This is a genomic window from Pontibacter sp. HSC-14F20 (genome assembly GCF_019599265.1).
Lineage (GTDB): Bacteria > Bacteroidota > Bacteroidia > Cytophagales > Hymenobacteraceae > Pontibacter.
The window spans coordinates 346,028-461,128 of record NZ_JAHZTC010000001.1; the positions used below are offsets into that span (position 1 = coordinate 346,028).

Annotated in this window: 105 protein-coding genes and 1 tRNA gene (2 of these 106 only partly in view); 38 read left to right on the top strand and 68 right to left on the bottom strand. The window is 49.4% G+C overall.

The annotated features are described in order from the left end of the window. Positions 1-846: the 3' portion of a hypothetical protein gene (locus tag K3G39_RS01555; protein ID WP_220624401.1), read on the top strand. The gene continues 255 nt to the left of window position 1, outside the view; only the last 846 of its 1,101 coding nucleotides appear in the window; its start codon lies beyond the left edge, outside the window; it ends in the stop codon at positions 844-846. 207 nt (positions 847-1,053) lie between these two features. On the opposite strand, the gene K3G39_RS01560 is transcribed toward K3G39_RS01555, so the two are convergent. From K3G39_RS01560 to K3G39_RS01570, 3 genes are all read right to left on the bottom strand, one after another. Further along, positions 1,054-2,712 carry a M1 family metallopeptidase gene (locus K3G39_RS01560; RefSeq protein ID WP_255593730.1) on the bottom strand — a complete coding sequence of 553 codons (1,659 nt, stop codon included), beginning with the start codon at positions 2,710-2,712 and terminating at the stop codon, positions 1,054-1,056. Positions 2,713-2,859: 147 nt separating this feature from the next. Next, positions 2,860-3,051, bottom strand: coding sequence for a cold-shock protein (locus K3G39_RS01565; RefSeq protein ID WP_007659836.1), 192 nt, complete (start codon positions 3,049-3,051; stop codon positions 2,860-2,862). A 227-nt stretch (positions 3,052-3,278) separates the two neighbouring features. After that, positions 3,279-4,046 carry a S1/P1 nuclease gene (locus K3G39_RS01570; RefSeq protein WP_220624402.1) on the bottom strand — a complete coding sequence of 256 codons (768 nt, stop codon included), beginning with the start codon at positions 4,044-4,046 and terminating at the stop codon, positions 3,279-3,281. A 148-nt stretch (positions 4,047-4,194) separates the two neighbouring features. Here K3G39_RS01570 and K3G39_RS01575 point away from each other — a divergent pair, with 148 nt between their 5' ends. The 3 genes from K3G39_RS01575 (at position 4,195) to K3G39_RS01585 (ending at position 7,118) form a co-directional block, all read left to right on the top strand. Next, a complete protein-coding gene (locus tag K3G39_RS01575; RefSeq protein WP_220624403.1) occupies positions 4,195-5,331 on the top strand; it encodes a P1 family peptidase in 1,137 nt (378 codons plus the stop codon). Next, positions 5,315-6,172 carry an aminotransferase class IV gene (locus K3G39_RS01580; RefSeq protein WP_220624404.1) on the top strand — a complete coding sequence of 286 codons (858 nt, stop codon included), beginning with the start codon at positions 5,315-5,317 and terminating at the stop codon, positions 6,170-6,172. Before K3G39_RS01575 ends, K3G39_RS01580 begins: the two co-directional genes overlap by 17 nt. Before the next feature lie 124 nt (positions 6,173-6,296). Then, entirely contained in the window at positions 6,297-7,118 is an 822-nt protein-coding gene (locus K3G39_RS01585) for a phosphatase PAP2 family protein (RefSeq protein ID WP_220624405.1), read from the top strand. A gap of 40 nt (positions 7,119-7,158) precedes the next feature. Here K3G39_RS01585 and K3G39_RS01590 read toward each other — a convergent pair whose 3' ends face one another. The 5 genes from K3G39_RS01590 to K3G39_RS01610 all read right to left on the bottom strand — a co-directional run bounded on the left by K3G39_RS01590 (position 7,159) and on the right by K3G39_RS01610 (position 14,770). Further along, positions 7,159-8,433, bottom strand: a complete 1,275-nt coding sequence (locus K3G39_RS01590; protein ID WP_255593733.1) for an SdiA-regulated domain-containing protein — start codon at positions 8,431-8,433, stop codon at positions 7,159-7,161. Positions 8,434-8,510: 77 nt separating this feature from the next. Beyond that, positions 8,511-9,785 carry a HAMP domain-containing sensor histidine kinase gene (locus tag K3G39_RS01595; protein ID WP_220624406.1) on the bottom strand — a complete coding sequence of 425 codons (1,275 nt, stop codon included), beginning with the start codon at positions 9,783-9,785 and terminating at the stop codon, positions 8,511-8,513. Further along, entirely contained in the window at positions 9,785-10,459 is a 675-nt protein-coding gene (locus K3G39_RS01600; RefSeq protein ID WP_220624407.1) for a response regulator transcription factor, read from the bottom strand. Before K3G39_RS01600 ends, K3G39_RS01595 begins: the two co-directional genes overlap by 1 nt. Before the next feature lie 329 nt (positions 10,460-10,788). Further along, positions 10,789-13,116 (bottom strand): penicillin-binding protein 1A, encoded by a 2,328-nt coding sequence (locus K3G39_RS01605; protein WP_255593734.1) that lies wholly within the window; start codon positions 13,114-13,116, stop codon positions 10,789-10,791. A 646-nt stretch (positions 13,117-13,762) separates the two neighbouring features. Then, positions 13,763-14,770, bottom strand: a complete 1,008-nt coding sequence (locus K3G39_RS01610) for a hypothetical protein (RefSeq protein WP_220624409.1) — start codon at positions 14,768-14,770, stop codon at positions 13,763-13,765. Between the two features lie 303 nt (positions 14,771-15,073). On the opposite strand from K3G39_RS01610, the gene K3G39_RS01615 reads away from it, so the two are divergent. Continuing rightward, positions 15,074-16,597 carry a malate:quinone oxidoreductase gene (locus K3G39_RS01615; RefSeq protein WP_220624410.1) on the top strand — a complete coding sequence of 508 codons (1,524 nt, stop codon included), beginning with the start codon at positions 15,074-15,076 and terminating at the stop codon, positions 16,595-16,597. Positions 16,598-16,818: 221 nt separating this feature from the next. On the opposite strand, the gene K3G39_RS01620 is transcribed toward K3G39_RS01615, so the two are convergent. From K3G39_RS01620 to K3G39_RS01630, 3 genes are all read right to left on the bottom strand, one after another. Next, on the bottom strand, positions 16,819-18,750 hold the full coding sequence (locus tag K3G39_RS01620) for a M13 family metallopeptidase (protein WP_220624611.1): 1,932 nt from the start codon (positions 18,748-18,750) through the stop codon (positions 16,819-16,821). A gap of 380 nt (positions 18,751-19,130) precedes the next feature. Next, on the bottom strand, positions 19,131-19,580 hold the full coding sequence (locus K3G39_RS01625) for an N-acetyltransferase (protein WP_220624411.1): 450 nt from the start codon (positions 19,578-19,580) through the stop codon (positions 19,131-19,133). Positions 19,581-19,590: 10 nt separating this feature from the next. Next, positions 19,591-21,204, bottom strand: coding sequence for a transcriptional regulator (locus K3G39_RS01630; RefSeq protein WP_220624412.1), 1,614 nt, complete (start codon positions 21,202-21,204; stop codon positions 19,591-19,593). A gap of 102 nt (positions 21,205-21,306) precedes the next feature. Between K3G39_RS01630 and K3G39_RS01635 the strand changes: the two genes are divergently transcribed. From K3G39_RS01635 to K3G39_RS01645, 3 genes are all read left to right on the top strand, one after another. After that, the gene (locus K3G39_RS01635) at positions 21,307-21,864 is read left to right on the top strand and encodes a fasciclin domain-containing protein (protein ID WP_220624413.1); all 558 of its coding nucleotides are present in this window, start codon (positions 21,307-21,309) and stop codon (positions 21,862-21,864) included. A 185-nt stretch (positions 21,865-22,049) separates the two neighbouring features. Beyond that, positions 22,050-23,501 (top strand): pitrilysin family protein, encoded by a 1,452-nt coding sequence (locus tag K3G39_RS01640; protein ID WP_220624414.1) that lies wholly within the window; start codon positions 22,050-22,052, stop codon positions 23,499-23,501. Between the two features lie 5 nt (positions 23,502-23,506). Then, positions 23,507-24,907, top strand: a complete 1,401-nt coding sequence (locus K3G39_RS01645) for a pitrilysin family protein (RefSeq protein WP_220624415.1) — start codon at positions 23,507-23,509, stop codon at positions 24,905-24,907. Positions 24,908-25,437: 530 nt separating this feature from the next. Here K3G39_RS01645 and K3G39_RS01650 read toward each other — a convergent pair. The 8 genes from K3G39_RS01650 to K3G39_RS01685 all read right to left on the bottom strand — a co-directional run bounded on the left by K3G39_RS01650 (position 25,438) and on the right by K3G39_RS01685 (position 36,570). Further along, complete coding sequence (locus K3G39_RS01650) at positions 25,438-25,674, bottom strand: hypothetical protein (RefSeq protein WP_255593737.1); 237 nt, start codon at positions 25,672-25,674, stop codon at positions 25,438-25,440. A 196-nt stretch (positions 25,675-25,870) separates the two neighbouring features. Continuing rightward, entirely contained in the window at positions 25,871-28,414 is a 2,544-nt protein-coding gene (gene hrpB / locus K3G39_RS01655) for an ATP-dependent helicase HrpB (protein WP_220624416.1), read from the bottom strand. Positions 28,415-28,448: 34 nt separating this feature from the next. Next, positions 28,449-28,952 carry an ankyrin repeat domain-containing protein gene (locus tag K3G39_RS01660; protein WP_220624417.1) on the bottom strand — a complete coding sequence of 168 codons (504 nt, stop codon included), beginning with the start codon at positions 28,950-28,952 and terminating at the stop codon, positions 28,449-28,451. 48 nt (positions 28,953-29,000) lie between these two features. Beyond that, entirely contained in the window at positions 29,001-29,285 is a 285-nt protein-coding gene (locus K3G39_RS01665) for an antibiotic biosynthesis monooxygenase (protein ID WP_255593741.1), read from the bottom strand. A gap of 45 nt (positions 29,286-29,330) precedes the next feature. Beyond that, positions 29,331-33,446 carry a chemotaxis protein CheB gene (locus tag K3G39_RS01670; RefSeq protein WP_220624419.1) on the bottom strand — a complete coding sequence of 1,372 codons (4,116 nt, stop codon included), beginning with the start codon at positions 33,444-33,446 and terminating at the stop codon, positions 29,331-29,333. 32 nt (positions 33,447-33,478) lie between these two features. Then, positions 33,479-35,029: a GAF domain-containing protein gene (locus K3G39_RS01675; RefSeq protein WP_220624420.1), complete on the bottom strand. Its 1,551-nt coding sequence runs from the start codon at positions 35,027-35,029 to the stop codon at positions 33,479-33,481. Between the two features lie 235 nt (positions 35,030-35,264). Continuing rightward, positions 35,265-36,011, bottom strand: a complete 747-nt coding sequence (locus K3G39_RS01680) for a carboxypeptidase regulatory-like domain-containing protein (protein WP_220624421.1) — start codon at positions 36,009-36,011, stop codon at positions 35,265-35,267. Continuing rightward, positions 35,998-36,570 (bottom strand): RNA polymerase sigma factor, encoded by a 573-nt coding sequence (locus K3G39_RS01685; protein ID WP_220624422.1) that lies wholly within the window; start codon positions 36,568-36,570, stop codon positions 35,998-36,000. The genes K3G39_RS01680 and K3G39_RS01685 overlap by 14 nt, the downstream gene beginning before the upstream one ends. Positions 36,571-36,940: 370 nt before the next feature. On the opposite strand from K3G39_RS01685, the gene K3G39_RS01690 reads away from it, so the two are divergent. After that, a complete protein-coding gene (locus tag K3G39_RS01690; protein ID WP_220624423.1) occupies positions 36,941-37,507 on the top strand; it encodes a hypothetical protein in 567 nt (188 codons plus the stop codon). Positions 37,508-37,585: 78 nt separating this feature from the next. Here K3G39_RS01690 and K3G39_RS01695 read toward each other — a convergent pair whose 3' ends face one another. Next, complete coding sequence (locus tag K3G39_RS01695; protein ID WP_220624424.1) at positions 37,586-38,086, bottom strand: biopolymer transporter ExbD; 501 nt, start codon at positions 38,084-38,086, stop codon at positions 37,586-37,588. A 166-nt stretch (positions 38,087-38,252) separates the two neighbouring features. On the opposite strand from K3G39_RS01695, the gene K3G39_RS01700 reads away from it, so the two are divergent. Together K3G39_RS01700 and K3G39_RS01705 are read left to right on the top strand one after the other, a co-directional pair. After that, positions 38,253-39,275, top strand: a complete 1,023-nt coding sequence (locus tag K3G39_RS01700; RefSeq protein ID WP_220624425.1) for a zinc-binding dehydrogenase — start codon at positions 38,253-38,255, stop codon at positions 39,273-39,275. Between the two features lie 103 nt (positions 39,276-39,378). Continuing rightward, positions 39,379-40,077: a hypothetical protein gene (locus tag K3G39_RS01705; protein ID WP_220624426.1), complete on the top strand. Its 699-nt coding sequence runs from the start codon at positions 39,379-39,381 to the stop codon at positions 40,075-40,077. 14 nt (positions 40,078-40,091) lie between these two features. On the opposite strand, the gene K3G39_RS01710 is transcribed toward K3G39_RS01705, so the two are convergent. Both K3G39_RS01710 and K3G39_RS01715 read right to left on the bottom strand, forming a co-directional pair. Next, a complete protein-coding gene (locus tag K3G39_RS01710) occupies positions 40,092-40,355 on the bottom strand; it encodes a hypothetical protein (RefSeq protein ID WP_220624427.1) in 264 nt (87 codons plus the stop codon). Positions 40,356-41,114: 759 nt separating this feature from the next. Next, positions 41,115-42,788, bottom strand: coding sequence for a mechanosensitive ion channel family protein (locus K3G39_RS01715; RefSeq protein WP_220624428.1), 1,674 nt, complete (start codon positions 42,786-42,788; stop codon positions 41,115-41,117). 297 nt (positions 42,789-43,085) lie between these two features. Between K3G39_RS01715 and K3G39_RS01720 the strand changes: the two genes are divergently transcribed. Then, the gene (locus K3G39_RS01720; RefSeq protein ID WP_220624429.1) at positions 43,086-44,210 is read left to right on the top strand and encodes a hypothetical protein; all 1,125 of its coding nucleotides are present in this window, start codon (positions 43,086-43,088) and stop codon (positions 44,208-44,210) included. A 110-nt stretch (positions 44,211-44,320) separates the two neighbouring features. Here the strand turns inward: K3G39_RS01720 and K3G39_RS01725 are convergent, their stop codons facing one another. Beyond that, on the bottom strand, positions 44,321-45,715 hold the full coding sequence (locus tag K3G39_RS01725) for an MATE family efflux transporter (RefSeq protein ID WP_220624430.1): 1,395 nt from the start codon (positions 45,713-45,715) through the stop codon (positions 44,321-44,323). A 315-nt stretch (positions 45,716-46,030) separates the two neighbouring features. On the opposite strand from K3G39_RS01725, the gene K3G39_RS01730 reads away from it, so the two are divergent. After that, a complete protein-coding gene (locus K3G39_RS01730) occupies positions 46,031-46,930 on the top strand; it encodes a neutral zinc metallopeptidase (protein WP_220624431.1) in 900 nt (299 codons plus the stop codon). A 71-nt stretch (positions 46,931-47,001) separates the two neighbouring features. Here the strand turns inward: K3G39_RS01730 and K3G39_RS01735 are convergent, their stop codons facing one another. Next, a complete protein-coding gene (locus K3G39_RS01735) occupies positions 47,002-48,147 on the bottom strand; it encodes a serine hydrolase (RefSeq protein WP_220624432.1) in 1,146 nt (381 codons plus the stop codon). A 144-nt stretch (positions 48,148-48,291) separates the two neighbouring features. On the opposite strand from K3G39_RS01735, the gene K3G39_RS01740 reads away from it, so the two are divergent. Continuing rightward, positions 48,292-49,263 carry an aldo/keto reductase gene (locus K3G39_RS01740; protein ID WP_220624433.1) on the top strand — a complete coding sequence of 324 codons (972 nt, stop codon included), beginning with the start codon at positions 48,292-48,294 and terminating at the stop codon, positions 49,261-49,263. A gap of 3 nt (positions 49,264-49,266) precedes the next feature. On the opposite strand, the gene K3G39_RS01745 is transcribed toward K3G39_RS01740, so the two are convergent. Genes K3G39_RS01745 through K3G39_RS01755 form a run of 3 tightly spaced genes read right to left on the bottom strand, consistent with a single transcriptional unit; the run spans position 49,267 to position 51,124 of the window. Further along, positions 49,267-50,160 carry a DUF5777 family beta-barrel protein gene (locus tag K3G39_RS01745; RefSeq protein ID WP_220624434.1) on the bottom strand — a complete coding sequence of 298 codons (894 nt, stop codon included), beginning with the start codon at positions 50,158-50,160 and terminating at the stop codon, positions 49,267-49,269. A gap of 1 nt (position 50,161) precedes the next feature. After that, positions 50,162-50,728 (bottom strand): YceI family protein, encoded by a 567-nt coding sequence (locus tag K3G39_RS01750; RefSeq protein WP_255593747.1) that lies wholly within the window; start codon positions 50,726-50,728, stop codon positions 50,162-50,164. A gap of 9 nt (positions 50,729-50,737) precedes the next feature. Beyond that, positions 50,738-51,124: a hypothetical protein gene (locus K3G39_RS01755; RefSeq protein ID WP_220624435.1), complete on the bottom strand. Its 387-nt coding sequence runs from the start codon at positions 51,122-51,124 to the stop codon at positions 50,738-50,740. 212 nt (positions 51,125-51,336) lie between these two features. On the opposite strand from K3G39_RS01755, the gene K3G39_RS01760 reads away from it, so the two are divergent. Then, positions 51,337-53,889 (top strand): family 20 glycosylhydrolase, encoded by a 2,553-nt coding sequence (locus K3G39_RS01760; protein ID WP_220624436.1) that lies wholly within the window; start codon positions 51,337-51,339, stop codon positions 53,887-53,889. A gap of 186 nt (positions 53,890-54,075) precedes the next feature. On the opposite strand, the gene K3G39_RS01765 is transcribed toward K3G39_RS01760, so the two are convergent. Continuing rightward, positions 54,076-54,318: a hypothetical protein gene (locus tag K3G39_RS01765; RefSeq protein WP_220624437.1), complete on the bottom strand. Its 243-nt coding sequence runs from the start codon at positions 54,316-54,318 to the stop codon at positions 54,076-54,078. A gap of 170 nt (positions 54,319-54,488) precedes the next feature. Further along, the gene (locus K3G39_RS01770) at positions 54,489-55,301 is read right to left on the bottom strand and encodes a hypothetical protein (RefSeq protein WP_220624438.1); all 813 of its coding nucleotides are present in this window, start codon (positions 55,299-55,301) and stop codon (positions 54,489-54,491) included. A 324-nt stretch (positions 55,302-55,625) separates the two neighbouring features. Between K3G39_RS01770 and K3G39_RS01775 the strand changes: the two genes are divergently transcribed. After that, positions 55,626-55,823, top strand: a complete 198-nt coding sequence (locus K3G39_RS01775; protein WP_220624439.1) for a hypothetical protein — start codon at positions 55,626-55,628, stop codon at positions 55,821-55,823. Between the two features lie 16 nt (positions 55,824-55,839). Here K3G39_RS01775 and K3G39_RS01780 read toward each other — a convergent pair whose 3' ends face one another. From K3G39_RS01780 to K3G39_RS01790, 3 genes are read right to left on the bottom strand one after another with little or no spacing between them, the layout of a single operon-like run. Continuing rightward, the gene (locus K3G39_RS01780; protein WP_220624440.1) at positions 55,840-56,277 is read right to left on the bottom strand and encodes a transposase; all 438 of its coding nucleotides are present in this window, start codon (positions 56,275-56,277) and stop codon (positions 55,840-55,842) included. After that, entirely contained in the window at positions 56,237-56,476 is a 240-nt protein-coding gene (locus K3G39_RS21115) for a hypothetical protein (RefSeq protein WP_220624441.1), read from the bottom strand. Before K3G39_RS21115 ends, K3G39_RS01780 begins: the two co-directional genes overlap by 41 nt. Further along, complete coding sequence (locus tag K3G39_RS01790) at positions 56,473-56,625, bottom strand: hypothetical protein (RefSeq protein ID WP_220624442.1); 153 nt, start codon at positions 56,623-56,625, stop codon at positions 56,473-56,475. The genes K3G39_RS21115 and K3G39_RS01790 overlap by 4 nt, the downstream gene beginning before the upstream one ends. A gap of 196 nt (positions 56,626-56,821) precedes the next feature. Between K3G39_RS01790 and K3G39_RS01795 the strand changes: the two genes are divergently transcribed. Beyond that, positions 56,822-57,337 carry a RidA family protein gene (locus tag K3G39_RS01795; protein ID WP_220624443.1) on the top strand — a complete coding sequence of 172 codons (516 nt, stop codon included), beginning with the start codon at positions 56,822-56,824 and terminating at the stop codon, positions 57,335-57,337. Positions 57,338-57,368: 31 nt separating this feature from the next. Here K3G39_RS01795 and K3G39_RS01800 read toward each other — a convergent pair whose 3' ends face one another. The 4 genes from K3G39_RS01800 to K3G39_RS01815 form a co-directional block, all read right to left on the bottom strand. Then, on the bottom strand, positions 57,369-58,184 hold the full coding sequence (locus K3G39_RS01800; protein WP_220624444.1) for a hypothetical protein: 816 nt from the start codon (positions 58,182-58,184) through the stop codon (positions 57,369-57,371). A gap of 71 nt (positions 58,185-58,255) precedes the next feature. Further along, entirely contained in the window at positions 58,256-58,981 is a 726-nt protein-coding gene (locus K3G39_RS01805; protein ID WP_220624445.1) for a hypothetical protein, read from the bottom strand. Between the two features lie 64 nt (positions 58,982-59,045). Then, positions 59,046-59,219: a hypothetical protein gene (locus K3G39_RS01810; protein WP_220624446.1), complete on the bottom strand. Its 174-nt coding sequence runs from the start codon at positions 59,217-59,219 to the stop codon at positions 59,046-59,048. Between the two features lie 19 nt (positions 59,220-59,238). Further along, positions 59,239-59,544 (bottom strand): hypothetical protein, encoded by a 306-nt coding sequence (locus K3G39_RS01815; protein ID WP_220624447.1) that lies wholly within the window; start codon positions 59,542-59,544, stop codon positions 59,239-59,241. A 295-nt stretch (positions 59,545-59,839) separates the two neighbouring features. Between K3G39_RS01815 and K3G39_RS01820 the strand changes: the two genes are divergently transcribed. After that, on the top strand, positions 59,840-60,508 hold the full coding sequence (locus K3G39_RS01820; RefSeq protein ID WP_220624448.1) for an NAD(P)H-binding protein: 669 nt from the start codon (positions 59,840-59,842) through the stop codon (positions 60,506-60,508). A 189-nt stretch (positions 60,509-60,697) separates the two neighbouring features. Here the strand turns inward: K3G39_RS01820 and K3G39_RS01825 are convergent, their stop codons facing one another. Then, positions 60,698-61,348 (bottom strand): SIMPL domain-containing protein, encoded by a 651-nt coding sequence (locus K3G39_RS01825; RefSeq protein ID WP_220624449.1) that lies wholly within the window; start codon positions 61,346-61,348, stop codon positions 60,698-60,700. A 181-nt stretch (positions 61,349-61,529) separates the two neighbouring features. Between K3G39_RS01825 and K3G39_RS01830 the strand changes: the two genes are divergently transcribed. Beyond that, positions 61,530-62,375 (top strand): endonuclease/exonuclease/phosphatase family protein, encoded by an 846-nt coding sequence (locus tag K3G39_RS01830; RefSeq protein WP_220624450.1) that lies wholly within the window; start codon positions 61,530-61,532, stop codon positions 62,373-62,375. Here K3G39_RS01830 and K3G39_RS01835 read toward each other — a convergent pair. From K3G39_RS01835 to K3G39_RS01845, 3 genes are all read right to left on the bottom strand, one after another. Beyond that, on the bottom strand, positions 62,365-63,522 hold the full coding sequence (locus tag K3G39_RS01835) for a serine hydrolase (protein WP_220624451.1): 1,158 nt from the start codon (positions 63,520-63,522) through the stop codon (positions 62,365-62,367). The two genes, K3G39_RS01830 and K3G39_RS01835, sit on opposite strands and share 11 nt — an antisense overlap. A 728-nt stretch (positions 63,523-64,250) precedes the next feature. After that, positions 64,251-65,780: a DUF5723 family protein gene (locus tag K3G39_RS01840; protein ID WP_220624452.1), complete on the bottom strand. Its 1,530-nt coding sequence runs from the start codon at positions 65,778-65,780 to the stop codon at positions 64,251-64,253. A 262-nt stretch (positions 65,781-66,042) separates the two neighbouring features. Further along, positions 66,043-67,929 carry a gamma-glutamyltransferase family protein gene (locus K3G39_RS01845; RefSeq protein WP_220624453.1) on the bottom strand — a complete coding sequence of 629 codons (1,887 nt, stop codon included), beginning with the start codon at positions 67,927-67,929 and terminating at the stop codon, positions 66,043-66,045. A gap of 489 nt (positions 67,930-68,418) precedes the next feature. Here K3G39_RS01845 and K3G39_RS01850 point away from each other — a divergent pair, with 489 nt between their 5' ends. Both K3G39_RS01850 and K3G39_RS01855 read left to right on the top strand, forming a co-directional pair. Next, a complete protein-coding gene (locus K3G39_RS01850; protein WP_220624454.1) occupies positions 68,419-68,967 on the top strand; it encodes a cysteine hydrolase family protein in 549 nt (182 codons plus the stop codon). Between the two features lie 532 nt (positions 68,968-69,499). Further along, a complete protein-coding gene (locus tag K3G39_RS01855) occupies positions 69,500-70,387 on the top strand; it encodes an AraC family transcriptional regulator (protein ID WP_220624455.1) in 888 nt (295 codons plus the stop codon). A 165-nt stretch (positions 70,388-70,552) separates the two neighbouring features. On the opposite strand, the gene K3G39_RS01860 is transcribed toward K3G39_RS01855, so the two are convergent. From K3G39_RS01860 to K3G39_RS01870, 4 genes are all read right to left on the bottom strand, one after another. Continuing rightward, positions 70,553-71,794, bottom strand: a complete 1,242-nt coding sequence (locus K3G39_RS01860) for an alpha/beta fold hydrolase (protein WP_220624456.1) — start codon at positions 71,792-71,794, stop codon at positions 70,553-70,555. Between the two features lie 189 nt (positions 71,795-71,983). Continuing rightward, positions 71,984-72,106, bottom strand: a complete 123-nt coding sequence (locus K3G39_RS20700) for a hypothetical protein (protein WP_255593749.1) — start codon at positions 72,104-72,106, stop codon at positions 71,984-71,986. 89 nt (positions 72,107-72,195) lie between these two features. Next, positions 72,196-72,267: transfer RNA gene (locus K3G39_RS01865), tRNA-Glu, on the bottom strand. A gap of 140 nt (positions 72,268-72,407) precedes the next feature. Beyond that, the gene (locus tag K3G39_RS01870; RefSeq protein ID WP_220624457.1) at positions 72,408-73,271 is read right to left on the bottom strand and encodes an SDR family oxidoreductase; all 864 of its coding nucleotides are present in this window, start codon (positions 73,269-73,271) and stop codon (positions 72,408-72,410) included. A gap of 182 nt (positions 73,272-73,453) precedes the next feature. Here K3G39_RS01870 and K3G39_RS01875 point away from each other — a divergent pair, with 182 nt between their 5' ends. After that, a complete protein-coding gene (locus K3G39_RS01875; RefSeq protein WP_220624458.1) occupies positions 73,454-74,776 on the top strand; it encodes a DUF5103 domain-containing protein in 1,323 nt (440 codons plus the stop codon). Between the two features lie 260 nt (positions 74,777-75,036). Here K3G39_RS01875 and ychF read toward each other — a convergent pair whose 3' ends face one another. Continuing rightward, positions 75,037-76,134, bottom strand: coding sequence for a redox-regulated ATPase YchF (gene ychF / locus K3G39_RS01880; RefSeq protein ID WP_220624459.1), 1,098 nt, complete (start codon positions 76,132-76,134; stop codon positions 75,037-75,039). A gap of 132 nt (positions 76,135-76,266) precedes the next feature. Beyond that, complete coding sequence (locus K3G39_RS01885; RefSeq protein WP_220624460.1) at positions 76,267-76,623, bottom strand: DUF3276 family protein; 357 nt, start codon at positions 76,621-76,623, stop codon at positions 76,267-76,269. A 205-nt stretch (positions 76,624-76,828) separates the two neighbouring features. On the opposite strand from K3G39_RS01885, the gene K3G39_RS01890 reads away from it, so the two are divergent. Next, entirely contained in the window at positions 76,829-77,182 is a 354-nt protein-coding gene (locus K3G39_RS01890) for a septal ring lytic transglycosylase RlpA family protein (RefSeq protein WP_255593750.1), read from the top strand. Between the two features lie 12 nt (positions 77,183-77,194). Continuing rightward, a complete protein-coding gene (locus K3G39_RS01895; RefSeq protein ID WP_220624462.1) occupies positions 77,195-78,106 on the top strand; it encodes a DUF58 domain-containing protein in 912 nt (303 codons plus the stop codon). Here K3G39_RS01895 and K3G39_RS01900 read toward each other — a convergent pair whose 3' ends face one another. Together K3G39_RS01900 and K3G39_RS01905 are read right to left on the bottom strand one after the other, a co-directional pair. Then, the gene (locus K3G39_RS01900) at positions 78,107-78,742 is read right to left on the bottom strand and encodes a DNA-3-methyladenine glycosylase (protein WP_220624463.1); all 636 of its coding nucleotides are present in this window, start codon (positions 78,740-78,742) and stop codon (positions 78,107-78,109) included. It abuts the gene before it with no gap. Positions 78,743-78,782: 40 nt separating this feature from the next. Next, positions 78,783-79,817: a low specificity L-threonine aldolase gene (locus K3G39_RS01905; RefSeq protein ID WP_220624464.1), complete on the bottom strand. Its 1,035-nt coding sequence runs from the start codon at positions 79,815-79,817 to the stop codon at positions 78,783-78,785. Positions 79,818-79,896: 79 nt separating this feature from the next. Here K3G39_RS01905 and K3G39_RS01910 point away from each other — a divergent pair, with 79 nt between their 5' ends. After that, the gene (locus K3G39_RS01910; RefSeq protein ID WP_040574265.1) at positions 79,897-80,079 is read left to right on the top strand and encodes a hypothetical protein; all 183 of its coding nucleotides are present in this window, start codon (positions 79,897-79,899) and stop codon (positions 80,077-80,079) included. Positions 80,080-80,186: 107 nt separating this feature from the next. Here K3G39_RS01910 and K3G39_RS01915 read toward each other — a convergent pair whose 3' ends face one another. Together K3G39_RS01915 and pyrE are read right to left on the bottom strand one after the other, a co-directional pair. Next, positions 80,187-80,684: a metallophosphoesterase gene (locus tag K3G39_RS01915; protein WP_220624465.1), complete on the bottom strand. Its 498-nt coding sequence runs from the start codon at positions 80,682-80,684 to the stop codon at positions 80,187-80,189. A 13-nt stretch (positions 80,685-80,697) separates the two neighbouring features. Further along, positions 80,698-81,336 carry an orotate phosphoribosyltransferase gene (pyrE, locus tag K3G39_RS01920; RefSeq protein WP_220624466.1) on the bottom strand — a complete coding sequence of 213 codons (639 nt, stop codon included), beginning with the start codon at positions 81,334-81,336 and terminating at the stop codon, positions 80,698-80,700. A gap of 109 nt (positions 81,337-81,445) precedes the next feature. Here pyrE and K3G39_RS01925 point away from each other — a divergent pair, with 109 nt between their 5' ends. Then, on the top strand, positions 81,446-82,126 hold the full coding sequence (locus K3G39_RS01925) for an NUDIX hydrolase (protein ID WP_220624467.1): 681 nt from the start codon (positions 81,446-81,448) through the stop codon (positions 82,124-82,126). Here the strand turns inward: K3G39_RS01925 and coaD are convergent. From coaD to K3G39_RS01940, 3 genes are all read right to left on the bottom strand, one after another. Next, positions 82,080-82,559, bottom strand: coding sequence for a pantetheine-phosphate adenylyltransferase (gene coaD / locus K3G39_RS01930; protein WP_220624468.1), 480 nt, complete (start codon positions 82,557-82,559; stop codon positions 82,080-82,082). The genes K3G39_RS01925 and coaD overlap by 47 nt on opposite strands. 192 nt (positions 82,560-82,751) lie before the next feature. After that, positions 82,752-83,633: a DUF3822 family protein gene (locus K3G39_RS01935; protein WP_220624469.1), complete on the bottom strand. Its 882-nt coding sequence runs from the start codon at positions 83,631-83,633 to the stop codon at positions 82,752-82,754. A 71-nt stretch (positions 83,634-83,704) separates the two neighbouring features. Next, the gene (locus K3G39_RS01940; protein ID WP_220624470.1) at positions 83,705-84,187 is read right to left on the bottom strand and encodes an NUDIX domain-containing protein; all 483 of its coding nucleotides are present in this window, start codon (positions 84,185-84,187) and stop codon (positions 83,705-83,707) included. A 37-nt stretch (positions 84,188-84,224) separates the two neighbouring features. Here K3G39_RS01940 and K3G39_RS01945 point away from each other — a divergent pair, with 37 nt between their 5' ends. The 3 genes from K3G39_RS01945 (at position 84,225) to K3G39_RS01955 (ending at position 86,734) form a co-directional block, all read left to right on the top strand. Next, positions 84,225-84,677, top strand: a complete 453-nt coding sequence (locus K3G39_RS01945; protein WP_220624471.1) for a PaaI family thioesterase — start codon at positions 84,225-84,227, stop codon at positions 84,675-84,677. A gap of 127 nt (positions 84,678-84,804) precedes the next feature. After that, on the top strand, positions 84,805-86,211 hold the full coding sequence (locus K3G39_RS01950; RefSeq protein WP_220624472.1) for an ATP-dependent RecD-like DNA helicase: 1,407 nt from the start codon (positions 84,805-84,807) through the stop codon (positions 86,209-86,211). Positions 86,212-86,290: 79 nt separating this feature from the next. Beyond that, on the top strand, positions 86,291-86,734 hold the full coding sequence (locus K3G39_RS01955; RefSeq protein WP_220624473.1) for a DUF1573 domain-containing protein: 444 nt from the start codon (positions 86,291-86,293) through the stop codon (positions 86,732-86,734). A 77-nt stretch (positions 86,735-86,811) separates the two neighbouring features. Here the strand turns inward: K3G39_RS01955 and K3G39_RS01960 are convergent, their stop codons facing one another. The 7 genes from K3G39_RS01960 to K3G39_RS01990 form a co-directional block, all read right to left on the bottom strand. After that, complete coding sequence (locus K3G39_RS01960) at positions 86,812-87,189, bottom strand: DUF423 domain-containing protein (RefSeq protein WP_370627173.1); 378 nt, start codon at positions 87,187-87,189, stop codon at positions 86,812-86,814. A gap of 56 nt (positions 87,190-87,245) precedes the next feature. After that, a complete protein-coding gene (locus K3G39_RS01965; RefSeq protein ID WP_220624474.1) occupies positions 87,246-88,163 on the bottom strand; it encodes a glycerophosphodiester phosphodiesterase in 918 nt (305 codons plus the stop codon). Positions 88,164-88,271: 108 nt separating this feature from the next. Next, a complete protein-coding gene (locus tag K3G39_RS01970) occupies positions 88,272-88,727 on the bottom strand; it encodes a DUF2750 domain-containing protein (protein WP_220624475.1) in 456 nt (151 codons plus the stop codon). Between the two features lie 42 nt (positions 88,728-88,769). Beyond that, entirely contained in the window at positions 88,770-89,456 is a 687-nt protein-coding gene (locus tag K3G39_RS01975; RefSeq protein ID WP_220624476.1) for a YggS family pyridoxal phosphate-dependent enzyme, read from the bottom strand. A gap of 149 nt (positions 89,457-89,605) precedes the next feature. Further along, positions 89,606-90,658: a VWA domain-containing protein gene (locus tag K3G39_RS01980; RefSeq protein WP_220624477.1), complete on the bottom strand. Its 1,053-nt coding sequence runs from the start codon at positions 90,656-90,658 to the stop codon at positions 89,606-89,608. Continuing rightward, on the bottom strand, positions 90,639-91,550 hold the full coding sequence (locus K3G39_RS01985) for a hypothetical protein (protein WP_220624478.1): 912 nt from the start codon (positions 91,548-91,550) through the stop codon (positions 90,639-90,641). The genes K3G39_RS01980 and K3G39_RS01985 overlap by 20 nt, the downstream gene beginning before the upstream one ends. After that, positions 91,543-92,424 carry a DUF58 domain-containing protein gene (locus K3G39_RS01990; protein ID WP_220624479.1) on the bottom strand — a complete coding sequence of 294 codons (882 nt, stop codon included), beginning with the start codon at positions 92,422-92,424 and terminating at the stop codon, positions 91,543-91,545. The genes K3G39_RS01985 and K3G39_RS01990 overlap by 8 nt, the downstream gene beginning before the upstream one ends. Before the next feature lie 59 nt (positions 92,425-92,483). On the opposite strand from K3G39_RS01990, the gene K3G39_RS01995 reads away from it, so the two are divergent. Next, positions 92,484-92,894, top strand: a complete 411-nt coding sequence (locus tag K3G39_RS01995) for a DUF4296 domain-containing protein (protein ID WP_370627174.1) — start codon at positions 92,484-92,486, stop codon at positions 92,892-92,894. A 1-nt stretch (position 92,895) separates the two neighbouring features. Here K3G39_RS01995 and K3G39_RS02000 read toward each other — a convergent pair whose 3' ends face one another. Then, the gene (locus K3G39_RS02000; protein ID WP_220624480.1) at positions 92,896-93,252 is read right to left on the bottom strand and encodes a tRNA-binding protein; all 357 of its coding nucleotides are present in this window, start codon (positions 93,250-93,252) and stop codon (positions 92,896-92,898) included. Positions 93,253-93,435: 183 nt separating this feature from the next. Between K3G39_RS02000 and K3G39_RS02005 the strand changes: the two genes are divergently transcribed. After that, positions 93,436-94,977: an FAD-dependent oxidoreductase gene (locus K3G39_RS02005; RefSeq protein ID WP_220624481.1), complete on the top strand. Its 1,542-nt coding sequence runs from the start codon at positions 93,436-93,438 to the stop codon at positions 94,975-94,977. A gap of 73 nt (positions 94,978-95,050) precedes the next feature. Here the strand turns inward: K3G39_RS02005 and K3G39_RS02010 are convergent, their stop codons facing one another. From K3G39_RS02010 to egtB, 4 genes are all read right to left on the bottom strand, one after another. Beyond that, complete coding sequence (locus tag K3G39_RS02010; protein ID WP_220624482.1) at positions 95,051-95,638, bottom strand: DUF922 domain-containing protein; 588 nt, start codon at positions 95,636-95,638, stop codon at positions 95,051-95,053. 72 nt (positions 95,639-95,710) lie between these two features. Beyond that, positions 95,711-97,051: an MATE family efflux transporter gene (locus K3G39_RS02015; RefSeq protein WP_220624483.1), complete on the bottom strand. Its 1,341-nt coding sequence runs from the start codon at positions 97,049-97,051 to the stop codon at positions 95,711-95,713. 218 nt (positions 97,052-97,269) lie between these two features. Continuing rightward, positions 97,270-98,277, bottom strand: coding sequence for an L-histidine N(alpha)-methyltransferase (gene egtD / locus K3G39_RS02020; RefSeq protein ID WP_220624484.1), 1,008 nt, complete (start codon positions 98,275-98,277; stop codon positions 97,270-97,272). Between the two features lie 4 nt (positions 98,278-98,281). Beyond that, positions 98,282-99,547, bottom strand: a complete 1,266-nt coding sequence (gene egtB, locus K3G39_RS02025) for an ergothioneine biosynthesis protein EgtB (protein ID WP_220624485.1) — start codon at positions 99,545-99,547, stop codon at positions 98,282-98,284. A gap of 140 nt (positions 99,548-99,687) precedes the next feature. Between egtB and menC the strand changes: the two genes are divergently transcribed. Beyond that, positions 99,688-100,767: an o-succinylbenzoate synthase gene (gene menC, locus K3G39_RS02030; RefSeq protein ID WP_220624486.1), complete on the top strand. Its 1,080-nt coding sequence runs from the start codon at positions 99,688-99,690 to the stop codon at positions 100,765-100,767. A gap of 91 nt (positions 100,768-100,858) precedes the next feature. Here menC and K3G39_RS02035 read toward each other — a convergent pair whose 3' ends face one another. From K3G39_RS02035 to topA, 3 genes are all read right to left on the bottom strand, one after another. Beyond that, entirely contained in the window at positions 100,859-103,642 is a 2,784-nt protein-coding gene (locus K3G39_RS02035; protein WP_255593753.1) for an outer membrane beta-barrel protein, read from the bottom strand. A gap of 316 nt (positions 103,643-103,958) precedes the next feature. Continuing rightward, positions 103,959-104,657, bottom strand: coding sequence for an NAD-dependent deacylase (locus K3G39_RS02040; protein WP_220624487.1), 699 nt, complete (start codon positions 104,655-104,657; stop codon positions 103,959-103,961). 153 nt (positions 104,658-104,810) lie between these two features. Beyond that, positions 104,811-107,243 (bottom strand): type I DNA topoisomerase, encoded by a 2,433-nt coding sequence (gene topA / locus K3G39_RS02045; RefSeq protein ID WP_220624488.1) that lies wholly within the window; start codon positions 107,241-107,243, stop codon positions 104,811-104,813. 167 nt (positions 107,244-107,410) lie between these two features. On the opposite strand from topA, the gene K3G39_RS02050 reads away from it, so the two are divergent. The 6 genes from K3G39_RS02050 to K3G39_RS02075 form a co-directional block, all read left to right on the top strand. Next, positions 107,411-107,899: a histidine phosphatase family protein gene (locus K3G39_RS02050; RefSeq protein ID WP_220624489.1), complete on the top strand. Its 489-nt coding sequence runs from the start codon at positions 107,411-107,413 to the stop codon at positions 107,897-107,899. Between the two features lie 98 nt (positions 107,900-107,997). Further along, positions 107,998-108,744: a ParA family protein gene (locus K3G39_RS02055; protein WP_220624490.1), complete on the top strand. Its 747-nt coding sequence runs from the start codon at positions 107,998-108,000 to the stop codon at positions 108,742-108,744. Positions 108,745-108,877: 133 nt separating this feature from the next. Further along, complete coding sequence (locus K3G39_RS02060) at positions 108,878-113,452, top strand: HAMP domain-containing protein (RefSeq protein WP_220624491.1); 4,575 nt, start codon at positions 108,878-108,880, stop codon at positions 113,450-113,452. Between the two features lie 14 nt (positions 113,453-113,466). Next, positions 113,467-114,054: a chemotaxis protein CheW gene (locus K3G39_RS02065; protein ID WP_220624492.1), complete on the top strand. Its 588-nt coding sequence runs from the start codon at positions 113,467-113,469 to the stop codon at positions 114,052-114,054. A gap of 35 nt (positions 114,055-114,089) precedes the next feature. Then, a complete protein-coding gene (locus K3G39_RS02070; RefSeq protein WP_220624493.1) occupies positions 114,090-114,452 on the top strand; it encodes a response regulator in 363 nt (120 codons plus the stop codon). Positions 114,453-114,505: 53 nt separating this feature from the next. Then, positions 114,506-115,101: the 5' portion of a chemotaxis protein CheB gene (locus K3G39_RS02075; protein ID WP_255593761.1), read on the top strand. The gene runs 523 nt beyond the window's last position; 596 of the gene's 1,119 nt are visible here — the first part of the coding sequence; its start codon is at positions 114,506-114,508; its stop codon lies off the right edge, out of view.

Consider the following 115,101-nt stretch of genomic DNA (forward strand, 5'->3'; position numbering starts at 1 on the left):
GCACTTCGCACCTTTATCCAAAAAAGCCTGCCTGCAGACAAATCCCTTCGACCCATTATTATCCGGCTGAAGGAGTTACAGGTGAAGGAAAAACCTGCCGCATCTGGCCGGGTAGCGGGTAACATTTCTGTAGTCATGTCTTTTGAAATGGAGCGGGAGGGAGAGACGGTGCCCTTGCTGGAGTATAAGGGTGGTGGGCGCTACGAAAGGCCGGTTGCCCGAAATGAAGTAACAGAACCTGCTGTGCGTCAGTCCATTGTAGAGGCGCTGCGTTACCTAAACACCTGGATGGATCGCGAAGCTAACACCAATCCCAGACTAGCCAAAGGTATAGAAGTGAGCTTCAGCGATTATACGTCCCCTCCGGATCAGGACACGGTGTTCTATGACCCGAACCGGCCGCTCAACTGGAACGATTTTAAGGCGGACATTAACCGGACAAGCCGCTACTCTGCCACTGTTTTTCCGAGTTTTGCTTATGAGGGCCGGACGGAAGTACGCGACGGTATTATTCACCTGAATCTGAACATGAAGGTATACGTGCTCAAAAGCTCATCCTGGGTAAAAGAAAATGCGAAAGATGCCTATGGTCTCAATCACGAGCAGCGGCATTTTGATATCGTAAAACTGGTGTCGGAGCGCTTCAAGCAGAAAATTAAATCAGAAGACTTATCCCTAACAGACTACAATAGCAACATCCAGTATCTGTTCATCGAATCTTTCCGCGAGATGAACCAGTTGCAGGAGCAGTACGACGCCGAAACCCGCCACGGGCTCGACAAAGTTGCCCAAGACAACTGGAACAAGCAACTGGAGCAAGCGCTCAAAGATATCGGAGTGAAATGAGTGAAGGAGTCAGAGGGTTTGAGAGTTGAGGAGTTCACATTTGTTCTACTTTGATGTTTGCTTCTAACTTAAGCTATACCTAGGTATACACGTGTTGCTACTGAGTTGAAAAGCCAACCTGATAAAAGCAGAAGGCCTGCCAGCTATTGCTGGCAGGCCTTCTTTTTACATATTTAATAAACTCCTGAGTACTCTACTCTCAAACTTCTAAACTTCCTTCCCTTCCTGCACATAGAAGTTCGGATCGATAGTCAGTTTGGTGCCGGCTTTTACTTTTTTTATTTCTTTCCAATCGGTAGTCGGTTCAAGCCATTGTTCCTGGCCATTCAGGTATACCTTCACCGGCATATCGAAACCTTCTACTACATTGGTCCAGCGGTAGGTTAGTTTTTTCTTTTCCAGTTTGTACTCCAGCGCAGGTAAACGGGTGTCGCGCAGGTATTGGTCGAAGAAGCGGCTCAGGTCACGACCCGTGTGCTTCGACAGGTAATTTTCGATCTGTCCGGTTGTCACTGTCTGGTGATAGAAATCACGGTTGAGTCCGCGCAAAATGCCACGCCATTTTTCATCGTCGTTCACGACCTGGCGCAAGGTATGGAGCATGTTAGCGCCTTTTGGGTACATATCGCCGGAGCCGCTCTTGTTTACGTTGTAGTGGCCAATAATCGGGCGGTCGTTTCGTATGTTCTGCCGTATGCCGATCACGTATTCGCTGCCCGCCTGCTTGCCATAGTGGTACTCTACAAACAAAGGCTCCGAATAAGTCGTGAAGCTCTCGTGGATCCACATATCGGCCACATCCTTGTAAGTGATGTTGTTGGCAAACCACTCGTGCCCTGTTTCATGAATGATGATGTAGTCGAATTTCATACCCCAGCCCGAGCCGCTCAGGTCACGACCGCGGTAGCCGTTTGCGTAGCCATTGCCGTACGTTACAGAACTCTGGTGCTCCATACCTAAATAAGGGGCCTCTACGAGTTTGTAGCTGTCTTCATAAAAAGGATAAGGTCCAAACCAGTGCTCAAAGGCATCCAACGTGCGGCGCACATCCTTAAACTGTACTTTTGCTTTCTCCAGATTATCGCGGATTACCCAGTAGTCGCAATCCAACACACCTTTTTCGCCCTGGTACTTCTCGCCAAAATGCACATAGTCGCCTATGTTGATGTTGACACCGTAATTGTTGATCGGGTTAATGACCGCCCAATGGAAAGTACGTGTGCCATCGGGGTTCTCATCTACGCCACGAAGCCTGCCGTTCGATACATTGGTCAGGTCTTTCGGCACAACTACACTGATTAGCATGCTGTCCGGCTCGTCGTACATATGATCTTTGCAAGGCCACCACAAACTGGCTCCAGCCCCCTGGTTTGAGCTGGCAATAAATGGTTTGCCTTGCGCATCACGCTTCCAGGTTATACCGCCGCTCCAGGGCGGATTTTTACTTACCTGCGGCTTGCCACCATAGTATACCTCCACCTCATTTTGATCGCCATTGTGTTGTGCCTCTACAAGCTGGATAAAATAAGCGTTGCCTTCCTGGCGTACATTCAGTTGTTTGCCGTTCTGCATTACCTTTTCCATTCGCATCGGGGGTTGTAGGTCAATCTGCATGATCTGGTAAGGATCCAGCACTTTGTAGCGAATTGTGTTCTTGCCATAAATCGTGCTGTCAGCCGGATTTACTTTAATGTCAAGGTGGTAATAGGTGAGGTCCCACCAGGCGCGCTCCGGCGTAATGGTGCCACGCAGGGTGTCTTGCCGGGTGAAGGCAGTAGTCGTTTGCTGGGCGTAGGCCTCTGCCGTACAGAGACCGAGCAGCACTCCGACCATCGAAATGGTTTTTTTAGCTGATGTGAATTTCATAGGTATAGCATTGGTTCAGAAAGCTCAAATTAAGAAGAATTTTGATAGCTTCCATACCTGCTATACCTGGCCCGGCAGTTATAAACGACAAAGGGCCCCACATGATGTGGAGCCCTTTGCTTGATTTACGCTTTATATATAACCAGACTAAGCCAGTTTCACATTTACCGCGTTTAGTCCTTTTTTGCCTTCTTTTACTTCGAATGTTACTTCGTCGTTTTCTCTGATCTCATCGATCAAACCTGTTACGTGTACGAAGTACTCTTCGTTTGTTTCACTGTCTTTGATAAAACCGAAACCTTTGGTTTCATTAAAGAATTTTACTTTTCCGTTACTCATGATATGTTGTTGTTATTACAGATTAGACACTCCTGAACGGTAAATCGTTCATAGGAGGTTACAATTTTATGCAAAAATTTTGAAATATAGCCTTTCTGCTTGCTCAGGGCCTATTATTTTTTATAAAAATCAAGCTGAATGAGCATAGAGGCACAGTAGTAGATATAAAAAGATCCGGCAACAAGGGGCTGCTGCCGGATCTTTTGAAGGTATAAATGTTGGACTGATTAGCCGTAGATCTCGTTCAGCAGACCGGCCAGGCGAACGCCCGCCTTCAGGATGCGCTGCTCCACAGTGCTGAAGTTGTCGTAGCTGTAGCGATAGCCCAGACGGCCATCTTCCGGGATGCTGTATACCTGCTCACGTAGCTGAACAGACTCATAAGCCCAGTCGCGTATGCCGGTAGACTGCCAGGTTTTTACCTGCTCTTTAGACGGAGTACCTACAAAGCGGGCCAGTTCCGTAAAGCTCAGGCTTTTGCCGTCGATCATGTCGCTGTCCCATACCCGGTGCAGGTTGGAAGGCTGACCGAACCACTGCAATTTCACGGCATTCCCTCCTGTATCGCCCTCTTTTCCCACATGCAGCGGCTGGTGGAGGTCACCTACCAGGTGCACCAGGTACTTGAGATACTCCTCTTCCTGCTGTGCCGATAGATTGCCGGCTTTCAGTACAATCACCAGTTCCTCTAGCTTCATGATGATGTCACCATTCGGATTTTTCTCTGTCTGATCGTATGTCTTGCCGCCCGGTACCGTTACCCAGTGCCAGTCGTGGGTGTGGTTGTAGGCTTTGTCTGACTTAATATCATCCATCCAAACCGACACTTCCGCCAGTGAATTGTCTGCCAGGATTCTGTTGATTTTCTTCTGCGCTTTTTTCTTCAGGTGCTGCTCTGCTATCAGGCCAACGGCGCGGTGTCCGTTTTGTCCCCAGGCCATTGCCTGCGATACAAACAGAGGTATAAGTAGCAGAATACAAACTATTTTTTTCATTGATAAATTTATTGGATTTTAGATGCTGCAAAACAAAGGCTTTTTTACTTAATTGTGTAGACCAAAGCCCATTTCTTTTACAAAATGGCTTTTCAAGGTATAATAGCAGTGACATGCAGTTACTGTTAAAGTTCCTCAGATCTCTGGCATGAAAATACTTCTTACAGGCTTACTCATGATGGCAGTATTGGTAAACGCAAGCGCACAGGAACGTAAGCGGGCCCGCGACTATGGCATCCGGATTGGAGTGTTGCAGCCCGGTGCGCACAATGCCATTACAGATGTGGCCGGTCTGCGGGTTGGGCATACCACTTTGGTGCAGGGAGATAATATCCGGACCGGTGTGACGGCTATATTACCGCATCACGGAAACCTCTTTCAAAATAAAATACCAGCCGCGGTGTATGTAGGCAATGGCTTTGGCAAACTGGCTGGCAGCACACAGGTGCAGGAACTCGGTAACCTGGAATCGCCAATTATTCTAACCAACACCTTAGGAGTAGGCACAGCCATGAACGCAGTGATCGGCTATACCTTGCAGCAGTCTGGCAATGAAACGGTGCAGTCGGTGAATGCGCTGGTAGGGGAGACAAACGACGGCTACCTGAATGATATTCGGGGGATGCCTGTAAGGGAAGAGCATGTGCAGCAGGCGATCAAAAAGGCAAGTACCGGGACAGTGGCTGAAGGTAATGTAGGGGCAGGAACCGGAACAGTCTGCTTCGGGTATAAGGGAGGAATCGGCACGGCATCGCGCAAACTGCCCGCTAGCCTGGGAGGCTATACCGTGGGTGTGCTGGTGCAGAGTAATTTTGGAGGCGTGCTGCAGATCGATGGCGTACCTGTAGGAGAGGAGTTAGGCAAGTTTTCGTACAGCAAGCAAGTGCTGGAAAGTGCGGACGGTTCCTGCATGATCGTGGTGGCAACTGATGCTCCTTTGGACGCCCGCAACTTGGAACGTATCGCCAAAAGAGCCATGCTGGGACTGGCTAAAACAGGTGGAATCGCTTCCAACGGGAGCGGTGACTATGTGATCGCGTTCTCTACTAACGAGGGTTTGCGTATACCCTATAACGCAGATGCAAAAACACAGACCTTCACCCTCCTCCGAAACGATGAGATGTCACCCCTTTTCATGGCCACGATCGAAGCAACAGAAGAAGCGATCATCAATTCGCTTTTCCGGGCAGAGACCATGACCGGCCGTGACAAGCATAGCGTAGAAGCGCTCCCAATCGAATCCGTAATCAAACTACTAAAGAAACACAATGCCATCAAACGATAAGCTTTTCGCCTATAACCTAGGCCAGATCGTACCTCTGAGCGAGGCGCGACTGCATGTCAGTGACCTTTCCGTGCAGCGCGGCTACGGGGTATTCGACTTTGTGAAAGTGCAGCAAGGATGTCCGTTGTTTCTGGATGATTACCTGAACCGCTTTTTCCAGTCAGCACAACTGATGCACCTGGAGCTACCCTTGTCAAGGGAAGAGTTGCAGCAGGTGATTGCCAAACTCATAGACCTCAACCAGTTACCAGAAGCAGGGATGAAGATGATTCTGACCGGCGGCTACTCCGAGGATGGCTTTACCCCGATGAACCCCAATCTGCTCATCACGCAACTCCCGCTCACGCTGCCTTCAGCTGAGAAAGTGGCCAAAGGCATTCCGATCATGACGCACGACTACGTACGTGAAGTGCCGGAGGTGAAAACGATCAATTACTCGATGGGTATACGCCTGTTGCAGGAGCAAAAGGCCAGTGGGACAGAAGAAGTGCTGTATGCTAAAAACGGTGTCGTTTCTGAATTCCCGCGCTGCAATTTCTTCCTCGTGACGCAGGACAATACCGTGGTGACACCAGCTAAGAACATCTTAAAGGGCATTACCCGCAAAAACGTGCTCACATTGGCTGGTCACAGGTATAAGACCGAGGTGCGCGACATCCGGTTAGAAGAAGTTCTGCAAGCCAAAGAATGCTTTCTGACCAGTACCACAAAACGAATCTTGCCCATCGTGCGGGTAGATGATGTGCTGATTGGCACAGGCACACCGGGCAAAATAAGCCTGCAATTGCTGCAGGATTTGGTGGAACTGGAGGAAAAAATGGTATCCGCCACTGCTAAATAACAGGCCCTATAACGCTAAAATAATTTCACAGCCGCTAACTATTTGATAGAAAGCGGCTTTTTTTTAGTAGAAATCAGATTTTCTTCAGAATCGGCTAGTATATAGTAAGCTAAAAGCCTGACTTATGAAGTTACACGTTTACGCCTACGTCCTGTTTTTTTTAGTGCCGGCATCGGTATGGGCGCATCAAGCTGCTGCCACCATTTCTCACATCCCCGATACAGCTGTCGTAAGTCAGTTAGCGGATACCACTGCGCAGGTAGCCGGGCCAAAAAAGCTGAGCGTCATAGCCAGGCGAGCTGCTATACCTGTATTGCTCATTGGTTTGGGCGTTACCCACATGGATGACGAAGGCTTGTTTGAAGGAAGCCGGGGGCTGCGACGGGTCGTGCAAAAGGAGTATTCCGGCTTTAATACCCGAGTGGATGATTACCTTTACCAGATGCCGGTGGCACTGACGGTCGGGCTTAACCTGGCAGGCGTGAAGGGGGAGCACCATTATGCCGAACAGGCATTACTGTTAGGTATGTCCCATTTCTTAAATCGGGTGCTCACGAATAACCTCAAAACTATTTCGTCCATTAACCGGCCAGATGGCTCAAGCGATGACGCTTTTCCGTCGGCCCATACCAGCAAGGCTTTCGCCTATGCTACTTTTTTTCACAGGGAGTACGGTAGTCGCAGCATCTGGTACAGCGTAGCGGGTTATTCCGTGGCGACTGCTACTGGCGCGTTGCGTATCCTCAACGACCGGCATTGGTTGTCTGATGTGCTGGCAGGCGCAGGTATAGGAATCCTTTCAACTGAAATCGTTTATCAGGTATACCCTAAACTTCAACAGATCATAGATCAAAGCTTTCATAGAAAACAACAGAACCAGGTCATCTTTATGCCCTACTACAGCGGTGGGGCTGGCGGAATTGCTCTGGTATGGCAGCTTCGTTAAAAGCAGATCGCCCGACATGTGCTATGCCGGGCGATTTGTTTTAGTTGATGCCGTTTGTGTATTTCAGTATGACTCCTTTTCCTTTCTTGGATCCTTCGCTGGCGATGTACATGGTGCCATCCTGATCAAAGGTCAGGCCCTCTGCCTGCCGGAGTTGCGACTCGTCGAGCTCCAGGGTTTGTGTGAGCTTTCCATCTTTTGTCATCTTATACAGCCGGTTATTGACCGCGTCGAGCAGGTATAGCGCATCGTTCTTAGGGTGCTTTTCGAGTGAAGAAGGCTGCAGTACATCATACCTGGATTTCTTTTTCTTACCTTTCATCGTCGGCTGCACCTGTTCCAGTGAAATGTTGGTGTAAGGCTCTGCCAGGAATTTTTTGGAGTCAAGTGAAAAGGCGTAAATGGCCTTCTGCATCTGCAGTTTCGGGTCGTGCCCCTTGGGAGCAAGCAGCAGTTGGTTTTGCTCCTGGTCGTAGGCAAGCCCTTCTATGTTGATCGTTTCCGGAAAAGTGGACTCGTATACCTTGATAGCTGGTTTCTCTTTCCTGAATCCGGCTATTTCAAAGAGGGTACCGTCGCTGCGCACGATATAGGCATTTTCGCCAGCTATTGCTATACCTTCGTAGTCGCCCGGTCCTGCAAATGGAATTTCCTGCACGATCGATTTCTGCCCGAGGTCATATACGAAAATCTTTCCTTGTTCATCCTGCACGCAGGCCATGGTGCCATCCGACAGTATAGCTATACCTGATACTTCGCGCAAAACTGGCGGAAGTTCCCAACGGGAGTCGGGCATGCCCAGATCATCGATTGGTGCTTCGTTGCTGGTCAGGGGCAGGAGCGAGGCAGATTGTTTCTTAGTTTCAGCATTTAAATTTGCAGAGCTTTCCAGCAGCTCACCTGTTTCGCTGTATCGCAGCCATACCGCCCGGCTTCCTTTTTGCAGCTCAACCAGAAAGCTGGTTATGTTGCCTTCCTGCACACGGTGCACTTCATCTATATTGAATTGCTTAAATTCCTGTTGGAGCTGATCAGTGACTGTTTTCGGAAGATATTGTTCCTCGATCTCTTCGGTATAGCTCAGCAAGATGCCGTCCTCCCGGAAAAGTGCTTTTCGCTCCCGACCACTTATCTTGAACTCGGCTTCGTACAGGCTGTCCACCCGATCCCAGTCTACTTGCTTGATGGTGGGGTAGCTCTCCGCAAATTTCATTTGCACAGTGTCAGGTATGTTTCGGGCGGACCAGTTTTGATCGCAGCTGCTCAGGGAAGTGCCGGCCATGAGCGCCATCGCCCAAAAAAAAGTATGTTTCATAGTGTGCTTCTTCTTTCGTTTGTGTGTCTATTAAGGTATACCGACCGAATTTGAAGCAATTCTGAAGAAATGCGATTTCATGAAATTTTTTTCTCAAACTTCAGCCGAAGCACATGCAAACCCTCTTCATAGGTATAGGACGGCTTGAGTTGGTAAAGTTCGCTGATCTTGCTCACCAGTGCCAGGCCAATGCCCAGCGACCCCGAAAGTTTATTACCGCTCCGGAAGCGTTCAAACAAACTCACCGGCTCCTCCTGCAATAGTTCTCCGGAATTTTTGATGCAAAGCTCGTCTTCCTTCAAGCTGACCCGAATAATACCGCCTGTGCTGTTGTGCCGGATGGCATTAAGCAGCAGGTTGGAAATGAGAATCTCGCACAAACCAGTGTTCATCTCTACAAAAACAGGCTGCATCGCTTCAATCTTTACCTGAATGTCGTGCATCAGCATCATTTCGTGCAGCTGATCAAGCTGCTCCTGCAGCAGTTCGTGCAGCGGGATGATCTCATTTTCGGAGAATTCCCGGTTTTCAATACGCGTCAGCAGAATCAGGGAGCGGTTGAGTCGTGACAGCCGGTTGATAGAGGCATGCATTTCCTCTAGCATGGCCGCCTGCGTCCGCGTCAGGTTATCGGATTGCATGAAGAGCTCCAGTTTGCTGCTCACAATAGCCAGCGGGGTCTGGATTTCGTGCGAGGCGTTTTCGGTGAACTCCTTCAGGTTGAGGTAGTCGCTGTGGATTTTGTCAGTCATGGCCTGCAGCACCTCGTTAAGCTCCTGGAACTCCTGGGTGTTGGAGGGTTTGAGGAGCAGCGGTTTTCGTTGCGTGAGGCTGTAGCGCTTGGCCCGCCCGAGCGTATCGTAGAAATTGCGCCAGTTATACTTGTTGATAAAGTAGTTGACCCCGCCCAGCCCGACAAGCAGCAACACAAAGATCCAGGCCATGGCCAGCATCGTGCTCTCAAACAGGTCTTCAAAATCCATCAGCGATTTTAGGATGGTGTACTCAAAAGGCTTTCCGTCCTGGTAGGTGGTAAAAGTGAGTTTCCGGAAGGGTACATATTCTTCATCATAAGTGCTGAAGATCAGCGTGTCCGACAAGGCCTCCAGGGCGCCGATGTGGGCGCTGGTTTCCCTGACAATGATAGCTTCTGAAATACCTGAGGTTACGCTGGGCAGCGCATTATGACTCCTGATGTATTCGATGATGTTCTCTTTGTCAGTAAAGAGCTGGTCATCTACTTCATCATAGATCTCAGTCTGGAGGATCTTGTAAAAGCTCAGACCGCCCAGAAAAAAAACGATAACGGAAACCAGAAGATAATACAGACTCGTCTTGGTGAGAATACGCATCAGAAACTGAATTTATAGCCCATCCCGTACACCGTCGTGATTGGGTCCTCACCACCGGCTTCTACCAATTTGCGGCGCAGGTTTTTGATATGGGTGTATACAAAATCGAGTGAATCGAGGGTTTCGATGTGGTCTCCCCACAAATGTTCGGCAATGGAATCTTTGGTCAGCACCCTGTTTTTGTTGGTGACAAAGTAGAGCAGCAGATCATACTCTTTCTTGGTCAGAGTGAGCTTGCGCCCCTGCACCTGGGCCTCCGCAGACTCCGGGAACACTTCCAGGTTTCCGACCTTGATCACTTTGTGTCCGTTGAAATTCCTGCGTCGGATAACCGAGCGCAGCCGGGCATTGAGTTCTGATAAATGGAAAGGTTTAGTTAGGTAATCGTCTGCGCCCAACTCTAAACCGGTTATTTTGTCGTCGAGGGCGTTTTTTGCTGAGATAATGATGATACCCGTATCCGGATTGTTTTTCTTAAGTAGCCTCACAAGGTCCAGCCCATTGCCGCCCGGCAAAGTGAGGTCTACCAGCACGCAGGTATAATGCTGGTCGGCCAGCATGCGCGAGCCGTCGTGGTAGTTGAGTGCAGTATCGCAGGTATAGCCACCCGCTTGCAGGTAGGAAACCATGGAGGCATTCAGGGCTTGCTCGTCTTCAATTATCAGCAGTTTCATCCGATTTGCTTATTTCACGCAGTATACGTTAAAAATCTGAAGACAATCTGTTTCGTAGCGATACCTGGCAGGTATAGTCCATCCGTTCAGGTATAGTCCATCCGTTCAGGTATAAGCCATGAACTGAGAGCAACCCGAGGTAGAGCAGTTGACTTAAATTTATAGCGTCATAACCCTACACTGTCAACCCGATTGTTCGCGTGACTGTAGCCGAACGGAGTACGCATAGTTCTGAGGTATTTGTTTTCATTAGAATGGAGCCACCATACCTGCTTCTCCCGATAGCCGGAGCAACACAAATTGTTTCAGGTATAGGCGCTATACCTGGATTAGAACCATCGGATTCTGCGATTCTTTTTCTCTTCCTGCTTGCGCCTTTTTTCTTCCTTTTTTCTTTCGCGATTGCTCTTTGCCTGGTTTTTCCAGTCTTCGTAGGTTTTGACCACCTGCTCGGCAAGGCGGTCAAAAATATTTTCCTGTTCTGGTGGTCCCTCCCGGTAAGAAGGGCAGTTCAGCATACCTTGTAAATGAGAAGGCAAGGGAGCAAAACGACCGATTCGCAAGCTGGCAAAGTCCTTGTCTTGCGCTACACGACGCATGTACTCGCCCCACACTGGCATGGCCGTGCGGGAGCCCTGTCCCTCACTGATTGTTCTAAACCTGACCTTTGGACTTTCAGCTCCAACCCACACGCCCGTCACCAGTTCCGGGGTGATGCCGATAAACCAGCCATCGGCGTGCTCCTGTGAAGTACCCGTTTTGCCGGCAATATCCATGCGCAGACCATACTCTGTCCGCAGTCGGGCAGCACTGCCTTCTTCCACCACCCCTTGTAGCAGGTGCAGCATAACAGCCGCGTTGTCGCGCGATAGTACCCGTTTGGTACCGCTGCCGCTGCGGTGCTGGTGGATCACGCGGCTTTGCCGGTCTTCGATGCGCTTAATGTAGATAGGCGCAGTTTTATACCCGCCATTCGCAAAAGCCGAATAAGCACTCACCATTTCCAGCAGCGACAGGTCAGCTGTGCCTAAAGCTAGGGAAGGCACTCGTGGCAGGTCCTGCTGTATACCCATGCGCTTGGCCAGTGCCACCGTGCGGTCCACGCCCGTCTCCAGGATCAGGTGCGCGGATATGGTGTTCACAGATTGCGCCAGTGCGCCACGCATGGTATATTCTCCGCCATATTGTCCGTTGGAGTTCCGGGGTGACCAGTCCTCATATTCCGGGTAGGTGGTGAGTTCATTCGGGAAATAATCGCAGGGCTTTATACCTTTCTCCAACGCAGCTGCATATACAAAAGGCTTGAACGTAGAGCCCACCTGGCGCCGGGATCGCACGTGGTCATATTTAAAAGCATGGTGGTTGATACCGCCCACCCAGGCGCGCACGTAGCCGGTGGCAGGCTCCATCGACAGCAGTCCCGTATTCAGGAAGCGCTGGTAATATTGCAGTGAGTCCATTGGCGTCATAGGTTTGGTGGTGCTGCCTTTCCAGTTAAATACCTGCATGTTGACAGGCTGCCGGAAGTTTTCCAGAATCTCAGTTTCGTCTGCGCCGCCTGTTTTTAGTTTCTTATAGCGCTCAGAGCGCTGCATGGCCAGTTGGATAACCGACGCATCGGAGCCCCAAGGTATACGGCCTTTCCAGTGTACATCAAACTTCTGCTGGAGCTGGGCCATTTTTTTGCGCACTGCCTGCTCGGCATGCCGCTGCATACGTGAGTCAATAGTGGTGTATATCTTCAGACCGTCTGTGTACAGGTTGTAGGGCTGACCGTTTTGCTTGCGCTGCGTAGCGGCCCACTGCACGAGTTCCTGCCTCAGCTGCTCCCGGAAATAAGGAGCCACCCCGTCGTTATGCGTGATATAGCGATAGTTTAGCTTAAGTGGTATTTTTTTCAGAGAGTCAGCTTGTTGTGGCGTCAGATAATTATACCTGGCCATCTGGCTGAGTACCACATTACGACGTTGCAGTGAGCGCTCCGGGTGCAGGCGAGGGTTATAGCTGGTAGTCGCTTTCAGCATACCAATCAGCACGGCGGCCTGCTCTGTCTTAAGCGAGTCGGCAGTTGTATTGAAAAACCTACGGGAAGAACGCTCAATGCCGTAGAGATTACCTCCCATGGGCACCGTATTCAGGTATAGCTCCAGCAGTTCCTGCTTTGAGTAGATGCTTTCAAGTTTGCGGGCGATGATGATCTCGCGCATCTTGTTGATAGGCATTTCCCAGATACGGCGGCCTTTACGTGGGAAGAGGTTCTTGGCCAATTGCTGGCTCAGGGTACTGCCCCCGCCGGCACTTTCCTGGCCCATCACCAATGTTTTGACAAACACGCGTACCAGGCTTCTGGCATCCACGCCACTATGCTCATAAAAGCGCACATCCTCAGTCGCAACCAGGGCATCGATGGCAACCGGCGCTATGTCGTCGTAGCGAATGTTGGTGCGGTCCTGTATATAATAGCGTCCCAGCAGCACCCTGTCAGCGGAATAAACCTCAGAGGCCGTGTTATTCTGGATCGCCTTCAGTTGGGCACGAGACGGCACGGCACCGCCTACTATACCTGTAAACACCGCCAGGTAGAAAATCGTGAAGGCCAGCAACAAAAAGAGTACGCCTTTCAGTGTGAAGCGCAGGATGGCGCGCACGTCTGACATTCGAGGCTTCAGGGGGTTAAACTGACGCATTGCTTGCCCTTTCTGCTGCCAGTATGCGGCTGTGAATTTGGGTTTCTGGCTCTTGAAAAAGAGACGAAACTGTGTTCCTAGAAAAGTGAGAACAGGTACAAGGAGACCGTAAGTGATTAATTTTATTAGCTTTACGAGCAAACGCTTCATATAAGGTTAGTTTTGCACAACTGCTGCGGCAGCTGCAGCCAAAAGGCAGGCAATAACCACGCCATACCTTGGCCTATTTTCCAGAGACCATACGGTAAATAAACTCTTCAGGACGTCCGGTTTTGGCAATCGCCATGGTTTATAACGCAACCAGGCCGCATTTTATTTATTTTTTCTGGCGTATGGATATCCTGTTTCCAAAACCTGCTACGCTGTAAATTTCATCTTCATAAAACAGCACCTGACAGTTCTTCTTATAAAACTTGAACTCTTTCTGAAACTAAAAAGCCTTTCACTGTGAATTAGTGAAAGGCTTTGTTTTCTGTCGATTTTGGACGAAAGCTTCAGGTATAGCAGCAGGCTATTCCTAATACAGTGAGTTCAGATTCCAGAACAGACCTCGCAACCGGTAAGGCAAACTATACAAACCGACATCCAGAAAGAAGCCTGAGCTAAGCAAAAGAACTTATGCTTGCTCCAACCATTCCAATGCGTCCTCTTCTGCCAAAAAGTATTGTGCCTGATGGTCTATGGCGGCCTGCTTCAGCTTCTTGCCAATATTTTCGCTGCTCATTTGCTGCAGAGCATCAGCTGAGGTGATCACCGCCAGCTTTTTTAGATTCATTTTGGGAAGTATTTGCTGCGATGTAGTAATTAGCCAACCCTGGTCTTCGAGCGTGAGCACCCCGAGGCGCTGGTTATTGAGCAACAAGCGCTCCAGGCGATGCGCTACAAGGGCGCGTCCCGCCTTCAGCATTCCGTAGCGGTACTGTCGGCTTTGAGGCGCCTTCTTCCAGCGAATGTGCATCACGCTTTTCGCCTTATCCAGCAATATCGACACAAAATCTGTTTCGATGGTGATCAGATCCGGAAGAGGCTCCGGTAAACTGGTGGGATTACCCTGCTGTGCAGGAGCAACCGGTACAGTGGCATGGCCTTTGGCTTTCAAACCGGCGCGTAGAAGCTTCAGGTTAAAATGAAGGGGTATACGGATAAATTCTTCGTTGACGATCGCCTTGTCGTTGTCGCGCAGCAGCCAGCGCAATCCTTCTTCCCGGTTATTAAATAAACTAGCCTCGTAAGGCATTTCCCCCAAGGTGAGCAGGGTCTGTCGCATCATAGTATTCATCTCGCTTGGCACCACACGGGCCACCCGCCGGATCGAGGTATACTGCAGTGCTTCGTACATGAATTTTTTCGCCCATAGTTGGTCCTCTGCTGTTACATTGTATTCGGCAGGTATTTCAACCAGCAAAAGTTCTGCTTTGAGAATGGCTGTAGCACGGGCCAGCAAACGTATTGACTGCCTTAGTTCAGCAGAGGTAGTAAAGCGGTTCCATCTGGCGCAGAGCAACTTGTGTTCCGGACAAAAACTTACGGAAAGGATGTCAGTTTCATGCTCGGTAGTGGGTGAATAAGATGATTTAAAACCAGCCTGCTGAGGCAATAGATTTTTTGAAATATTGGTGCTCATATTCATCATTTGTTTCATTAGACAGGAGTCCTGTCAGTAGGTATAAGTAGCGCGGCAGTATAGTTCAATGCATTAGCAACCGCAATATAAGTATTTGAGTTCAAGTAATTTATAATTTGATATGGGCTGTTCACTTAACCAGTCGGCACTATTTCATTTACTGGCAAAATCCGGCTGTTCACCCCATACCAGCAAGTTTTGGCCATCAGAACAATTCTCCAGCAAAGCCAAATATTTTCAGGCCAGCATACCCGTTACAACTTGCTACGTAGTATACTTTCTAATCACTAAGCTGGAATTTTTATGAAAACGGAACGTAGATTGCCTGATATTTCGGAGGCGGATGTTGTACTGATTGGTGCTGGAATAATGAGCGCTACGCTGGGTATGATGTTAAAGGAGCTACAGCCCGATTTGCGGATCACGGTGCTCGAAAGACTTGATGTTGCAGCGGCCGAAAGCTCGGATGCCTGGAACAATGCCGGAACAGGTCATGCTGCTTTCTGTGAGCTAAACTATACCCCGGAGAAAGCCGACGGCAGTATCGATATCACCAAAGCAGTCAGTATTTCCGAATCGTTTGAAATATCGCGTCAGTTCTGGTCCTACCTCATACAGAAAAACATGATCGACCTTCCAGGTAATTTTATCAATGGTATTCCGCACATGAGTTTTGTGTGGGGTGATGATAATGTTAACTACCTCCGGAAGCGCCACGCCGCCCTCACTTCCTGCCATCTTTTTGAAGGTATGGAGTATACAGAAGACGTGGATGATCTGAAGCGCTGGATACCGCTGGTGATGGAAGGACGCGACCCGCTCGAGAAAGTGGCGGCTACCCGCATGGACCTGGGTACAGATGTAAATTTTGGGGCACTGACCCGCTCCATGTTTGAGCGACTGGGCAAAATGGAAGGAGTAAACCTGTACTTCGGCTACGAAGTCCGCAAACTAAAGCAGCGAACTGACAACAGTTGGAGCATTCGTGTTCGACATCGGGAATCAAGAGACAAGCACAGGGTAAACGGAAATTTTGTTTTTATTGGGGCAGGTGGTGGCTCTTTACCCTTACTACTGAAGTCAGGTATACCTGAAGGGGAAGGTTTTGGCGGCTTCCCGGTAAGCGGCCAGTGGCTCAAATGCATCAACCCGGATGTCATTGAGCAGCACAAGGCAAAGGTATACGGCAAGGCTTCTGTAGGTTCCCCGCCCATGTCAGTGCCGCACCTGGACACCCGCTTCATCAATGGCAAGCGCGAACTGCTCTTTGGGCCCTATGCCGGCTTCACCACCAAGTTTTTAAAAAACGGCTCTTTCTTCGATCTACCATTGTCCATCAAAGTAAACAACCTGCGTCCAATGCTATCTGCCGGCGTCAAGAACATCCCACTCACGCAATACCTGATCGACCAGGTGCTGCAGTCATCTGATGAGCGGTTAGAAGCGCTACGGCAATACTACCCGGAGGCACGGGGCGAGGACTGGAAACTGGAAGTGGCCGGGCAGCGGGTGCAGGTAATTAAAAAGGACCCGGAACATGGCGGTGTGCTGGAATTCGGTACTGAGGTCGTAGCTGGTGCTGATGGATCGCTGGCGGCGCTACTGGGGGCGTCTCCGGGGGCTTCTACGGCTGTTTTCATTATGATCAACCTGCTACACCGCTGTTTCCCGGAGAAGATAGAGTCAGCAGCCTGGCAACAGAAGTTGAAGCAGATGATTCCGTCGTATGGAGAGTCGCTGGCCGATGATGTTGCGCTGCTCCGCAGAGTGCGCACCTGGACCGGTGAGGTGCTCGGTTTACAGAAAACGATAAATGGTAAGGTATAGCCCTGGAAATTGTCAGTGCTATACCTGCTGCTCAAACTAACCACCGTAATTTATCTGAGTATGGTATACCGGACAAGCTCGGCGCTAAGGCACATCACATAAGGATTTTACTTCTATACCTGATGGAGAGGTATAGCCTAAGGTTCCGGTTAGATGCTTAGAAAACAAAAAGCCCTCCCGATAACTCGATCGGGAGGGCTTTCTTATAGGCAAAGTGCCAATTACCAGATTCTGATTCTTTCTTCAGGCGATTTGTATAGCTTGTCACCTGGCTTCACATTGAAGGCCTTGTACCAGGCATCCATGTTCACAGGCGCACCAATTGTGCGGTACATACCTGGTGAGTGCGAATCTGTCAGGATCAGTTGAGCAGCAGTTTCAGGCAGGATATTCGTTCTCCAAACCTGTGCCCAGGCCAGGAAGAAACGCTGATCCGGCGTGAAGCCATCAATTTTCTTTTTGCCCTTGCCTTGCTTGGTCATTTTAAAGGCTTCGTAAGCAGCGCTCAGGCCACCCAGGTCACCAATGTTTTCACCCAGTGTCAGCTTACCATTCACGTGGATAGAATCCAGCACGGTGTAGCCGTTGTACTGCGCTACCAATTGGTCAGCTTTTTCCTGGAAACGGGCGCGGTCTGTATCGGTCCACCAATTGCGCAGGTTACCGTCTTTGTCGTACTGGCTGCCAGAGTCATCGAAACCATGGGAGATCTCGTGGCCGATAACAGCACCAATGCCGCCGTAGTTCACCGCATCATCTGCATTCGGGTCGAAGAACGGGAATTGCAGAATACCAGCCGGGAACACGATCTCGTTCATCACCGGGCTGTAGTAAGCGTTCACGGTAGGAGGTGTCATGCCCCATTTAGTTCTGTCAACTGGTTTGCCCAGCTGGCTGATCATGTCGTTGTAACCCCACTGGCCGGCGTTGCGCACGTTCTGGAAGAAGGCACTGCGGTTTATTTCCAGTCCATCATAGGTTTTCCACTTTTCAGGGTAGCCCACTTTAGGGCGGAAGGTAGCCAGTTTAGCTAAAGCCTTGTCCTTTGTTTCGGCAGACATCCAGTCCAGACCTTTGATGCGGATCTCGTAGGCTTTGATCAGGTTAGCGATCATTTCGTCCATACGAGCTTTCGCTTCCGGCTTAAAGTGTTTCTCTACATACAGCTGACCAAGTAGCTCACCTATAGTGCCATCTGTCAGCTGCGACATGCGCTGCCAGCGTGGGGTTTGTACCTTCTGGCCAGATAGTATTTGTGTGAACGCGAAGTTCGCATCTACAAAGTCAGAACTCAGGTATGGTGCTGCTGACTTGAGTACATTGAACTGCAGATAAGTCTGCCAGTCAGCTACCGGCGTAGCAGTTAGCATACCATTTAGCTCCGTGAAGAATTTCGGATTGTTTACCAGGATCGTGTCTTCACCGGTTACCTTCAGTTCCGTCATCAGTTGCTTCCAGTCCATGTTCGGAGTGGTTTTGCTGAAGTCGGCTACGGCAAATTTGTTGTAGGTTTTGTGCGGGTCACGCATCTCTACACGAGCCATCTGCGCGGCTGCCATTTTCTTCTCAATGTTGAAGATGGTCTCTGCGTTTTTCTTGGCAGCAGCCTCGTCTGTTCCCGTCAGGGTGAAGAGCTTTGTGATGTAGGTTTTGTAGGCATCCTGAATGCGGGTGCTGCGGGCATCGTTCTTCAGGTAATAGTCACGGTCAGGCAGGGTAGTACCGCCCTGACTCAGCTGCGGGATCATTACCTCTACGTTCTTGCGATCCTGTCCAACATAGAAGCCAAACATGGGGGCAGCGGCTCCTGTGCTGCGCAGCGTTGCCACTTCATGTAGCACACCGTTCACATCCTGAATACCTTTGATGCGCTCCAAATCAGATTTGATAGGGGTATAGCCGAGCTTCTCGATAGCAGCGCTGTCCATGGCGGCGGCATAGAAGTCACCCACACGGCGTTCTACCGAACCGGCCGGTGCACTAGTTTTGGCAGCAGCGTCTTTCAGGATCGTGCGAACAGCGATGATGTTGAAGTCGCGCAGCTGGTTGAAACTCCCCCAGCGGGTTTCCTTGGCAGGCACCGGGTTATTATTCAGCCAAACGCCATTGGCGTAGGTATAGAAATCGTTGCCGGGCTTCACGCTCAAGTCCATGTTCGACTTGTCGATGAACTTGGCCTGGCTGGCAGGTTTACCGCCGTTCTGGGCTGTCGCCTCAAGAGCGCAGAAAGTTGCCGCGCCGAAAAGCAAAAGCCTCAGGCGGTTTTTCCAGACAGACGACTCTCTCACAGTCTGAGACAGATTAGCAGTGTCTTTTGTGTTTTTCATGTTAGATTGATTGTTTTAAAATGCTCAACCAATGATCCTGATAGGCAGAAACCATTTGAGTGCCCTAAAATAAGGCTAATTAGCGAAAAATGCAGTTTAATTTTCGGAAAGCCCGTATTAGGGCGAAGTTTACCTGTTACATTAAAAGTCCGCTAAAACTTTAGCAGTCGAATCAGCGGCTTCTGGCCAGGGGCGTCCAGGTATAGCTAATGATTCACTTGTCTGCTCATTAAGATCCGTGGACTTTGATCCAGGTAGTAATCTGCTACTTCTTCCATCACGCTGAAACCAAGACCGGTATAGATGCTGATGCCGGCGGCATTGTCAGGGTGCACGGTCAGGTATAGGTTTGTAACACCCTGGGCTTCCATTGTGGCCATGGTAGCAGCCATCAGTTTCTCTCCGATGCGTTTGCCCCGGTGCATTGGCAACACACCAAGCGAGAGCAGCCAGCCCTTTTTGTTGTCATGGTCCAGATGTGACAACATATAGCCCACCACTTCGCTTTCTATCTCTGCTACCAGCAGATAGTCGCCGGTGATATCATAGAGCTGGCGCAGCACAAAAAGCGGATAACTGTCGGCCCCGAATAAAAGCTGGTCAATCGCTTTTATACCTTTCAGGTCGCTCAGTTCGGCTTTTCGGATGGTCAACATAGGGATAGCCTTACTGATTTCTGCCTTTGAGCAGGTTGATGCTGATAGTGGCCATGTCAGAGTCCGGGAAGCGGTGGAAGACGCCTTTCTCAGGGTATAGACCAGCCTCGCCCGCAACTTTATGGAATACTTCCACCTCTACAATGTATTGATCTGAGAATCCATGGGTTGCATCGTAGGCAGTGGCAGCTGTTTTGCCCAGATTAGCCGCTGCCAGGGCAGGGGGAATGGTATGCAGTTCCATGGTCAGCAGGCCGAACTTATCCACATAGGGTGTCCATTTTTTAAGGTGCTCCAGCAGGTTGTCTTCTACTTCGTTGTTAGGAATGCGTTTGCCCCGGAAAGCAAAAGCACCGGTCGACTTGCTCAGGTGATTTTCAGTGCGCTGCGCAGGCTGCTCCCAAATGCGGTTGTGGTCGAGGAAGGTACGCACGTTCAGCAGTTCCTTCAGGTTGATGTTGTAGTTATCACGCAGGTCCTCGGCCAGCAGATCCGGACGACCAATATCGCCCCAGATCACTTTTGCCCAGATGTCCGCTTTGATCAGGTTAGCCCGTGTCACTTTTAGCGCCGCCTGGTTGTAATCGGCTCCTACCAGAAAGAGCGGGTACTGGTCCAGCATTTTCCCACGGGCGGTCTGCCGCTCGATCACCTCAAACATGTGTTGTAGAAAGGCCCCGTTTCCGCAACCCATGTCCAGTATACCTTTGGGCTGCTCGTGTATGGGCCGGTTAAAGAGCTCGATGATGATCTCGTCAATAACATTAAAGTAGGTAGCATGCGCTCCGCCGCTTCCCCACACGTTCATTTCACGGTCCACGTGCAGTTCAGGAGCTCCTTCGGCTTTATTCCAGAGTACGTTCGGATTACCAAACAGCAGTTCATCCATTTGACGGAAGGTCGGAATATAAGATACCGTTACCCCGTAGGCGCTGCCTCGCTTAGCAAAGAAAATGCCTTCGTCGGTATACTCATACTGGTCACGAACCTTTCGGAACCAGCCCAGGTGGGCAAACAGATCCAGAATCTTCCGGAAGTCATCGTGGTTTTCGTGGAATTCCTCGGGACTGAAGCGGCTTTCCATAAAGTATTTGTGAAACATACCATTCATGCCCAGCAGCACGATGGTCGGCCCCATCAGCAAGCCTTCGATGTGCTTTAGAACCTGCTCCTGCACACTGCGATCTTCCGGATTTTCTGAAATCTTCAGGCTATACCTTTCTTTATACCTGTCGGCCACCTGTGCCCAAAGCTGGTAAGGTTCCTTCTCGAACTTGCGTGGGTGGTAGTTGCCCGACACTTGCATGAGATTCACAACATCCTCATACAGGTATACCAAAGGGAAAGCTATTCGTCCACGATCAGTCAAGCGGAAGGTGACCTGGTTAGTTGCATTATTGAGGTCCTGCTCCAGCCATCCCTGCGAGCAGAGCACACGCAGCGCCACATTCAGGTAGCCGTCGTTGGCCTTAAATTGAGCGACCAGCTCGTCAAGGGACGCTTCATCCTGTTGCAGCAGGTAATCCAGCACACCATGTTTTTGAAGGCTATAGGCCGTAGGAGCCGTAACGATACCATCCAGGTGACGGAAAATAGTCTCGCGCAGTTCGTTTTTGCTTCTCATATCAAATAGTAACCAATATCATCTTTTTGACTAATCACTGTCATATTTAAGTGATTGAAATTTACGGAATATTACAGCATCAAACTAAACCACCTAATGAAAATGAAAAGTTTACATGTAGCCTTAATAGCGGTTGCCTTTGGTCTGATGACCTCATGCAGCACCGAATCGCAGCCAGAAACGTCAGTGGTAGCCCCTGTAGCAGAATCAGAGCAAGCCGTTGGCCAGTCTGCAGTTTCCGATGACCAGTCGCAGCAGAATGTGGTGCAAGTGGCAGCCGGATCACAGGACCATACCACGCTGGTAGCCGCTGTAAAAGCAGCCGGACTGGTAGATGCCCTTACTAACGCGGGACCTTTTACGGTATTTGCGCCTACCAATGCAGCTTTTGATAAGTTGCCCGCCGGCACTGTAGACGGTCTTCTGAAACCAGAAAGCCGAAAAGATCTGCGTAACATACTGCAATACCATGTATACGTGGGCGTGATTCCTGCTGAGCGTTTTGATAACGATATGACGCTTGGTCAGGTAAACGGTGGCCGCGTAAAGTTAGGTCTGGAAGGTGATCAGCCAACAATCAATGGTGTTAAGATCCTCGCCTCTATACCTGCTTCAAATGGTATCATTCACGTGATAGACCAGGTCTTGTTGCCAGAATAGCGGTCATTTTACCTGAATAATTTCTGAAAGCCTGAGCATAAGGATATTATGCTCAGGCTTTCTTTTTATATAGCTGGAATCTTATTTTAAAATTTAACATATTTTTTAGAATATAATTTAGTTTGTTCTCGTACTATGTTCTGAATTAAGGCTTATCTTATTTTCAACCTTAAAATTGGCGCATTATGAATCACACACCTTTTCAAAACTATGTGAAGTGGGGTGCACTGGCCTTGGTGCTCAGCCTGAGTGCCTGCGGGCAGCGGATCACCACCGAAACCCCTGAAACTACCACGGCCACTGCAGAAAACGTGAAGGCAGTCACGGAAAACCCAGCCAACGAGTCGGCCTATCAGATTCCTGTAGACTACTATACCTTGGACAATGGCCTGAAAGTTGTGCTGTCGCAGGACAAGACGGCACCAATCGCCACCATCGCCGTGTATTATAATATCGGCTTCCGGATCGAGCCAAAAGACCGTACTGGCTTTGCCCACCTTTTTGAGCACATGATGTTCCAGGGCTCCGATAACCTGGGCAAGATGGAGTTTATTCAGCTGGTTCAGAAAAATGGCGGCATCCTGAACGGCTCCACTCGTTTTGACTTTACCAATTATTTTGAGATCGTGCCGGCCCACAAACTGGAAACCATGCTTTGGGCCGAGGCTGATCGCATGAAGGGCCTTAACATTACTCAGGAAAACCTGACTAACCAACAGGGCGTGGTAAAAAACGAGGTGAAAGTGAATGTGCTCAACCAGCCTTACGGCGGCTTCCCTTGGCTGGATATGCCGCAGTATGCCAACAAAAACTGGTACAATGCGCACAATTTTTACGGTGACCTCAAAGATCTTGACGCTGCCAACCTGGAGGACGTGAAGTCTTTTTTCGACACTTTTTACTCCCCTAACAACGCGGTTCTGGTTATAGTAGGCGATTTCGAGACGGGCGATGCTAAAAACTGGGTGCATCAATACTTCAGTGCTATACCTTCGGTTAAGTTGCCGGAACCAGTAGACCTGACCGAACCGCGCCAGGAAAAAGAGCAGCGTTTTACTAAAGACGACAAATTAGCCAACCGTCCGGCCCTTGCTTTTGCCTATCACATGCCGGAACGCAACTCCCCGGAATACTATGCCATGGGCTTGCTTGACCAGATTCTGCTGCAGGGCAATGACAGCCGACTGTATCAGGCGCTGGTGCAGGAGCGGGGTTATACCGGCTCTGTGGACGGCGGCATCAATGCCTTTCTGGGTAATATGTTCAACTACAATGGTCCGATGCTTTGGATGGGCAGCCTGATTCATGATCAGAATGTGAAAACCGACGATATCATGAAAGTGCTGGACGAAGAGATACAAAAACTGCAGCAGGAAGGTATAGACCAGCAACTGATTGACCTGGCGATCGTGAAAATGCGCTCCTCCCTTTACGATCAGGTAAGCGGCTCATCTGGTTTCGGTAAAGCGGATTTGCTGGCCACATTTGCTTTGTTCGACGATGATCCGGCCCGCATCAACCAACTGGAGTCCGAGTTTCGCAACGTGACCCCTGAGCTACTCCGTAAAACCATTGAGGAATACCTGAGACCGAGTAACCGCACCGTTCTTGTTGTTAACCCACTTGCCAAAAGCTAAACGCCATGAATAGAAATATCTTCACAATAACAATGAGCGCCATCCTGACCCTGTCGGCAGGTGTGGCCATAGCCCAGAAACAAACACCGCCGGAAGGGGGCCAGCCACGGGATTTTAAACTGCCCGCCAAACAGGAATTTGACCTCGACAACGGCTTGTCTGCTGTCCTGGTGCCTTATGGCGATGTACCGAAGGTGATTGTGAGCGTGGTAGTGCAGGTAGGTAACGTGCATGAAACAGCTCAGCAGAACGGCCTGGCTGACATTGTGGGCAACCTGATGCAGGAGGGAACTGCGACACGCAATGCCCGTCAGTTGGCAGAAGAGGTAGCCCGATTAGGAGGTTCGGTTTCCGTGAGTGTTGGTCCGAACGAGACTTTTATTTCCGGATCAGCGCTGTCAGAGTTTGGTCCTCAGTTAATTGAGATCATGGCTGATCTTCTCAAAAATCCGGCTTTCCCGGAGTCCGAGATGGCGCGTATAAAAAATGATTTTAAGCGCCAGAACAATCTACTGCGCCAGCAACCGGGCGCTATTGCTCAGTCAAAATTCAGGGCAGCGCTTTACCCGAACCACCCCTATGGACTCGACTTTCCGACGGATGAAATGATTGATAGTTTTACCCGGGCACAGGTACAGCAGTTTTATGAGCAGCAGTTCGGTGCCGATCGTACCACAGTATACGTGTCAGGTAAGTTTGACCAGGGGGCCATGAAAGACGCAGTTACTAATCAGTTAAACGACTGGCGGCAAGGGGCAGCTCCACAGATCACCGTTGCCAAACCCGTGACGAAAAGTGATATGATCGTCATCGACAGACCAGGGGCGCCACAGTCCACCATCGTTTTTGGTCTGCCTGTAGTAGATCCGTCGCATCCTGACTACATGGCTCTGCGGGTTACGAACTCACTTTTGGGTGGGTCTTTTGGCTCACGCATTACCCGCAACATCCGGGAAGACAAGGGCTATACCTATTCACCATCCAGTGCGCTGGCAGCCCGTTACCGTGTGGGGGATTGGGCACAGGTTGCCGATGTAACGAGTGAACACACGGGCAACTCACTCCATGAAATTCTTTATGAAATTAACCGTTTAAGCACGGAAGCACCTGCGCCGGAAGAATTGGAGGGTATTAAGAACTACGAAGCAGGTCTATTCGTTTTGCGCAATTCATCGCCTTACGGTATAGTGTCGCAGCTAAATTTTCTGAGACTGCACGGCCTGCCGGATTCATTCCTCGAAAACCAGGTACAAAACATTCACGCCGTTACGCCGCAACAGGTACAGCAAATTACCCAGAAGTACATGCGTCCTAAAAACATGACTTTGGTTGTAGTAGGCGATAAGAAAGTGATTGATTCGCAACTAAAGAAATTTCAGGCGGAACTGAAAAAGAACCCACTCTGATAATAAGATGATTTGTGCCAAAAAAGGAGAGCCATGTCCTAAACAAGGCTCTCCTTTTTTTATGGGGTAGGTATAAAACAAGAACAGACCCCTTCATCAGGAGTCTGTTCTCTATTGAAAAGATTAGTAGTTTTTAACAATTAACTTTTCAACTTTTAGCCATCCTTTTATACGGAAGTATTTTAATGGAAGTTACATAATTGTTAAAAATATTTTTCCATAACCAGATTCATCTACCTGTTCCGCCCGACACGCCACTCAGGTATAGCTATTTATTAAGTTAAGGATTCTTTGTAAGAATTGGAAAAGAGAGGCGTTGGTACCGGTGTCTTTCAAAGCAAATACGTAAACAAGCGATGCGACATTTAGTGCAGGAGGTATACCCAAGGCAAAAAAAGAAGAGCCCCTTCGAAAAGGAGCTCTTCTATATTGAAAAGATTAGTCTGTAACAATTAACTTTTCAACTTTTAGCCATTCTTTTATACGGAGGCATTTCAGGCTGGGTTACATTCACCCGAAAATATTTTTGTTTAATTGTTGTCGAGGTTATTATCATTATTATCACGATCAACATCTACCTTTTTGGTGTTTGTTGTTGTGTCATAATCTACTACTGTTTCAGTAACTTCATATTCTGTCGCAACAGAGTCTTTCTCTACTACAACACCTTCACTTTCAGTTGCATTGTCTGTTCTGTTGTTATCGCAGGCTACCAAAGCCATAGTGCCAAACAGCACACCGAAACCTGCATATAATATCTTTTTCATGGTTCTATAGTTAAGTCTAATTGCAATACAATATCTGCCTTTAGATAAAGCAGACAAAATTATAATGATTTGTACGCTATAGGCTTTATAAAAGGTTGTGAGTCAGTGTGTTTATATTTTAATATTCTTGATAATGTTATATATTAAACAAGTTAGAGTATGAACATGATATTTATAAGATACTATTTTGAGTTGCTTATCTGTTTCTTCGTTTCACGCTGCGGGTAGGTATAGCTGTCAGCGGATCTTCCGGCCAGTGATGTTTGGGGTATCGTCCCCTCAGGTCTTTTCTTATCTCGAAATAACCGAAATTCCAGAAACTGCGCAGGTCACGCGTTACCTGTACGGGGCGTGAGGCCGGAGATAGCAGGTGCAGCAATACGGGTACTTTGCCATTTGCAATCTTGGGGGTGTCCAGCAGACCGAACACTTCCTGCAGGCGTACTGCCAGTACGGGTGTTTCCGGGTCAGTATAATCCAGTGCAATGCGGGAGCCGCTGGGTACCTGCAGGTGAGAAGGGGCCTGTTGATCAAGCTCCTGCTGCTGCTCCCAGCTGAGCAACGACACTAGGATCATATTTAAATCGAGTCGGCTGACCTGGTCCATACTGCGCAGGCCCGCCAGTTGCGGCAGGAGCCATTCTTCTATGGTTAGTTCCAACGCCTGATCCGATACATCCGGCCATCGATCTGCCGCGATATGGTGGAGAAAAGTAATCCGTTGGCGGGTACGGATTGCTTCATCTGACCAGGGAAGTCGTGCTATACCTTTATCCTGAAGGGCCTGTAATAAAGCTGCCGCCACTTGCTCCGGATCAGGCTGCAGGATTTGTTTCTCTTCCAGTACTAACGCACCAAGTTTAATAATACGCCTTGCCTGTACCCGGTTACTGGCATTATCCCAGCGTACTTCTTCAGTTTGTATGAGTTGTGTTTCAAAATGCTCGAGCACTTCGTCTTTGCTGAGCGGCGCTGCGAGCATAATACGTGGGTGCTGCCCCGCATCCAGGTGCGCGATGCCATAGTAGGCTGCTTCGGAAAATAACTCTGTGGGGAGTGAAGCGCGTTGGCCGGTGATCAGTCGCACCTTGCCCGTATTTTCCCGTTGTGCCAACCGGTCCGGGTAGGCCAGGGCTGTGAGGATACCAGCTGCATGTGGCTCGATCGTACCTTTAGGGGCACGAAGGCGCTGGCGCAGGTGCTGGGCCTGCTCCTGCACGCGCCGGATAGCATTCTCGTCACGCACAAAACCAGGAATAGGAGGGCGCTTTCCTGCCAGTAGTTCAAGTCGCAGCGCCAGGTCAGGCAGGGGAGTAGTAAAGGGCTGTTGCGCCCGGATAATGTCGCGCTCAGCGAGTAAAGCAGCTAGTGTGCAGGCCGTTTCGGTCAGTCCCAGTTCGTGCCCCCTGATCACGAGGTGCCCTAAACGGGGTGTCAGACCCATGGAAGCGATTGCTTTGCCGTGGGTGGTAGCATTGCCTGCCGCGTCCATTGCTTCCAGACGCAGGAGTAAGTCACGGGACAGGGAAAGGGCTGCAGCAGGCGGTGCGTCCAGCCACTGCAGGGAAGTGACGTCTTTAATACCCCATAAGGCCAGTTCTAGAGCCAGACCAGAAAGGTCAGCTTCACAAATCTCGGGATCCTGCCGCTCCGGCAGTTGCAACTGATCGGCTGTGGACCAGAGCCGGTAGCAGATACCCGGACCCAATCGACCGGCACGTCCGCGCCGCTGGTCCGCTGCAGCTTTAGATACAGGTGTGGTAACGAGTGTCGTGAGTCCGGTGCGGGGCAGGAAGCGGGGCACACGCGCATACCCACCATCTACCACGATTTTTACTCCTTCTATAGTTAAGCTGGTTTCGGCAATGCTGGTCGCGAGCACTATTTTTCGGTTACCGGCGGGAGAGGGCTGAATGGCTGCCATCTGCCGGCTAAGGGCCAGGTCGCCGTGCAACAGGTGCAGTGCTACATTGCTTGGTAATCTGCTTTCCAGCTGATCAGCCACCCGGCGCATCTCGCCCATACCAGGTAGAAAGACAAGAATGTCCCCGGCTGTTTCTTCGCGTAATGCTTTTACGATCGCTTTCGGCACCAGCTGTTGGAGGCGCTCAGCAGATCGGGTGCCAGCTGCGGCAACTTCGGCAGGTGTCAGGTAATGGGTTTCGACAGGGTAGAGGCGACCGTCGCTTCGAATGACCGGGGCCTGCAGCCACTTGCCTATACCTGTTGCGTCGAGGGTGGCGCTCATGATCACGATACGCAGGTCGGGACGTAGCACGGCTTGAGCATCCAGCGCAAGTGCGAGCCCCAGGTCGGCCTGTAGACTTCGTTCATGAAACTCATCGAATAGGATAGCGGATATACCTTCTAGGGCAGGGTCTTCTTGCAGCATGCGCGTCAGAATACCTTCTGTCACAACTTCCACGCGGGTACGTGACGAGACGACATGCTCCATGCGTACCCAATAGCCCACGGTTTGGCCTAATGGCTCCTGCATCAGATCGGCCATACGTTGAGCAGCGGCACGAGTAGCCAGTCTTCTGGGCTCCAGTACCAACACCTTTCCACCCTGCAGCCAGTCAGCTTGTAGTAAGGCAAGTGGCACCAGCGTAGTTTTGCCTGCTCCCGGGGGAGCTTCCAGTACAGCGCGGTTTGTGCCGGCCAGTGCCTGCAGCAGGATGGGGAGTGCTTCCTTTACAGGAAGCTCAGGCAATTCAGGTATAGAAAAGGGGTACGACATGTCGCCGCAATTTCCGAAAAATAAGTCAGACTTATCAGGTGGTACTTTCTGCGGAAGCTTCAAAAAGTTGGAGTGCTTCTTCGTTGCCAACCTGTGCGGCCATTTGCCTGGCTGTGAGCCCTCGGCTGTCGCGTATTTCACGATCAGCGCCATGTTCCAACATAAACCTGACCATGTTATTGCGGCCGTACATGGTGGCAAACATCAGGGCGGTGCCGCCACTACCGTTTTGCAGGTCGAGGTCGGCACCGTATTCCAGCAGGAGCTCGGCTATACCTTCGTACCCGTTGAAGCACTGGCCCATCAAGGCAGTATTTCCGGCTAAATCCTGTGCATTGACATCGGCGCCGGATTCCAGCAGCATGCGCGCTGCTTCGGGCTGGTTATTGTAGGTCGCGATAATCAGAGGGGTGAAACCGCGCGGACCCGGTTCATTCACGTCAACGCCTTCTTCAATCAGTTGCTTGAGGAGAGTTAGGTCGCCGCGCCGGGCAGCATCGAACAGGACGTCGACGGGTCTTGTAGAGTGGAAAGTCATCGGTATAAGGGATTTTGGTCTTGGCCTTACCTACGATAAAAATCCGATTTAGTCACTCACCAGGTCAAAAAAACGCACTTTCAGGCTGCCCGGTACCAGTTTCAGACCCTTGGGTATACCTTGATGCGATTCTTTCATATGCTGCTTATACCATTCCTTGTAGCTGATTTCGTCGGTCCAGGTGGTCATTACCCAGAACTCGTTTTCATTTTCCTGTGGGGTGAATACTTTCATGCCCAGAAAACCTATCTCGTGGTCGACCATGTGGGGTCGTTTCACAAATGCTTCCTTCACATCGGCAGCCATTCCGTTGGCTACCTCAAACTGGCTCATGGCTATATACATAAATCGATTTTAATTTTTTGGGGTGGGCTATTTCTATAATTGCGGAAATGTAAGCGTAAACGTCGTTCCTTTGTCTGTTTCGCTTTTCACCTGCACCTGCCCGCCAGAGTTGTCCATAATGCGCTTTACTATGTAAAGTCCCATACCGGTGCCGTCTACATGGGAGTGGAAACGCTTGAATAGGGTAAACAACTTGCCCTGACTTTCCTTGTTGATTCCCAAGCCATTATCTTCTATACTTAGCACGAGCTTTTTGCCTTTGTAGCTGCTCTTGATTTTTACATGGGGTCTGCGTTCAGAGGAGCTATACTTGAGTGCGTTGCTTAGCAGGTTGTATAAAATACTGTGCAGATTCTTTTTGGAGAAGCTGATGTTGGGTGCCTCCGAGAAATCCGTTTCTATCACCGCCTGCTTGCGCGTTGCTTCTTCTTTCAGGCCTTCGTAAATCGTTTTGTAAACTGCTTCGATCTGAAGAGGCTCGGACTCACCGTCCACATCGCGCTGCACTTTAGCGATATCCGTCAGGTCACGGATCACATTTTTGAAACGTTTGATGGAGTCTTTGATCATGACGAAGAGCGGATCTGTCGGCTCGCCTGGTAATGGTTCCGCTTCCCGTATCTGTTCTTCCAGCACCAGCATCAGTCCTTCTATGTTAGCGATAGGCGACTTCAGGTCGTGCGAGGCCGTATACACAAAGGTGTCTAGGTCGTCGATCACGCGCATCAGGTGCTCGTTGGTTTGTTGCAGTTCTTCTTGTGCCAGTTTCAGGTCCGAAAGATCTATAAACGAGCCGATCATCCGGTAGGGCATGCTGTACTCATTATACAGAATGTAGGCCCTGTTTGAAACATAGGTATAGCTGCCCCCTTTATGCTGTATGCGGTATTCGGCGTTCCACTGCTTTCTGCCGTTGTTGATGGCGTCATTCACGCTTCGCTCCACTTCGTTCCGATCATCGGGGTGCAGTTTTGAGAACCAGCCTTCCAATCCTCCTGACATCTCCTGTTCGTCGAAGCCCAGCATTTTAAAGAGACCATCACTCCACCAGATCTCGTTGGTTGCCAGATTCCAGTCCCAAACCACGTCGTTAGTAGCCATGGCCACCAGCCTGAACCGTTCTTCGCTTTCTGCCAGCTCACGGGTACGATCCTGCACCAGGCGTTCCAGCTGATTGTTGAGTACGGTTAAGTTTTCTTCTGCCTTCTTGAGTTCCTCGTAGGCTTCAAGGGTCTGGTCCTCGCTATTCTTCTTGTCATTGATATTGGCCATGGTAACGGCAATTCCTGTTCCCATTTTCACGGCAGCAATCTCATACCAGGCTTTTTTATCGTTTAGTGTTAGTAACTGCTCTATGTGTAGTGGCTTGCCTGTTACTACCACTTGGCAAAACTTCTGGAAGAGACCGGTGTCGCGCAAATGAGGTATGGTCGTTGTCACGCTTCTCTGCAACAGGTTGGCACTCGATTCGCCCAGCATCTCTTCTGCTTTTTTGTTGAGCTGCGTCCAGGTAAAGTCTTTGATCTGATCTTTGTTGTCGCGGACGGCCTGCATTGCCATGATGCTGTTGAGCGAACTGTCCAGCACACCCTGCACCACACTGCTCAGCGTTTTGAGAGTGGTAACATCCACAAAACTAACCACGACACCATCTTTATTACCATCGCGTTTCAGGTAGGGAATGATACGCATCAAATAATAGCGGCCGTTTTCGGTCTCAACCTCATGTTCCACTTCATGAGAGGTGTTATTTACGTGACGAATATCGTCAAACAGGCGGTCGTATTTCAGATTGTGTGATAGGTGGTATACAGGCCGCCCGATATCGCCCCCGATTATGTTCACGATCTGCTCAAGGGATGGGGTATACTTGCGGACTTCCAGGTTATGGTCTACAAACAGCTGGCCCACGTTTGAGCTGCGGAAGTAATTGTCTAGGTCTTCATTAAGCTCCTGCAGTTCCTTTATCTTGAGTTGATGTTCTGAGTTAACGGTGTGCAGCTCTTCATTTAGCGACTGCATTTCTTCGTTGGAGCTCTGCAGTTCCTCATTACTCGACATCAGTTCCTCATTGCTCGACTGCAGCTCTTCGTTGGTAGTACTCAGGTCCTGTACAGTCATCTGCAGGCTTTCGCGGGTTTCGCGCAGTTCCGACTCCAGCGTGGTGAGCTGTTGGTAGTAGTCTGCATCTGAGAAGTGAGGGGCCTCGCTTAACTTAGGCTGGGGACTTATTTCGCCCATTTCCTGCAACAGTACCAGAATAAGTGGCGGCTGGCCTTTTTCGAGCGTAACCGGGCGTACAGAAGTATGGATCAGGCGTTCTTTGTTGCCAAACTTTACGGCAACCTGCCGGCCCACTACACTGCGGTTGGTTTTGATGGCTTTGCGTATACTCACACTCAACACGACAGCCATTTCCTCCGGTACCATCTTGATCAGGTTAAAGTGCAGGCGCTTGTCTGGAAACTTTAAGAAGCGGTTGATATCGCCGATGCCGTGCAGCAGCTGGTAATTTGTGTCAACGTAAAGGGCCGTAACTTTAAAGTCCTCTGACAAGGCATCCATAAATGCCTCATTATAGCGATTTAACTGTGTCGTCTTAAACTGACTGGCCTGGCTTTGCTGCATGCTGGCGGTCTGGTATTCGGTTACGCCATAGCTGCGCTGCAGGCTGTTACGGCCTTTTACTTTTCGGAAAATTTTCCATTTGCGGTTTTCTTCCTCAAAATATTCCTGCATGTCCCCGATGTGCTCGCTGGGGCCCAATAGCAGATAGCCGCCCATGTTGAGTGCATAAGGAAACAAGGAAAGCACTTTGTGCTGCAGACCAGGATTGAGGTAAATGAGCATGTTACGGCAAGTGATCAGGTCGATTTTGCTGAAGGGTGGATCCTTTTGCAGATCATGCTGCGCAAAGATCACCATCTTCCGTATCTCGTCGCTCACCGTGTATTTGTTACCTTTTTGCTGAAAGAACTTCTGCAGCCGCTCTTCTGACACTTGCTTCCGGATAGTATTGGCAGCATAGGTACCCTTTGATGCCTTCTGCAATGCATGCTGGTCCACATCGGTCGCAAAGAGCTTTACATCCAGCGGGCGCCCCAGTTTATGAGAGGCCTCTTTAAAAAGAATTGCGAGCGAATAGGCTTCTTCGCCTGTGCTGCAGGCTGCGATCCATACCTTAATAGGTCCACCTTCTTCTTTTGAATTTATGATACTCGGAATCACCGTCGTCTCTAACAACTGAAAGGCTTCCGGGTCACGGAAGAAGCTGGTCACGTTTATGAAGAACTCCTGGCAAAGGATTTTGATCTCAGCTGGGGTTTCGTGCAGGTAGTCCAGGTACTCCTGGATCATGTTCAGTTTGAGGGTCTGCATCCGCTTTTGAATGCGGCGGTACAGTGTGGGCTTTTTGTAATGCGTAAAGTCAACCTGCGTATGGCTGCATACCAGGTCCAGAATCGCCTTAAGCACGGCCTCTTCATCATCCGGCTCCTGCAGATTCCCATTCTGGATGATGGTTTTGAGCAATGGTGTGCGGCGGGTATACTCCATGATCTCATGCGGAATACGATCCGGTGTGAGCACGAAATCCACATCACCTGTATCGATAGCACTGCGGGGCATACCGTCAAATTTTGCGCTTTCCGGGTCCTGCACCACCACCAGGCCACCCGCCTTTTTTATGGCCCGCACGCCTTTGCTGCCATCTGTACCAGTGCCCGACAATACAACGCCAATAGCAAATGGGCCACGGTCAATGGCCAGCGATTCAAAGAAAGTGTCCACTGCAAAGTTCGGCTCGCGGTTGCGGGGTTTTTCGGTCAGGCGCAGTCGTCCGTTCTGTAAACTCAGTTGTTTGCCGCTTGGCAGCACGTATACGCAGTTTGGCCGGGTAAATGTATTGTCTTCTGCTTCCCTTACCTGCATGCTGGTATGCTTCGACAACAATTCAGCCATAAGACTTTTGTGGTCAGGCGAAAGGTGCTGAATGATCACGAACGAAAAGCTGGAGTTTCCAGGGAAATGGTCGAAGAGTTTGTGAATAGCCTCCAGGCCCCCTGCAGAAGCACCTATACCTACCAGGTAATGGTCGGCGGGCTTTGGTGATACTTTTTGGTCCTGCTTATTGTTTGCTTGCTGCAACATGCTGTGTTAGCCGAAATAAAGGTAATAGGTTCTTAGTACTTCTCGCGGATGATCTTGCTAAGCACAGCACTGCGCAGCGCCTCAGCGGCTTCCAGCTCTTCCTGTTGCCAGGGGAGTGAGGTGAGCTGCACTGTTTGCTGGTAAAGGGCAAACGAGTTACGTGGATGATAGCTTTTGCCGTCCGGCTCCATCCGGATAGCCTTATCTGGGTTGCCGCTCCAGTTAACGGTTTGCAGCACTTCGCCCCGGAAACACAAAATGAATTCTCCCTGGTCTGGGTTAATGGCCAGCGCAAGCAAGCCGCTTGCCTCATCCTTGTAGTCTTTGCTGTTTGGGTAGGCCTGTGGGAGCGAATTAGTTACGTATGTTTTATCGGAGCTGTTACGGCGCAGCCAGGAAGCAAGCTCTTTTATTTTCTGAACAGGTGGGGTCTTGCCCACAGTATGCACTTCTCCCTCATACAGTATGGCCGCACCGTCCAGCGACAATAACTCCAACAGGTTTGGCTGGCCATGCAGGAGTGCCTCTGTAAAATACTCCTGGTTAAAGAGCTGCTCCAGCATCGTAGCATGCTGTCCGCGCAAGTGTGCCTGCATGTGGGCGCGCTGTTCCCGTTCATAGGCCCCCAATCGTACCGCTGCGATCGCGGACAGTAGTTCCATTGCTGTGCGCTCCTGGTAGCTAGGATATTTCGGGGTTTTGTGGTGACAGGAGATCAGCCCCCACAGGTTACCTTCCATAATGAGTGGTACCGACATAGAAGCCGAAATCCCCATATTACCCATGTACTCCAGGTGCACGCCAGCCACGCTGCGCAGGTTGCAACTGGTCAGGTCTGTAAAACGCCTTGTAATTGGGTTGAGGATCGGGTGGAGGCGGACCGGTTCATAATCGCGGGCAGGTATAAGCCGGTATGGATTTTTGAAGTAGAGATCGCGTGCCTGCTTGGGCACATCGGAAGCCGGAAACCGGAGTCCCAGCAAATCACTCATATCTTCCGTTTTGGCCTGTCCAAGTACGGTGCCGTTCCACATAGCGTCGAATCGGTAAACCAGCACCCGGTCAAAACCAGTGAAGCGCTTGAACTCAGCAGCAACAGCCTGTGCTATCGCTTCGGTGTTTTCAGCCTGCTTAATACGGGAGGTGATGTATTTGATCTGCTGAAAAAAAGCCAGGAAAGATTTGTCATCTTCGCGCTGCGCCGGCTCCATCTCGATCAGTATTTGTTCTGGTTCAGGATGAACTGTTGCCGTAAACGCTATGTCGCTTTCTCCAGTCCTGAAGGTCAGCGAGAAAGGTATGTCTACCTGCTCTTGTTCGTTGGTTAGTTTCTGCTGGAGGTCAGCTAGTTCGTTTTCCGGCACAAAGGCGGAGAGGGGCTGTTCCAGTAGCGTTTCGGTATTTAGCCCGAGTAAGTTCGCACTGTTTTCACTAACCTGTCTGATATGCAGTGTTTTATCCAGGACCAGTAGCAGACCATGTGGTTGTATCAGGTTGATCTGGTGCAGCGGGATACTTCCGCAGAAATCAGAATCATAGTTTTTTTCGCCACCGTTTAGCAGCGCAGCAGGTATATTTTTCATAGTATTCCAGGACCTCGGCCAGTGGTGGTAGAAGAATACGAATCTAAGCAATCTTGGAGTCTATATTCTTCTGGCAAAAGGTATGAGGGAGTAATTTAAGTGTTTTTACCCTAAAATCATGTAGAAAATACTGGTTTTATATGCGAAGGGTTACAACTTGATGCTGTCCACGTGTGATTTTGACGCTCCGGAAAATAAAAAGAGACAGGTGTTGTTACCTGTCTCTTTTGTTGAACTACTTCTTAATTTTCAGGTGTATCTGCACTTTTTTGTCGGGGCTTATCACATAGAACGTCTGTGGGGCATAACCCTGACTGCTAACCAGTAAGGTATGGCTACCGTCTGTTATCGAGAGCCTGAAAACGCCCTGGCTGTCGCTGTTGGTTTGCCAGGGGCTGCCCTGAACCTGGATGGTTGCCTTTGCTATACCTTGTCCGCTGGCATCCAGCACCTGCCCCTGCAGGCTGAACTCCGCATGGGGTGGCAGATTACTGCTGTCCGATTTTCTGTTACTGTCGGGTGGCGCTGGTATTTCGAGAACCAATGCTGCGTCAATGGTACGGGCAAGCAGTTCCTCCGGACTAGGCGGTAAAATCTCGCCTGCCTGCATGGCCGCTTTTTCGGGGGAGGCGGTACGGGTATAATGATAAAGCAGGATCAGACCGAGCGAACTGAACATCATCAGCATACCCAGTATAACACGCCAGTCAGCCAAGCCGTGCAGTACGCTGGGGCGCTGCTTGCGGCGCAACCGGGTGCGGATGCGCTGCAGGATGCTGAAGCGGGCCTCGCGTGTTCGGCCCCGGTTAGCAAGCGACATACCTGTGAGGATATCTTCGCACATCTCGCAGTCGAGCAAGTGCTTTTCTAATTCGTAATTAGTGGCTGGCGGCAACGAGCCTTCCTCGTATTGCCGCAGTAGTTCCATGGAGGGGTGCTCCTCCAGTCCCCATTCGCTTAGCTGTATTTTATCGTTGCGCATGGTTTTTTTTAATGTAAATTTTCAGGTTCCGGCGCCCGTTCTGTATATAACTCTTTACCTGTTTCATGTCACATCCGGTAATTTCCTCTATCTCGCGGTAGCTTTTCTGTTGCAGGTAAAACAACTCGATGCAGTTGCGCTGTTCGTCCGGCAGGTGTAGCAGTCCGTGTTCGAGCGCCTGCCAATCGAGTTCCGATTGTGTAGTGTCGTCCTGCTCCAGGGTGTGCTGTTCGCGTGGCAGGGCCTGGCTGACTTTGTCTTTCAGGCGATTGGTACGAAGTTGTTGCAGGCAGTGGTTTTTAGTGAGTGAGTGCAGCCACGATATGAAATTACTTACCTCATGTCGCTTCAGAGCCACGATCAACTGCTCGAAAACCTGCATGGTGGCGTCTTTGCTGTCTTCTTCCTCTCCGAGGTAGCGCAGGCAGATCAGGTATACCATCTCGGTATGCCGCTCGAAAAGTTTCCCGATCACGTCCAGGTCACCGGTCCGGCGATATTGCCGCACTAGCTCCAGGTCATCAGTGGAACGGGATTTCGAGAGGAACTTTAAAAACATAGCCGGTAACTGGTTAAAGTATATTCAATAAAACAAATATTTACTGAATGCACCATGATTAATCTGGAAGGATTATTTCTTTTCTGTGTTATAGATGCGGTTATAAACAAATTAATGAAAATATATTACTATTTTAATTTGTTTACGTACTAGCTAATTATTCAAATCCTAGCATCCGTCTGCCATCTCTTTTGGCGCATCACCCCGCCAGCCACCATTTTATCACCCTTGTCTTACTATTCCGCTGTACTGTGGGCAATAACCTGTTTTTGCGTTGCAGGGCAAACTGCTATTCTCTCTTTTCAAGTCCTTTTTCTTCAATACTATGTTAAAATTATCAAAGTACGTCTTCAAAAGATTGTTTTCCGTTTTGTTATTTTTAATTGTCTTTCTCTTCCTCGGTTGTGATTCCCAAACTCAGGACACTCCTGAACCGCTCACGGCCCAACTGAAGGCGAATGTGGGGCCAAACCGGCCCAATTCAACTCTGCACAACAAGGTACTGGCCGACATTCGCAGTGCGACAGCCCGTTACCAGCGTATTGAGCAAGCTATGGCAGATGGTTACGTACCTGCCAGCCCCTGTGTCAGCCATCCGGTTCTGGGTGGTATGGGTTTCCATTATGTGAAACCGAGTTTGTTGGATGGCGAGCTGAATCACCGTCAGCCGGAAGCCTTGCTCTACGAACCGCAGAAGAATGGCCGCATGCAGCTTGTCGGGGTTGAGTTTATCATCCGTGCTGATGTATGGGAGCAGGCTGCTCCACCTATGTTGGGCGATCAGGTTTTTGACGCATATATCGACTCACCTGATAATCCACTTGAATTTGATAATTACCAGCTACACGCCTGGGTATGGAAACATAATCCATCCGGTATGCACTTCCCTTTTAACCCGACTGTGAGCTGCGAATTTGCGGTAGAACCAGCCGAGTAAGCACAATTTTTTCGCAGCTATACCTTTGAAAGACTTCCAGTAAGGGCCCTGTTGCAGTTTTAGCAACAGGGCCTTTGCTTATCGGGTGGCCAGCAATTGTTTGTCTTCTTCCCGCAGTTCTACCATAGCATATTTGCGAGTGCCCGTAATTTTAAGTTCATCAAGTGCGTCCACCAGGTTTTTGAAACGGGAGCTTTCCGTCGCTTTCACCAGCACCACTATATCCGGGTTACGCTTCACCCGCTCGGCCAGTAGTACCTGCCGGATGCCCGTGGCTGAAAAGTCTGTTTGCTTTACCTCCGGATCATCGCCCGGGTAACCGAAGAAGTAGTAAACCTTGTCCGCTTCGTCGAGCACAATGTTCAGCGCATTCTTGCCAGGTATAGGCGTGTTGGGTCCTTGTGCGGTAGGCATGTTGATCTCCATGGTCTGGAGTCTGGCAAACGTGGTGGTGAGTATAAAAAAGGTCAGCAGAAGGGAAGCGAGGTCCACCATGGGCGTCATGTCCAGGTGAAAGCCTTTGCGTGCGCGTTTTCTGTTGCTTTTTGCCGGGTTCTGTTTTTCCTGTAGCCGGGCCATAGTGCTCTCCTTTCTTGTTTTGACTTTGCAGGCAGTCCTTCTGCTGCTTTTGTAGAGTAGATGAAACAAGTGCCCGGATTCCACAGCTGCGGCAAAAATTTTTATAAAACACAGCGACTGCTTTTTGCCGTAAGCAGAGAAAGCCCTTCCAAACAAAATCAACACTATGATTGACCGACAGGTATACCGCATGTCAAAGGCAGGCTCCATCCGCAACCTGGAACTGCGCCACGAATCGCTCGGGGCTCCCGGGCCGGATGAAGTTTGTGTACAGGTGCATGCCATCGCGCTCAATTTTGCTGATATTTTTGCCATGCAGGGGTTGTACAGCGCCACGCCTAGCGGCTCGTTTATACCCGGGCTGGAGTACGCAGGCGAGATTGTGGAAGTGGGAGAGGGGGCAGGCAGCTGGCAAGCCGGTGACCGTGTAATGGGCGTTACCAGGTTTGGCGGCTATGCTACGTACATCAACAGCCACTACCGGTACGTGCTGCCGCTGCCCGACAACTGGAGTTTTGAGGAAGGTGCTGGTTTTCCGGTGCAGGGACTGACGGCCTACTACGCACTGACCGAACTTGGTAACCTGAAACCCGGCATGAATGTGCTGATCCACAGTGCGGCAGGTGGGGTAGGTATACTGGCCAACCGCATCTGCCAAAAGCTGGGTGCTCATACGATCGGTACCGTCGGGCGGGTGGACAAAGTGGACTTTCTGCGAAAACACGAACACTATGGCGATGTTATTCTGCGGGACAGTAATTTTTATGACAAGCTGATGCGCAGCCTTAATGGCCATCCCTTAAACCTGATCATGGAGTGTATTGGCGGGCATATACTTGAATTAGGCTGGAAGGCGCTGGCACCGATGGGGCGCATGGTGGTTTATGGCAATGCCTCTTTTAGCAGTCACGGCAGCAAACCCAATTACCCGCGCCTGATCTGGAAGTATGTGCGCCGTCCCCAGATAGACCCGCTCAAGCTGCCTACCGAAAACAAATCACTCATGGGATTTAACCTGATTTACCTTTACGAACAAACCGATATGATGCATGAACTACTGCAGGGCCTGCAGCAGCTGCAACTTGCGCCCCAGCATGTGGGACACGTGTATGCTTTCAGTGACATGCACGAGGCGATCAGCCTGTTTCAGCAGGGCAAGTCGATTGGCAAGGTAGTGGTGACGGTTTAGCAGCCTAAAATACCCACTTATGGGTATTGAGTGCCCGTGTTGTAGCGTGTTATCTTTGGAAAAAGTCAGAAGGTGAATCCTTTTGTTCCAAAGATCCTCCACTATGAATATTGCCAACGCCATCAAAATGACACTTCGCTTCCGGCAGGCGCCCATGAGTATTCACCAGATCGCTTATTTTATTTGCTTTAACCATTTGTTGCAGGATACTTCCAGTTTTGAGGACCTGGTGCAAGCAGTGGAAGAGGCTGTGCGCCAACATCCGGGTTATTTCAATGTAAGCAACGACCTGGTGCACATGAGCAACTGGCAGCAAAACGAGCAGCAGATAGTCGAGCAGGTGTTCTCTACTGTGCAGCAGGCGATTGGGCTTTTCAGAGAGCTAGACGCCAGCACCGATACCTGCAACAACATGGTACTGGCGCTAGTGCTCTACAAGCGGCTTTCCGATATCGAGCGGAGCCAACAACTTGGTGCACCCATTGTGCCCTACCTCTGGAAGTTCGATCGCGTTACCCACGACACCATGCTATCGGAGCTCTCTGTCCGGGTACACGAAGTGATGGATTACATTGAACGCACCGATGAGCGACTGGCCCATACCTTCCTGTTCGGCAAATTAGAGCTCAACCGTATGAACGAACCTCTGCAGTTAAAAAAGCTGCAGGAAGTTATGCGGCTGCTGGCCACCCTGCAACTCGACGAAGAGCAGGTCCCTACAAAACTTTTCCAGGTTATTTTCAGCCAGTTATTCCGGAACAATCTTCATAATACATCCAGAAAACTGTCAGCAGAGGTATAGGGATCACCTAGTATTTATGCAGACAATTTGGGCTGCACGCCATCCATATCTTTGGCTGTGAGCTTCCGGTGCTTGTAATAATAGCTGAGGCGGCGCACCTTGCTTGTATGTAACCTTTCGTTTTGCTGCGGGGGGTGGGAGAGGTGGCAAACCGGGCAGACAGGTATTTCCAGTTGTGCCTGCACTTCTTCGATGGCGTCTTCAACCTGACGCAAATAAGCTACGATGGCCAGTGTCCCGAACAGGCCAATTAATGTGAGAATTGAGGTAATGATCATGGTAATCGAAACTTTGGCTAAAAGTTGTCATTAAAAGCAACCAAACTGTCATAAAAATGCGGCGGACATACAAACGCAAACCCCTATATCTGAAAATTCGATTTTTTTAATTAAGTAGAATATTTGGTTAAATAGAAACCTCCCCGCGAATTATTTCAAACTTCCATATTGATTCCTAGATAGGTGCTATAAGACGCGCCGTTTCGGTATTGGAAAAGCAGGCACTCAATTTTCGTGATTCGTATTGATTATCGTATAATTGCGATCAGTATTTCCTGTACCTGAACTGCTACTCCAATGGCACAACTTAGTTAGCAATCCAAAAAGCAAATTGCCTTTTGAGAAACACCTTATTATCTAGGTGATCCTCTGTATAGTATGAGGCACGCTGATCGGCTATGTTGATGGTGACCAGATGGAAGTTCTAAGCAGAATGGAGGTATACCAAGTCAACATTCTCACCGCAATCCTGATCTAGCTGATGAGCTCCCCGATGATGCTGCAGATTGATTTCACCAGCCTGAAGCGGATTGGTCGCAAGCCAATCGGTATTGATTGACCGTGATCTTGAACTGGCTAGTGAATACATAGTAGGTGCCATCATTCTGGAGCCTCACCATGCACAGCCATGGTATTTGTGTGTGCTTACCTGAGCAACGACGATCCGAATTATACCTTCATGTAGGTGTCAGTCAACGATCTTATCATCGTGGTAGCCTCTGCAAACATAAACAAGTATTAGGCTTGCGTAAATCGCTGTTACGAGGACTTCTCATTTTTCTGTTCTATACCTGTGCCATCGTTGCTAACCAGCAGTTGCTGTACAGGTAGCGCAAAGCCTTTGCCCTTGGTATTCACAGCATCCATCATGGTAAGTAGCAGCCCTTCTTTAATCTCTAACTGTTCATTAAAGTCGTTGGTCAGAACGTAGGAGAACACTTCGACTTTCAGGGCATCTGCCGTGATCTCTGTCAGACGGACGCGCGCGCTGGTTTTGTCTATTTTTGGATGCGAAGTGAGTGTTTCGCGTAGGGCACGCAACACGGCCTGTATCTGCGGTGGCGTGGTGTCGTAGCGTAAACGCAGCACCGGGCTGAACAGGAAGCGGTCGCGGTGGGCAAAGTTCTCGATCTTCTGCGACGAAAAATCTCCGTTCGGAATGGTGACAATGGTGCGCTCTGTCGTACGCAAACGGGTGGAGCGCATGCCGATCTGCTCTACGGTGCCGCTCGTATCGCCCACCTGACAGTAATCGCCCACACGGATCGGCTGGTCGGCAATGAGTGTAACACTACCAACGAAATTCTCCACTGTTTTCTGGGCACCCAGCGCCAGTGCGATACCACCTATACCTAAAGCGGCCAGTCCCGTGGTCACATCAAAACCCAGGGTGTCGAGTATGAAAATGACACCCAACACGACTAAAGCAATCTTGGCTCCGCGACGCAGAAAAAGTACAATTGAAATGCCCGCCATGTTGTGGCGGTCCACCAGCCGGCGCTGACTAAAGTTAGTGATGACATCAACCAGTCGCCAGAGCAGAAGGAGCACCGCTATGAGGCCGACGATGATGGTGAGTTCACTGAATCGCTGCCGCAGCACAAACGAAATGCCCAGGCGCTGGCTCAGGTATACGAGCAGCAAGGCGGCCAGGTATAGCCGCACGGGTAACGAAAAAGCTCTGATAAAACCATACGTGGGTTCGTCCCGGGTTTTTCGCCAGATGTAACTGATCAGCAATATCAAACCGGATGTCATACCCCAGCCGAGCAGGTAAGCGGCCACCGCAATCAAAAGGTACCCCATCCAATGTCCGGCCGGCACTCCTCCCCAGCGGTTATCTTCCAGAAAACCGGGCAAAGTCTTCTCGATCACCGTCTCTTCCGGTGCAACTTCCTGTAGCGGCACCTTGCTTATAGTTTCGGCTGCTACGAGCCAGACCGGTCCACCTGCCGGTCCCTCTGTTTTCTCAAGTAATATGTCGATATGCTGGTCGTCAACGGTGGCGGTCCCGACCCGTTCCTGGTTGGGGGGGAGATTATCATCCAGGTCGCCCTCGGGGAGTTGGCTGATCCAGGAGCGGGGCATGGTTTTGCTGCGCTGATCGAGCATGCGTTGCAGGGCCTGTGCTACTGCGGCGCCGTCTTGTATGGTGTCGTTTGCGGTGACCAGGTTCAGGTATAGGGCGGCCCTGTCATAATCTTCGTCAGCTACGGCCCGGATGAAGCCGGTGACCGTGCCTTGCGGTGAGCGCCTGCCAAGGGAGTCTTCAGGCCAGGTTGGAGCGGCTGCAACCACCGAATCCGGCTCAGTCACTTCCTGTGCCATACCTGTAACAGGTATAGCACAGAGCAGAATGACTGCCAGCCAGATTAGGGATGCGATGCTACCAGGTTTGATAATATTAGGGGAGCTGTTTGGTGCGGGGAACATAATACGAGGCGTATTGGTGCTTTCTAACGCAATCCGGCAGACTGCGTTTGATTGACAAAATTTTGTTACATCCTGCAATAACGGCTGCGATAGTTTCGGGTTGTATGAAACAAGTACAGCGCTAAGTAATGTGCTTATCACTCAAATCTGAAAAAATAATGTTTAAGGCCATAAAATTTGGTTTCGGTACAAGAACAGCTAACTTTAATACCGCTGTTTTATATCGATAAGCAGCACTTTGAGACTGACCTTATTTGCAATTTACCTAACCTGAACCCTTTATTAAATGTGCACAGTATGAACAAAACAAAGACTACCCTTCTTTGCCTGGGCCTTGCTTTTATCACTTTTTCCTGCGGGAAGGAAATAGAAGATATTGGTCTGGCCACCAGCAGCACCCTGCAAGCCACTTCAACTGCAAACCTGAGCACCTCTGACCTGGTGCCCTTAAAATCAATGGAAGGTCTGATTCCGGTGCACGAAAATCTGCGCAGCGCCCTGATGAGCGACCTCGTTTCGCCTTCTGAATGCGGACCAACTGCATTTGCGGCTGTTCAAAGCAAATACTTCAATGCACTAGCTGTTAATCTGGTTGGATTGCTTGGTCCACAAGCTCAGGATATCTATGACAATTATATGAATCTTGGTTTAATCGCTGCAGCATATGATGAATCTGCTCAGTACTTTGGTGCGAACGGTGAGTACACCAATTTAATGGTTAAGCGGCAGCGTGAACTGGAGAAATTCTGGAACATGCCAAACCAGATTCGCGTGAATGGACAGCATACTGCTACCCTCAACAATAGAGAAAGACTGGCCGATTTGTACGTTCTCGCCAACGGATTAACAAGAGACCAAGCCTACGTAATTGCTGATCAGTTATTAGCTATCAACACCTTCTCCGATCAATTGCCGGAATCCCCGTTCTTCGCTGCTGATGGTTTTGCCACGACTTTCCGTAATTTGATTGTAATTGGCGATGGGCTTGTGGAAATGATTTCAGAAGCAGGTATAGAACAAGACATTGTATGGACAGGTATACTGGCACACGAGTGGGCGCATCAGATCCAGTTCAAGAACATGAATGCTTGGTATCCGCAAGGAACATTCGCCAGCCTTCCTGAATCGACGCGTTACACAGAACTTGAAGCCGATTTCCTGGCTGCTTATTACATGACACACAAGCGGGGCGCTACTTATAACAGCAAGCGTGTAGCACAATTCTATGAACTGTTCTTTGAGATCGGCGATTGCGGTTTCGAGGAAGATAGCCACCACGGAACACCGAAACAGCGTATGGCGGCGGCTGAGCTCGGCTTCAAACTGGCTGCTGATGCCCAGAAGCAAGGCCATATCCTGACAGTGGAGCAGGCGCATGCTTATTTCGTAGCAAACAACACTGGCCTGTTAGCTAAAAAATAGTCAACAGATCTTTTCAGTCAAAAGCAGGTATAGCCATTTGCGCTATACCTGCTTTTGTAATTTCAGGCCTACTGTTGAAAACAGTGATGGGACAAGGCTATACCTATACCTTATACCTTCACCACTTTCCAGGTGCCGCGCCGGAAAAGCCACCAGCTGACCAGGGCGTGGAAAGAGTGGCAAAAGGCTATGGCAATGAAAATACCGGTTGTCCCGAAGCCGAGGGTTTTTGCCAGCAGATAAGCCAGCGGTATTTCGATCAGCCACAGCACCACAATATTGATGATGGATGGCGTCCGGGTATCGCCGGCACCATTGAAGGCCTGTACCATCACCATGCCCAAACCAAAGAAGACGTAGCCCAGCGTTATGATTTGCAAAGCTTGGGAGGACACGGCGATCACGGCTTCCTCCTCAGCAAAAAAAGCAGCCATGTACTCACCAAAAAACAGGAACAGGAGCGTGACACACGCCATAAAGATGATATTGTAACGCGCCGTCAGCCATACTGCCAGTTCAGCCCGTTTCGCTTTCTGGGCACCCAGGTTCTGGCCAACTAGTGTTGCTGCCGCCGAGGACAGGCCCCAGGCGGGTAGCAGCGCAAACATGATCAGGCGGAAGGCGATGGTATAGCCGGCCAGGGCACTGCTGCCAAACTCAGCAATGATACGGGTCAGGAAGATCCAGCTGGCAGAGTCGATCAGGTACTGGCCCATACCACCCGACGCTACCGAGAGGATGCGCCTGATCATGACAAAACGGATAACCAGGTTCTCTCTTCCGACTTTAAGTAAATGCTTGCCATTGAGCAGGTGATAAAACTGGTAGACAACACCCATGCTGCGCCCGATGGTGGTGGCCCAGGCGGCACCTTCCAGTCCCCAGCCTTCAAAGCTGCCGATGCCGAAGATCAGGAGCGGGTCCAGTATAATGTTGGCGCCGTTGGCAAGCCAGAGGGCGCGCATGGCCAGGTGCGGCTGACCGGCTCCCCGGAAGATCCCGTTGATCAGGAAAAGCATGATGATGACCAGGTTGCCTGCAAAAATGATCTGCGCATAGCAAAGTCCGGTTTCGAGCAGGGCGGCATCAGCACCCATCAACGTCAGGATGTCGGCCGCAAACCAGGTGGCCAGCAGGCCCATGATCACGGCCAACACAGCACCCGTTACCAGGAGCTGGTACGTGACGTTGCCGGCTTCGTGGTAGTTCTTTTCTCCGACGCGGCGTGCAACCAGGGCAGTGGCGGCAATGCTCACACCCATCCCCACCGAGTAGATCACCATCAGCACTGTTTCGGTAAGGCCGACTGTGGCCAGCGCTTTCGGCCCCAACCTGCCGACAAAGAAAATATCGACCACAGCAAACAGCGACTCCATCATCATCTCCAGGATCATCGGCACTGCCAGCAGCACAATACTGGTCCGGATGCCCAGGGTGGTAAAGTCCTGCTCTTTGCCCTTCACGGCCGACCAGACGAGCTGCAGAAAGTCTTTCAGGTTGTTCATGTGCGGAATTCAGGTATAGCAAGGTTACGGGAGAAGGAAGAAGTTGGGTTTGTTCAGGTATAGCTACTCCAGACCCTCTTGGTGTGCACAATTCCCGCGAGTATCTGAAGTAACAGCCCCGGCTATACCTATACCTGTTTAGTAGTCAATCGGCGAGACATTCCTGGCTGCCTTGTCAGCTGAAGAGATACTTGCTTTAATATGGCAAAAACCTTCCGAATTAATTTGACGCATCTAAGTGAAGCTGTGCACCGTTATACTGCGAATACAGGTATATACCTTCCGTTGTAAGGTAAAATTAGAGTCATATTTAATATGAAATGGCAAGGCAGAAGAAAAAGCACCAATGTAGAAGACCGTAGAGGTCAGTCAGCAGGCGGTTTTGGTGGTGGCAGAGGCATCAGCCCCATGCTGCTTATACCTCTGTTCCGGCTCCTTTTCTCGAAAGTGGGGCTGATCATAGTGGGGGTAGTGATCCTGATCATGTTTCTGACAGGAACCAACCCACTAACGATCCTGCAACAGTTTGTGGGCGGGGAACCGCAGTACGCCCAGTCAACAGAGTACCAGCCTAGCCCGGAAGAGCAGGAGCTGGCCGAACAGACGAAAGTTGTGCTGGCAGATACCGAGGACGTCTGGAACAAGATTGTGCAAGGGTACAGGGAGCCTACGCTGGTGCTCTTTACGGACCAGGTAAACTCGGCCTGTGGTACGGCGTCTTCAGCCACTGGGCCCTTTTACTGCCCCGGCGACGAAAAACTGTACATCGACCTGAGCTTTTTCAGCGAGATGGAACACAAGCTGGGTGCTGAAGGCGACTTTGCGCAGGCTTATGTGGTGGGCCACGAAGTAGGGCATCACATCCAGAAACTCACCGGTACCATGGACCAGGTAAACGCCATGCGGGGCCAGCTATCCCAGACGGAATTTAACAAACTGATGGTCAGAGTAGAGTTGCAGGCTGATTTTTATGCCGGGGTTTGGGCGCACCATACCCAACGATCGACAGGGTTTTTAGAGCCCGGCGACCTGGAAGAAGCCCTGAATGCAGCCAGTGCTATCGGCGACGACCGCCTTCAAAAGCAGTCCACGGGCAGAGTAGTGCCGGACTCCTTCACACACGGTACTTCCGCGCAACGCGTTCGCTGGTTCAGAAAGGGCTTTGATACAGGCGATGTCAATCAGGGCGATACGTTTAACGCTACTGAGTTGTAGTATCAAGCAGGTATAGATCGGTCTTAAAAGGAAAAGCCTCTCCGGAAATGGAGAGGCTTTTTTCGTATAGATTATTTAATCAAGTTGTTGTACAAACTATTGAGGATGGCTGCCAGTGCCAGGTTATATTCATTTACTTCCGGGGCGCTGGTTCCGTTGGTGATCACCACAAAGCCGAACTGCTCTTTGGGCTGGAAGAACATGGCGCTGTAGAGTCCGTAGGCATTGCCGGTATGCCCAACAATTGCCTTACCGGGAATCAGGTTTTTCTCGGTTTTCAGCGCCAGTCCATAGCCGTTGTCAGCGATCTTCGACTGCATCTGCTTTGCACTTTTCTTCGAGATGATCCGGCTACCCTTATACTCGCCTTTGTTCAGGTGCATGGTCATATACTTGGCCAGGTCTGTAGCCGATATTTTCATGCCGCCGGTGGGCGAGAAGATAGGAGTGCTGTAACCCATTTTATAATTGCTTATTTCCTGCCGGCGCGGTGCGTAGGCCGAGGGTGAGGGAGAGAAACTGCTGGAATCAGTATTGTATTCATACAGGGTCACGAAGCGGCTGGCGGCGAGGGAATTCACATTAAAGCCACCATATAGCCCCAATGGGTCCAGAATGTGTTGTTTCACGTATTGGTCGAAACGTTCACCAGAAAATTTCTCGAGTATAGTACCCGCCATGTTGAAGCCCAGGTTGCAGTACTCATAGCTTGTGCCGGGCTCGTAATCGTTGTAGCAGGCAGCCCAGTTCGGGTTTTTAGCAGGATCGATGGAGTCGAGGGTAAAGTAGCCCTGGCTGTCGTTGATGCTGGAGGTATGCGAAAGCATCATCCGCAGGGTAATGACTTTATTCGGGAATTTTGGGTTGCGTACCTGAAAACCTACCAGCTCACTCACATCATCATTCAGATTGAGTTTACCCGCTTCGATCAATTGCATGAGGGCCGTCACGGTAAAGGACTTGGAAATGGAAGCAATCCTGAAAATGTCTTTATTGGAGAGAGGTGTCTGGCTTTCGATATCCTTTAAACCAAAGGATTTGTTATAGACAATCTCACCCTTCTTTACCACGACAACTGAAAGTCCGACCATATCATGCTGCTGCATAAGAGTCTTTAGGTCTGTCTCGGTTTTAGTTTCCTGCCCGTGGCTGGAGAGGTTGAAGGCTATAAGCGCGAGTGTTGTAAGTGTGGCTTTCTTCCAAAGGTTTTTCAGCATAGTTGTCATGGCGTGTAAGGTATGAGAAGTCTAATATAAGCATCTCTCCCGGAATATCTTATTTGTCTTATGGATTCAGGCAGAAAGCACGACAACTCTTGTAGTTTTACACCAGTATTAAACCAAAACATAAAACAGCAAGGTATGGAGTACAGAAGATTTGGCCGCACAGGCTGGCAGGTAAGCGAAGTAGGGTATGGCATGTGGGGTATGGCCGGTTGGACCGGCTCGGATGACCAGCAGTCTGACCGCTCATTGGACCTGGCCGTGGAAGGCGGCTGCAACTTTTTTGATACCGCCTGGGGCTACGGCAAAGGCAAAAGCGAACAGATCCTCGGTCGCCTGCTCAAGCGTAACCCGGATAAGCGCCTGTACGTGGCGACGAAGATCCCGCCTAAAAATATGAAGTGGCCGTCGAAAGCAGAATACAAACTCAAAGATTGTTTCCCTGCCGACCATATCATCGCCTATACCGAGAAAAGCCTGCAGAACCTGGGAGTGGAGACCATCGACCTGCAGCAGTTTCATGTCTGGGAAGACGGCTGGGCAGAACAGGAAGAATGGCAACGGGCTGTAGAAAAGCTGAAAGCAGATGGCAAAATTCAGCACATGGGCGTGAGCGTGAATCGCTGGGAACCGGATAATGTACTGCAGACCCTCCGCACCGGACACATCAGCAGCGTGCAGGCCATTTACAACATTTTCGATCAGGCACCAGAAGACAAGCTGTTTCCGCTTTGCCGCGAACTGGATATCGCTACCATCGCCCGCGTACCCTTTGATGAAGGCACCCTCACTGGTACTTTTACAACGGAAACCACTTTCCCAAAAGACGACTGGCGAAGCACGTACTTTGTGCCCGAAAACCTAAAAGCCAGTGTGGGCCATGCCAACCGGCTGAAGCCACTTATACCTACCGGGATGACCATGGCAGAGATGGCGCTACGCTTTATTCTGAGTAATCCGGATGTGAGCACCACTATACCTGGTATGCGCAAGGCGCATCACGTGCAGGCCAATTTGCAAGCCGGCGACGGGAAAGGTTTGCTGGATGATTTGCTGGAGCAGCTGGAGTCACACCGCTGGGACCGGAAACCTACAGAGTGGTCACAGTAGTCCTTACCAATCCTGATTCTCTTTTCCCTTCAGGTCGAAAACGCGCGAAATGTTAAATCCGAAATAGATATCCCCATTTGACCAATAGCCTGTATTTTGGGAAACGAAGAACTTCTCGACCATGCCCTGCGCATTCGTGAAGATCAGCTGGAAAACGTGACCGCCTGTCTCGATATCAAATCCAAGGGAAAGACCATTCCGAAAGTCTTGGCGTGTCTGATCAGAAAGCAGGTAAAAGTACTCCGCGTTGAAAGAGGTTCGCTTGGTGATCTTGAAGCGTCCGCCGCCACCTAAGGCATACACATTGTTCTCATCCCGGCGCGTTGGGACGAGGTTGTGGTGAACCATAGTAGGGGACAGCTGGAGCGAAAAGCGCTCCGTAAACTGCCTGGCTATGAGTACCTGTTGCGTATAGGCTAACCGGTGCCTGAACTCAAAATTGTTTTCTTCCTCCGGCCATTTCTGCGACCGGACCGCTGCACTGGAAAAGAGCGTCAGCGTGACCGGCCAGCCTTTTCCCCTTCGCTGCTGTAGTAGCTTATACTTGACAAAACCGTCAAAGGTCTTCTCCACGGAGCTCCTGCCGATGCCGATGTCGAGCAGGTCTGTCACGCCATACTCCAGCCCGAGACGGATGGTCGCCTGGTCGAGTCCGAAGAGCTCATAGGCGCCGCTGTTTAGGGTGCCAAACCGGTGGGAGATCAGAAAGAGCAGCACGCCGTCGCTGTTTGTTTCTACAGTATGCCCATTGGCCAGACGCGTGGCCTTAAAGGTGCCGGTCACATAGTCAGCGGTCGCACTATCACTGGCTTCCGCTATTTTAAGTAGCTCATCCTGTGCCTGCACAAAGGCTGTCGGCAGGCAAATCATCACCAGGAGAAACCATTTCTTTATCATTTCAAAGGCTGTTACCTGTTAAGGGTGCATACAAGATATCCACTGTTATGTCAATTCGCCTGGCGATGTTATTTCGTACAAGCCGCGGAATCACGATGTCGAACTCCCGGGGCGTGACGGTGAAGGTGGATTTGCCATAAAGTCGCCCCCCTTTTACTTCCAGTGTACCAACGGTGTCGATGGCTTTGTCCTTGCCATGTATGCTCAGCACACCTTTTACCCGCACTTCATAAGCCGCATCCCTGGTGATGTCGAGTATCTCTTTGTTGGTGATTTTGCCCTTAAAAGTGGCTTTCGGGTACTTGTCCGACTCCACATAGTTTTCATTGAAATGCGTTTGCATCAGGGACTTCCTGAACTTAAATTCCTTCATGGGTACTGAAAAGACCATTTCGCCGGTGCTTAAATCAATAACCGAAACCACTTTTCTGTTATGCGCTTCAATGTCCTCCAGGAGAGCATCTGAAAAGAACCATATATGGCCTGTTTTGGTAAAGAAACGCTCCTGTGCCACCACATCAGCAGAAGTGTAAAGTAAGAGCGCAATACCAAGGAGGAGCAGTTTCATAATAAGGGATCAGTTGTTCAAGGCGCCATCATTTACCCATTTCTTAATCTTGTCAATTTCACAGGCTGAGAGTTTGGCAGCGCCCTGTGGCATAGGAGCGAAGCCTGCCGCATGCGTGATGGCGCCAATCAGCCGGCCGTCGTCTACCTTTTCTTTCACACCGCTGTAGTTACTCAGGACCACACCTCCTTCTGCAATGTTGGCTGCATGGCAGGCATAGCAGTTGGTAGCCAGTATGGGCGCCACACTACCGGAAAAGGTAACCGTGTTGGTATCGCAATGCTGAGCGGGCTGCTGCGGCATCAGATCTTCTTCGTTGTCATCAGCACAAGCCACAGCAACCATTAGGATAATGCCCAGCATCAATTTTTTTATCGTCGTATAAGTTCGGGCCATGTGTTTCGTTTTTTTTCCGGTTACACCCTGATGTCCCCATCACGAAGACTTTTTTCGGATGGTTGCCTCGGTCTGAAATAAAATCGAGCGCCTATCTTTATGAATTAAGTTGTCACATCAATCTTGCGGTTTTGTGCAGGTATAAGGTTTCGGTTCTTCCTATTTAATGCTATATTTCAGCATAGTTCGACACGCCTGATTATATTATAGAAATGAGAAAAACCCTGGCATCCGTTTTATGCGCCCTTTTTGTCCTCCTTTATTCAGTTTCCTTTGCGCAGGAAAATAAGAGCCGGTTTGACCCAGCAAAGCTCCAACTGAGCTATGAAGTGACGGACGGAAAGTATGAGAACAAGCCGCAGACTTTGGCTGTCCTCACCCTCACCAACACAGGAAACGTGGCGTTACCGGCAAGTGGCTGGACCTTGTATTTCCATACTTTCCCAGCACTCAAACCCAAAGCCGATAATGCACCTATCAAAGTAGAGCATGTGAACGGCGATCTGCGCTACATGGCACCAACAGCCGCCTTTAAAGGGCTTGCAGCAGGGACTTCGCAGCATATTGAATTGGTTTCCGGCGGACAGGTCGTGAACGATTCCAGAGCACCACATGGCTTTTACCTGGTTTGGGACGATGACAAGTCGAAGGGGTATGCAACTGCGCAGATCAACGTCAAAAAGCCAGACCAGCAGTGGGTTGACTGGGTGCAGACGAAGGATATCTATGATCAAAACAAAGTGATTACCAACATCCCAGAAGATAAGCTGACAAAGGTTTTCCCGACGCCGGCTAACTACCAAGAAAACGGCCAGCCTTTTACCATGACCGCTGCTATACCTATTGTGACGGATGCTGCTTTCATGCGTGAGGCTACTTTACTGGCTGATCACCTTGGCACTGTCTTCAGAAAGAAGCCGGTGATCAGTATGCTGGGCACAGGTAAAGCCATTCGTTTGCAGCAGAAGAAAGGGCTGGGTCCTGAATCCTATGAACTGCAGGTGAGTCCGCAGGAAGTGGTGATTAACGCCTCCACGCCGGTTGGCGCCTTCTATGGTACCCAATCGCTGAAAACGCTTATCCCGGCGGCGGCACTAACTAAAAAGCAGGCCTCTGTTTCATTGCCTGGTGTGCGTGTTTCGGATGCACCGCGTTTTGGGCACAGAGCCTTTATGATGGATGTATCCCGCAACTTTCAGTCGAAGGAACAGGTGCTGAAGGTGCTGGATTTGATGGCGCTCTATAAGCTGAACGTATTGCATTTTCACCTGAACGATGACGAAGGTTGGCGCCTGGAGATTCCGGGCCTGCCAGAACTGACAGAAGTGGGTGGCAGACGCGGCCATACAACAGATGAGTTGAATCACCTGCAGCCTTCGCTGGGTTCAGGTCCGGATGCAGACAAAACCAGCGGCAGCGGGCACTATACCAAAGCCGACTATATCGAGATCCTGAAGTATGCCACTGCCCGTCACATCAAGGTTATACCTGAAATTGAAACACCGGGACATGCCCGGGCTGCTATTAAGTCGATGGATGCCCGCTATACCCGCCTGATACAGGAGGGAAAACCTGAAGAAGCAAATCGCTACCTGCTCCGCGACCTGAACGACAAATCCGAGTATCGCTCTGTGCAGAACTGGAACGATAACGTGATTGATGTTTCGCTGCCTTCTACCTATACCTTCCTCGAAAAGGTGGTAGACGAGATCCTGGCGATGTACCAGGAAGCCGGTGCTCCGATCCAAACCATCCACATGGGCGGCGATGAAGTACCAAATGGCGTGTGGGAGAAGTCTCCTGCGGTAGACGCTTTGATAGCGGCTAACCCAAAATTAAAAGGTAAATACGATCTTTGGGACTACTTCTTCGGCAAGGTGTACGACATGCTGAATGCCCGCAACTTATACCTGTCGGGTTGGGAAGAAATCGGCTTAACAAGGGTAGAGCAGAACGGGAAGAAAGTGTATGTGCCCAATCAGGATTTCAAGGACAAAAACTTTCATGTGGATGTCTGGAACAACCTGTGGGGTGCAGAGGACCTGGCCTACCGCATGGCGAATGCCGGCTACAAAGTTGTGCTTACCAATGCCTCTAACCTATACCTGGACATGACCTACCAGAAAGCCTACGATGAGCCGGGTTTATACTGGGCCGGCTACCTGGATCTGGATAAGCCTTTCTACTTCATCCCGTACGACTACATGAAGAACCAGAAAGTGGATACAGACAATAATCCGATCAACCCCGCGGTGTTTAAAGGGAGAGAAAGACTGACTGCTTTTGGCAGGTCGAACATTGTGGGCCTGCAGGCGCCGCTTTGGTCTGAGATGGTCAAAACCCCGGAACGACTGGAGTACATGCTGCTGCCTAAGCTATTGGGATTGGCCGAGAGAGCCTGGGCACCTGATCCCACCTGGGCAACAGAGCCGGATGCTGCCAAGGCGGAGGCGGCCTACAACCAGGCATGGTCTGTTTTTGTAAATGTACTGGGCAAACGGGAAATCCCGCGTTTGAGCCATTATGCCGGCGGTTTCCAGTATCGTATACCTACAGCAGGGGCGGTCATAGAAAATGGAAAAGTACTGGCGAATGTGCAGCTGCCCGGCTTCATCATCCGCTATACCACAGACGGCTCGGAGCCAACCGAAAAGAGCAAGGTATACACCGATCCTATCAGCGAAAAAGGGGAGATCAAGCTAAAAGTGTTTTCTCCCTCCGGACGTTCCGGCCGCGTCGTGACGGTTTCGAATAAGCCGAATTAAGACTGATGGAATACCATCTGAGAGCTGTTATATTGCAGTCGATAATTTAAATCCAGAATCATCAAAAAAGCTTCGCCCTGTACGGAGAGCCTTTTTTGATACCTTGTGCTTATACATATTAATCACATTTATATGTATGAGCAGGTTAGTTAAAAGGGAAGAATTGTCGCCAATCTGCTTTATAAATTATTTCGGTTCAGCCGCGGTCACCTGCACAGGGAAGTGATTTTTCCGGAGGTTCATTCCATAAGTATAGTTTGTTGATAGGATCACATCATTGCAATCGAAATGTTTGATAACGCCATCCTTCTGCAAGGCGACCACCCAGCAAGTGTTCTGATGCATCCCGTAATCGATCAGGAATATTGCCTGGCCCGTGCCCAGAGGCGTTTCGACCAGAATGGTTGGTTTTAATTGAAGTATAGCCATAACGTATGTTCTAAGCGTTGATTTTGACTCTTTAACCATTACTTGGATTAATGGTTTAGGCTATAGGTATACCTATCTACTTTATTAACGCGCCGCACAAAGTTACTGGCATTGTGACCGGTTAAGGCCTGGACGTTACCCAACTTAACAAAATCGTATAATAGAATTGATCAGTAATTATACTTCGTAAAATCACACATCGCTTCATCGCAAAGCAACTGCCGTAGTTCAGGGTCTTGCAGCACCTGCGTATAATCCATCCACTTGCCATCGACCTTCAGCTTCCGATGTATGAGCCGGATACCATGGCTGTAGTCAACATACCAGTTGATGTGCCCAGTATAGAGCTGCTGTATGGGTTTGCCGTCTGGCCGGTGCCAGCCGTAAATGGCTACCCGGTTGGGGCGAGGGTCTTGGCTTACTTTGCTGCTGATCACAACATCCTTCTTGATGCCGGCGATAAGTCCCTTGCGTCCCTGGCGTTGTCCTTCAATCATGAGGTGGTGATGAAACATGGTTGGAGTACTATCACGGAGGGCGTATAGCGGGAGCGGTTCCAGTTTCACGGTGGCATGCTCGTAAATAGTATTCACCATTTTGCGGGTAGGCAGAAAACAACCTAAGCTATCGGCCAGTTGCTGACCGGCCATCGGGGTAAGCGGTATGCGGGCCCAGTCTTTTTCATTTCCGATACTCATATAATCAGGACTAGCATAAAAAACAGCTTGTATTGTTGTGCCATCCGCCCTGGAGGTAGTAATAGGTATAGCCACGAATTTTTGAAAGAAGTCTGGCATATTACCACTCAGGATTTCGCGTACGGCCAGCGAATCGCGCTGCTGCCAGGTATAGCCCGCGGCTTGCTGATAAAACGCGGAGCCTGACAAAGCAGTGGCAGGGCGAGTTGGTAGCGTAAGTTGTCGATGGCTGGTGCAGGAACAGAAGAGTAGGAGAAAAAAGAAGTAGAGGATTTGTTTCATCATTTCATCGGTATCAGGCAAACTGCTACTTACTGTATCTGTTACAGGTTTGAGCCTGTTTACCATCCATTCAAATGACCAAGTTAAAGAAAGTATAGCATACGAGGAGGAAAATATAGATTATCTGAAATATTTGTGAAGCTTATACTTATCTTTTCAGCCAATTAACTTTAGCTTGTTTCGAGACTTAGATTATGCATGGTTTAATATTAAAAATGTATCGCTATCTTGAATAATCGCACTCAAACAAGCAGACCTGTTTTTGAAAATTATAACAACCAGTCTAGAACACTAGCAAAATCAGTTTATCATCTCAAATAACACAAAATGCCAAAGCAAACACACAGTTTACCAGCCTTGATCTCTTTCTTCATCCCAGGATTAGGCCAGCTCATCAAAGGCCATGTTTTGAAGGGAATATTTATCTGGATCTTTGGTGGGATTCTGACCTTCTTCTTCTGGTGGACGATCATCATTCCATTCATTCTGTGGGCCTGGAACGTATATGACGCCTATAATTCTTAAGCTATAAGAGGCTGTTTTAATTTCCTTTATTTAGTTTGTTAAGCATGATGTGAATCATGGCCACTTTTATCATCGTCTCAGACGATTTGGTGGAGTACTCATAGTCCTTGGACAGCCTGCGGTAAAGGTTGAGCCAGCCGAAGGTCCGTTCCACTATCCATCGCTTCGGTAAAGCTTCAAAGGCTTTCTTGTGGATCTTCTTCACAATCTCCAGCCTCCAGTTCAGGTGGCGGAACGTGTTTTTCACCCACTCCCACATGGCAAGCCCGCCGTAGCCCTGGTCAGCGAAGAACAGCCTCAGACGGCCGAAATCCGCCATCTTAGCTGCCGCCCTGCGCAGCAGCCACTGGGCTCCCTGCCGCTCGGCAACGTCTGCCCGGTGGACGATGAGCACGATCAACAGGCCCAGCGTGTCAACCATCAGATGCCGCTTGCGCCCCTTCACCCGCGTCATAGCCCCGCTCGCCGCCCTGCTGCACGGTCTTCACGCTCTGCGAGTCGAGGATGCCCACGCTCGGGGAGGCCGCCTTGCCATGGCGGCCCCTGACCTGCTTTGAGAGACAATCGTGGAGCATTTCCCAGCAACCATCCCGCCGCCATTTACGGTAATAGTAGTAGGCCGTCTGCCAGCAGGGCAGGTCTAGCGGCATCATGCGCCACTGAACGCCCCCTTGACCACGTAGAATATGCCGTCCAGAATGCTGCGAAGCGGCCACTGGCGCTTGCGCTGCAGCATCTGCTCCTCGAATATCTCCGCTATTAAAAGCCATTGGGTGTCGGTTAAACTGCTTGGGTAAGTCATAAGTCTGCTAACTTTTCTTACTCAAACAACCGGCACCTGCTTTTTTATTCATTCAAATCAAAACAGCCTCTAAAATTACTTTATGATGCTTTCAGATTTCTCCTTTTGTCGAAATGACAGGGTGTGTGACAATTCTGATGATCTAAAATTGAACAGAGCACCGATCTAATTGCTATAAATAACCTATCCTAGAGGTATGAAAACACTACTGCTGACCCTGATGTTCTTTACCACGTTAGTGGCTTTTGCGCAGTCTCCGGAAGAACAGTTAACGCAATTAAACATGCAACTGCCGGAAGTACCGGCCGCTGGTGGCAGTTTTGTAGACGCTGTAAGAGTTGGAAATCTGATTTACCTGTCGGGCAAAGGTCCGCGTACCAGCAACGGAGAGTACATAAAGGGCAAGCTGGGGCAGGACCTGACCGTGGAGCAGGGGTATGAGGCGGCAAGGTTGGTTGCTCTGCTGCAACTGGCGGTACTGAAAAAAGAGCTGGGGGACCTGAAGCGGGTAAAGCGTATCGTGAAAGTGAATGGGTATGTGAATTCGGCCGCGACCTTTTACGACCAGCCGAAAGTGATCAACGGGTATTCCGATGTGATGATCGCAGTTTTTGGAGACATGGGCAAACATGCGCGGACTGCAGTAGGTACCAATGCGCTTCCGTTTAACATGGCAGTGGAAGTAGAGATGATCGTGGAAGTAGCGGACTAAACGTATTTCGTGTCGCAGTCGGTTATCACGTTCAGATTTCTCCTTTCGTTGAAATGGCAGGGCGGGAGAAATATCGAAAGAAGACCAGTAACGACACTAATCCTAACACCGCCAGACAGATCCATGCCGTTGTGATAATCTGCGGGCTCTCCGCTACATTCAATTCGCGGTGTTTCAGGATGATACCGTAGAGCGCCCAGATACCGACCAGGCCCACCACGGGGTTCGTTCGGCTAAAGACCACAAACACCACGATCAGGGTAGCTGCGACGATCATGATCAAGGTCCAGAGTCCTTCACTCAGACCAAAGCCACCCCAGCCCAAACCTACCAAAGCAGAACTGATGTTGGCGACGGTGGCAATGATGATCCAGCCAAAGTACAAGCTTAGCGGTACCTGTGTAAACCAAATGGAAGCGGCCGAGCGGCTCGTGTCGAATATACCCAGTCGCAGGTGTATGGCCAGTAGCGAGATGAGCTGGATTAGTATCAGCACCACCGAGAGCACCAGCTGTTCGTTTACCCAGGCGAGGGTCCAGGCGCCGGTAGCCAGGTTGTTTAGCATGAAAAGAAAGCCGAGCCGCTTCAGGTCCGCGTTGGCCTCGTGCAAGGCGGGCTCCTTAAACGCTTTGATGAGGTGGTAAATGCAGAAGGCTGACAGCGCCAGGTATATGATCCCCCAAATGGAAAAAGTGATACCTGCCGGGGTGAAAAGCGCCGGATATTTTGCGGACACTTCACCGATGGTCTCTCTATTGAAAAGCTCCAGCTGCGTGAGCTGCGATGGCACCAGGTGCAACAGAAAAAATACAGTGTTCAGTACGGCAAGCGTCTTGATATTTTTCATCGGGTAGAGATCTTGTTAAGATGTTCTGTGTAAGCAAAACAATAACGCAACAGGTAAAGGTATAGGGAGGTTTATACCTGCTTTTGCAGCCGCAAACCTACTCCCAGACTAAAAATAAAACTGTTCAGAGAAATCTTGTCGAAACTCACAAAGGCATTCGCGTTGCTCCCCGCTTGGCTAGCACCTGACAAGGTGTGGCTGCCCAGGTCTGTTTTGCCGGCATAAAAATACTGTAGCTGCAGGTCCAGGTATACCCTGGAGCTGGCGGGTGTACTAAAACCAGTTTCGAGCACAAAGCCGGGTCTGGTCATTTTCTTGTTCGCCAACTCCGACTCCTCGTAGCGTAAGGTATTGTTTAACCGGTTGAAAGTAGGGCCGACTCCCAGCCGGATGTATTGCGAAAACAGGGGCACATACCGGACGGCCAGAGCAGCCAAAGCGGCACTGGTTGCATGCAGCTGGATTGCGCTGAAATCCATCTTGTAGCCTGAAACATCGCTTTCCCTGTAATTGAATAACGCCTTCACATAATACTGCGATGTGATTGGATGCAGTATGCCCAGTTGCACGGCCATTTCATTACGTCTGGGGTTTTTGGCAGTATCAATAAAACCTTTTCCGGAGACAGGTTCTCCAAATCCCTGATCCTTTAATTCTGCCCTGAAGTCGTGACCTGATCCGGCAAAGATAACTCCATTGTGAAAGGAAATCTGGGGGCCGGTAGCAGGAGCCGACAGCTGCGCAAAGGCAGGAGCACCGTATGCCAGGATAAGGAATGTGAACAGCAGATTTTTCATACAGGGCAGGTATTATTCTAATATGTAGGATTATACGGGGCAGGCTATATAAGTTAAAACTTATTTAAGCATTGGCTCTATACCTGTCCGGTCGGGACTTTCTCCAGGTATAGCCGGAAGTCACGCAGCGTCTGGCGTTCTCTGATCCGTGTCTGCTGAGGTAAACTAGTTTGGTTACGCGGTCAGTGATCAGATTCAGATTTCTCCTTTCGTCGAAATGACAGGATTTGCCGGCCATTTTTGTTATGCGCTACACTTTACAAAATCGAACTGATGGTTAGCTGATCGCCGCCTTCCTTGCCGATCTTGTTCAGCTGAATTTCTTCGGTGTCAGGTATAGATTGTGTTCGTAGCGCTTTGATATAAGCTTCCAGTTCTTCCTGTGTTTCGAAAAGCGCTTTCACTTCTTCCTGCCGCTGGCTGAGGGTTTTCACTGCATCGTTGGTAAGGCTGTAGAGCTTCCAGGCACGAAAGCGCCCGCTGTAGCCTTCATATCCGCCGATGCACACATAAGCATAATAATCGCGGTTCCAGTCGAAGTCATTGATAGATACTTGTGCCATTTTAAGAGGAAATTATTAGGGTGTGATGCTTTAGGTATAGCTTGTTCAATTTATTGAAAAATCTGCAGAATATTGGTTGATGAGAAATACTTTTCTTGTGTTAAAGGCGGAAGGGATGCTGATGCGATGTGGGCTGATTTGCCTGCCGGTATAAGAGCAGTCTGGCTTTATTGAATTTTGGTGTTGCTTGGACAAGCTGCTCAGCGGACAGGTCGCAACCTGTCCCTACGAATGTGGAATTCATCATTAACAAGGATATTCCGTATAGGATCAGAACAAAAACACAAACCACACTATGAAAACAGCACTCGTAATCGGCGCCACTGGCCTGGTAGGAACGCAACTGGTACAGCAACTGCTGGCAGATGATCGCTTCAGCAAAGTGATTGTGTTCGGACGCCGCAGCCTAGGTATAGCTAACACCAAACTCGAAGAGCACCTGATCAATTTTGATGCGTCCGATGAATGGCAGCACCTTGTGAAGGGCGATGTGTTCTTCTCCACTCTCGGTACGACCCTGAAACAGGCGGGCGGACAAAACGAGCAGTACAAAGTCGACTATCACTACCAATACAAATTTGCAGAAGCCGCTGCTGAAAACGGTGTTTCGGCCTATGTGCTTGTTTCATCTTCAGGTGCCAGCAAAGATTCCCTGATATTTTACTCCCGCATGAAAGGCACGCTGGAAGAGAATGTAAAAAATCTCGGATTCCAGAGTATTAACATCATCCAGCCCGGCCTGCTGCACGGCGACAGGAAAGAGGAGCGTTTCGGAGAAGCTGCTGCTTACAAAGTGATGCACTTTTTAGATAAAGTAGGTATAGCCGGCAAGTACAAACCGTACGAAGACAAGGTGGTGGCGCAAGCCATGATCAACGCAGGTATAGCCGCACAGCCCGGTGTCCATACCTATACCTTAGGCGATATCTTCACATTAGCAGAAAGGGAGCACCTGAGTCGGTAACAGGTACAAATGTCGCTATAGACACAAGTGGGTAGAGCTGTATTCGATAGATCACCTGTTCTTTGCTAAACTATCGGCAGGTGCAACCAATTTCGCCATGCAGGTGACGGACCGCTTTGGAAATATGTACCGGGATGAACTGAAACTCGCCAAACTGGAAATAGCTGTTAATTTTTAGGAACCTCTTACTCACCCGATTCGCCAGGTGATCGTCACGGTTTCGGCTACATCAATGTCGTCAGGTTCAATATCGGGGGCAGGAGCGGAGGCCTCCATCAGTACTTGGCTGTCGTAGACCGCGTAGTCATGTTGCTGGGAGCGGATGGTGAGTTCCCGGTAGGAATAATCGATGTCGAGTATCTCACGCAACTCCACGCCGGTGGCTTCTGCTATGAGCGCAGCATTCTCTTTGGCTTTGGTGATGGCCTGCAGGATGAGTTGCTGCTGGTGATCGCTGGCATCTTTTACGCCGAAGGAGATGCTAAAATCCAGATCGTCCATATGCCTGGCGATCTGCCCAAGTAGTTTGTTGATGAGCGCTTTGTCGAGGGGCAGCTCCAGTTCCATCCGATGCGAGGCGCTGTAGCCAATAAAGTCTGGCTTTTCAGTTTTGCGGTTCCACTGTGTTTCCTTGCGAACACCAAAATCCTTGGTCTTGAGATTACTGCGGGCTATACCTTGCGCTTCGATGATGTTGCGCAGTTCCTCTACTTTGGCGTTGAGGGCATCAACGGTTTTGTCATATTCCCACTCCTGTGCACTGGCACTGAAAGAAAGGATCATAAGGTCGGGGGTAACGGAAAGCTTGCCGCGCCCCGTGATCTGCAGTTTACGTTTCATAGTACAGGCATCATTGATTGAAAATATTCTCTAATATATAGTTTAAATTGAATAATTCTAAAATATAAGTGCTGTATCCCGTGAATGGCAAATATGGTAGGAGCTATACCTGAAAAGCGGACGAGCGCTGCCCCCTGATCTAACATCAGATTGCTATATTTACGAAGCTATACCAGAATCTATGCGCTGCTTCAAATTAATTCTACTCACTTTTGGTTGCCTCCCGCTACTTTTGGGCTGTGCGCCAGGAATCCTGCAAGGTATAAGCACCCGCCAATCCGGAGCCGCCGCGACAGAATTGCGCGTGATGAGTTATAACATCCACCATGCGAATCCTCCGAACAAAAAAGGCGTGATCGATCTGGAGGCGATTGCAGCTGTGATCAGGAATGAAAAAGTGGATTTGGTAGCGTTGCAGGAAGTAGATGTGAATATCCCGCGTTCAGAAAATGTCAACCAGGCAAAGATGCTTGCAGAAATGCTGGAGATGCATTATTACTTCGCCAAGGCGATCAATTTTGCAGGAGGGGAGTATGGCGTTGCGATTCTGTCGCGCTATCCGCTTTCCGACAAACTGAAAGTGCCGCTGCCAGAAGAGGCCGATCCGAAAGCGGAAGACCGTGTACTGGCGCTTGCCACCGTGCAGTTGCCGGGTGGACAGCGCATCCGTTTCAGTAGCACCCACCTCGATGTGCTTAGCAGCGCTAACCGTCTGCAGCAAATGCAAACCATCAACTCCATTGCCGCAGCAGATTCCTTGCCTTTTATTCTGGCCGGTGATCTCAACGACTATCCGGCAAGTCCCGTTTTGCAGGAGCTTGACCGGGTATTTCAGCGTACCTGCCTGTCAGCTTGCGAACCCACCTTCCCTCAGGATAAACCCGATCGCCTCATAGATTACATTGCTTTCACGAATTCAGATGGCCTCAGTGTGTTATCGCTTCGGGTAGTGCCTGAAAGCTATGCCTCTGACCACCGGCCGGTGGTGGCGGTGTTTATACTCGCTGCTTCTCCCGTTAATCGTTAGACGCCAATTGCTCCTTACTGGTAGGCCAGCTCTCCATTGACAGGATCTTTTGAGTGAGGGCACCGGTTATCTCATCTGCAATCTGGTTGGGGGCTCTGTTATAACGGGTATTGGCCAACACCACAAAACTATACGCCTCGTTAACCCGCGACAGCACAGCGGTGGTGCCGGGCAGAGAGCCATAGTGGGTCCAGGTGTCGCCGCCGAAATAGGTGGCCTGCAGTAGGTTATCTTTTATAAGATCAGGTATAGCCGGGTTGCGATCGATCAGGGCCATAAAGCGCATCAGGTCGCCTGTGCTCGACACCCAGCCGCCATGAGAATCCATGCGAGTCATGTTGTAGGAGTAGGGGCTGTGCTGCTTCTGGTAGTATTTCACTTCCTGCGGAGCCTTTTCGGTTTCCAGGTCGCCGGCAATGCGCATCCCAAAAACTTTGGCCGGTTGCAGTATTTCTTCCTGAATATAAGTTTGGTAAGGTTTGCCCGTCACTTTTTCGATTACCCTGCCCAGGATGCTGTATCCCAAGTTGGAATAAACATTGATAGAGCCGGGCTGATGATCCAGTGTACTGTGCAACACCTGTTCTGCAATGATCTTCCTGGAAGTCGCAGCAGAATCTACCAGCATCGGATCGCCTCCGCTGTTCGTCCAGCCGGAAGTATGTGTGAGCAAATGGTATACCGTGATCAGCGCTATGTTCGGGTCAGTATCCGGTGCCGGAAAATCCTCAGCTAGTATACCTTCTGGACCGAAAACTTTGTCTGCCAGCGTTAGTTTACCATCCTGTATAAGTTTGAGTATGCCGGCACTGGTGATAGGTTTGGACAAACTGGCAATCCGGAACAAACTTTGGTCGCTTACAAGCGTTTCATTTTCCTTGTCTGCAAAGCCATAGCTTCTGATAAAAACCGGCTCTCCGTTTCGGGTGATGGAAACCGCCAGACCTGGCACGTTGTAGCGCTGCATGATGCTGTGAAGTGCCTCATCGAAGTCAATATAAGCGGAGCCGGATTCCGCCTCCTGCTGCACCACGCTGCCATCTTCGGCCACTACATTGTAGTAAATTTCCAGTTCAGGTATGCTTTTTTCTGAGCTGCCTTCTGCATTGACGTTTCTAACTAGGGGTGAGGTAGCATTGTATACCAAGCCGCCTGTTGTGGAGGCAAGGTGAGCCGGCTGCCTCGTTGTATTTTCGGGGAAAATTACGAAAGAGAACAGACCGTTCTCTAGTGGAAAAGTGGGTGAATTTGTAGGTCTACTGATCCCGCCCCGGCATGCGAACATGCAAGACAGAAGCAGTGCGACACACAACCTTCTGTACATACTCTAAAATGGTAATGGGTACTAAAATAGTATTAAAGCAGCGCACCCAGGTATAGCTTATACCTTCGGATAGGCTGATTTTCATAGTACAGGTATAGGAGCATCAGAACCGGCCCTGCGGAGGAGTAGTGGTTCTGATGCTAATTTATAATTTTCTCAGGCAGGAAGCAAAATGAGATTTGAATAATAATTGAATTTCTTTGATGTGAGAGGCCATCATACGGCATAAAGAATGTATTTATTTCTTAGTCTGCTATGGTGAGCCTTTGCAATAGATAGGATATAGCATCTTTTGAAGCAGCCCAATTCTATACCTGATACAGTAAAATCAGTTCAAGCCGGATTTATCGCTTATCGGTCAGCCTATGTTATAGTATAGGTTTGGCGTGGTTCTTTGTGATACTCTGATGGGATTTATAATCATTCCGGTGCGGCTAAATTAAGGTATAGCGAAGTCTGGTTTCATGCGATTAGCAATCCAAAAATCAAGAAAAAAAATTAACCCCGTGACCGAAGTGTTCACGGGGTTAAAGGTATAGGTTACTGGACGATTAACCTGGTTGCTGAGTCGTTGCCGGAGTCGTTTTTTTCTCTTTCGGGTTGCGCTTCAGCAGTGGAAGGAGCGAAACGCCTACGTAGGCATTGGCGCCATATGGTTTCCCCAGGTTAAAGGCGCCGCCAATGTTGTCAGAGCCAACATAAAAATTCATGAAACGCACCATGGCTCCCACCGTCAGCACCGAATAGTTGTTTTGCAGGGCTACCGGCATGGCTACTTCAAACTTTTTAAACTCAGCGCGCGGTGTAACAGCAAACAGTGAGTTCTGTCGCATACCGATCGCGTTGCGGCCACGCACGCCCTGGATCAGGGTGGCATTGGCATACAGCGTACGCGTCAGGCGATAGTCCAAGCTGATGTTCAAGGCAGTAGGAAGGGCGGCGCGGAAAGACGTCTGCTTTTCGCTCTCGCTCACATCCAGCTGCCCGTTCAGATAATCCAGCATTTCCTCGGTGGTTTCGCCATCTCCTATATCAGTGAGGTTAACTTCCTTGTTTGTTCGCTTCACATCGTAAGCCCATACCAGGTCCGGGTTGTTGTAATTGATGCCGCCAATATCCATCAGTGACACAGCCACGCGATACTTATACTTGTTCTGCTCCACGTCAGTTAGCAGTTGTCCGTTGCGCGTTACCTGGTAATCCGGATTGTTGGTGCGGTGCTCGTAGGTAAAGCCCAGGTCAGCACCCCAGCCGCTGCCTGCGCTCTTGCTGCCCAGCAGCAAACTGAGCAGGTCGCCACTTTCGGCAGCATCAAAGTCTGGTATAGCGGCATAGCCGTAGCGGGCGTGTACTTTATCCAGTTTCACCACATAGTCAGTTTCGTCGGTGCCGGCAACAGGTCTATCCTCAGCCTGCAGATCCGTATCCTCCAGGTTCAGGAAAGCGGCAGATCCTCCGTTTAGGCGCTTGATCGTTATACCTGCTTTAATAAAGTGTGTCCCCTGGTGCAGCACCACGCGCGCATAACTCAGACCAAACTCTGAGAACGCGTTCACATTCAGGTTCATGTTGTTGCCGGTATAGGGCTGGTACAGGTAGCTGTCGTCTTCACCATCGGCTACTTTATACAGACGGGCTACTTCCTCCGACAGGTTGTTGGCTTGCACGCCGGCACGTACACGTGTTGTTATCGCGATACTATGCAGGGGACTTAGCTGGAGCATCAGGGCAGGACCTTTAAAGTCTGCACCGGCCATCACGAGCTTCTGTTTCCCGTTAAGATTCTCCTGAATGTACTCACTTTTAAACTCTTCTCCCTTACGGGCCAGCTTAAACAGCGACATAGGCGCATCGTAGCGTAGGTAGTTGTTGGTAGCGCCAAATTCAGCTGAAAACAGGTTCAGGTAAAACTTGTGGCGTGAATCAGCAATTGCTGAAGGGTTAGAATAGAGGCTGTTAGTGCCCGCATAATTACTGTTGGCGATGCCTAATTGCTGCGCTTCTGCTGACTGTGGTAAGAGCGGTTGCGCCAGCAAACTAAGGCAAAGACCAAATTTTAGTGCGTAGATTTTTCGATTCATGTAAAGTGAATAAGGGTGTGTAGATAGAAACTGAGTAGATTGTAATTCATAACCTGGAAAGGCACACAGAGGTATAGCGCAATGCAAAATGCAATGAGCAAGAGCACCCAAAAATTATAATAAAGACAAAATTTTGCATTTAGAGACGACAAAGGTAAACTACGGAATCGGTTGTACCAATACCCAGAAGTAGGTATTTGGTGAAAAAAAAATCCCCTTCTACCAGAAGGGGATTTGAAGTTAAATTGGTTGTAGCTATACCTTACCAGGCAACGCCGTAGTCTTCGCCATGGTTGCTGGAGCCTCCCCAGAGACTGCCGTTTTTCCAGTCGAAGAAAACTGCATTGATGGGGCCACTGGTGCGGTCGCCGAAGCTCAGGGTATAGCCCATTTTCTTCAGTTCATTGCGTACTGAGTCCGGGGTGCTTTTGTTGAGCAGAATATGGCCTGGCTTTGGTTTGCGGTCGTCGATCTTGGTGCCGCCCAAAGAGAGCCAGAGCTGGTTGGTGTTAAAGTTGGCCGCTTCAGCTGCCTTCTGTACGTTCATGTCAAACTCCACCACGTTGAGGAAGAACTGCAGCAGGTTCTGTTCCTGGGTATCGCCGCCCTGCACCGCAAAAGACAAAAAAGGTCGACCGTCCTTCAGCGCCATAGAGGGAGTGAGAGTCACGCGTGGACGTTTGCCCGGCGCTACTACGTTAAAAGGATTGAGCGTCTGGTCGAGCACAAAGCTTTGCATGCGCTGGCTCATACCTATACCTGTGTTGCCAGCTATAGTAGCCGGCAACCACCCGCCGCTTGGTGTGATGGAAACGATCCAGCCTTCTTTGTCAGCCGCTTCGATGGTGGTGGTGCCGCGCCACAATCTGTCCTGGTATTCGGCATCTTCCATAGACGAACCGCTGCGCTGGTCGTGCGTAGGAGCAAAATTGCGTCGCACCGTGTCAGGTTCGTAACCTCGCTGCTTCAGCATTTTCAGGTAGGGGTTTTTGCGTCCTTCAAAAGGATAAGGGTCACCGGGGCCAATGTTCTCGTCGTTTTTATCGGATAGCATCAGGCTGGCCCGTTGTTTTGCGTACTCCTTGCTGAGCAGGCCTTTCATTGGTTCCTCGGGTTTAAAGTAAGGATCACCGTAATAGAAATCGCGGTCTGCGAAAGAAAGGCTCATCGCCTGGTACAAGGTATGGATGTAGCGGGTGCTGTTATAACCCATACCTTTCAAATCGAAGTTTTCGAGTATGTTGAGTGCCTGCAACATAGCTGGTCCCTGTGTCCATTGCTGCAGCTTGTATATCTCTACGCCTTTGTAGTTCACCATCAACGGTTCTTCCTCGATCGGCTTCCAGTTCGCCAGGTCCTGCATCGTGATCAGGCCACCTTGTTCTTTGGAGCCACGCACAAATTCTTCGGCAATATCGCCTTTGTAAAAGCGGTCGTAGGCCGCCATAATGGCCTCCTTTCGGCTTTTGCCTTGCTTTAGAGTGGCTCTTTCGGTTTCTACCAGCTTGGTGAGTGTTTGCAACAGGTCTTTTTGTACAAAAATCTCACCTGCTACCGGTGCTTCCCGTTTCTCACCCGGATGGGTCAGAAATACCTTTTTGCTGTAAGGCCACTGCTTAATAAGTTCCTTGTTCCTTTCAATGCTGTTGGCGGTTTGGGCCTCCATCGGGTAGCCGGCAGCCATTTCCATGGCAGGTGCGAGCACTTCTTCCAAACTCAGGGTGCCGTAGTTGGCAAGCATGTGCATCAGTCCACCGGGTGTACCGGGGGTGGTAGCTGCCAGCGGTCCGTTTTCCGGCGGAAAGTTGTAGCCTTTGTCTTTGAAAAATTTAGCTGTCGCGCCAGTAGGAGCTACGCCCATAGCGTTAAGGGCGATAACCTTTTTGGTTTTGGGATTATAGATGAGCGCCTGCGTTTCACCGCCCCAACTCAGCACGTCCCACATGGTACAGGTGGCCGCCAGCATGGTGCAGGCCGCATCCACGGCATTGCCGCCTTTCTGGAAAGTCATGGCACCGGCAGTGGCAGCGAGCGGTTTGCCTGTAATGGCCACCCAGCTTTTGCCGTGTAGCACTGGTTTTTGGGTCTGCTGCGCCGTAGCTGGTAACAGGGGCAAAGCCAGCAAACAAAGCGTAATGAGTCGTTTCATTGTTTTATGATTTAGGAAATCAATTTAATGAAATTGACAGAGGAGCCCAATACTGCCTGTTTTATTTCAGCTTTATCTGACGGTTTCTTGGTGATTTTAAAATGCATTACAATTGGGAGGGAGTGCGATGTATTTCAGATCCTCACTATACAACAACTGGCTCAGGAGCTTTAAGAAGCACCTCTCTTACCAAAAACCTTACATAAGTCACTCCCTGATAGCAGTTAAACTGCCGGCATTCAATCTAGGTGCCAATACCTGCAGGTTGCGCGAAGCGCAAGAAGTAAGGCTTGTCTGAACGATTCGAACAAGACAAACCTTCCACAAGGTTAATCAGGCATGCAACTGGAATTTAAAGTATTCATCATATTACAAGAAAACTGTTTCTGTTTATCAAATTGATAGGTATCTGTCCTGTTATGGTATAAGGCCTTCACAAGTAAGAAGGTAATTTTGCGTTATCATTCAGCATAATTAAATAGGAAAGTTATGAGTAAGAAAGCATTGCTTGTCATAGACATACAGAACGATTATTTTGAAAACGGAGCCTGGGAACTGGAAGGACCGGTAGAGGCGAGCCTGAAAGCCCGTAAAATGATCGATCACTTCAGAGAAAACAACCTGCCAATCGCACATATTCAGCATTTTGCAGCTGACGTTAACATGCCTTTCTTTCAACCGGATACAATGGGCGTAGAGATCCATGACAATGTAAAGCCACTTGAAGGAGAAAAGCTGGTTAAAAAGTATTATCCGAATAGCTTTAGGGAGACCGATCTATTGGAATACCTGAAGGCCAATGAGGTAACTGAAGTGGTGGTGACAGGTATGATGACGCATATGTGTGTGGATGCCACTACAAGAGCTGCAAAAGACTTCGGATTTGAATGTACGGTAATTGGTGATGCCTGTGCCTCCCGCGATCAGGAAATCAATGGAAAAGTAGTGAAGGCTGCCGACGTACATCATGCCTTTTTAGGTGCTCTTTCCTTCTTCTATGCTAATGTCCAGAATACGGAGGAATTCCTTTCTGCCTAAGTAACATCTTAGATAAAGAAAAGAAACTTCCTGCCAGGTATATGTCGGGGGAGTTTTTTTTTACTGAATACCTATTATCACAAATTCATATAAAACATCAATTACTGAATCTTCTTACAATAAAACAGTGTCTGGTAATCTTCCTCCATTATGTTAGCATTGATTAGCAACACTCAAAACTTCGTCAAATCCTTGTTTAGGTTAATATTGGTGATTACAGCTCGAGTCTGTCCATAAGTACATTTTGTCTTTGCCCTTGTATGCTATTCAGCTACCCAAAAACGGTCAAATCCACGGCGGTCAGCAAGCTTTGCCTTTTCAATACTGTTATTCCTTAGGAAAGAGGCCAACAACTGTGACCAATGGTCGAAGGCATCAAGAGGCGAGCGGTAGATAGCGTTTTAAATGTTCATTTTTTGTAAATTGCAAGAAAGCATATACTTACGGTCAGGGTATAGAGCTATCTTGATCATAGCATTTTCATGAACATAATCTGCTACCTTATGTGCCAAGGTATAGCATTGGTAAGCTTATGGAAACCCTTAAATTTCTTAAGACAGAATGTGGCGTAGAAGTACTCTTGAACGTACTCCACTTTACAAGTGGTGAAAGCGACTATTTAAAGAAAGTACCGTTCAATACAGATTTTTTTGAGGTCGTTTTCTGTAAGAAAGCCAAGGGGAAACTCCTGCTGAATGATCATCAGATCGAACTGACTGGCAACAGCGTCATCTTCCTGTCTCCCTATCAAAAAAGGCAGTGGCATTTCGAAGAGGGCGAACAAGATTTTACCATACTTCTCTTCCAGGAGGATTTTCTGAACGACTTTTTCGCTGATAAATTATTTGCCTATCGCTTGTTGTACTTTTACCAACTGGATTACCCGCTGAAGATGGATGTCGGAAAAGAAACAATTCAAAGCTTCTGTACGCTTTTGACCGAAATAAAATCAGAGCTTGTGCATCCCAAGACCGACAGCGGACACATCATACGGTCGCTGCTCTATTATATTTTACAGAAGCTGAACAGGGAGTATGCTGTCGTTAACCAACTGAAAATGGAAAGGGACAATGACCATTATGCCTTTCAATTCAAGCGGTTGGTTGAGATGAACATAAATCAAAAGCAGCGTGTGAGCGATTATGCCGAAATGCTGGGGATTACGCGGGTTTCTTTGAACAAAGCAGTAAAAGAGCAGTTTAATGTCACAGCCAAGCACCTGCTTAAGCAAAGGCTGCTGCTCGAAATAAAAAACTATCTTTTCCATTCCAAGCTTACGCTCAGTGAGATTGCCTATGAACTCAATTTCCCGGAACCCAATCACCTGATGCGATTCTTCAAAACCCAGACAGGTATGACTGCAGGAGAATTTCTGCAGACTAATGGTAAAGATGAATCTTTAAAGTGTAGAATTTTCTGAAGGACATCCGGATAAAAAAACCACTCCAGGTTTATCTGAAGTGGTTTTTTAGTAGACCAAAGGATGGGATTATCGACCTTTATCCACAGGGATTTAACTGTTCTAGAGGCTCATCTTTATATGGATTAGGAGCTGAAGCACAGATAATTGCTGCTACCCTTGTAGTCATCTAGACCTTTTTTGCTGGTTGATTTTTTCCAGATTGCTTTTGCTGTTTTTTAGTGTGGAGGCGTCTTTTGCAGCAGTAGCAAGTTCAATGGCTTTCTGGAACTGCTCTTCAGCCTGCTTTAGGCTGCCTTGCTTCAGTAAGGCTTCCCCGTAGCTATCAAATGCATTGGCCGAGCCAGCATATGCCATCGTGTTATACTTGAAAATAAGCAGGGCAACAGGCATTGTAGCCGGGTTGTTAAGATATTGGTAGGCGATGGTGTTGATGGTGCGCTCGCCGAAGCCGGAGCCTTTTAACCCATCAAATACAACTGCTTCGGCTTTGGGTTCCTTTCGCTGCTTCAGGTACACTGCCGCCTGCACGAATTTATCATCTAAGGCCGTCATTTTGGCTTCGTGCTCCTGCCGAGCCTTTTTCTTCGTTGCCTCTTGCACCACCTGACTGATGGCGTTAATCACCAGTTCCGGCTCCTCCCTATGTATGTTATGGCTACTATTGGCAGTTATAACATGCGCGCCACTGGTAAACTGGCTGAAGAATTCACTGTGCAGCGCTCGCCATACTTCCACACCCTTTGGTTCGTGGAGAAACAATTCCGGGTTTGCCATTTTCTGCACAGAGGTAAGCACCACAGCCGGTACTTGTGGCAACTTTCCGAAGTCAGGCAAAGCAGCTTTTTCGAAAATCCTGTTTATGGCTTCATTTTCCTGCTTGAACCTATCGGGTGTAAAGCTGTTTTGCAGCTCCATGTCCTTTACGGCCTTGGCATAATCTGCCTTTTTGAGTTCCTGCATCATTCTTTCATGCGCCGGATCAACAAAGACCAGTCCTTTCACTTTATCCGGATGTTGCGCCGCATAGGCTCGGATAATGAAGGCGCCGTACGAATGGCCCACTAAAATGAAAGGAGGTTTCAAATTTGCCCGATCGATGAGAGTGATCAGATCCTGTACAGCTGCCTCTAGGGTTTGAGGCTTTGGATTGGGTTCGGATTTGCCCGTTCCGGCTCTTGAATACAGCATCACCTGGTTTGTGTTCATTACTTCAGAAGCTACGTTGCCCCATACTTTGTAGTCTGTTCCGAAGCCGGATTCGAAGATAACGGTGTATTCGCCAGCTCCTGCCTGTATCATCTCTAGCGAGTGATCCCCGACATTAGTCATTTTGGTTTGTTGGGCAGTTGCCAGTGTCATGTTCCCGAAGAAAAACAGCAGCAGGAAGGTTTTTTTGATTGTCATAGTTTTAGTTGTTTTTAAAAGTTTAAGATTAATTGGGGCTGTCTTGGATAGCTGGAGCTGTTGCTGACTCTAAATATCCTTTTAACAATGACTACTTTTCTGGTTCAAGTGTAATGTGGTGACCTAGTAATGTAAAGGTAAGCATAGTACTTTGTAATACAAGGTACTGTTTAATATATATATATTCTTTTAGACGAACTGGTGTATTTTGTCTCTGAACACTGCCTGGCTCTGGTCGAGCGTAACGAAGTAGAGAAAAGACAGCATGAGCTGCTGGATTTGCCTTTGTCCTGTTACAAATAGTTTAAGCATTATTGAAGCCAAGCGGAAGGAGGGAAGCTGCTTTAGTGTCTGAAGTGCATAAAAAAGCCGCTTCAGGTATACCTGAAGCGGCTTTTGAGTAGTCCGTAGGGGAATCGAACCCCTGTTGCCAGAATGAAAATCTGGAGTCCTAACCCCTAGACGAACGGACCATTCTGTCGTATTGTGATGCAAATATAGCGGGTTGCTTTTATTTTGCAAATGGCAACTGATACTTTTTATTGGATTTAGAGCCCATTTCAGGCTAACTGATTCATTTATAACCAGAAATAATTTACGCATTCTAATTATATCAGCTGCTTAGCTGGGGCTCCAATTCAAAATAGCCCTCTAAACTTAGCTGACCAATGGCCGGAGCTACACAGTCAATTTTGCTTACGGCTGTCATAAAGGCGAGCTTGTCGTACAGGCTTCTGCTGATCAGGCGCACAAAAGGAAGCAGCGTTTCTACGTAATCGAAGGGAATTTCGGCAACACGACCGGTATAATTTGCTGCTTCACAGACCAGCTGCGCCAATTCCTGGCGGGTATAGGTGACAGGGCCGCCCAGCTCGAGCGACTGGTTACGATTTCCGATGCTCGAAATGGCTATGCGGGCAACATCACCATCAAAAATCGGATTAGTGAGTTTATCCCCCTGGCCAAGCTGCCCGATGTGCCCTTTTCGGGCCATAATCGCCATTTCTTCAAATGCTGAGAACAAAGCGACTGGTTTCAGGATGGTATACGTTAGCGAACTGTAACGCAAAGCCTTTTCAAAATCGGCGTGTGCTTTGAAATAAGCCAGCTGCGGAAAGTGCCCGGCACCGTATGCTGATACATAAACGAATTGTTTAACGCCAGCCTGTTCAGCTTCTTTTAATAAATGGAGATTTGCTTTGTAATTGATGCTATGAAAAGAACCGCTGCCTTTGTGACGAAGGCTCAGATTTTTACCCAGGGCAGATATCACCACATCTACTCCCGCACAGCAACCTTCCAGGGAGTGTGGCGATGTCGCATCGGCAAGTACGAGCTCTTCCGGGTCCGGAAAAAGTGATTGCGCCTTTTTCAGATTGCGCGCCAGCACACGCACTTCATATCCCTGCTGTTTTAGCTCCCGGAAAATATGCCTCCCCAGGTGCCCGGTAGCGCCAGCCAGTAGTACTTTTTTCATAGTGTTGGGCTGTTTTTCTGTTTATTTTATATACGGGATAAAGTTTTGATCTGCAATGGATTAGGAGAAAAATACAATGAACCACTACGTTGTTCGTCAAGCTTTGTTTAAAAATTCCTATCTTAGGATCTACTTTGTGTAAGATGGGCATGTACTTGTCTGCCATTACCTGAAAGACTCATATGATGCACTTAAGTAAGTTGAGCAACGCGATTGTGCTTGCTTCTATTTGCCTGGGCTTAGCAGCCTGTGTTCCGCTCGAGCAGCAGGGCTACGACACTTCGGGAACTACAACCCAGCAGATTATTCGCTACCAGGACTTCGTGTATGATAACAGTATACGATCGGTGCAATGTTACCGCGGCACTGGAGGGCCAGAGGCCGTACTCGAGCCCGCCGTAATTTCCATAGGTCAGGAGCAACCCATCCTGCTCGAGTTTGACCGTCTGAATGCCGGTCCGCAGCGACTAGTGGCCAAACTTGTTCACTGCAACGCCGACTGGACTCCTTCCGGTCTTAATGAGGCACAGTACCTCAACGACTTCAACGAGTTCTTTATTACGGATGTGCAGAACTCGATCAATACCCGGGTGCCTTATGTCCATTATCGTTTTCGGGTGCCCCGCGTGAAACTGAGCGGCAACTATGTGCTACAGGTGAGTGAGGAGGGAGGCAATCTGCTGCTGACCAGGCGTATACTGGTATACGAGAATTTAGTAGCGGTGACCGCTAAACTGGGTGTGCCGACGGGTCCGGAGGGAAGAGCAGCGCGACAGCCTGTCGAGTTCAACGTGTTTTACAAAGATTATGCGCTGGTAAATCCGGCGCAGGAAGTAAAAGCGGTCATGCGCCAGAATCACCGTTGGGACAATGCCAAGGTATACACGAAGCCAGCTTTTGTGCGTGACGATCAGCGACGTCTGGAATATGTTTTCTTTGAAGCAAAGGATCATTTTCTGGGCTTGAGTGAATTCCGTTCATTTGACTCGCGCAGTATCCGCTTTAAAGGACTAGGTATAGAGCAGATCAACCTGGAAGTATCGCCGGTGCATATTCAACTACAGCAGGAGCGCATCAGGGTAGGACAGGTATACAGCCAGGATCCTGACGCGGATGGCAAGATGCTGTACGGCAACCGGGAGTATGGCAACTCGATCGTGAATGCCGACTATACCTGGGTTGATTTTGAATTGAAGACAGGAGAGGAGCAGGGAGAGGTATACCTGCAGGGCGGCATGACAGAGTGGTTATTAAACGACGAAAGCCGTATGCGCTATGACCAGGAGCAGCAGGCTTACAAGGGCAGACTTTTATTAAAGCAAGGATATTATAACTATTACTATGCACTGAAACCTGCTAACGCACAAACTGCCGATGCCAGTTATTTTGAGGGAAGTCATTTCGCCACAGGCAACACCTATGATATCCTGATCTACTACCGCCCGCCGGGTTCCCGTGCCGACCTGCTCATCGGGTATGAAGAGGTCCTGTTTAATAACAGATAAGGCGCTGCATAAATACCTGGATGTGGGTATTTCGGAATTTGAAATGTACTTATACCTTTGAGAATGACAATATAATGATATGATCGGGAGCTGGTTTAGATAAGCTTGTCTTTTCAGGCTGGCTTCCGTGACTATCAGCTTTTTATGCTTATCTGATTGATTGAAATCGGTTTATTATCGTTGAGATAGGTTTAGCGTCCATTGTTTACAAAAAAAGGCGGGATCACTCCCGCCTTTTGTATGATAGTCCAGTCTATACCTTATACGTTGAAACGGAAGTGCATAATGTCGCCGTCCTGTACTACGTAGTCTTTTCCTTCTACTGCCATTTTGCCGGCTTCCTTAATCTTCGCTTCTGACTTATATTCCTGGTAATCCTTTAGCTTGATCACTTCTGCACGAATAAAGCCTTTCTCGAAATCAGAGTGGATAACGCCAGCAGCGGCAGGTGCTTTCCAGCCTTTGCCAATAGTCCAGGCGCGAACTTCTTTTACACCAGCTGTGAAGTAAGTGATCAGGTCCAGCAGGTCATAAGAAGCACGGATCAATTTGTTCAGGCCAGACTCTGTCAAGCCATATTCTGCCAGGAACATCTCTTTTTCTTCCGGGTCCGTCAGCTCTGCGATCTGTGCTTCGATAGAAGCTGATATAAGGACAACCTGCGCATTCTCGTTCTTCACATGCTCTTCCAGGGCTTTAGAGTATTCGTTACCCTCCAGCATCGAGTTCTCATCTACGTTGGCAGCATAGATCACCGGTTTGTCCGTGAGCAGGTTAAGTTCGCTGATCGTTTCCTTGTCTTCTTCAGTTGCTTCGAGGCTGCGGGCGTTCAGGCCTTGCTCCAGGTGGTTCTTGTATTTATCAAGTATAGCCAGCTCCTTTTTGGCTTTCGCATCACCGGCCTTGGCAGAGCGCTGTACCTTCTGCAGCATTTTATCAATCGATTCCAGATCCTTGAGTTGAAGTTCGGTATCGATGATTTCTTTATCAGAAATCGGATCTACTTTGCCGGCTACGTGTACGATATTTGGATCTTCGAAGCAGCGCACCACGTGGATGATGGCATCAACCTCGCGGATATTGGCCAGGAACTTATTGCCCAGTCCTTCGCCTTTGCTGGCTCCTTTTACAAGGCCGGCAATGTCCACAAATTCAATTACCGTTGGCAACACGCGCTGCGGGTTTACCAGTTCTTCCAGAATTCGAAGACGCTCGTCAGGCACCGTAATAACGCCCACGTTTGGTTCGATGGTACAGAAAGGGTAGTTGGCAGATTCTGCCTTGGCATTCGAAATAGCGTTGAACAAAGTGGACTTGCCCACATTTGGCAGTCCCACGATTCCGCATCTTAGTCCCATTTATCTTTATCTTGTTTTATATCAGGGCGCAAAGATACGAAATTTCAGCAAGTATAGGGCAGGGGATACGGCTATAAAAAAAGCCCGTGCAGGAAACACGGGCTCTCGGTCGCTAAACTAAAAACGTGGAATCTATTCCCACTTCAGTTCTTCATCAAAAGACACCTCGGCACTGGCCACCGGCACCGGAATTGCTTCGGTTTCGGTTGGGTTTTCGAGGGCGGCAAGAGCCTCTTCTGTCAAAAGCTCAGATTTAACATGATCGATGGTGCCCTGTAAGGCTTCCATGAACTTCACGAAGTCCTCTTTGTAAAGGAAGATCTTGTGTTTCTCGTACGAGAACTCATCATCCTTAAACTTGCGCTTGCTCTCTGTGATGGTCACATAGAAGTCATTTGAGCGAGTTGATTTCACATCAAAGAAATACGTTCTCTTCCCTGCTCTTACTCTTTGGGAATAAATTTCTGCTTTGTCGTTGTTCTCTTCCACCGTGTTATAGACGTTAAATTCAACTTTCTGAACCTAAAGCTAACATATTGTTCTGATATATAAAAATTTTTGAATTTAAATTTCAGCCTTTTAACAACCCTGCAGAGAATAAATTTTATATTTGTCACCGGACCAAATATAGTATAGTATGAATTTTCTTTCACTTATACTAGTATTCCTTTTTTCATTCAACTCCGGTTCAGTCTTGTATTCAGCTGACGGCAAGGCTTCTTACTACGCCGACCGCATGCAGGGCCACCGGACAGCCAACGGAGAACGCTACGACAAAAACCTGCTGACCGCCGCCCACGCCACTCTGCCGTTTAACACGTTTGTGCAGGTGACCAATCTGCGCAATGGTAAGACTGTAGTAGTGCGCATCAACGACCGCATGGCTACCAGCCGTCACCGCATCATTGACCTGTCCAGGGCTGCGGCGCAGCAGATTGAGTTGATCCGCGAAGGGGTTGCGGCGGTTCAGGTGCACGAAGTTGCTGACGACGGACAACCCGAAATGACGACAGTCGTTTCAGAAATAAAGCCGACCGGAAAGAAATAAGCCTATACCTGTATGAAAAAGCCGCTCACCCTAGCCGATGTTCAGAAATTTGAGAATATGGAATTTCTGGCCAAACAGCTGGTCGAGGGCTTTATTACAGGGCTCCACCAGTCGCCCTACCATGGTTTTTCGGTAGAGTTTTCGGAGCACCGCCTCTATAACAGCGGCGAAAGTACCCGCCACATTGACTGGAAGGTATACGCCCGCACCGATAAGCTGTTTGTGAAGCGCTTTGAGGAGGAGACCAACCTACGCTGCCACATCCTACTTGATGTATCGCCTTCCATGTATTATCCGGTGGAAAATCACGGGAAGCTGACTTTTAGTGTTTTGTGCGCCGCTGCTTTGGCCACCCTGCTACGCAAGCAGCGCGATGCCGTGGGGCTGGTAACCTTTGCCGATACCATACGCCAGCAAACGCCTGTGAGGTCTACGGCATCGCATCTCCATACCTTGTTATTGTTGCTACAAAAACAACTGGAAGAGGCACCGACACGTGCTCAGACCGATGTAGCTTCCGTCATTCACCAGATTGCCCAGCAGATTCCGAAACGCTCGCTGGTGGTTATTTTGAGTGATATGCTGGGCCAGCACGAAAACAGCGATGCCATTTTTGCGGCTCTGCAGCACCTCAAGCACCAAAAGCACGAAGTGCTGATCTTTCATGTGATGGACCGCCGCACTGAAGAAGAATTTGATTTTGCCGAGCGGCCTTACGTGTTTGTGGATGTGGAGACGGGCCAGGAGCTAAAGTTGCAACCCTCGCAGGTAAAAGGGCACTACCAGAGCGCCGTAGCCAGGTATAAGAAAGAACTGGAGCTCAAGTGTGGTCAGTACAAAATAGACTTTGTGCCCGTAGACATCAGTGAGCCTTTTGACAGAGTGTTGTATAGCTACCTGGTGAAGCGGGCGAAGGTACGGTAATTACTTTGGCATATTGTCCAGCGACTGCCAGAGGTATTTGCAGGCAATGGTGCGGTAAGGCCGCCAATTCTCCGCTATTTCGATCATCCTTGCTTTAAGAGCCTTACCGCTTTCCTCCAGACTGTAATGTCGTTTCATCGCGTTCTGTATACCTAAGTCATCCACTGGCATCACATCGGGCCTCTCTAAAGCAAACATCAGCAACATTTCCACAGTCCAGCGGCCCACTCCTTTTATTTGGGTGAGGTGCTGAATCAGGGCTTCGTCTTCCATTGCATTTATTAAGGCATGTTCTAAATTCCCGCCTTGTGCAAAAGACGCTACATTGCGCACATATCCGATTTTCTGAAAGGAAAGCCCGGCACTCCGCAGAGTTTCGTCTGTTGTTTCGTGTACAAGGTATGGGTGTGGGTACTCTTCCGGGTATAATTCTTTGAAGCGTCTGAAAATAGTTGCGGCAGCTTTTGTGCTGAGCTGCTGCGAGACAATAGCACTGATGAGTCGCAGGTATAAATCTTCTGACCTGGACGACTCTAAAGGCTGCCCACGACCTACTATGCCTGCCAGAATCGGATCTTTGGAAAACACGGCCATTACTTCAGATGCCGGATAATCAGGGAAATGGTTGATAGACATAAGCGGGTTCTAGAAGGTATAGGTACAGGTATAGCCGGAGCTATACCTGTTTGTGGTTAAGTGTTTGCAATACCTGTAGCACATGCTGCAGCATCTCATCGCTCACATCCAGGTGCGTAACGAAGCGCACCATCTGAGGTCCGAAGCTGGATGTTCGTATATTGTTCTCAGCTAGAGCCGCTACAAAATCTGCATCTTTATACCTGTCGTTGAGCTTGAAAATGACGATGTTGGTTTGTACTGGCATCACAAAATCGACATAGTTTGCTTCACGCAGTACCACCTCAATCGCTTTTGCTTTCTGATGATCTTCAACCAGACGCTCCACATGATTGTCGAGTGCGTAGATACCAGCCGCTGCCAGATAGCCACCCTGCCGGATGCCGCCACCAAACACTTTACGTATGCGGCGCGATTTTTTGATGAAGTCCCTAGTGCCCAGCAAAAGAGAACCCACCGGCGCACCCAGGCCTTTGGAGAGACAGATCGAGATGCTATCGAAATAATTACCGTACTCCTGCGGGCTTTCCCCGGAAGCTACTAGCGCGTTAAACACACGGGCACCGTCCAGGTGTAGGGCAATGCCATGGTGCCTGCATACCTCCGCTATGGCAGCTATTTCTGGTAAGGTATAGTAGGAGCCACCGCCTTTGTTGCAGGTGTTCTCCAGGGCCACCAGGCGGGTGGGAGGGTAGTGGATGTTATCGGGGCGGATATGTGCCTCTACCTGGGCCGGCGTCATTTTGCCGCGTTCGCCGTGTACCAGTGCCACAGAAGCGCCAGAGTTGAACATGATGCCGCCGCCTTCATACTGGTAAATATGCGCCGTAATGTCGCAGATCACTTCGGTCATTGGCTCGGTATGTGCCTTAATAGCGATCTGGTTTGTCATGGTGCCGGAGGGACAGAAGAGGCCAGCTTCCAGCCCGAACAGGGCGGCTGCTTTCTGCTCGAGGGCGTTTATGGTCGGGTCTTCCTCGTATACATCGTCGCCCACCTGGGCGGCAAACATAGCCTGTAGCATGGCTGAAGTAGGCTTGGTAACGGTGTCGGAGCGGAGGTCTGTTATAGTCATATCGAATTTGATGCTGTAAATACTTTACTTTGTAAAAATAATAACTTACTTTTGCCCTTCAAATTTAAATTTTGCAACGATGGGAGTTACTAGACTTAAAAGAAAAGACCGTAAGAATAAGGCAAGAGCAAACAACAAGGTTGCCAGAATTAAGCAATTGCTTTTGACGCCAGTTATCAAGAACGTGGACATGGACGAGTTGCGTGCTCAGTTCGGTGAAGCGCCAAAGAACAAGAAGGAAGAAGAAGCTTCTGCTGAGTAGTCTTTTACGGCAAAGTAAAACCATCTGCCTGCCAACGCTGTGAAAGCTGCGGGTGGCGGGTTTTTCGAAGACTTCAAAGTGTGCTTGCACCAGCAGGCACGCTTTTTTTATGCCCTCTTGCCAAGCTCGATCACCTCCAGATTGCGCAACTGGCCCGCCTCAATAGAGAAGCGTATCATGGTGCGTACCTTGTGAAAGCCGTGCCTGCCAGCCGCTCCCGGATTAAGGTGCAGCAGGTTGTTCAGACTCTTGTCCGGCATGATCTTGAGGATGTGCGAGTGCCCGGTGATAAAGAGTCCCGGAGGATTGGCTTTGATCTCCTGCCTGATATCCGGATGGTATTTGCCTGGATAACCACCGATGTGCGTCATCAGCACATCCAGCCCGTTTGCGGTAAAACGAAGCACTTTCGGGTATAGCGACCGGATGTCTTGTCCGTCGATGTTGCCGTATACGCCCCGGAGGGGGGCCACCTCGCTGAGACGCTCCGCGACCGTGGCAGTACCGAAATCGCCGGCATGCCAGATCTCGTCTCGGTCGCCAAGCAGGCGCAGGATCTGATCGTCTATATAGTCGTGCGTGTCAGAGAGGAGGCCTATTTTCATGTTTTCTATTTGCTTATACCTTCCAGGTTACCGGTGATTGACGCCATTCAGCAAGCGTTGGCAGGGCCGATTCCGGTATATAACCGTTCTGCAGGGCAGCTTCCGTCAGCGCCTGGTAATCGCTCAGGGAGTGCAGTGGTATACCTGCTTCCTTGAAATTGTTCTCTGCCAAAGCAAAGCCGTAGGTAAAAATGGCTGCCATTCCGATGACATTGCCCCCCGCAGAGCGCACAGCCTCAGCCGCCTTCAGCGAACTTCCCCCTGTCGAGATCAGATCTTCCACCATTACCACTTTCTGACCCGAAATCAATTTACCTTCGATCTGGTTGGCCATACCGTGGCTTTTTGGCTGCGGACGAACGTACAGGAAGGGCATTTCGAGCAGATCAGCTACGAGGACACCCTGCGCTATACCTGCCGTGGCGACACCTGCTATGGCTTCAGCCTCCGGAAAATTTTGCCTGATCAATTCGGCCAGTTGCTGCTTGATGTAGCTCCTGATGTAGGGGAAGGATAAGGTTACGCGGTTGTCGCAATAAATGGGCGAATTCCAACCGGAGCTCCACTTAAAGGGCTGCTCTGGTCTCAATTTCACGGCCTCGGTTTCCAGCAGGAAAGAGGCAACCTGATGTGCTGTCGTCTGATTATCCATGGCCGAATTTAAGAAATATTTCCCCTTTTTACCGACCTGTATTTTCTTTACAGCGAAATATTGATTGATTTGTGTAAATTTCAAGCCTGATATACGAGCACCTTTCCTTATGAACGTTTTTATTAACGATATTCCGCTTATCCTCAAGAAATCAAACGAAAAGGTATACCGTCATCATTACGACCTGGTGCTCGATGCCGATAACCACTTCACGTCCAAAGATCTGGTAGGGGATGTGATGATCAAACGGGCTGATGCACAGCTGATTGACCGCATCATACGATTGATGGAAGTGAAGAAGATGAAAAAGCTGAACTCGCTTACCTTAGTCGCAAATAAGAAAAAGCAGTTGATCGAGCACCTCAAAGACCAGTTTAAGATTGTGAAGGCAGGTGGTGGTCTTGTGCTGAAAGACGGAAAGATTCTGATGATTTACCGCCTGGGCGTTTGGGATCTTCCAAAAGGAAAGCTGGAAAAAGGGGAGAAGGCACAGGATGGCGCGCTGCGTGAGGTAGAGGAGGAGTGTAATATTGAAGTAAAGGTGCTTGAAAAGCTTCCGAAAACCTGGCACTCCTATGCTTACAAGGGTAAAAAGATCCTGAAGAAGACCAGCTGGTATCTGATGGAGTGTACCGACGACAATTTGATGAAGCCTCAGGCTGAGGAGTTTATTGAGGAAGTGCGCTGGATGACACCGGAGGAGGCCATGGATGTGCTACCCAAAGCCTATACCTCCATTGCCTTTATTGTGCGGGAATATCTCCAATCTCTGAAATCTGGAAAGGTATAAACTCATCCACATTGCCCCCGAAACGGTGAATCTCGCGAATAATAGTAGAACTGATGGCCGCCAATGCCGGTGAAGTAATCAGAAATACCGTTTCCAGTTCCGTGTTGATGTGCCTGTTGGCCTGCGCAATTGTGTTCTCGTACTCAAAGTCAGTGGTATTGCGCAGCCCACGTAACAAAAAAGTAGCGCCTACTTCACGGGCAAATTCTGCTGTTAAGCCCTTATATGCCTGTGCCTGTATGTTAGGCTGGTCTTTAAACACCCCGTTAATCACCTCCACCATTTTCTCCACCGGAATGTAGCGCTGCTTGCTGCTGTTGTTGCCGATAGCAATAATGATCTCATCAAACATTTTAGAACCACGCAACACCACGTCCAGGTGGCCATTAGTAAATGGGTCGAACGATCCGGGAAAAATAGCAACTCTTTTCATTTTTGATTGAGAGATTGAGTGAAATAGTGAAATGGCTAGTGATTAAATTATTAATTGACGATGGTTATTGTTGTCTATCTTATCCTAATCTGACTTTCGATGCTATGGTTTGTTCAACGAAGAAAGCAGTTACTTTTTAGATTAAGATTGATGAGTTTAACAATTTAACCATCAACAATTTTATAATTTAAGTTATTCACTAAAATGTAAGCTGAAGAGTTCGAAGTAGCGGTGCTCAAACAGGTCGTCGAATTTATAACTGTAGCCCACGTCAGTGGGACGTTTGCCGAAGCGTACCTGACGAATATATTTTTTGAGCATGTTGAAAAGGCTGGAGTCAGGGGTGATGTCGCCCCAGGCGGTGATGGTTTCCTGTTCCGGGTTCATCTTCTGCTCCTGCATCACAAAAATAACGAAGTAAATAAAATCTTCCGGGCTCAGGTAATGGAACACGTTGCAGAACTGCAGTCCGTTTTCGTCTACCACCAGCACTGTTACATAGTTGCGCTCCACAAACAAGTGCATCGTGCGGGCAGCCTTGCGGTCCGTCTGGTGAAGCAGACTTTTAATCAGTGCACTGGTCTGGTGCGTGAACTGAATGCTGCGTTCCGGGAAAAGACTCTGTACCATACGGTAAAGTACGCCATCGAGAGCGAAAATATTTACAGCTTCCAGCCCACGATTGAAAAGGACGACGTGCTGCTGCGGGTCGAGGTTGCTGTGCAGGCGTAGGTAATCTTGTTGGTGGGCCGGGTCGAACAGTGTTTCCGGAACGAGGGTAAAAAACTGATTGCTGACGCTGATGCGAATATCCAGCCAGCGCTGCTCCATCAGAAAAGGGCTTTGATCAGCGATCAGGCGCAGTTGTTCGGCAATCTGAAGCGGCGTAAAGACAGTGATCAGCTCATAATCTTCCAGCGCGACAAATTTATTGCGCTCCACATCCGCAACAGCCAGGCGCATGGCTTTGGAACTGAGGGCAATGTACAGGTTGCAATTGCCTGCTTGCGAAAGCTGAAAAGCTTCGTCCTGTAGTTGGTAAGATAGCCGGAAGTGCGTGTTAATGGTGTTCAAAGTATAGGAGCTACAGGTAATACTATATTGTGCTATGCAAGTATACTAAAAATATAGTAAAACGATCATCCCTACACAAAGCGATGTGGCATTCCAAACAGATCATCCAGCGAAAAAAGGTAATGGAGAACGCGGTGTTTGTCAGCCAAAGGAATTTGCCGTATTTCTTCTACGTTCAGAAAAGTTACCTCCTCTATCAGCTGCTGTCCGGCGCTTGCCTCAGGATCTATACCTGTCACCAACTTTCCGCCGGTTAGCTCCAGCTCAAAAAATAGCTCAACGGCCTGAAGCGGCTCCTCCAGAAATTCATTGACGAACAGAAAACGCTTTACTTTCGTCTGCAGGCCGGTTTCTTCCAGCACTTCACGCACCAGGCAGGCTTCTACGGTCTCGCCATACTGCAGACCACCACCTGGCGGCGCCCAGAAAGCGGAATTGTTGAGCGTTGCCTGATGGCGTACGAGTAGGAGTTTATTGTCCTGCAGGCAAATGCCGCACACGCGCAGCCTAACTTTACCGGCATAGGCAGCGGCATTGGGGTTTAGTGTGTTCATGTTTGCGATAGCGGGGTATAGGTGGTAAATTTACAAAATGATTCAGACCTATAACCCCGATTTTCGGGCAGATATAAAAGAAAAACTGGAGCGCCAGGAGTTTATGAAACTCATGGGCTTTGAAGTGACCAAAATAGAAGTGGGCAGGGTAGAGGGTGAACTTTTGCTGGAACAAAAGCACAAGCAGCACAAAGGCTTCGCGCATGGCGGCGTTATCGCAACGCTGGCCGACATTGTAGCCGGTTTTGCTGCCGTGAGCCTGGTGCCGAAGGGCCACCATGTAGTAACGGCCGAGATCAAAGTATCCTACTTCCATCCTGGAGTGGGTGATAAATTACTGGCCAAAGGTTATGTGCTGAAGCAGGGACGCAAACTTAATTTCTGTGAGGCCGAGGTATACGTGGTAAAAGGTGCGCAGGAGCCCCTGTTGATCGCCAAAGCCAGCGCTTCCATGGCCAATATCGCACCTGAGGAGCTTAAGAGAGATTAAAAATTTAAGTGTTGAAGAGTTTAGGAGGTATCAGATATGGAAGTGCTTAAAACAGCTCCTAATCATCCAGCAATTTAATTTCCCTAACTCTCAAATTCCCTAACTCATTAACTCCTAAACTAAAAATATGCGTCCAGTAGAGGCACTTAGAACAAGTTTTCCGTTTGAGCCTACCCAGGACCAGGCACGCCTTTTTGCGAAGCTTGACGAATTCATAATGGATTCCGAAGCTGAGAAGTCGGTGTTTTTGCTCAAAGGCTATGCCGGTACAGGTAAAACCACGGTTGTTACTTCACTGGTGAAGATTCTCCGAACTTTCGGATATAAATATGTGCTGCTGGCGCCAACCGGTCGCGCAGCCAAGGTGATGGCCTCATACAGCGGCCGCAAAGCCTTCACCATTCACAAAAAAATCTACCGGCAGACCGCTAACCCATATTCTGAAGGACTGGCTTTCACCCGCATACCGAATAAGGCGGACAAGACTTTTTACATCGTAGACGAGTCCTCCATGATTTCGGATGACAGTGGTTTTGGGCAGAATGGTTTGCTACGGGACCTGATGGGCTATGTATTTGAGAATAAAAGTAACAAACTGCTGCTGATTGGTGACACGGCCCAGTTACCACCGGTTAACCAGGCGCTGAGTCCGGCGTTGAATGCAGACTATCTAAAACAGAACTTCCGTTGCCAGGTACATGAACTGGAGCTGCGCCAAGTTATGCGGCAGGCAGAGTCATCAGGAATACTCATGAACGCTACGCAGCTGCGCGATCAGTTGCAAGGCGACAAGCCCGACATTAAGCTACATACCAAAGGCTGGCGCGACATTTACCGCATGACCGGCGAAAAGCTGGAAGACGGACTGCGCTATGCATATGATAAATTCGGCGTCGAGAATTCTATCGTAATCTGTCGTTCCAACAAGTCTGCTAACCTGTATAACCAGCACATCCGGCGCCAGATCTTTTTCTCTGAAGATGAGATAGGAGTAGGGGATTTTCTGATGATCGTGCGGAACAATTATTTCTGGTTACCAAAAGAGTCTAATATTGGATTTATGGCCAACGGCGACTTTGTGGAGATCACCAAGATCATCCGTTATGAAGACATGTACGACCTTCGCTTTGCCGATGTGCGGGTGCGCTTTGTCGACTATCCGGAGGAGGAAGAAATCGAAGTGAAAATCATGCTCGACACGCTTTATACCGACGCTCCGGCCTTGCCAGCCGACCAGAATAAGAAGCTGTACGATGCGGTGCTGCAGGATTACCTGGACATCAAAAACAAACGCGAGCGGTCAAAGGAAATAAAACAAAACCCCTACCTGAATGCGTTGCAAGTGAAGTTCGCTTACGCCCTGACCTGTCATAAAGCACAGGGTGGCCAGTGGAAAGCGGTGTTTGTAGATCAGGGATTTTTGAAGGATGATATGGTGAATGAGGAATTTACCCGCTGGCTATATACGGCGCTTACCCGATCGTCGGAAGAGCTATACCTGCTGAACTTTAGCAAGCAACTATTGGTTGACTGATATATTTGGATGGTCTGCCAAAACGTTAGAACTTAACAACAGCCAAATCGTAACAGCAATAGCTAAACCCTTTATACGTATGAAAAAATTAATCCTGTCTTTTGCAATGGCGGCACTGGTAGCCGGTGGTGCCGTAGCGCAAGGTCCTGCCAAGCAAACAGCTGCTCCGCAGGCACAGGCCAAATCAGGTCCTGCCATTTCTTTTGAGTCAACTGAGCACAACTTTGGTGAGATCACGCAAGGTGATGTGGTGGAACATACCTTCACTTTCACGAACACAGGCACACAGCCGCTCATCATCGACCGTGTAGACGTAACCTGCGGCTGTACGTCCCCTGACTGGACCAAAGAAGCGGTGATGCCGGGCAAGACCGGTTTCGTAAAGGCAAAGTATAACAGCGCCGGTCGTATGGGACAGCAAAAGAAAGCCATCACGATCCATTCTAACACAGGCGAACCAACCTACGTTTACATCGTGACCAATATCAAAGAGAAATCAGCTTCTGCCGCGAAAGCACAGTAAGTTGTTTTACCTTCATAAAATAGAAAGGCTCCCGGTTATCTGCCGGGAGCCTTTCTATTTTATTGACATCCTATACCTTAAAGCGCTTTCAAAACAGCGTAGAACAAAGCAGCCCAGCCTACAATCAAGGCCGTTCCACCGAGTGGTGTGATGGCACCCAACCAGGTCACGCCGGTCAGTACCAAGGTATAGAGTGATCCCGAGAAAATAAATATGCCGATCAAGAAAGCCCAGGCAGCAAGCTGCAGGGCAGGATGCTCTACTTTAAATAACAGCAGCCCCACTGCCAGCAGTGCCAGGGTATGGTACATCTGGTATTTCACGGCCGTTTCAAAGGTCTCTACACGGTTGGTAGCACGCAGCATAGGTGCCAGGGCATGCGCTCCGAAGGCACCGATCATTACACTAAGTGCTCCGAAGGCACTGGCTATTAAGAGTATGGCTTTTTGAGTCACGAGTAAATAAAGGTTTGGTTTTATATGACGCTAATTTCCAACATAAATCCACCATTTCATAATTCCGGGTACAAGTTCGGGTAATCAGAGATCAGGCCGTCTACGCCCATCTCTTTTAACCGCTGCATCTCCTGCAACTCGTTGATAGTCCAGGGAACAACCTTCATACCCTGGGCATGGCAAGCCTTGATCAGCTTTGGGGTCAAGAGTTTATAATAAGGGCTGTAGATGTCAGGTATAAAACCGAGTGCTTCCAGGTTCTTGTTCAGACCCTTTATGTTTTCAACCAGCAGGGAAGTTTTGATATGAGGATAATGCTGGCGCAGCACCTGCAGCGTACGCACATCAAATGACTGAATGATGATCCATTCGGCAATACCTTTCTTATCTATCACATCCATCAGCAGGGTCACAAACTCTTCCGGAGAAGGATGCCATTTGCCAACGCCACTCGGCTTTGATTTTGTTTCGATGTTGTAGTATACCTGTGGTAAGTTCTGCTGCTGCAGGTAAGTTTGCACCGAGTCAATCAGGTCGGAGAGGAGGGGTTTGTAGGTCGGAAGTTTCTCCTGCTGCGGAAATTTTTTATAGAATTTTGAACCCGCATCGAAGGTCCTGATGGTTGCATAATCCATCTGGTAAAGCACATACTTATGCTTATCAGCAGCAGGTATTTCGCTGCCATCGGGCAGTAGGTCGTGCTCGTGATTGATGTACGGGTCATGGGACAACACCACTTGCTTGTCTTTGGTGATGTGCGTGTCCATTTCCAGCGTGGTTATACCCAATTCCAGTGCCCGGATCATGGCTGGGATGGTATTCTCAGGCATCAGTCCACGGGCACCCCGGTGGCCTTCCAGATCGAAAGCGGGCAGGTGACGGACTGTGTTGTCCGGTATAGCGCCTTGTTGTGCTGGCATGGTGCAGGAGCTTAGCAGGTATAGGAAAGAGGCAAAAAGCAGGTCTTTGAGCATGCGAATTTTTGATAGAAAAGTAGGCGAATCCACAAGCAAGGCTATACCTTATACCCGTTAGGAAATCGTTAATTCTTATACCTGCCCTTCGCCTGTTTCCGCTGCAGCTTATTCGTCTTCGCTTTCCAACGCTTCGATCACTTGTTCTTCAAATTCATCCTGGCTGTCGTACTGCGTGAATTCCAGCGTCTTGCCCTTCTGCTTCAATTCCTGTAGAACATCAAGTGCTACCACCAATGGCTCCATTTCGCGGCCAACCAGACTGGCATCCCAATCCGAACCGAGCAGCAGCTGGTCGCCATACATACCTACACACCAGTTCTCTAAAAACTCAACCAGGGTGATGGACTCGGGCTTATAATCTTTCCAATCGTCTTCGGCACATGCACCAGCACCGGCAGCATCAGACCAGAACAAAATTACTTCCGCATCTTCGTATTCGGCAGAACTGGAAGTAGCCCAGGTATCGTCATGTGTCAATCCCCAAACGCTCTCAGTATCTACGATGCGCTGGATGAATTTTCTGTAATTGGCTTCCATGTTCTCGTTGGTGTTCTCTTGCATGGTGATGGTTGGTTTAGCGTGAAAAGATGGTGTAAGGTATGATTATTTGTTGTAATTGCGAGTACCAAATATGCCACTGCCGACACGTATAAACGTACTGCCCTCAGCCAAAGCCAGTTCCCAGTCCGATGTCATGCCCATCGATATCTCTTTGAAGTCGTCATTACCGGCAAAGAATGTTTCTTTCAGCTTTTCGAAATAACCGCGCAGGGTCCGGAATTCGCCCCGGAGTTTTTCCTGGTTTTCGGTATTTGTGGCGATGCCCATCACCCCCGTAATACGGATGAAATGCATGTTGCGGTACTCTTCACTCTGCAGCAGCGCAACGGCATCTTCATATCGCATACCATACTTGGTTTCCTCGTCAGCAATATCGAATTGCAGCATGCAGTTAACTGGCAGGGTGCGGTTAAACTGCTCGGCTCTCTTGTTGATTTCCACCAGCAACTTCAGGCTGTCGACTGACTGAATAGTATCAATGAACTGAGCGATCTGTTTTACTTTATTGGTCTGCAGGTGCCCGATGAGGTGCCAAGCAATATCGTGTGGCAATTGATCCCGCTTTTCCAGCAGTTCCTGCACTTTGTTCTCCCCGAAAATACGATGTCCTGTATCATAGGCTTCCATGATTTTTTCAGGAGCATGGGTTTTAGAAACAGCTACCAGGCGGCAGGGAGTGTCGCGCAGTTTTTCGTCAAAAAAACGGATATTATCAGCAATTACAGACATAGTTTTATGTGGTGTATTCAATGTAATTCTAGCACTTAATTGCGTCAGGTATAGCTATCAGGCATGCGCTATACCTGTATCAAAAGCAGTTTTAAGGTATAGCAAAAGAGTATCTATCAAACTCCTAAATTCCCCAACTCTCTAACTTCCTAGTCTTCCAGCACATTGGTCATAAAGGTGTTTTTCAGCAGCATCCAGGTCACAAGCAACAGCAGCGCCCACTTCAGGTATACCTGGTAGTAGTCGTAGGTGTCCCGGAAGCGTTTTTCGCGAACCTCTGTTTTCTCATACTGGTTGATGTTTCGGAATACCTCCTGCAAACCGTCGCGCGAGTCGGCCCGGAAAAATTGACCTTCGCCTGTATCCGATATTTCGCGCAGACTTTTTTCGTCTAACTGCGTTTCGACTAACAAGGTTTTGCCATTGGCATCCACGTCGTAGGGCACGAGGCCATCTTTCCCGATTCCGATTGTGTATACCTTGATCTGATGGGCGTAAGCCAGGCGGGCGGCCATGTTCGGGTCCAAACTGCCAGCTGTGTTCTCGCCATCGCTGATCAGTATGGCTACCTTGGTCTTGGCATTGGATTCGCGCATGCGGTTGATGGCCACGGCCAGAGCGCTGCCTATGGCTGTGCCGTCGTTCGGAATCATCCCATTCTCGATGGAGCGGATGCTCTCGCGTAACAGTTCGTAGTCGGTAGTGAGCGGAGCCAGGGAATAGGCATCGCCGGCAAATACCACAACTCCAATCCGGTCAGCCACACGTCCATTTATAAAGTCTACCGCAACGTCTTTGGCTGCTTCCAGACGGCTTGGTTTGATGTCCTCCAGTTCCATGGAGCCTGACACGTCCAGTACCAGCACAATGTCTATACCTTCGGATGTTTGCTCCAGCTGCTCGTTTATACGCTGTGGACGGGCCAGGGCTAGCAGCACGAGCATCACAAACAGCATATAAATCACTTCCGGCACAAAACGGAGCAGACTCGACCATTGCCAGCGCACAGTGCCTTCAAACATGGCCATGTCCAGCTTACTGCGCGACTTAAACCGGAGCAAACCTTTGACTATGAAAATAAGAGGCACTACCGGCAGCGCATACAGCACCAGCGGGTATACCCAGTCGAAGGAGCGCATTGTACTCAGGCTAAACCACTCCAGGCTCAGCCAGTCCAGCATGTCATTGCTTATTTCTAGCATTTCCAGTTATTTCGCGGTGTGTCTTGTAGCGGCTGCGGGCAAAACGGCGCAGCATGCTCAATGCCTGGTTTGTTTCCTGATCGGGTTCAGCCGTAACGTTGCCGTAAATGGCCTTGTCACATAATCGCAGCGCCACGTTTACCTGTTCATCATCATTGTAGTATTCCACAATCTCTTTTGTGGTGAAGGAGTTAATAGCGCTTCGTTCCAGTTTGGTCAGGTAGTTTTTCCAAAGTGCCACAGCTTTCTCCATACTGGTCGGCACCCCCGTTTTCACAAAACGGTCGACATGGGAGTTATACCTGGAGTTGAAGTACAAGTGATCTTTACGGAGCCGGTATAGCTGATATTTTATCTTGATCTTCTGTCCGAACACCAGCCATACCAATGTAACAAATGCTGAAATGGTAATGATCCAGAGTAAAAGAATAGGCCAGTCAAATCGCTCTTCTACCTGCGCAAGTGTGGTTTGCGTGCGGAGCTGAAGTGGCGTGGAAACCTGATGCACCAACTGGCGCAACACCACCGATTGCTTAGCCGACAAGACCTGCAGCGTATCTTTGCCCTGCAACACAATGGCCGGCAGTTCAAGCGACTGCACAGGCGCTGTCTCGAAGGTGCGCAAGGTATAGACGGTACTGTCCGTGCTGATACCCGCACGCGTGGTGGTTGGGTAATATTCCTGTCGCACCAGTTCGAAGGGAGCGAAATTGTAGCTGGAGTCTGGCAATATGATTTCCTGCGCAGCCGGGTGCCGGTGCACCAGGGTATAGCGCACAAGTTCCCCGATAAATACAGAGTCTTTGCTGAAGCTACCTGCTGGTGGGAGCAACTGCTGCGCCTGCGTGCCCACGGACATCAAACAGAAAAATGTAAGCAGAACTTTACGCACTTTTCTTGGATGTTCGGTTACGGAGTCGGAACAGGTTCACCAGCTGCATGACATAGTCTTCGTTGGCCTGGATGGCCAGGTAGTTGGCTTGATATTTCTGGCAGATTCTGATCACTCTGTCCTGGTTCTGTTTATACTGGGCAAAATAATGCTCTTTAAACTCCGCACCTGAAGTGTTGAGCCAGATTGTCTTTCCAGATTCTTTATCAACTACCGGCACAATGCCCAGACTCGGCATGTTGCGTTCACGCAGGTCAAGTAGTTGAATAACGATCAGGTCGTGCCGCTTTGCCAGCATGGCCAGTTCCCTTTCGTAGTTCACATCAATAAAATCGGAGATCAGCAGAATAATGCTACGGCGCTTAACGATATCAAGTGTCAATTTAATGCCAGCGGCCAGGTTGGTTTTAACGGACTTTGGTTTCAGTTCGTGCAGTGCCTTGATCAAGGTATACGCCTGCTCTATTCCTTTAGCGGGTTTGATGTATTTCTCCTTCTGATCACTGAAACAAATAATACCGATCTGGCTTTGCTGGCGGGCGGCAGCGAGGGCAAGTACACCGCAGATCTCTTTCCCGACGTCCAGTTTGTGCTGGCGGCCAGTTCCCACAGTCTGTGAAGCGCTCACATCGAGCATCAGAAAAACGGATTGCTCTTTTTCCTCCCGGTAGGTTTTCACGAAGGTGCCTTGTCCCTTGGCCGATACGTTCCAGTCGATTGAGCGTACATCGTCGCCGTACTGGTAGGAGCGCACGTCATCAAACTCCAGCCCCGTTCCTTTAAAAACGGAGTGAAAGTCGCCCTGCATCTGGGTGTTGATGGCTTTGCGTATGCGTATCTCGTACTTGCGCAGCTTTTGAACAAGTTCCTTCATAGAGTAGGGGCTTTGCCTCAGATTTTAAAATTAGGACATATTCCCGTAATATTACATTCGTGAAACGAATTTTATACCTACTTTCCTTTGTCGTACTGACTGGCTGTGGCCAAAGTACCGAAAAGCGACCTGCTGACCTGCTGCCTGAGCAGCAGATGGTGCAGATACTGGCCGACGTGCATATTGCCGAAGCCCGCATCGAAACCAACGTCCTATACCCGGATACAGCATTGATGGTCTTCAACAAAGAACAGATGCAGATCTTGGCGGATCATGGGGTAGAAGAGGAAGAGTTTCGAAAAACTTACCGCTATTACCTGAACAACCTGGCGCAGATGGACAAACTCTACGAGATCATCCTGGACACGCTGAGCGTGCGCGAAGCCAAACTGCGATCCACTGACACGACTGGCGCTCCCCGGCCTCAACCTCCGGTGCCAATTCTGGAAGGTATGAAACAGGCTTACTAACTCAGATCAGTTTACTCCCATTGGGTACCGGGCCGGCTGGCTGAGCCAGTACAATATCGCCGTTCTCGTCAGCAAAACCGGTCACAAGCACCTCCGACATATATTTGCCAATTTGCTTTTTTCCGAGGTTGGTCACACACAGCACCTGCTTCCCCGGCAGGTCCTTTAAAGTATAGTGCTTGGTTATCTGAGCGCTCGATCTTTTCAAGCCCAGCGGACCGAGATCGACCAGGAGTTTATATGCCGGTTTGCGTGCTTCAGGGAATTCAGTGGCTTCGACTATGGTGCCTACTCGTATATCAGTCTGTTCAAAATGCTGCCATGAAATGGTTGGCATGGCCTGCTCAGGTGTGTGCATGGTTCTCTCTGTTTTTCTCTCCAAGTTAAGGATTCTGTTTTAAAAAATGGCTCGTTATACGCTGCTGCTGGTCTCTGCAGTAACATTAGGCCTATACCCGCGTATCCTATGCAACTGGCTTTCTTACTGTTAAAATCGCAAAAAGTATAAGTCAGACGAAGCTATTGCATAACCAGTAAAACTATGAAAAAAGAATCCGGAGCTAGTTTACCCGTGTGGGTAGAGAATATAGCGATGCCTGTTACAAGTCCCCTTCACGATAATATCAAATGTGATGTGTGCATTGTCGGAGCAGGTATAGCAGGTGTCACAACGGCCTACCTGTTGGCCAAAGAAGGCCGCGATGTCGTACTGCTCGAGGCCAAAGAAATAGGCGGTGGCGAGACGAGCCGCACAACCGCTCACTTGTCCAACGCTTTGGATGAACGCTTCGATGCGCTGATTCGCCTATTTGGCGAGGACGGTGCACGTCTGGCTGCGCAAAGCCACGGAAAGGCCATCGATAAGATCGAAGAAATCATAAAAGAGGAAAAAATTGACTGCGATTTCGCGCGGGTAGACGGTTACCTTTTCGCCACAGACAATCAGCAGCAGAATGACCTGATGAAGGAGTTGGAGGCACTGCAGAAAATAGGATGGCTGGATGTGGTGCTGCGCAAACACGCACCGCTAAGCTCCCTGACTGAATTTCCTTGTCTGCAATACCCGAACCAGGCGCACTTTCACGTCCTGAAATACTTATCTGCATTGGCTGATGCTTTTATCAATGCAGGCGGCCGCATCTTCCCCCAAACAAAGGTGGAGCGCTTTGAAACAGGCCCGGTTGTATCGGTTGTTTCAAAAGAGGGCCACGCAGTTTCAGCCAACCATTTGGTGGTGACAACCAACACACCGATCAATGACATGGTGACGATGCACACCAAACAGGCGCCTTACCGGACGTATGCCATCGGGCTTGCCGTGCGGCAGGGCGAAGTGCCGGATGCGCTGTACTGGGACATGGAAGATCCGTACCACTATGTCCGGTTGCTGAAAGGCAAAGCAGGTGGTGATAATGCAGAAGACCTGGACCTGCTGATAGTAGGTGGCGAAGATCACAAAACAGGACAGGGTGATCACTTGAGTGAGCGGTTTAGCGCACTTGAACGCTGGACGCGCAAGCATTTTCCGATGGCCAAAGAGGTGGTGTATCGCTGGTCGGGCCAGGTGCTGGAACCTGTTGACGGATTGGGCTTTATAGGCCGTAATCCTGGTGACTCCGAAAATGTATACATTGCTACCGGCGATTCGGGCCACGGGATGACACACGGCACGATTGCAGGTATGTTAATTACCGATCTGATACAAGGCAGGCCGAACGCATGGGAGAAGTTGTATGATCCAGCTCGCAAGAGCACTAAGTCAGTGGGAGAGTTTTTAAAAGAGAACATCAACGTAGCCGCTCAGTTCAAGGATTACGTGATGCCCGGAGAGGTGAATGATCCGATGGAAGTACTGCCGGGAACGGGCAAAATTATGCGCAAAGGTATGAGTAAAGTAGCTGTATACTGCGATCAGGACGGCGTGCGGCATCAGTGCTCGGCAGTATGTACACACCTGGGCTGCGTGGTGCACTGGAACGAAGTGGAAAGTTCCTGGGATTGTCCCTGCCACGGCTCCCGTTTTGACCCATTTGGTAAGGTAATTACTGGTCCGGCAACCAAAGACCTGGGTCCGGCAGAATAAAATCGGGACTGTAACAGCTAACAAAAAGCCCTGCTTTACAAAGTCGTAAAGCAGGGCTTTTTAATTTTTTTTATTATTTCCAGGCATCCAACTCTTTCAGACGCTGGTTAATGCGTGTAGACCAATCTGCCTGTACCTGAGCATCCAGCCCATGGCGCGACACTTTGTCAAATTGGTCCTGCTCAGCTTTCCAGGCTTTAAAGGCATTCCCGACAGTCGAGTTCAGATTTGTCTTCAGGTTGACGCATGACATTCCGAGTTCTTTTAGCTCCCTGCGCAGCAGGCGGGCGTGCACTTCTGTCAGATCAAAATGCAGCTGTTCGTGAGCCAGCAGCTTGTCTGACTGCTTGTTCTTCGACCAGGATTCTCCGGGAAGGAACACGCACTTTACCTCGTAGTAAAACTTATTGTCTTTACACCGGGCGTCTACGGCCAGGTTGGCTGCCGTGAGGGCATGATGGGGGTTGTCGGACTCGGGTGTACCCCTGAAGTCTTCCCAGTTCAATTTCCGGGTAGCAGACCAGGCCAGATGCTCATTATTTGAAATAATGAGACCGGCTGCGTTCGGAACGTAAATAACAGAAGCCGGTGAACCGGCTGGAGTGGGATGCGGCAAAAGCAAGCCCACCAGTAGGCTAAGAAGTAGAGTAAAAATAAACATCGGCTAAAAGTTTAAAAAGTCTCTATCGGGGCAACACGGTCACCTGTAAATAGGTGCCACTATTGCATTATTTTATTTACTAAGCCTGTTGCTTAGCATTTTAAAGCGCAAGAATAGTAATATAGCGGCTACTGACAAACCGACCAACAAACCAGTCCAGATACCATGCACGCCAAAATCGAGTTTAAAACAGAGTATATACCCAACCGGCAGACCGATTACCCAATAGGCAATCAGGGAGATAAGCCCAGGTATACGCACATCTTCTAGGCCTCGCAGCGCACCAAGTCCTACCACCTGCACCCCATCCGAAATCTGGAACAGGGCAGCTATGATCAGCAGGGTAGAGGCTAATTCGATCACCATCGAATCGTCCAGGTATAGGGAAGGTATAAAATTTTTCCCAGCAATCATAAGAAGTCCGCTCACCATCATGAACAGCACGCCCATCATAAAACTGCTGGTGCCCGCCACCTGCATGGCCCTGAAGTTGCGGAGACCTTTCTGATTGCCCACCCGGATGGTAGCCGCTGCTGCGATGCCGCTGGCCATCATATAAGTGACCGATGCTACGTTAATGGCAATCTGGTGTGCGGCCAGTTCACGTGCGCCCAGCCACCCGATCATGATGGCAGAGAAGCTGAAGGCGCCCATTTCAAACACCATTTGTCCGGAGATAGGCAGGCCTAAACGGAAGATATGATACATGTGCACAAAAGACAGATGCCGGAAAGTGAGAAATCGGTGGAAAGCAGCAAAACGTTTAGCGTAAAGCACATATCCGCCCATCATCAGTGCCATCACAACGCGCGAGATCAGCGTAGCCCAACCCGCACCTACAAGCCCCATCGGTTCAAACCCAAGTTTACCGTAGATCAGGATGTAGTTGAGCACCACGTTGAGTCCATTGGCTATGATGGAGATATACATGGCCTGCTTGGTGAGCGAAAGCCCTTCCGCAAACTGGCGGAAACCCTGAAACAACATCAGCGGCACCATCGACAGAAACAGAATATTGACGTAAGGTATAGCTTGTCTGACTACTTCTTCCGGTTGATCGAGCCAGGTAATGTATGGCGACAGGAAGTACCCGGCTATGAACAGGATAACTCCCAGCAGCAGATTGGAAAACAACCCGTTAAGCAGGAGCAGGGAGATGCGGGTATAATTTCGTCGGCCGTCTGCTGCTGCGATAAGCGGTGTGATGCTGTACGAAACTCCCAGTCCGAACACCATCGTGATCGTGAAAATACTGTTGCCCAGCGATGCAGCGGCTAAAGGTATAGTACCGATCTGACCCACCATCATGCTGTCAACCACACTCACCATGATGTGCCCCAACTGACTGAGCACCACAGGGTATGCCAGCAGGAAATTTTTATGGAAGTGTTCTTTGTATTCTAATGATAGCATAGGGCGTCGGGAAAAAGGACTGCAAAATTAGCGCTTTTTCCTTTGTCCGACACCAGTTCTGGAATATTCGTGTGCTATTTAGGTATGTACAGGTGGCTTCTTTGAACTGCGGAGCTTTGCCAGAATTGCCTTAGCCGGTATCGGAAGCAAGACCAATGCAGCGGTCAAAATTATTTTTTTGGTTATCATGGTGAGATGATTTAGGTTATACCAGGCGATTATACAGCTTTGAAGAGCATGTCAGCAAAAAGGCCCTTTTCATCCAGGTAAGAAGTGATAAGCTCAAAGCCAGCTATTCGGCCCATTTCGGTAGCTTGGGGCAAGGTATACTTGTGCGAATTTTCGGTATGAATTGCCTCCCATGCAGCAAAGGTATAACGCGCTTGTGTAGCCTCGATGTATACCTCCTGCTCACGCTGACTAACTAAAAAGCTCTTCATTACGCCCAGCTGTGGGTCGAATAGCGCAAAGTGCTTGAAAGCATCCATGTCGAAATTACCCCCCAGTTCCCGGTTGATACGCTCCAGCAGGTTCAGATTGAATGTGGCAGTTATGCCACTCGCATCGTTGTAGGCTGCCAGAATGGTAGCAGGATCTTTGGATAAATCTACACCCAGCAGAAATAGGTCCCCTGACTGTAGATGCTGCCTGATCTGGGAAAGGAAATCCAGCCCCTCTTTGCGCTCAAAATTACCAATGTTAGAGCCCAGAAAGAGCACCACTTTCCGCTCAGTCAAGTGCTGTTCGAGCCATTTTAAGCCCGTGATATACTCTGCCACAACAGCTTGTACTTGTATCTCCGGATGCTCATGCTGCAGGTTCTTGCTTAGTCCCTGCATCGCAGACCCCGAAATATCCATCGGAACATAGTCGAAAGGCTTTCCTTGTTCGATCAATTCCTGTAGCAGCAGTTTCGATTTCATAGCATCTCCGGCACCCAGATCGACCAGATGAAAGAAACCACCGGCTGCAAAGGTGCTGACCATAGCTGATCGGTGCTGCTGCATCAGGCTATACTCGGCACGTGTCAGGTAGTATTCCGGCAGGGCCATGATATCTTGGAATAGCCTGCTACCTTTGGCATCGTAAAAGTAGCGGGATGATAATTGCTTCGGGTTTTGGCTCAGGCCATCTGCCACATCTTTGGCAAAAGCAGCACGATCCTGGCTGCCGTCGGTTTTGCGCGAGAGGTCAATCAGTTTATTAGGTGTAGTTTGTAATAGCATAGTTTTATTGTGCCAGTCTAATTCCGGTGAACTGCCAGCGTTTGTCGGGATGAAAGAAATTACGGTAGGTGGTCCTGATGTGGTTGCCGGGAGTAGCGCAGGAACCGCCACGCATCACCATCTGGTTAATCATGAACTTCCCATTGTACTCGCCCAGCGCTCCGGCAGCAGTTGTAAAACCAGGATAAGGATGATAGGCGCTGTAGGTCCATTCCCAGGCATCGCCGTAAAGTTGCTGTATACCTTTGCTATGCGTAGCTGCTCTGGGTTCGAACAAACCTGATTCCTGAAAGTTGCCCGAAGCGGGCAGGTATACCTGTGTCGCGGCTTCCCATTCAAACTCGGTCAGGAGGCGCTTACCTGACCAGGCAGCAAAGGCCTGAGCTTCATAAAAGCTGATGTGGCTGACAGGTTTGTGCAGATCCAGTTTTTCGAGGCCATGTAAGGTATACTGGAACCAGTCCCCGTCCTGCTCCAGCCAGTACAAGGGAGCTTTCAGGCTGGCATTTCTTACCATGGCCAGGCCTTCATCCAGCCAGAAGCGAAAATCGCTATACCCGCCGTCTTGCATAAACGCCAGGTATTCAGCGTTTGTCACCAGGCGGTTCATGATACTAAAGTCCGGCAGCAGCACGTCGTGCACACCCAGCTCGTTGTCGAAGCAAAAACCTTCTCCCTGAAAACCGATGCGGTAAATGCCGCCGGGTACCTCCAGGAATTCAGGCTTCCCCGGATCCTCTGTTTTCGGCGTTGCATCTGTTTTGGTATAGGCCGGTAAAAGCGGATTAGTGCTCAGAATGTATTTGATATCCGTGATGAGTAGCTCCTGGTGTTGCTGTTCATGCTGCAAACCCAGTTCCAGCACGGGCAACAGTTCTACCAATTGATCATCACTTACGGTTTGTAGTAATTCACTCATGTTTTCGTTCACATGGCGGCGGTAGGCATAAATATCCCGGAGCGGGGGGCGTGTAAGCGTACTTCGTTCTGCCCGTTGCACGCGGTTGCCCACCGTATTGTAATAAGAGTTGAACAGAAAGGTATATCTGGGATGAAACACCGGATAATTTTTCAGGTATGGCCCAAGCACAAATTGTTCAAAAAACCAGGTCGTATGCGCCATATGCCATTTCGGAGGACTCACATCGATCATCGGCTGCACTACCGTGTCTTCTGACTCCAGCGGGGAACAGATTTTTTCAGTCTGCGCCCGAATCTGGTTGAATCGCTCAAGTATGGTCTGGCTGATGGAGGCAGTTATCGTTGTCATGGAGATGCGCTGGTTGGCAAAGTGGTAATGAAGCAGGTGTAATTTGAAGCTTTAATATGCTTGTGACTGTCGTGTTAACTCTTTTTCTACGTACTTTGTTTTCGATAAGCCGAATTTGGAAAGCCTAATTTTACGCCATTATGTCTCTACAATTGTCCGTTACGCCTCATCAGCTTCAGTTCAAATTCGATGCCCGTACCTCGCGCGGTGCTATGCGCACGCACCAGGTCTATTACTTGCAACTTCGGGATACGGATAATCAGCAGATAACAGGTATAGGGGAGTGTGCGCCGCTTCCAGGCCTGAGCATCGACGCTCGCCCTGATCTGGAAGCGAAACTCAGGCAGTTGAAAAATGAAGTGAATGAGAAGCTTATTACACCAGACGAAGTGCTGCAATTGCTAAAGTCTGATGATCTGCGCGAGTGGCCAGCCATCCGGTTTGCACTTGAAACGGCGCTGCTGGACCTGCAGCGGGGGGGGCGGAAAATCCTTTTTGAAAACGACTTCAGTCAGGGGAAGGCAGGTATACCCATCAATGGCTTGATTTGGATTGGAGATAAAGACTTTATGCAGGAGCAGATCAGAAAAAAACTGTCTGAGGGCTATACCTGTCTGAAACTCAAAATAGGCAGCCTGGATTTTGCCACAGAGCTTGATATACTGCATCAGATCCGGGAAGTAGCCGGGCCGGAAGAGCTGACCATCCGGGTGGATGCCAACGGTGCCTTCGCACCTGAAGAAGCTTTCCGGAAGTTGGAACGCCTGGCCAGGTATAGCCTGCACTCCATTGAACAACCCATCCGGCAAGGACAACCCGAGCAGATGCAGCAGCTTTGTGCCTATACGCCTATACCTATTGCTTTGGACGAAGAACTGATCGGCGTGCAGGAAGCGACACGGCAGTTGGACTTGTTAGATTTTATAAAGCCGCAGTACATCATCCTGAAACCCACATTGGTAGGAGGACTTCAAGCGAGTGCTGACTGGATTAAGCTGGCAGAGCAACGCAACATTGGCTGGTGGATGACTTCGGCGCTGGAATCGAACATCGGGCTAAACGCGATCAGCCAGTTCACGGCTAATTATAACATTCACATGCCGCAGGGGCTCGGCACAGGACAGCTTTACCACAACAACATCGCCTCTCCGTTGCAAATTAACAAGGGCTGGTTATGGTATAACGAAGTCATCTGGGGAAAATTGCCCGAACAGGCATAAGCTATACCTACCTATACCTGCACACCTACCCAAAACAGAAAAGGCCTGCAAAACTTGCAGGCCTTTTCTGATATAGGAATCATTTCAATTATTACATACCCGGACGACCACGATGCATTCCAGGACCACGCTGCATGTTCTCCTCAGGCGCCGGAGCTCCTTTAAAGCTGCGGATGTTGTAGGAGAAAGTCAGCATGAAGAAGCGCTGCAATACGGTCGACTGCACGTCTTCCACATAAGATTCTGTGACGTTACGGCGAATGCTCACGTTCTGGTTCATCAGGTCATTCACGCTCAAGCTGATCTCACCTTGCTTGTCTTTGAAGATCTTCTTGCCCAGGCTCATATTCCAAAGCAGGAAGCTGTTGTCCACGCCGGCAGATAGGCCAGAGTTATACTGGTGGTTCAGCTCCGTGCGGTATACCAGGTCTTTCCAAAGGATCCAGTTGTAGCGCACGCTCGTGTTCTGGTTGAAGAAATTGTTGTTCTGTGTGGTGCGCAGTGTGTTATTCACGATGTTGTAGCTGGAGAAAGTAGACACTGTAAAGTCTATCTTCTCACTGATATTGCTGCTGATGTTGAAGCCGGCACCCAGGTTGGTGTTGTTAGCGTAGTTCACCTCTCCGTCAATCTTTCCTGGTATTCTGGAATATCCCACCGAACCGTTTACGTTAAAGTTCGAGCTGATGAAGTTAAGCGGCTGTCCGTAGTTGAAGAATGAGCGCACGTTGTAGTAACCATCCATGTTCTCAGGTCGGCTCAGGCGGGCACCCGGACGGAACTCATATCCTTCGGCTATACCTTCCGGTGCACTGGTTGTGTACACACTGTTGGCGACGTAGTTATTGGTCATTGTACCGAACATACCGATAAAAAACACGCGGTTAGTTTCGGCATTAAAGTTACGGTAGCGTACGTTAACGCGAGTTTGATAATCCTGATCCAGATCGGCGTTACCAATGCGTGCCTGCAATGGGTTCGAGATATCGAGCACTTCCTGCAGCTGCTCCACAGACGGCGCGTTGGTGTTGGTTCTCAGGTTGAGGGTCAGGTTCTGGGACTGTGAAAATTTGAACTCATACTCTGCAGACGGCAGGAAGTTACTGAATTTTCGCTTCAAAGGATTCAGGGCAACCGGAAACTGGGTTTCTGATTCGAGTACAGCATACTCGTAACGGGCGTTCACCTGCAATCTGGCCTTGTCGTTACGGAACTGGTAGCTTGGACCCACACTCTGTGACAGGTAATCACTCTTGAATGTGCTGCTCAATGGCATGTTGAAGTTAACGTACTCACCGGCAGTTTCTACATAGTCGTAAGTTCTGCGATCCGAGTCACGCATCTGGTTGCCGATACTGTACTCTAACTGCAGGCGAGATTGCTCACCCAGGCGTTGTGAGTAGTTGGTGCTACCTGACCAGCTGAAGTTTTTGCGATCCAGGCGTATGTACTGATCTCGTAGTACGTTGTTGTCAGGGTTCTCAAAGTTCTGTGTTTGCTCGTACTGAAAACCATCACCGTCTACGTTGTTAATGCTTGTGTTGAAGTTGGTCGTTAAAATGCGGCCAGAGTCACCAAAACGCTTGGAGTACAGGATGTTGTTGTTGAAGTTGAATGAGGTGTTATCTGAGCTGGAGCGGTTCAAAGATTCTGACAGTGTACCGTTCAGATCAAAGGTACGGGCATTTCTGCCAGTGAAGTTGTCATCGTTCTGCACGCGCAGGCTTGGCGTTACGAGTAGGCGATTGTTGGCGTTGATGTTATACTGCAGGCGCATATTCAGGCGATGCCCGTCCTCGCGGTCTCTGTTGTTAGAATCTTCCGTGTACTGCAATCCTGCTTCGTCTGATACGAAGTCACGGAAACGGTACTGGTCGTTAACAATGTCGCGGTTGGTGTAGTTGTAGTTGGCGCTCACATCCATCTTCTTACCCCACTTGTCCTGGTAGTTAATACCGAAGTTGTTGGTGTTGATGATGCCAACCGGGGAGCCACCGCCCCAGCCGCCTCTGCGACCGCGCATGCCACCACCCGGCGTTTCACCGATTGAGAAGTCGAACATGTTGATGTTGTTCGTCAGTCCTGTTATTGTGATGCGGCGGTCGTTGTTAAAGTAGTTGATAGCTGCACCAGCCATGTAACGGTCGTCGGTTCCATAACCTGCTGATATCTTGCCGGTATAGCCCTGGCGACGGTCTTTGCGGGTAATAAAGTTGATGGTCTTCAGTCTGTTACCATCCTCGAAGCCGCTGAAAGCAGCCTGATCGCTTTGTGCGTCAAAGATCTGCACGTTCTCGATCATGTCGGATGAGATGTTGCGCATAGCAGAAGTTACGTCCTCGCCGGTGAAGCGTTTGCCGTCAATCATTACCTGGCGCACTTCCTCGCCTTGTGCCTGAATGCGGCCGTCCTGTACCTGTACGCCTGGCATTTTGGTTACCAGATCCTCGGCACTGGCATCCGGGGCTGTTTTAAAAGCCTTGGCATTAAACTGCGAAGTGTCACCCTTTTGCTCACCGAGCGGTGCACGCCCGATAATCTGTACTTCACCCAAACGGGTGTTTTGCTCCTGCATGCTTAACACACCCAGGTTCATGGGCGTCTGTGCCACCTGCACGGGTCGTGTCAGCATGTCGAAACCCAGAAATCGAACCTCCAGGGTATAATTTCCAGAAGGAACACGTTCAAAACGGAAAGCGCCCTGGCCATCCGTCATAGTTGTTAGAATCGCTTCGCTGGTAGCCCGTTTCATGACCACGCTGGCACCCGGCAGACCGCTTTTGTCTGTAGCGCTCTGCACTGTGCCGGTTACAGCCTGTGCGTATACCTGTGAAAAGCTGATCAGCATGATCAGCAGAGAGAATAACTTTCTCATTCTTAATGTTGTGTAGTAGTAGTGGGAATTTGTGTATTGCTTTAACGGGGTAATGCTTTTGTCAGGAGCCCGCAGTAAATTGCCTGTAAGCCCTTTTCTTCAACCCTTAGAGCTTGTGAGAGCAGCAAAGGTTTAACCATCCGGTAAAAATATTTTCAAGGAATTGTCCGATAGGTATAGGATAGGATTGTGCGATGGCAAAACAACCAAAAAGGCTGATCGGTATACGTTCAGCCTCCATTTTGGGAAATAAAATCACAGTGTAGCGCTTCTCAATTTAATTTTGTGCCGGGAATCCGGTTTTGCAGGTATAGGCTTACAGATATTTCTCCTGAAGCAGTTGTTTAACCTTGTCCATACCTGTACTGGCCTTCTCTTCAAACAGGTGCAGGTTGGGACGCGGACGCATATACGGCAGGTTCGGGTCCACCACCAAGATCGGTGCTTCATCGGGTACCAGATCTACGAGCCCGGCAGCAGGGTATACGACCAGGGAGGTACCCACCACCAGAAAGATGTCAGCACCAAGTGTTTCCACCATCGCCTGCTCCATCAGGGGCACAGGCTCTCCAAACCAAACAATGTTCGGGCGCAACTGAGATCCACGCTCGCATTTATCACCTAAATTCAACTGCCAGCCTTCTATCGGATAAATTAGTTTGGGATCGAGGGAACTGCGGCTCTCGAAGAGTTTTCCGTGCAGGTGGATCACATCGGTAGAGCCAGCACGTTCATGCAGGTCGTCCACGTTTTGCGTAATGATCTTCACGTCAAAGTCCTGCTCGAGCTCAGCCAGAACCTGATGCCCTGCATTCGGTAGCACGCTGTGGGCATTTTTACGGCGCTGGTTGTAAAAGTCCAGCACAAGTTCAGGGTTTTTGCGCCATCCCTGCGGAGAGGCGACCTCCATTACATCATGCCCTTCCCAAAGTCCGTTCGCATCACGAAATGTGGCTATACCGCTTTCTGCGCTTATTCCTGCTCCTGTGAGCACAACAAGTTTTTTCTTCGTCATCTGGTGTTGAAATGGTTTGTTCTTTTTACTGCCTGTGTTCAGACTTGGTTTAATCCGTTACCCGCCACAGAACGAAGCCTATACCTATACCTTTACCTATACCTGCGGGTATACCATAAAGAAGCCGCTCGGGTAGGAGCGGCTTCTTTAAAATTATTTCTTTTTTGGAGCGGCTGCTTTTTTTGCTGCCGGTTTCTTGGCTGCTGGCTTTTTGGCAGCGGCCTTTTTTGTAGCTGGCTTCTTCTCGGCTGTGGCGGTCTCCGCCTTTTTCTTGAATCCGCCACGGCCTTTCTTTTCCGGGGTTTGTTCTGCCAGATCCAGACATTCCTGCAGGGTTAACTCAGCAGGTTCCTTGCCTTTCGGGATCTTCACATTTTTCTTTCCGACCACGATGTAGGGGCCATACCTGCCGTTGAGCACCTGCACCTCGGCATTCTCCGGGAATGATTTGATCAGTTTCTCAGCATCAGCCTTGCGTTTGGCCTCAATCAGTGCGATCGCCTCTTCAGCCGTTACCATCATCGGGTCCAGCGTTTTGGGCAAGGAGTAAAACTTGCTGGCATGGCTGATGTAAGGACCAAACCGACCGATGGCTGCTTTCATTTCCTTCTCCTCATACATCCCTACAATCCGTGGCAATTTAAACAGGTCCAGTGCATCTTCCAGTGACAGGCTTTCAATGAACTGGCCTTTGCGCAAACTGGCGTATACGGGCTTCTCACCAGTATCCGGATTTTCCTCTCCCAACTGCACATAAGGACCGAAACGACCTAATTTGGCCAGTATTTTTTGACCGGAAACAGGATCTATACCTACTTCACGCGCACCGGAAACGTCGGCCCGGTTGATGTTCTCACTGTTTTCGATGCGTTTGTGGAATTTCTCGTAGAAATTTTCCAGCATCTGTTCCCATTCCTGCTGACCGTGTGCGATCTCGTCAAATTCGGCTTCTACACGGGCCGTGAAAGAGTAGTCGATCACATTTGGGAAGTGCTCTACCAGGAAATCATTCACCACCATGGCCGTGTCAGTTGGGAAGAGCTTGCTCTTTTCCGCACCTGTTATCTCGGTTTTGGTCTGGGCTGTAACCTGGTCGTTTTTCAGGGTCAGTACGTTAAATTTACGTTCTTTTCCTTCGCGGCTGTCTTTCTCCACATAACCTCGTTTCTGAATAGTAGAGATAGTAGGAGCGTAAGTCGATGGTCGGCCGATGCCCATTTCTTCCAGTTTCTTCACCAGGCTGGCTTCCGTATACCTTGGGGCAGGGCGGGAGTAGCGTTGTGTAGCCTGCATCTGGCGCAAGCCAAGTACCTGACCTATACTCAACGGGGGCAACATACCTTTCACGTCTTCATCGGCTCCCTCTTCATCATCCTTCGATTCGATGTATACCTTCAAGAAGCCCTCAAACTTGATCACTTCGCCGGTGGCCACCAGTTTTTCCGGCTGTGTCGAAATATCAATGGTAGCAGTTGTTTTCTCAATTTCTGCATCTGCCATCTGAGAGGCAATCGCGCGCTTCCAGATCAGCTCGTACAGGCGCTGCTCGTTGCGGTCGCTACTGGCAGTCAGTTGAGAGAAGTCGGTTGGGCGAATGGCCTCGTGCGCTTCCTGTGCTCCTGATGACTTCGTTTTGAAGCGGCGGGTTTTCACAAACTTCTCCCCGAAAGAGTTTATGATTGCATTAGATGCCCCTTGAATTGCTTCGTCTGACAGGTTCAGGGAGTCGGTACGCATGTAAGATATCTTACCGGCTTCGTACAGGCGTTGCGCAACAGTCATGGTCTGAGCTACCGAGAAGTAGAGCTTGCGGCTGGCCTCCTGTTGCAGGGTAGAGGTCGTAAAAGGAGGAGCAGGGCTGCGCTTGAGCGGTTTGGTTTCAAGGTTCCCAATCGTATAGGTCGCTCCGATACAACGCTGCAGGAAAGCCTGGGCCTCTTCCTCGGTCTTGAACTTTGCAGGCAGTTCAGCCTCCAGGGTTTTGCCCTGTACATCAAACTGTGCTGTGATCCGGAAACTCGGCTCTGCGTTGAATTTCTCAATCTCGCGCTCACGCTCCACCACCAGACGCACAGCTACTGACTGCACACGGCCGGCGGACAAACCTGTTTTTATTTTTTTCCAGAGTACCGGCGAAAGCTCAAAGCCTACCAAACGGTCCAGCACACGGCGGGCCTGCTGCGCGTTCACCAGGTCCATGTCAATACCACGGGGAGAACTGATGGCATTCAGGATCGCATTTTTTGTGATCTCCCGGAAAACAATACGACGAGTTTTGGCTATATTCAGATCCAGGGCTTCGGTCAGGTGCCACGAAATGGCTTCTCCTTCGCGGTCATCGTCCGATGCGAGCCAAACTGTTTCGGCTTCCTTAGCAAGTTTTTTCAGTTGGGATACTACTTCCTTTTTGTCGCTCGATATCACGTAAGTCGGTTTGAACTTATTTTTGATATCGATGGCGTTGTTGTCTTTAGGCAGGTCCCGCACATGGCCGAAACTCGATTTCACCACAAAATCTTTTCCCAGGTATCCTTCAATCGTTTTGGCCTTGGCCGGTGACTCGACTATGACTAAATTTTTTATCATCCTTTATATTTAGGGGCGATTCGTTTGAATTTTGCCCAAAGTTCAAATTTTTTTTCAAACATATACAACCTGAAATTGATAACATAGGTTTAACATGCCATCATAGTTCTTGTGAACAGGCTGTTTTTTGTAGCTTAACTATCTATACGGACCACTTTTATATTTATATGCAACGATTGTTAGTCATTTGCCGCCACGCAGAGTCAAATGATCCTTTTCCGCTCCAACCTGATTTTGAGCGGGAACTTACAAAAAATGGGCAACATCAGGCGCGGCTCACCGGGCAATGGCTCCGCGATTCGTTTCAGAAAGTCGATAAAATACTGAGTAGTCCGGCCCCCCGAGCCGGGCTGACGGCAAGAATATTGGCTGAGAAGCTATACTTTGATAAAGAACAGATCGAGTACGAACCCGATTTTTATAATGCCCGGGAAAGTCTGCTGGTTAATGTTCTGAGCAATTTGCCTGATTGTATACAGCGTGTATTGCTGGTGGGGCACAATCCAGGTATAACCAGTCTGGTCCGCACCCTCACAGAACAACACGTCGGCTACCTCGAACCCGCCGGTGCATATGCCATCAGGCTGGATCTTGACACCTGGCAGGATCTGCATATCAAAACTGGAAAGCTCGAATCAGAGTTTACACAGCCCTAAGGCCATAAACGGCCCAGTTACCATTATTTCTCGATTTTTTTTGATAGCTTTAGAGACTATTATTTTTTCACACCTATACCTGATCATCAAGAAGCTGGATGAAAACCAAAATTGTAGCCGTTATTAACCAAAAAGGCGGTACAGGCAAAACGACCACCACCATCAACCTGGGCAGTGCATTGAGCAAATTGGGGCATAAAGTCCTGTTGGTTGATCTCGATCCTCAAAGCAATTTATCCTACAGTCTCGCCGTCTCATCCCCAGACAATACGCTGGCCGAAGCTTTTTTAGGAACGCGCTCTATAAAAGAAATTCTGGTCGAAAGAGATGGCCTTTGGGTGGCTCCGGGCTCCAACGAATTGGTGGATGTAGAGATATCGCTGGTGTCGCAGCCTGACCGGGAGCAGTTTCTGAAAACTATGCTTGCTCAGGTCAAAGGCTTTGACTATGTGTTGATTGACTGTCCGCCCTCACTTTCGGTGCTTACCCTCAATGCGCTGACAGCGGCCCATGAAGTGCTTATACCGCTGCAAATGGAGGTGCTTACCCTGCAGGGCCTGGACCAAATCATGCAAACAATCGCCAAAGTAAAAAAAGCCTTTAATCCGAAACTTAAAATAAAAGGAATCGTAGTGGTCATGTTTGACGTGCGCCGCAAACTGAGTCAGGAAGTGCTCGCCTACCTGCAGGAGAATGTGAAGGAAAAGATTTTCGACAGCCAGATCCGACTGAATGTGAAGTTGGCCGAAGCACCCTCTTTTGGAAAGAGCGTACTCGATTATGACGGCTCCTCTAACGGAGCAAAAGATTACGCAGCGCTTGCTGCCGAGTTCTGTCAGGTATAGCGCGTATTTGCATAAAATCGCTATTTTTGAGTAAATTGCATTAACATACCCTTTGTACTGTTCAGCCAGTCAGCTTATACCTGATGCTGACGAAGGGCCGAGCAGATGACAAACCCCATACAACCCTAAACATATGGCCTTAGGTAAAAATTTGAAGCTGAGCAAAGACAAGCTCATTAGTGATGTAGAAACCAGCCAATCTGAAAAGACGACTCCCACCCGCGCAAAAGCGAAACAGCAGCTGCCTGCTGCCACTACAGTGGTGGAGGAGAAACAGGAAAAGCCGCCAATGAAACAGGATAGTGCTACTGCTGCCACCCCGGCCGCAAAGGCGGATACCCCTGACGCTGCTGCCAGAAATGATGCCGGCACCAGCACCAGCTCGCTTGCTGTTAAAGGTATGCCGAATGGTAAGCAAAGCCGCAAACAGGTATTGCCATCCAGTCCTGAATACATTAGCGAACAACTTAATAAGGTGCTTTACGCGCTCGACGCCTTTAAGAAAGGGGACATTTCGGTTCGCCTGACAAAACAGAACGACGACATTTTTGCCGAGATCGCCGAAGCCTATAATTCGATGGTGGAAATGATCGGTGGTGTGGGTGGCGAGGTGTCTCGTATTTCGAAGGTGGCGGGAGTAGAAGGTAATCTTAAGGCCCGTGCCTCGGCCGAGAATGCTTCCGGATTCTGGAAGGACATGATCAACAACATCAACGGTCTAGTGGACTCCATTGCGGTTCCGGTACTTGAAGTGGGTAAAGTACTGAAGAACATTTCGCGTGGTAACCTGGACGAAACGTTCCAGATCCCTGTGTCAGGTGACTTCAAGGTCATGGCCGAAACGATCAACCGTACGATCGATAACCTGAACCTGTTTGCGGGTGAGGTAACCCGTGTGGCCCTCGAAGTGGGTACCGAGGGTAAACTGGGTGGCCAGGCATCGGTGCCAAACGTAGCCGGTGTATGGAAAGACCTGACTGACAATGTAAACACGATGGCCAGTAACCTGACCTCGCAGGTACGTGACATTTCGAGTGTGGCGACTGCGGTGGCGAAAGGTAACCTGGCCCAGAAAATATCTGTGGATGTACGTGGTGAGTTTGCCCAGCTGAAGGACAATATGAACCAGATGGTGGACTCCCTCAATATCTTCGCGGACGAGGTAACTCGCGTGGCACGTGAAGTGGGAACGGAAGGTCGCCTTGGCGGACAAGCTAAAGTACCGAACGTGGGTGGTGTTTGGAAAGACCTCACTGACAACGTGAATACCATGGCCAGCAACTTGACCTCTCAGATGCGTGACATCGCGAACGTGTCTACTGCAGTTGCGAAAGGCGACCTGACCCAGAAGATCACGGTGAATGTGCGCGGTGAGATGGCTGAACTGAAAGACATCATCAACCAGATGGTGGACTCGCTCAACATCTTTGCCGGTGAGGTAACCAGAGTGGCCCGCGAAGTGGGAACAGAAGGTAAACTGGGCGGACAGGCGACAGTGCCGAACGTGGAGGGAACCTGGAAAGAACTGACTGATAACGTAAACCTGATGGCCGGTAACCTGACTCTTCAGGTTCGTGACATTGCTGAGGTAGCAACCGCCGTAGCGAAAGGTGACCTGACCCAAAAGGTGTCTGTAGACGTGAAAGGGGAGCTAGGTGACCTGAAAGACATCCTGAATGAAATGGTGGACCGACTGAATGTGTTTGGAGCGGAAGTAACCCGTGTGGCACGTGAGGTTGGTACAGAGGGTATACTGGGTGGCCAAGCCAACGTGCCAAACGTGGCCGGCATCTGGAAAGAACTGACTGATAACGTAAACTACATGGCTTCTAACCTGACGCTCCAGGTACGCGACATTGCTAATGTAGCGACGGCGGTAGCGAAAGGCGACCTGAGCCAAAAGATCACGGTGAACGTGAAAGGCGAATTGGCCGATCTGAAGGAGAACCTGAACCAAATGGTGGACTCCCTCAATATCTTTGCTGACGAAGTAACCAGAGTGGCGCGCGAAGTAGGTACGGAAGGTCGTCTCGGTGGACAAGCATCGGTACCAAATGTGGGTGGTGTTTGGAAGGACCTCACCGATAACGTGAACACCATGGCTAGCAACCTGACGCTGCAGGTTCGTGACATTGCCAATGTTGCCACGGCGGTGGCCAAGGGTGATCTGACGCAGAAAGTATCTGTGGATGTGAAAGGCGAGCTGAATGAGCTGAAGGAAAACATGAACCGCATGGTGGACTCGCTCAACATCTTCGCCGGTGAGGTAACCCGTGTGGCGCTTGAGGTAGGTACTGATGGTAAATTGGGTGGCCAGGCTAACGTGCCGAATGTGGCAGGTGTTTGGAAAGACTTAACAGATAATGTAAATACGATGGCCTCTAACCTGACAACGCAGGTACGAGGTATAGCAAAAGTAGCCACTGCAGTAGCGAAAGGTGACTTGAGTCAGAAGATCACAGTGGAGGCGAGAGGAGAGATTCTTGATCTGAAGGAGAACCTGAACCAAATGGTGGACTCCCTCAACATCTTCGGTGATGAAGTAACCCGTGTGGCACGTGAAGTAGGTACAGAAGGTAAACTGGGTGGACAGGCGAATGTGCCAAACGTAGCCGGTACCTGGAAGGACCTGACCGATAATGTGAACTACATGGCTTCCAACCTGACTTCTCAGGTTCGTGACATTGCCAAGGTAGCGACGGCGGTAGCGAAAGGTGACCTAAGCCAGAAAATTACAGTGGAAGCCCGCGGTGAGATTTTGGATCTGAAGGAGAACCTCAACCAAATGGTGGATTCCCTCAACATCTTTGCTGATGAAGTAACGAGAGTGGCAAGAGAGGTGGGAACGGAAGGCCGCTTGGGTGGTCAGGCGAACGTACCAAAAGTACGCGGTACCTGGAAAGAGTTGACTGACAACGTAAACACCATGGCTTCCAACCTGACGCTTCAGGTTCGTGATATTGCGAAAGTTGCCACGGCGGTGGCCAAGGGTGATCTGACGCAGAAAGTGTCTGTGGATGTGAAAGGCGAGCTGGGTGAGTTGAAGGAAAACATCAACCGCATGGTGGACTCGCTCAACATCTTCGCCGGTGAGGTAACCCGTGTGGCGCTTGAGGTAGGTACAGAAGGTAAACTGGGCGGACAAGCAAATGTGCCAAATGTTGGTGGTACCTGGAAAGACTTAACAGATAATGTAAATACGATGGCCTCTAACCTGACAACACAGGTGCGAGGTATAGTACGCGTAGTAACCGCAGTATCAAAAGGTGACCTGACACAGAAACTGACCCTCGAGGCAAGAGGTGAAGTGGCAGAACTCGCCGATACGATCAATACCATGGTGGTAGACCTGAACCGATTAGCGGGTGAGGTTAGCCGTGTGGCGAGAGTAGCGGGTGTGGAAGGAAAACTGACCGAACGTGCCACACTGGCAGGCGTAGGTGGCAGTTGGAAAGAACTGGTTGATACGCTAAATGACCTGCTGGAGTCCATTGTAACGCCAGTGCTGGAAGTGTCCCGCGTTGTTCGTGCAATTTCTGAAGGTGACTTGACTCAGAAAGTAGAGGCCCACACAGCTGGTGACATTCTAGATATGGCCAATGCCCTGAATCTGGCGGTTGACAACCTGAATGCCCTACTAGGTGAAATAAATGACTCTTCACTGGTTGTGGGAAGCTCTTCAGAAGAAATGGCGGACAAAGGCCTTGAGATGAACCGCGTAACGCTGGACGTAGCACTTGCTATGCAGCAAATGGCGGAAGGTGCCCAGAATCAGGCCCTTAAGACAGACCAGGCTTTCAAATTGATTGAGGAAATCATGAAAACCACGAAAGACACGGCTAACCGTGCGGAAGTGGTGAACAAGTCGGCCTTGCTTGGTGAGGAAACTTCCCAGCTTGGTTTGAAGACAGTGGCAGAAGTGGTGAAAAACATGGAAGAAATCTCCAGCTCAGCTTCACTCACCTCCAAAACGATCGAAGTACTGAGTGCCCGCTCGCAGGAAATCTCCAAATCACTTGGTGTGATCACTGACATTGCAGCACAGACTAACTTGCTTGCCCTGAATGCTGCCATTGAGGCGGCTCGTGCAGGAGAGGCAGGCCGTGGCTTCGCAGTAGTTGCCGAAGAGATTCGTAAACTGGCCGAAGGTTCACGCAAGTCAGCGAGTGAAATTGCGACGCTGGTGGATGATGTGAAAAAAGATACCGCCTCTGCTGCCATGGCGATCTCGACCATGGAAGGCCGTGTATTGAAAGGGAAGAATGCAACGTTTGAAGCTTCCGGCGCCTTTAAGAACATTGCTGCTTCGAGTGGTGAAACGCTTCGTACTGCACAGGACATCCTGACGGCGACTGAGGTACAGAAGTCATCGATTGGCGACGTAGTGAAGTACGTGGAAGAAGTGGTAGCCATTGCGGAACAAACAGCCTCAGGTACTCAGCAGGTAGCGAGCACAGCCAAGCAACTGTCTACCTCCATGCAGGAACTTACTTCCTCTTCTCAGAACCTGAATGACATTGCTGCTGATCTGCAAATCAGTATTTCAGCCTTCAAGCTGGTGGATGGTAATCTGGTGTTTAACCACAGCCCTAAGAATCGTCGCCTGGCTTCCATGCCTTCCAAGCCGAAGCAGAAGCAATTGGCAGGAAATGCTCGACTGAGCTCCGTTAGCTCCAGAAATAAAAACAGCGAGGACAGCAGTAATTAAAACGTTCCGGACTGATGAAAGAAAAGACTAACAAGAAAGAGGGGCAACCAACAACTGGCGTCGTGGAGTCCGGGCCGGACAATGCGGCAGCACTTGCTAATCAGAAGCTTGCCAAAGCGGAAGCAGTTAAAGAAGAGATGATTCACCTGATCGTCTTCAAACTTGGCGCAGAAGAATACGGCATCAAGATAGAACAGGTAAAGGAGGTGACGGTCACGCCGAATGTGACTCGAATGCCACGAACGCCCGACTTTATTAAAGGAGTAGCCAATATCCGGGGGGATATTATCGCCATTATGAATCTCGAGGAGCGTTTTGGCATACGTCCTGTTCCTTTGGCCGATGACCTGAATCCGCGTATCACCTATACCTTAGTGATTGAAGCAAAGGAATACAGTATTGGTGTGATCGTGCGCGAAGTGCCACAGTCCCTGAACCTGTCCATGACCAAAATTGACAAGGCCCCTTCGTTTCTGCAGGACATCAACATTAATGAAAACTACATAGAGGGCATTGCGAAAGTAAACAACCGCCTGATAATCGTGTTGGATATGTACAAAATCCTGACCCAGGATGAGATCAGGGAGTTGAAAATTAATTAAAGCAATTCATTCAAATTGAAGCTATACTTTAAGGTATGAAAAGAATTCTGATTGTAGATGATTCCTTCTACATGCGCACAATGCTCAAAAACATGCTCACAGATGCAGGTTATGAGATAGTTGGGGAAGCTCCGAACGGACAGACAGCACTGGAACTGGCCAAAGAAACCAATCCTGACCTGATTACCCTCGATGTTATTTTACCAGACAATACAGGACTTGATGTGCTCAAGGGCATTAAAGCAGATCAGCCTGACATGAAGGTCGTGATTGTGAGTGCCGTAGGGCAGGAAGTTATCGTGAATGAAGCATTGGAATACGGTGCACTTTCCTATATCGTAAAGCCTTTCTCAGAGGAACGGGTGCTGGAGGTAGTAAAGAAAGCGCTCGAAGAGTAGTAAATTCTGACTTAAGGAGTACGTATTGTTGGTAGAAGTAAAGGAGATGTACTTTGAAAAGACAGAATAACAGGCTGAAGGTACTGGTTGCTGACGGATCAAGTCACGCCCGCCTTGTGCTTGAAAGTATACTGAGCAGCTCACCTGATCTGGAGGTCATTGGACTTGCCTCTAGCGGAGATCAAGTGCTGGAAATCTTGCGCCATCAAAAAGTGGATGTTATATTGGCTTCAGTGGATCTTCGGAAAAATGCGCAGTTATTAGTTTTTAAGCAGGTTTTTAGTGAGTGCCCCACACCGATCGTGATGTTGGTTGAAAAAGAACAGCTCAGTCTTGATCTTCTCGAGCAAGCTATCGATCTAGGCGTTTTTGGGGTGATCCTAAAACCAGGCCCTAGTACAAGACCTGCCTATAGGTCAATAGCGGACGAGATTCGCAGAAAAGTAGTCGCAGTGCGGGAGTCGGAATACTTTGACCCTAAAAAACGCCTGAGTATGCTGGGCGAGGAAGCACAGATTATACCTCAGGCAACGGCAAAAAAGGAGTTCCGAAATGTGACGGCAGACACGATCATTGTGATGGGAGCTTCCACTGGTGGAACGCAAGCGGTGGAGCAGATAATCAGACAACTCGACCCAAAGCTGAAGGC

What these genes read in the sequence shown, in the direction of transcription:
- K3G39_RS01560 (WP_255593730.1), bottom strand. Translation starts at nt 2,712, where the DNA reads ATGAAATTCACATCAGCTAAAAAAACCATTTCGATGGTCGGAGTGCTG.
- K3G39_RS01565 (WP_007659836.1), bottom strand. Translation starts at nt 3,051, where the DNA reads ATGAGTAACGGAAAAGTAAAATTCTTTAATGAAACCAAAGGTTTCGGT.
- K3G39_RS01570 (WP_220624402.1), bottom strand. Translation starts at nt 4,046, where the DNA reads ATGAAAAAAATAGTTTGTATTCTGCTACTTATACCTCTGTTTGTATCG.
- K3G39_RS01575 (WP_220624403.1), top strand. Translation starts at nt 4,195, where the DNA reads ATGAAAATACTTCTTACAGGCTTACTCATGATGGCAGTATTGGTAAAC.
- K3G39_RS01580 (WP_220624404.1), top strand. Translation starts at nt 5,315, where the DNA reads ATGCCATCAAACGATAAGCTTTTCGCCTATAACCTAGGCCAGATCGTA.
- K3G39_RS01585 (WP_220624405.1), top strand. Translation starts at nt 6,297, where the DNA reads ATGAAGTTACACGTTTACGCCTACGTCCTGTTTTTTTTAGTGCCGGCA.
- K3G39_RS01590 (WP_255593733.1), bottom strand. Translation starts at nt 8,433, where the DNA reads ATGAAACATACTTTTTTTTGGGCGATGGCGCTCATGGCCGGCACTTCC.
- K3G39_RS01595 (WP_220624406.1), bottom strand. Translation starts at nt 9,785, where the DNA reads ATGCGTATTCTCACCAAGACGAGTCTGTATTATCTTCTGGTTTCCGTT.
- K3G39_RS01600 (WP_220624407.1), bottom strand. Translation starts at nt 10,459, where the DNA reads ATGAAACTGCTGATAATTGAAGACGAGCAAGCCCTGAATGCCTCCATG.
- K3G39_RS01605 (WP_255593734.1), bottom strand. Translation starts at nt 13,116, where the DNA reads ATGTCAGACGTGCGCGCCATCCTGCGCTTCACACTGAAAGGCGTACTC.
- K3G39_RS01610 (WP_220624409.1), bottom strand. Translation starts at nt 14,770, where the DNA reads ATGAGCACCAATATTTCAAAAAATCTATTGCCTCAGCAGGCTGGTTTT.
- K3G39_RS01615 (WP_220624410.1), top strand. Translation starts at nt 15,074, where the DNA reads ATGAAAACGGAACGTAGATTGCCTGATATTTCGGAGGCGGATGTTGTA.
- K3G39_RS01620 (WP_220624611.1), bottom strand. Translation starts at nt 18,750, where the DNA reads ATGGACTTGAGCGTGAAGCCCGGCAACGATTTCTATACCTACGCCAAT.
- K3G39_RS01625 (WP_220624411.1), bottom strand. Translation starts at nt 19,580, where the DNA reads ATGTTGACCATCCGAAAAGCCGAACTGAGCGACCTGAAAGGTATAAAA.
- K3G39_RS01630 (WP_220624412.1), bottom strand. Translation starts at nt 21,204, where the DNA reads ATGAGAAGCAAAAACGAACTGCGCGAGACTATTTTCCGTCACCTGGAT.
- K3G39_RS01635 (WP_220624413.1), top strand. Translation starts at nt 21,307, where the DNA reads ATGAAAAGTTTACATGTAGCCTTAATAGCGGTTGCCTTTGGTCTGATG.
- K3G39_RS01640 (WP_220624414.1), top strand. Translation starts at nt 22,050, where the DNA reads ATGAATCACACACCTTTTCAAAACTATGTGAAGTGGGGTGCACTGGCC.
- K3G39_RS01645 (WP_220624415.1), top strand. Translation starts at nt 23,507, where the DNA reads ATGAATAGAAATATCTTCACAATAACAATGAGCGCCATCCTGACCCTG.
- K3G39_RS01650 (WP_255593737.1), bottom strand. Translation starts at nt 25,674, where the DNA reads ATGAAAAAGATATTATATGCAGGTTTCGGTGTGCTGTTTGGCACTATG.
- hrpB (WP_220624416.1), bottom strand. Translation starts at nt 28,414, where the DNA reads ATGTCGTACCCCTTTTCTATACCTGAATTGCCTGAGCTTCCTGTAAAG.
- K3G39_RS01660 (WP_220624417.1), bottom strand. Translation starts at nt 28,952, where the DNA reads ATGACTTTCCACTCTACAAGACCCGTCGACGTCCTGTTCGATGCTGCC.
- K3G39_RS01665 (WP_255593741.1), bottom strand. Translation starts at nt 29,285, where the DNA reads ATGAGCCAGTTTGAGGTAGCCAACGGAATGGCTGCCGATGTGAAGGAA.
- K3G39_RS01670 (WP_220624419.1), bottom strand. Translation starts at nt 33,446, where the DNA reads ATGTTGCAGCAAGCAAACAATAAGCAGGACCAAAAAGTATCACCAAAG.
- K3G39_RS01675 (WP_220624420.1), bottom strand. Translation starts at nt 35,029, where the DNA reads ATGAAAAATATACCTGCTGCGCTGCTAAACGGTGGCGAAAAAAACTAT.
- K3G39_RS01680 (WP_220624421.1), bottom strand. Translation starts at nt 36,011, where the DNA reads ATGCGCAACGATAAAATACAGCTAAGCGAATGGGGACTGGAGGAGCAC.
- K3G39_RS01685 (WP_220624422.1), bottom strand. Translation starts at nt 36,570, where the DNA reads ATGTTTTTAAAGTTCCTCTCGAAATCCCGTTCCACTGATGACCTGGAG.
- K3G39_RS01695 (WP_220624424.1), bottom strand. Translation starts at nt 38,086, where the DNA reads ATGGCCCGGCTACAGGAAAAACAGAACCCGGCAAAAAGCAACAGAAAA.
- K3G39_RS01700 (WP_220624425.1), top strand. Translation starts at nt 38,253, where the DNA reads ATGATTGACCGACAGGTATACCGCATGTCAAAGGCAGGCTCCATCCGC.
- K3G39_RS01705 (WP_220624426.1), top strand. Translation starts at nt 39,379, where the DNA reads ATGAATATTGCCAACGCCATCAAAATGACACTTCGCTTCCGGCAGGCG.
- K3G39_RS01710 (WP_220624427.1), bottom strand. Translation starts at nt 40,355, where the DNA reads ATGATCATTACCTCAATTCTCACATTAATTGGCCTGTTCGGGACACTG.
- K3G39_RS01715 (WP_220624428.1), bottom strand. Translation starts at nt 42,788, where the DNA reads ATGTTCCCCGCACCAAACAGCTCCCCTAATATTATCAAACCTGGTAGC.
- K3G39_RS01720 (WP_220624429.1), top strand. Translation starts at nt 43,086, where the DNA reads ATGAACAAAACAAAGACTACCCTTCTTTGCCTGGGCCTTGCTTTTATC.
- K3G39_RS01725 (WP_220624430.1), bottom strand. Translation starts at nt 45,715, where the DNA reads ATGAACAACCTGAAAGACTTTCTGCAGCTCGTCTGGTCGGCCGTGAAG.
- K3G39_RS01730 (WP_220624431.1), top strand. Translation starts at nt 46,031, where the DNA reads ATGAAATGGCAAGGCAGAAGAAAAAGCACCAATGTAGAAGACCGTAGA.
- K3G39_RS01735 (WP_220624432.1), bottom strand. Translation starts at nt 48,147, where the DNA reads ATGCTGAAAAACCTTTGGAAGAAAGCCACACTTACAACACTCGCGCTT.
- K3G39_RS01740 (WP_220624433.1), top strand. Translation starts at nt 48,292, where the DNA reads ATGGAGTACAGAAGATTTGGCCGCACAGGCTGGCAGGTAAGCGAAGTA.
- K3G39_RS01745 (WP_220624434.1), bottom strand. Translation starts at nt 50,160, where the DNA reads ATGATAAAGAAATGGTTTCTCCTGGTGATGATTTGCCTGCCGACAGCC.
- K3G39_RS01750 (WP_255593747.1), bottom strand. Translation starts at nt 50,728, where the DNA reads ATGAAACTGCTCCTCCTTGGTATTGCGCTCTTACTTTACACTTCTGCT.
- K3G39_RS01755 (WP_220624435.1), bottom strand. Translation starts at nt 51,124, where the DNA reads ATGGCCCGAACTTATACGACGATAAAAAAATTGATGCTGGGCATTATC.
- K3G39_RS01760 (WP_220624436.1), top strand. Translation starts at nt 51,337, where the DNA reads ATGAGAAAAACCCTGGCATCCGTTTTATGCGCCCTTTTTGTCCTCCTT.
- K3G39_RS01765 (WP_220624437.1), bottom strand. Translation starts at nt 54,318, where the DNA reads ATGGCTATACTTCAATTAAAACCAACCATTCTGGTCGAAACGCCTCTG.
- K3G39_RS01770 (WP_220624438.1), bottom strand. Translation starts at nt 55,301, where the DNA reads ATGATGAAACAAATCCTCTACTTCTTTTTTCTCCTACTCTTCTGTTCC.
- K3G39_RS01775 (WP_220624439.1), top strand. Translation starts at nt 55,626, where the DNA reads ATGCCAAAGCAAACACACAGTTTACCAGCCTTGATCTCTTTCTTCATC.
- K3G39_RS01780 (WP_220624440.1), bottom strand. Translation starts at nt 56,277, where the DNA reads ATGACGCGGGTGAAGGGGCGCAAGCGGCATCTGATGGTTGACACGCTG.
- K3G39_RS21115 (WP_220624441.1), bottom strand. Translation starts at nt 56,476, where the DNA reads ATGATGCCGCTAGACCTGCCCTGCTGGCAGACGGCCTACTACTATTAC.
- K3G39_RS01790 (WP_220624442.1), bottom strand. Translation starts at nt 56,625, where the DNA reads ATGACTTACCCAAGCAGTTTAACCGACACCCAATGGCTTTTAATAGCG.
- K3G39_RS01795 (WP_220624443.1), top strand. Translation starts at nt 56,822, where the DNA reads ATGAAAACACTACTGCTGACCCTGATGTTCTTTACCACGTTAGTGGCT.
- K3G39_RS01800 (WP_220624444.1), bottom strand. Translation starts at nt 58,184, where the DNA reads ATGAAAAATATCAAGACGCTTGCCGTACTGAACACTGTATTTTTTCTG.
- K3G39_RS01805 (WP_220624445.1), bottom strand. Translation starts at nt 58,981, where the DNA reads ATGAAAAATCTGCTGTTCACATTCCTTATCCTGGCATACGGTGCTCCT.
- K3G39_RS01810 (WP_220624446.1), bottom strand. Translation starts at nt 59,219, where the DNA reads ATGGCCGGCAAATCCTGTCATTTCGACGAAAGGAGAAATCTGAATCTG.
- K3G39_RS01815 (WP_220624447.1), bottom strand. Translation starts at nt 59,544, where the DNA reads ATGGCACAAGTATCTATCAATGACTTCGACTGGAACCGCGATTATTAT.
- K3G39_RS01820 (WP_220624448.1), top strand. Translation starts at nt 59,840, where the DNA reads ATGAAAACAGCACTCGTAATCGGCGCCACTGGCCTGGTAGGAACGCAA.
- K3G39_RS01825 (WP_220624449.1), bottom strand. Translation starts at nt 61,348, where the DNA reads ATGAAACGTAAACTGCAGATCACGGGGCGCGGCAAGCTTTCCGTTACC.
- K3G39_RS01830 (WP_220624450.1), top strand. Translation starts at nt 61,530, where the DNA reads ATGCGCTGCTTCAAATTAATTCTACTCACTTTTGGTTGCCTCCCGCTA.
- K3G39_RS01840 (WP_220624452.1), bottom strand. Translation starts at nt 65,780, where the DNA reads ATGAATCGAAAAATCTACGCACTAAAATTTGGTCTTTGCCTTAGTTTG.
- K3G39_RS01845 (WP_220624453.1), bottom strand. Translation starts at nt 67,929, where the DNA reads ATGAAACGACTCATTACGCTTTGTTTGCTGGCTTTGCCCCTGTTACCA.
- K3G39_RS01850 (WP_220624454.1), top strand. Translation starts at nt 68,419, where the DNA reads ATGAGTAAGAAAGCATTGCTTGTCATAGACATACAGAACGATTATTTT.
- K3G39_RS01855 (WP_220624455.1), top strand. Translation starts at nt 69,500, where the DNA reads ATGGAAACCCTTAAATTTCTTAAGACAGAATGTGGCGTAGAAGTACTC.
- K3G39_RS01860 (WP_220624456.1), bottom strand. Translation starts at nt 71,794, where the DNA reads ATGACAATCAAAAAAACCTTCCTGCTGCTGTTTTTCTTCGGGAACATG.
- K3G39_RS20700 (WP_255593749.1), bottom strand. Translation starts at nt 72,106, where the DNA reads ATGCTTAAACTATTTGTAACAGGACAAAGGCAAATCCAGCAGCTCATG.
- K3G39_RS01870 (WP_220624457.1), bottom strand. Translation starts at nt 73,271, where the DNA reads ATGAAAAAAGTACTACTGGCTGGCGCTACCGGGCACCTGGGGAGGCAT.
- K3G39_RS01875 (WP_220624458.1), top strand. Translation starts at nt 73,454, where the DNA reads ATGATGCACTTAAGTAAGTTGAGCAACGCGATTGTGCTTGCTTCTATT.
- ychF (WP_220624459.1), bottom strand. Translation starts at nt 76,134, where the DNA reads ATGGGACTAAGATGCGGAATCGTGGGACTGCCAAATGTGGGCAAGTCC.
- K3G39_RS01895 (WP_220624462.1), top strand. Translation starts at nt 77,195, where the DNA reads ATGAAAAAGCCGCTCACCCTAGCCGATGTTCAGAAATTTGAGAATATG.
- K3G39_RS01900 (WP_220624463.1), bottom strand. Translation starts at nt 78,742, where the DNA reads ATGTCTATCAACCATTTCCCTGATTATCCGGCATCTGAAGTAATGGCC.
- K3G39_RS01905 (WP_220624464.1), bottom strand. Translation starts at nt 79,817, where the DNA reads ATGACTATAACAGACCTCCGCTCCGACACCGTTACCAAGCCTACTTCA.
- K3G39_RS01910 (WP_040574265.1), top strand. Translation starts at nt 79,897, where the DNA reads ATGGGAGTTACTAGACTTAAAAGAAAAGACCGTAAGAATAAGGCAAGA.
- K3G39_RS01915 (WP_220624465.1), bottom strand. Translation starts at nt 80,684, where the DNA reads ATGAAAATAGGCCTCCTCTCTGACACGCACGACTATATAGACGATCAG.
- pyrE (WP_220624466.1), bottom strand. Translation starts at nt 81,336, where the DNA reads ATGGATAATCAGACGACAGCACATCAGGTTGCCTCTTTCCTGCTGGAA.
- K3G39_RS01925 (WP_220624467.1), top strand. Translation starts at nt 81,446, where the DNA reads ATGAACGTTTTTATTAACGATATTCCGCTTATCCTCAAGAAATCAAAC.
- coaD (WP_220624468.1), bottom strand. Translation starts at nt 82,559, where the DNA reads ATGAAAAGAGTTGCTATTTTTCCCGGATCGTTCGACCCATTTACTAAT.
- K3G39_RS01940 (WP_220624470.1), bottom strand. Translation starts at nt 84,187, where the DNA reads ATGAACACACTAAACCCCAATGCCGCTGCCTATGCCGGTAAAGTTAGG.
- K3G39_RS01945 (WP_220624471.1), top strand. Translation starts at nt 84,225, where the DNA reads ATGATTCAGACCTATAACCCCGATTTTCGGGCAGATATAAAAGAAAAA.
- K3G39_RS01950 (WP_220624472.1), top strand. Translation starts at nt 84,805, where the DNA reads ATGCGTCCAGTAGAGGCACTTAGAACAAGTTTTCCGTTTGAGCCTACC.
- K3G39_RS01955 (WP_220624473.1), top strand. Translation starts at nt 86,291, where the DNA reads ATGAAAAAATTAATCCTGTCTTTTGCAATGGCGGCACTGGTAGCCGGT.
- K3G39_RS01965 (WP_220624474.1), bottom strand. Translation starts at nt 88,163, where the DNA reads ATGCTCAAAGACCTGCTTTTTGCCTCTTTCCTATACCTGCTAAGCTCC.
- K3G39_RS01970 (WP_220624475.1), bottom strand. Translation starts at nt 88,727, where the DNA reads ATGCAAGAGAACACCAACGAGAACATGGAAGCCAATTACAGAAAATTC.
- K3G39_RS01975 (WP_220624476.1), bottom strand. Translation starts at nt 89,456, where the DNA reads ATGTCTGTAATTGCTGATAATATCCGTTTTTTTGACGAAAAACTGCGC.
- K3G39_RS01980 (WP_220624477.1), bottom strand. Translation starts at nt 90,658, where the DNA reads ATGCTAGAAATAAGCAATGACATGCTGGACTGGCTGAGCCTGGAGTGG.
- K3G39_RS01990 (WP_220624479.1), bottom strand. Translation starts at nt 92,424, where the DNA reads ATGAAGGAACTTGTTCAAAAGCTGCGCAAGTACGAGATACGCATACGC.
- K3G39_RS02000 (WP_220624480.1), bottom strand. Translation starts at nt 93,252, where the DNA reads ATGCACACACCTGAGCAGGCCATGCCAACCATTTCATGGCAGCATTTT.
- K3G39_RS02005 (WP_220624481.1), top strand. Translation starts at nt 93,436, where the DNA reads ATGAAAAAAGAATCCGGAGCTAGTTTACCCGTGTGGGTAGAGAATATA.
- K3G39_RS02010 (WP_220624482.1), bottom strand. Translation starts at nt 95,638, where the DNA reads ATGTTTATTTTTACTCTACTTCTTAGCCTACTGGTGGGCTTGCTTTTG.
- K3G39_RS02015 (WP_220624483.1), bottom strand. Translation starts at nt 97,051, where the DNA reads ATGCTATCATTAGAATACAAAGAACACTTCCATAAAAATTTCCTGCTG.
- egtD (WP_220624484.1), bottom strand. Translation starts at nt 98,277, where the DNA reads ATGCTATTACAAACTACACCTAATAAACTGATTGACCTCTCGCGCAAA.
- egtB (WP_220624485.1), bottom strand. Translation starts at nt 99,547, where the DNA reads ATGACAACGATAACTGCCTCCATCAGCCAGACCATACTTGAGCGATTC.
- menC (WP_220624486.1), top strand. Translation starts at nt 99,688, where the DNA reads ATGTCTCTACAATTGTCCGTTACGCCTCATCAGCTTCAGTTCAAATTC.
- K3G39_RS02035 (WP_255593753.1), bottom strand. Translation starts at nt 103,642, where the DNA reads ATGAGAAAGTTATTCTCTCTGCTGATCATGCTGATCAGCTTTTCACAG.
- K3G39_RS02040 (WP_220624487.1), bottom strand. Translation starts at nt 104,657, where the DNA reads ATGACGAAGAAAAAACTTGTTGTGCTCACAGGAGCAGGAATAAGCGCA.
- topA (WP_220624488.1), bottom strand. Translation starts at nt 107,243, where the DNA reads ATGATAAAAAATTTAGTCATAGTCGAGTCACCGGCCAAGGCCAAAACG.
- K3G39_RS02050 (WP_220624489.1), top strand. Translation starts at nt 107,411, where the DNA reads ATGCAACGATTGTTAGTCATTTGCCGCCACGCAGAGTCAAATGATCCT.
- K3G39_RS02055 (WP_220624490.1), top strand. Translation starts at nt 107,998, where the DNA reads ATGAAAACCAAAATTGTAGCCGTTATTAACCAAAAAGGCGGTACAGGC.
- K3G39_RS02060 (WP_220624491.1), top strand. Translation starts at nt 108,878, where the DNA reads ATGGCCTTAGGTAAAAATTTGAAGCTGAGCAAAGACAAGCTCATTAGT.
- K3G39_RS02065 (WP_220624492.1), top strand. Translation starts at nt 113,467, where the DNA reads ATGAAAGAAAAGACTAACAAGAAAGAGGGGCAACCAACAACTGGCGTC.
- K3G39_RS02070 (WP_220624493.1), top strand. Translation starts at nt 114,090, where the DNA reads ATGAAAAGAATTCTGATTGTAGATGATTCCTTCTACATGCGCACAATG.